The following is a 114,068-nucleotide window of genomic DNA, read 5'->3' as shown; positions in this document are numbered from 1 at the left end:
GTTGAGGATGAAGATCTTGATCGGCGCATTGTGCTGCACCGCCGCGCTCATCTCCTGCATCGTCATCTGCACCGAGGCATCGCCTGCGATGTCGATGACCAGCGCATCCGGGTGCGCGATCTGCACGCCGAGCGCAGCCGGCAGACCGTAGCCCATCGTGCCCAACCCGCCCGACGTCATCCAGCGGTTCGGCTTCTCGAAATGATAGTGCTGCGCCGCCCACATCTGGTGCTGGCCGACCTCGGTGGTGATGTAGGTGTCCATGTCCTTGGTCAGTTCGTAGAGCCGCTGGATGGCATATTGCGGCATGATCACATCGTGGTTCATCTTGAACGCGAGCGAGTCACGCGCGCGCCATTTGGCGATCTGCTCCCACCAGGGATGGAGCGCCTTCTTGTCGGCCTTGGCGCTCGCCCGCCACAGCCGCACCATGTCCTCCAGCACCCGGCCGACATCGCCGATGATGGGCACTTCCGTGTGCACGTTCTTGTTGATCGACGATGGATCGATGTCGATGTGGATCTTCTTCGAGTTGGGCGAGAAGGCGGTCAGCCGTCCGGTGATGCGGTCGTCGAAGCGCGCGCCGATGCAGATCATCACGTCGCAATCATGCATCGCCATATTGGCTTCATAAGTGCCGTGCATGCCCAGCATGCCCATCCAGTTCTTGCCCGATGCCGGATACGCGCCGAGGCCCATCAGCGTCGAGGTGATCGGGAAGCCGGTGAGGTCGACCAGTTCGCGCAGAAGATGGCTGGCCTCCGGACCGGAGTTGATGACGCCGCCGCCCGAATAGATGATCGGCTTCTTGGCGCTGGCCATCAGTTCGACGGCGGCCTTGATCTTTTCCAGGTCGCCCTGGACCTTCGGCTGGTAGCTGGTGCGCGGCGCCGCCTGCGGCGGCACATAGATGCCTTTGGCGAACTGCACATCCTTCGGAATGTCGACCACCACCGGGCCGGGGCGGCCGGTCGTCGCGACATGGAAGGCCTCATGGATGGTGGCGGCCAATTCGTTGACGTCCTTCACCAGCCAGTTGTGCTTGGTGCAGGGGCGCGTGATGCCGACCGTGTCGCACTCCTGAAACGCGTCGGAGCCGATCAGCGAAGTCGGCACCTGCCCGGTCAGGCAGACCAGCGGGATCGAATCCATCAGCGCATCCTGCAGCGGCGTCACCGCATTGGTGGCGCCCGGGCCGGAGGTCACCAGCATGACGCCGGCCTTGCCGGTCGAGCGGGCATAGCCTTCGGCCGCATGCCCTGCGCCTTGCTCGTGGCGGACGAGGATGTGCTCGACCTCGTCCTGCTGGAAGATTTCGTCATAGATCGGAAGCACCGCGCCGCCGGGATAACCGAAGACATGCTTGACGCCATTGTCCTTCAGCGCCTGCACCACCATTTCGGCGCCAGTCATTTCCCTGTTTGGCATTTCGCGCCGTTCGTTCTGTCCGTTGCTCATCGGTCTGGTCCCGTACTTCTAGCCATGAGGCGATTGCTGGTCGTTTAGTCGTGTTTCGGGCAATAAAAAAGGCCCCCGATGGGAGCCTGTGTGTTGCGCATGGGAGGTTTTCGCCCGGCGGTTACACCGCCTTGCCCACGCGCTTTCCTACGAGAATGAGTGCCTTTTTCATCGTGGCGGACACTACGAGGGTGAAAGGCAGGGTGTCAACGGGAAAAACGCGCGATGCGAAAGACAAAGCAAGTGGCCCGCCGCCTCTGGTCGGCGGGCCACCGCGGCGCATACGATACCCCTCAATCGCACCGCGCCGGGAACAAGAGTCACTGCCGTGTCACGTCAGGATCAGCACGATCTTGTACGTATCCGGGTCGACGATGACGATGCGCCCGTCGGCCAGCACGAAGTACTCATAGGATTCGTAGGCCGGGACGATCTTGACAATGCGCGCCGGCAGACGGTGCAGGCGCACTTTGTGCCGCGGCACCTCGATGCCGACCGAAATGTCGAAGTCTACGTTCTTCACCGGCTCAACCCTGGTCTCGTGGATGATCTGCGTGACCTGCGTCTTCTGCTCGACGGTCACGTTGTTGATCGAGGCCGTATTGCCCTGGTCGGTCTGAACGTTTGTGTTGCCCTGAGCGTTCTGCTCGGTGGTGGTCCCGGCCTTGCCCTGGGCCTGCTGGTCCGTGCTGGTGCCGGTCTGGCCCTGAGCGTTCTGCTCGGTGCTGGTCCCGGCTTTGCCCTGAGCCTGCTTCTCGGTGCTGGTGCCGGTCTGGCCCTGAGCGTTCTGCTCGGTGCTGGTCCCGGCCTTGCCTTGGGCCTGTTCATCCGTCTTGAGCTTGGCCTTACCCTGAGCCTGCTTCTCGGTGCTGGTGCCGGTCTGGCCCTGAGCATTCTGCTCGGTGCTGGTCCCGGCCTTGCCCTGGGCCTGTTCATCCGTCTTGAGCTTGGCCTTGCCCTGAGCCTGCTGATCGGTCGTGGCGCCGGCCTGACCCTGAGCATTCTGCTCGGTACTGGTCCCGGCCTTGCCCTGTGCCTGTTCATCCGTCTTGAGCTTGGCTTTGCCCTGAGCCTGCTGATCGGTCGTGGCGCCAGCCTGGCCCTGTGCATTCTGATCGGTCTGTGACTTCATCTTGCCTTGCGCCTGTTCTCCGGCCTTGCCGCCCTTCTGGCAATCGGCCGCGCCGGCGGCGCAGTTGTCGCCACCGCTCGGCTGCACGGCCTGGGTCTGGGCGATCGCGGCGCCGCACCCGACGCCAAGCGCAATCATGCTCGTGATCAACACATGTTTCATCTGCTTTCTCCTTAAAGAGTCGGTCCCTCAGCCTAGCCAACTCTGCCAAAAATACTTTGTTCCACATTTTGTGAATAAAATCGGGCTTCTAAGAAGACCAATGAATGTTGGCAGTAATTTTGCAACAATCACCTACAAATTGCATCAAACAATTAATGCAACGCAACATTTTGTTTTTTCCTGAGCTTGTGATCCCATAGCGATGACACCAGCCTCACAAGCTTAGAAGTACTCCCGTCGTCATGACCAGGATGGCTACCCCGAAAACAGGCAAGAGCAACCATCGTGCCTGATGGACGCTGTTGTGCATTAACGCCTCCCACAAGTGCTGACCTCAACGATGCCGAGAACCCTGTGTTCCGCCCTGAGGAGGCTCTAGGACCTCTACAGCCTGGCACCAGACTTTGGTCCCTCCCCCTATCGTCCATTGGCCCGATGACGCCCGGACCGAAGCCCCACACGGGAACGCAGCCGCGAAAAGCCCGTTCGGCTCCCGGTGTGTGCATCAACCTCATCAACACCACCCGTATCGGAATCGAGCTCGCGCAAGATGCATGAGCGTTGCTCGCATGAAGGAGAGAATCATGACGACCATGTACCAGTCGACCGCAATTGCCGGATTCTTGCTGCTCGCGAGCGCCGGCGTAGTTGCTGCTCAAGACGTCATCATCGCGCCGGAGCAGGAAACGGTTGTGCGCGAATACGTGAAAAAGCAGCCCCTTGCGTCGGTGAAGATTCCAGGTGTCGAATTGAACGTGGGGACCGCCATTCCCGACACGGTGGAACTGCATGAAGTGCCGAGCGTCAAGTATCGCTACGTTGTGGTCGACGGGCGAACCGTGCTGGTCGACCCCGGCACGCGGAAGATCGTCAAGATCATACAGTAACGCTGATCCCACCGCCGTTCCCCGCGGGTGGCGGTGGGATCATGCCCTGAATTGGCGGTTTCCCCAGCAATTCAACCTGGCGCTTGCTCGCACCATCGACCGTTCTAGATGTAGGATGGCTTAGGCATTTTGGCACGGCCAAAGCTCGCGGGGTCGGTTGAGACGTGCGCTACATTGATAGTCTCTATCAAAACTGGAACAGGCTATCGTTGGCTTGGCAGTTCATCATAGTCGGAAGCATTGGGCTGCTGTCGCTGATGCTGGTCGTCGGCCTATGGGTCACCTCGCAAATACGAGATGGAGTGATCCGCAACTCTGCAAGCACGACCGCGCTTTACGTCGACAGTGTCATCGCGCCAATCCTGCCGGACATGCGCAAAAGCCAGCAGCTCAGCGACACCGTTAAACGGGCACTCGATGAAACCCTGGACCAGGGTGCTCTCGGAAAAAAACTGGCGTCCTTCGTGCTTTGGCGGCGTGATGGCAAGGTGCTGTACGCCAAAGACGCGGCTCTTATCGGCCAGACCTTCGAGCCAAATGCGAACTTGCTGCATGCGTTCGGTGGAAACGTGGTGGCGCAATTCAATGATCTGGACGAAAATGAAAGGAAGGAACGCAAGAGCCCCACCGCCTCGCTGCTCGAGATCTACAATCCGGTTCGAGAGCCGTGGTCGGGCGATGTTGTGGCCGTTTCCGAGTTCTACGAGATAGCCGACGATCTTCAGGGCACTTTAAACTCGGCACTATGGTCGAGCTGGCTGCTCGTGGCTGGCGCGACCGCGGTCGCCTTGGCGATGCTCTCGGGAATCGTGCTTCGCGGCAGCAGCACTATCGAAACGCAGCGTTCAGCGCTTGAGACACAAGTGGCCGAACTTCAGTTGCTTTTGGAGCAGAATTCCGCTTTGCGGGAGCGCGTCCAGCAGGCGTCGCGCCGCGCAACGGCAATCAACGAGCGCTACTTGCGCCGCATCGGGTCTGATTTGCATGACGGTCCAGCTCAGCTCGTCGCACTGGCTGCGCTGCGCATGGACAGCCCTCTGCTGCTCGATCCCGCCGCATCCCCAAGCCACCGCAAGACCGAGATCGCCGATATCCATCATACGTTGGACGAGGCGATGCGGGAGATCCGCGCCATCTGCACCGGCCTCGTGCTGCCACAGATCGAAGCTTCGACGGTCGCGGAGATATTGCGGCTTGCGGTTGCCGAACATGAACGCCGGACGGCCTCCTCCGTATCGCTTTCACTGCCATCTCGCCTGCCCGACCTGGGGACGTCCGAGAAGATAAGCATCTTTCGCTTCGCGCAGGAGGGGCTGAACAATGCCTGGCGACACGGTCTGGGCAAGGGGCAGGCTGTCAAGGCGCGAGTGACGCAGGGCAAGCTCCTCATTCAAGTGCTTGATCACGGCCCTGGATTCCAGTCGGGATCGTGTGAAGGGCTTGGACTCGCCGGTATGAGGGAACGTATCGAAAGTATCGGAGGTCACTTCGAGACCTTTTCGAGCCCCAGGGGGACCCGGCTGACCATAACGCTCAACATCGAGGACCAGAAATGACCGCTCCCATAAGGATTGCCATTGTTGATGATCATCCGCTGTTTCGCGAGGGTGTGGCTCGCAGCCTCGCCGAAATCGGCGGCTTCGAAGTCGTTGGTGCGGGCGAAACCGCGGCGGATGCCGAACAGCTTGCGGCCTTGGCAAATCCCGACATATTGCTGCTCGACATCAGTTTGCCGGGAGGGGGCCTAGCGGCAGCGGAAAATATTCTTGCAACTCAGCCTGACTGCAAGATCGTCATGCTCACCGTCTCGGAGGCGAACGCCGATCTGGCAACGGCGCTCAGGCTGGGCGTACGCGGATATGTGCTGAAAGGGATTGGGGCGGCATCGCTGGCCGAGGTGCTGACTTATATAGCCGCAGGAAAAAAATATGTTTCGCCGACCCTGTCAGCGCAGCTTTTGAATGAACTGATCCGGCCGGAAAAGCGCACAACCGATCTCGTTGCCAATCTCTCGGGACGCGAGCTTGGGATAATCTCCTTGGTAGGCGAAGGACTGAGCAATAAAGAAGTCGCCAAACGTCTCAACCTGCAGGAGAAAACGGTAAAACACCACATGACTCGGATATTTCAAAAGCTAAAGGTGCGAAACCGCACCGAAGCAGCCATTCTTATGCATGCGCCCAAAACGGGTCTTGTATAGGGAGATCGGGGCTTGTCTGAAGGTCGGATGCTGGTTGGCGAACCAACAGTTACAGCCCTTTCAGACGAGCAATGTCGGAGGCCCTTACGGCGCGTTCGACAATTGTCCTTCCAAGCGGATCCTTCATAGTGAAGCGGCCGGCCTCGATGCTTTCGCTGAATCCATCGCGATGCACGACCTGGATTTTGGCGCCCTGTACCGTCACCGTGTCGCCAGCGGCATTGACTTGGCTACTGGGAGCTTGGCTACCGGGGGCGTTGTCGCCGGCACCATTTTTTCCCTTTCCGTTGGCGTTGCCATTCCCGGCGTTGCCGCCTGAGCCATTACCGTTACCACTACCGTTGCCACCACCGTTACCATTGCCATTGTTTCCGCTCTTGGCGCTGGCAGCGGCGAATTCGATCTTGTAGCCGTCGACATGGCTCAACCGCAGACCAAGCACCGGCATCGTCACCGCAACCGCCGCGAATACGCGCAAGCTAAAGTACGCCCAGCGACGCACGGATGAAAACAGGGGCTGCCTTTCTCCATTCATGCCACCATCACATCATGACGTGTCACGGTATTCAAGAATGAACAGCCCAAAATTGCGGCTTACAAACGCTGAGGAAACTCTCCTTTCGTGCTTTCAGCTCGATTCTCAGACCTTCGTCTGAGTCAAATATACACCGAAGTCTGACCTACTGATCTTGGCCGCGCCGACGGATGTCGCAATAAAATCCGCGGTGACAAGGCTCGTCACCGGTAGGGATCGGCAGCGAGGCGCGAGCGCCTGCGGCACGTAGACGCTCGCGGCAGGTCTCCGGCATAGGGTTAGCGCATGGTCGCCGTCGAAGCGGTAGCACATGCCGTCCTTCCCCGGATTACGATCAGGCGCGATTGGCGAAGTCGCGGACAACCCGTTGCAGCAGCGGCATGTAGTCGCGGAATGCCCGGGTCTTCATGTTGGCGATCTTGCCGGCCTCGTCCCAGATGCGGACCCGAACCGCTTCCTCGTGGAACGGGTTCTTGCGGAACTCGGCCACCTCTTCGGCATTCATCGGTCCGCCTTGCAGCGACAGCGTGCGGACCGAGGCCTGCGACAGCCTGCCGAAATAGCTTGGGTCGGTAGCGCAAAGGTAGCGCTTGGCCGCGACATGCAGCCTGACGCATTCGACGATCACGGGTGGAAAGAACGGCGCCAGCACTTCGCCGCCGGCTTCGTCGTCCTCGACATCGTCGGGCGAATAGGTGCCGAACTCGCTGGTGTAGTGGCCGATATCGTGCAGCAGTGCTGCCGCCACCAGCACATCGGGCGCGCCGTCCTTTTCGGCGAACCAGGCGCCCTGCAACATGTGCTCCGACATGGTGACGGGTTCGCCGAGATAGGATTCCGCCCCTCGGCGTTCGAAAATATCGGCGATGAATTCGACGATGTTGCTCGCGTTCAAATCCTGGCTGCTCATTCCGCTGCTTCCTTGAACTCGTGTTCGATCGCCGACAGCGTCGACAAAAGGCCATCCTTGTCGGCGTAGCAGCCCTGCAGCCAGCGCTTGCCGGTGCCGGAGAACGCCTTGCGGGCATGCATGACGCGGGTGTTGTCGACGATGAAGGCCTGCCCTGCCTCGAGCTTGAAGCTCACTTCGAAGGACGGATCCTCGATCAGTTCGGCAAACCGCCGATAGGCGGCGTAATAGGCTTCCATGTCGGCGAACCGCACATCGACGGTCGGCGCCAGCGAGCGGTTGTTGAAGCGGATGGCGATGAGTTCGCCATCAGGCCCCAGCTCGATCATCGGCCGCTTGGCCTGCAGCCGCACGCCCGACGACCCCGCATATTCGAAACGCGCCGGGTATGAACTTAACAGCCGGAAGCCTTCGGAGTTTTCGGCCTGCAGCGCGGCCGCCACGGCAAAACCATCGACGACGCTGGATTCGCCGCCCTCCACCGTGTTTTCGATGCAGGACAGGATCTGCAAGGTCGGCACCGGATCACGATAGGGGTTGTCGGTGTGCGCCTGCAGGCCAAGATTGGTGTAGGCCAGATTGGTTGGATTGACCTCGGCGCGCACCTCGAACCAGCGGCCGTAATTGGTCTCCCTGATATAGCCGAACAGATCGGACACTTTGCACAGCGCCCCGGATTCGGCCGGCAGATCGTCCATCACCGCGAAGCCGTAGGTCTTCACCGCCGACAGCCATTGCCGCAAGACGGCGCGGTCGCGGCTGGCCGCGACATAGCCGGCGCGCGGCACCGAATTCTGCATAGAGGCCCTGGTCCATCGCACGGTGCCCTCGCCTGTCCAGCCGGGCTGTCGGGCGGCATCGCGGTCATAGGCATTGGCGCTCAGCCATGCCGCAGGAAAGCGCACCGTCTTTCCCTCCGGTTCGAAACTGACTTCAAGCGCATCGCCCTTGATCGCGGCTGCGCCGATCCATGTCTGCGCGGGAATGTCGAGAATGGTGATCAGCCGCTGGCCGTTGCCGGCGCTGCGCGTCTTGTCGTCGAGCGCATTGTCGCGCAACCACACTGCGTGAAAGCGAGTGCGCGCGCCGTCCTTCCACCCGAGGTCGATCGTTCTTCCTTCGTCGCCGATCAGCGCCTGGCTAAGCATGGGGACTCCGTTCCTGTCCGCTGCGCCCCGCAGCCAACTCCGCAGGGTTTCCGATTGCATCGTGATGATGTCGAAGGCATAACTCAAATTATCATTTTGCAGCCAAAGGCCCTAAACGGTTTATGACTGAAACAACCCTGCCCTTGCCCCCGCTTGACTGGCTGCGGAGTTTCGAGGCCGCCGCGCGGCTGTCGAATTTCACCGCCGCCGCGGCCGAGCTTGGCCTGACCCAGGCTGCGGTCAGCCAGCACATCCGTTCTCTCGAAGAGCGGTTGAAGCAGCCGCTGTTCATCCGCCTGGCGCGCGGCGTCGAATTGACGCCGGAGGGTGCCGCCTACCTGCCGCATCTGCAATCGGCCTTCGCCGTGATCGCCACCAGCACGCGCGAGCTGTTTGAACCCAAGACCGTCCAGAGCGTGACGATACGCTCGCCGATCTCGTTTGCCGTGCTGATGATCGCGCCGAAGCTGCCGCAAATAGCCAAGGACCTGCCCTTCGTCCAGCTGCAGATCGAGACCATCCACACACCGGCCGATTATGGCGAGCGCTTTGTGGGTCTCGACATCCGATTCGGCATTGGCCCCGGCTCTTTTGCCGGACGGCAGGCCGACCGCCTGACCCGCGAAACCTTGACGCCGATGGCGTCGCCGCATCTCGCCAAGGCCAAGGATTGGACAGGATTGCCGAGACTTACAGTGGTCGGCGCGCGGGAAATGTGGGGCGAGTGGTTCGCCGTCGCCCGGATGAAGCCGGCGCTGGGGCCGACGCACAAATTCGACAGTTTCGTTACCGCATTGGAGGCGGCGAAGCACGGCGCCGGCATGGTGCTGGGATCGCGACCGTTGGCCGACGCGGCACTGCGCGACGGATCGCTTGTCACCCTTTCCGGCTTCGCTGTGTCGAGCGGTGCCGGCCACTATCTAACCGCACCCTCGGGCGCGCATCTGAGCCCTGCCGAAGAAGCGGTCCGCCGCTGGTTCGTGACGGTCTTCGGCGTCCCGATTTCCCGATAAGCCCCTGAATACGCGGCAAACTATTGGACGACGTGACGCGGCGCATAATTTGTCGCGATACTGCGCCAGGCCGGACGTCAAGCTTCGGCAGGGTTCCGCTCGCTACAGGCGGCCAGGAAAAATCGCGGAGGAAATTCAATGCTCGACAAGGCCCCCAACAAGAAGCTTTCCGACCTGCTCGATCGCTTCGGCGCGGCACTCACCGCCGGCGACATCGACAAGGCGGTCGCCTGCTTCCAGGAGGATTGTTACTGGCGCGATCTCGTCACCTTCACCTGGAACATCAAGACGATGGAAGGCCGCGATCAGGTGCGCGACATGCTGGTCAGCCAGTTGGCCAGGACCAAACCGTCGAACTGGGCGATCGCCAAGGGCGAGGATGCCACGGAAAGCGACGGCGTGCTCGACGGCTGGATCAGTTTCGAAACGTCTGTCGCGCGCGGCTTCGGCCACATCCGGCTGAAGGACGGCAAGATCTGGACGCTGCTCACCACTATGGTCGAGCTCAAGGGCCATGAGGAGCCGGCCGGTTTCGACCGCCCGCTCGGCGCCAAGCACGGCCATGGCAAGAACCGCCCGACCTGGAAGGAGGAGCGCGAGAAGGAAGCCGCCGAACTCGGCTTCAAGACGCAGCCCTATACGCTCATCATTGGCGGCGGCCAGGGCGGCATCGCGCTCGGCGCCCGGCTGCGGCAACTCGGCGTGCCCACCATCATCGTCGAGAAGAACGAGCGTGCCGGCGACAGCTGGCGCAAGCGCTACAAATCGCTCTGCCTGCACGACCCGGTCTGGTACGACCATCTGCCCTATATCGACTTCCCCAAGAACTGGCCGGTCTTCGCGCCCAAGGACAAGATCGGCGACTGGCTGGAAATGTACGCCAAGGTGATGGAGCTGAATTACTGGTCATCGACCGAGGCCAAGAGCGCCGTTTATGACGACAAGAAAAAGGAATGGACCGTTGTCGTGCGCCGCGACGGCAAGGACATCACGCTGAAGCCGAAACAATTGGTGCTGGCCACGGGGCAATCCGGCAAGGCCAACATGCCGAACTTCAAGGGCATGGACACATTCAAGGGCGACCAGCATCACTCCTCGAAGCATCCGGGACCCGATGCCTATGTCGGCAGACAAGCTGTCGTCATCGGCTCGAACAACTCCGCCCACGACATTGCAGCAGCCCTTTGGGAGGCCGGCGCCGACGTCACCATGGTGCAGCGCTCGACCACGCACATCGTCAAGTCGGACACGCTGATGGAGATCGGCCTGGGCTCGCTCTATTCGGAAAAGGCGGTCGCGAGCGGTATGACCACAGCCAAGGCCGACCTCGTCTTTGCCTCCCTGCCCTACAAGATCCTGCACGAATTCCAGATCCCGGCCTATGCCGAGATGAAGAAGCGGGACGACAAATTCTACAAGGGCCTGGAAAAGGCCGGCTTCATGCTTGACTGGGGCGATGACGGCTCCGGCCTGTTCATGAAATATCTGCGGCGCGGCTCGGGCTATTACATCGATGTCGGCGCCTCCGACCTGATCATCGACGGGTCGATCAAGCTGAAAAGCGGTGTCGACGTGAAGGAGATCAAGGAGCACTCCGTTCTGCTCTCCGACGGATCGGAACTGCCGGCCGATCTCATCGTCTACGCCACCGGCTACGGTTCGATGAATGGCTGGGCGGCCGATTTGATCTCACGGGAGGTCGCGGACAAGGTCGGCAAATGCTGGGGCCTCGGCTCCAACACCACCAAGGACCCAGGCCCCTGGGAAGGCGAGCTGCGCAACATGTGGAAGCCGACGCAGCAGGAGGCGCTGTGGTTCCATGGCGGCAATTTGCACCAGTCGCGCCATTACTCCCAGTTCCTGGCGCTGCAGCTGAAGGCGCGCATGGAAGGCATCGCCACGCCGGTCTACGCGCTGCAAGAGGTTCACCACAAGGGTTAGGCAGCGCCGCCGATGCGCTTCCAGTAGATGAGCGTGCCGGTCAGCCCGCCATGCGGTTTCAGGGCAAAGTCCGGTATTTCGCCAGTGAGCGTGAAGCCGAGTTTTTCGTAAAGGCCGGAAGCGCCCTCCTCGGTTGCGGTGTCCAGCACCAGAAGCGTGCGGCCTTTCTCGACGGCGAGCGTTTCGGCCGCCCGCATCAGCCGGCTCGCTATGCCCTTGCCGCGGTGTTCGACGCGGGTCATGAGCTTGGCGATCTCGGCCCGGTGCGGCTGATTGACCGGAAAGTCGAGCAGCAAGGTGACGGTGCCGACCGACGCGTCGCCATACCAAGCGCCCAGCACCGCTCTTTCGCCTCTCTCTGCTGCCATCAACGAGTTGCTCCAGAAAGTTTCCGCCGCTTGCCTGGATAAGGGATGCATGAAGCTGACGGAGCCGCCGGCCGCGACCGTCTCGATCAGGAGGTCGGCCAGCATGTCGCGTGTTTCCGCAGTCAGCGACCTGATTTCGATGGGACTCACCTGCACTTTCCCTTGCTAATCCAGACGCGCGACGCGGCGCCGCTTTCGTCTCGCCTTGATCGCGGCGATGCGATCGGTGTCTTTCGGCTGCAGATGCAGCCCGCGTTCGAGGATTTCGAGCGTGTATTCCTCATAGGTCAGGCCAAGCCACTCGGCCTTTTCCATGCGCATCAGCATCACGTCACGGCTTGGCGCCTTCCACGCCTTGGCATGCGCTGCCTGCCAGGCCAGGAAGATGTAGGGATCGCCCTTGCCCCATGGCGGACCCTTGTAATCATCGAGCGGCGGTCCGCCATTGTCGGAGCGCTTGGGACGTCTTGCCACGATTTCAGCCCCTGACCAGCGCGACCAGGTATTCAGCTGGCTGCGGTCCGACGGCATGGAACGTGCAGTCCGACGGCGCGCCGAGCGCCAGGCAGTCGCCGGGCTCGAGACTATGCACCATGTCACCCTCGGTGAATTCGAGCCGCCCGGAGATCAGCCACATCTGCTGCTTGATGAAGGCATAGGACGCCGCCGGGAAGCTCACATTGGCGCCCGCCGGCAACTGCACCCGGATCAATTCGAGCGGCGTGTCGGAAACCGGCGACAGATGCCGACGGACATAGCCCGTACCGGGGTCGCGCCAAACCGGCTGCTCACTCTCGCGCAGCAGGCCGCCACCTTGCTGCTCGGCGCGTGCAATCAGCGTCGACAGCGTCATGCCGAAAGCAGCGGCGATGCGCACCAGTAGCGCGGCCGTCGGGCTGGTCATGCCGCGCTCGATAGTGCTGAGCATGGCTTTGGAGACGCCGGAGCGGTTCGCCAGGTCGGCCAACGACCAGTCCCGCAAGGCTCTTTCGGCGTGGATTCGTCTGCCTATCGTGGCCGACATGTCATTCGCTATATCAGTCATTCGTCCAATATATCGAATATTTGGATTCGGAAAAGAGGCCGGCCGGTTGAATTTTCGCTGACGGGTTAACCCCTGCTACACCATCCCGCATCACGCCACCTTAACCCCGTCTGTGTAGGATCGACGCTCCACGAGAATGGGGATCGGATCGTATGTTTGTCGAGCGCGAAGCCTCCGTCGGCGAACCGACCTCGCAGGAGCGCCGCCGCGCAGAGCAGAGCGACAAGCGCATTCTCGGCAACGTCGTGCAGTGCGACGGTGCGCGCGCCACCATCAGCGCCTATGCCGACGACATCGAAGGCGCGGTCACCGGCCTGTGGACCGTCGGCAAGATGATCTCCATCAATCTCGGGACATCGCGCACCGTTGGTCTGGTCTACGAAATCGGCAAGTCGGATCGCGCCTGGAGCAATGAGGGACAAAACCCCATCGAGGTCAGCGTCGAGCTGATCGGCGAAGTGCGCGACGGCGCCGAACCGGGGGCCAAACCGGTGTTCGACCGCGGCATCACCACCTATCCTCATATCGGCGCCATAGCGCACCGCATCCGTACCCGTGATCTGCAGGCCGTCTACGATCTCGCCGGGCGTCATTCAATCACCATCGGTACGCTGTCGCAGGATGCGTCGATCGACGCCAACATCGCCATCGACGACACGCTGGCGCGCCATTTTGCCGTTGTCGGCACAACCGGCGTCGGCAAATCCACCGCCATCTCGCTGCTGCTGCGCAAATCGATCGCCGCCCGGCCCGATCTGCGAATCCTCATTCTCGATCCGCACAATGAATTCGCGGCATCCCTGCCTGAGTTCTGCGTCCGGGTCGATTCCAAGACGCTTGATCTGCCGTTCTGGATGTTCAGGCTCGAAGAATTCGCCGAAGTGCTGTTTCGCGGCCGAGAGGTCGTGCCGGAAGAAGTCGATGTCCTGCGCGACCTGATCCCCGCCGCCAAGAACCTCTATCGCAATCCCAATTCAGGCTCTTACGTGCGCCGCGGCAGCGATGCGCTGACCGCCGACACGCCGGTGCCCTACCGCATGGTCGATCTCATCAAGCAGATCGACGAGCGCATGGGCCTCTTGGAAAGCAAGAACGACCGCCCGACGCTGAAATCGCTGAAGACGCGCATCGAGTCCGCCGCGTCCGACCCGCGCTATCGCTTCATGTTCAATTCGCGGCTGATCGAGGACACGATCCACGAGACGATCGGCAATATTTTCCGTGTGCCGCATCATGGCCGCCCGGTGACCTGCTTCGAGATGGCCGGCATGCCGTCCGAAGTGGTCAACTCCGTCTGTTCGGTGCTGGCTCGGCTCGCCTTCGACCTTGCGCTGTGGAGCGAGGGCCGGCTGAAGCTGTTGCTGCTGTGCGAGGAAGCACACCGCTATATGCCGGCCGATCCACGCCTTGGCTTCGCCCCGACAAGGCATGCACTGTCGCGCATCGCCAAGGAAGGCCGCAAATATGGCTGCTATCTCGGCGTCGTCACCCAGCGCCCGGGTGAACTCGATCCGACCATCCTGTCGCAATGCTCGACCTTCTTCGCCATGCGGCTGGCCAATGAGCAGGACCAGGCGATCATCCGCTCGGCGATCGCCGATTCCTCCGCCTCGACGCTGGCCTTTCTGTCCTCCATGGGCCAGCGCGAAGCCATCGCCTTCGGTGAAGGCGTGGCGACGACCATGCGGCTGAAGTTCGAAAAACTGGCGGAGAACCTGATCCCCGGCACCGCCAAGCGAGAGCAGGACGAGTTCTCGCAGGACGGCAACGACGTCGATCTCGCCGCCATCGTCGAGCGGCTGCGCAACGTCCCGAAACCGCAGCAGCAGATGGCCTTCGCCGAGGTCGTGGACTCCGGCCGCCAGGCCGGCGATCCCGATTACCGCAAGCCGGCCACCGCCCAGCGCGTCCAGCCCGACGACGATTTCGACCTGCGCTACGGCCTCAAGCCCACAACCTTCGGCATGCGCCCGCAGAACGATTGACCTTCAGCGTAGCGACTTTTTTGCCGGCCAATTGAGAAGCCGCCGGGGCGGCAGGGCTCGGCTTCGTTGGCCCGCTTGGGCAAATCCCGAAAGGGAATTCATCAGGCCGGATTGAATGGCGTGGCTTTCGAGAAGCCGGACCGGAGCGGACATTTAGTCCGTGAGCACCGGAAGTCGAGAAAGCCACGTCAGGCAACCGGCCTCATGAATTCTTCTTCGGGATTTTAGGCGCAGACGCGGTTGCGGCCTTGCCTCTTCGCCTCGTAGAGCTGGCGGTCGGCGCGGCGGTAGAATTCCTCGGCGGTTTCCTTCCGATCCCAGACGGCGAGTCCGACGCTGGTGGTGATCTTGAGGCGGACATTGCCCGACAGCACCGACATGTTGGCAATCGCTTTGCGGATGCGTTCGGCGAACTTCCCCAACAACTCCGTATCCATGTTGGGCGTGACGACGGCGAACTCCTCGCCCCCAAGCCGCGCCACCACATCGTGGTAGCGCGTCATGCCTTTGAGGCAATTGGCGACTGCCCTAAGCACCTCGTCGCCGACATCGTGGCCATGCGTGTCGTTGACCTGCTTGAAATGATCGAGGTCGAGGATCATGAGCCCGACGGGCTTTTCGATGCGGCGGAATTCCTCGAGATATTCCTTCAGCGCATCGTCGAAATAGCGCCGATTCTGCATGCCGGTAAGGCCGTCGGTCAATGCCGCATGCTGCAGCGTTTCCGAGCGGGCGCTGAGCGAAACCGTCATGGCGCGCAGCTTGCCCTCTTCCGTCGCCTGCCTACGGATCAGCGGGTAGATGAAGAACACGCCGAAGAACAGCGCTGTCGCCAGCAGCACCCCGGTGACAAACAGCAGCGTGTTGAGATAGGCGATCCGCTCGACCCGGGAAGTCGTATCGTGACCGACCGCGATGGACTGCAATTGACCATAGGCATAAAGCGTCACCAGGCCTGCGGCCAGGATCACGAAAATAAAGACGAAAAATGCGGATTCCGCCTTGTGGAAACGCATCTGCTCCCCGTTGGAAAAGTACCCGCCGGATCTATGGCATGCCGGCGCCTTACGGACGGTTAATCCAGACAACCGGAGCGGGAATGTTCATTCCTACTTCTGTTTCTTTAATTGTATTGGCAGCACGAAAATCAAATCACGGTTTGCAGGCCGTCGCCGGGCTGCAATCTCAGCCATTCGGGTCCCAGCTGATGGCGAAACCACGTCGTTTGCCGTTTGGCATATTGCCGCGTCGCTGCCTTGCAGCGCTCGATGGCCTGGGGAAAGCTGGTGTCACCCGCCATGGCAGCCGAAAGTTCGCGAACGCCGATCGCCTTCATCGCCGGCAGCTCGGGATCGAGGCCAAGCGCCGCAAGCCGTTTGACCTCATCGAGCGCGCCGAGATCGAGCATGCGGTCGAACCTTGTTTCGATCCGCTCGACAAGGGGGGCGCGGTCCGGCTCGATAACGAAGAACCGAGCGCTGTCGCGGTCGATCAGCGGCCGGCCGCGCGCTGCCTGCCATTCTAGGATGGAGCGGCCGGATGCGTCGAGCACCTCCAGCGCCCGCACGATGCGCTGGCCGTCGGTCGGCTTCAGCTGCATGGCGACCGCCGAATCTTCATGCATCAGGATGCGGTGCAGCTTGGCTGCGCCTTGCTCCTTTAACTCGTAGCGCCAGCGGTCGCGTACCTGCTGCGGAATGTCGGGCATTTCCGAAATGCCCTCGGCAAGTGCGCGAAAATAGAGCCCGGTGCCCCCGACGAAAATCACCGGACGTTCGAAGCCGGCGCCATCGGGTCGCCGGGCAAGCGTGCCGTCATCGATCAGCTTCATCACGTCGCGCAGCCAGGCGCCGGTGGAATAGGCGGTCGAGGGATGCACGTGGCCATAGAGAAAGTGCGGCGCGCGGGCGAGATCGGCGGCATTCGGCCGCGCCGTCAGCACGTCGAGCACCGAGTAGCCTTGCATGGAATCGGTGTTGACGATGACACCGCCCTTGCGTTCGGCGAGATCGAGCGCCAGCGCCGACTTGCCGCTGGCGGTCGGCCCGGCTATCAGGATCGCGTTCTTCACGCGGCCCTCGCCCGCCTGCCCGCCCTCGCCTAGCTGCTTGGAAGTCTCGATGCCGCTCATTGCCACGCTTGTGTCTCACCCCGTCCGCCGCGCGATGTCGGCCTCGCTTGCGAATATGGCCTCACGGTCGGTCGGCGCAAGCGCTGTTCGCTGGCTGGGCGAAGGCGTCGCCTGCGATCTGGTGTTGCCCGAGGGGGCAGAAGCCGCTGAGGCAAGTGCGGCCTTGCGCACAGCACTTGGTTCAGAGCCGGTCGACGTGATCGTTCAGCAGGCCGAAAGCCGCCGCAAGACAATCCTGCTTGCCGATATGGATTCAACCATGATCGACCAGGAATGCATCGACGAACTCGCCGACGAGATCGGCGTCAAGGACCGCGTTGCCGCCATCACGGCACGCTCGATGAACGGCGAGATCGCTTTCGAGCCGGCGCTGCGTGAACGCGTGGCGCTGCTGAAAGGCCTCGATGCCGCCGTCGTCGACCGCATCATCGCGAACCGCCTGACGCTGGCGTCGGGCGGCCGCGCTCTGGTGCGGACGATGCGCGCCAATGGCGCCTGGACGGCGCTTGTCTCCGGCGGCTTCGACGTCTTCACCAGCCGTGTCGCCGCCATGCTCGGCTTCGAGGAAAACCGTGCCAACCGCCTGATCGAGGAGAACGGGCGCTTTGCCGGCCTGGTCGCCGAGCCGATCCTCGGCCGCGCCGCCAAGGCCGATGCGCTGAACGATATCTCGGCCCGCCTCGGCCTGACGCCATTCGATGCGATTGCGGTCGGCGACGGCGCCAACGACCTCGACATGATCCGCCTGGCCGGCACCGGTGTCGCGCTCCACGCCAAGCCGGCCGTTGCTGCCGAAGCCAAGGTCCGCATCGACCATGGCGATCTCACCGCGCTGCTTTATCTCCAGGGCTACCGCCAGGAAGAGTTCGCCCAATGAAACCGATGCGCACCGAGCGCCTCATCCTGCGCAACTGGGAAGACCGCGATCGCGAACTCTTCCACCGCATCAATTCGGACGAGCGGGTGATGGAATTCTTTCCGTTCCGCCGCGACCGCGCCGAGACGGATGCCAAGATGGACGAGTTTCGGGGCTGGATCGCCGAGGACGGCTTTGGTTTTGCCGCCGCCGAGATCGCCGCGACTGGGGAATGCATCGGCTTCGTCGGTCTCTTAAAGACCGATCACGTGCCGTCCCTGCCTTCCGATACGATCGAGATCGGCTGGCGGTTGGCGCCGGAATTCTGGCGAAAGGGCTATGTCACGGAGGCCTCCGAAGCCTGGCTCGCCTTTGGCTTCGAGACGCTTGACCGGGACGAGATCGTCTCCTTCGCCGTCGCGGCCAACCGCCGCTCGACGGCCGTCATGGAGCGTCTTGGCATGAGCCCTGACCCGGCTCGCGATTTCGACCACCCATCCATCCCTGACAGCCACCCGCACCTCAAGCGGCATGTCCTCTACACCCTGTCGCGCAAGGACTGGCAGGCAAGAAAAAGGGCGGCTAACTAGCCGCCCTTTTCATTTCGAAATCAGATCGTTGCAGGCCTGACCGGACTCAATCCATCCGGATCGTCACGAAGCGCAACTCGCCTGTCTTGGACGCCAGCATCAAGAGCGCATTCTTGCGGCCCTGCTCCTTCAGCGCGCCGATCCGGTCCATCACGTCCTTCGGGGTCGCGACCGATTCCTGGGCGATTTCGGTGATCACCTCGCCGGCCTGGATGCCGCGCTCGGCGGCGGCCGAATCCTTGGTGACGTCGGTGATGACGACGCCGGAGACGTCGGCCGCGATGCCGAATTTTTTCCGTGTGTCGTCATTGAGCTCGCCGACGGTCATGCCGAGCACCGAGGCCGTGGAGACCGCGGGCGCCTTGTCGCCGCCCTTGTCCTCATCGGTAGTGCCGTCCTCACCGGCGGCGACCTTCTCGCCGTCCTCAAGCCGGCCGAGCGTCACCTTCACCGTCTGCTCGACGCCCTTGCGCACGATAATCACGTCGACCGCCTTGCCGACCGGGCTTTCCGCCACGACGCGCGGCAGGTCGCGCATTTCATGGATGTCCTTGCCGTCGAACTTGATGATGACGTCGCCGGCGAGAATTGTGCCGTTGTCGACCGGTCCGCCCTTGATGACGCCGGCCACCAGCGCGCCCTTGGCGGTCGCCATGCCGAGGCTCTCGGCGATGTCGTCGGTCACCGGCTGGATGCGCACGCCGAGCCAGCCGCGACGGGTCTCGCCGAACTGGCGCAGCTGGTCGACGACGCCCGAGGCAAGCTGCGAGGGGATGGAGAAACCGATGCCGATCGAGCCGCCCGACGGCGAGATGATCGCCGTGTTGATACCGATGACCTCGCCCAGGCTGTTGAACAGCGGCCCGCCGGAATTGCCGCGGTTGATGGCGGCGTCGGTCTGGATGAAGTCGTCGTAGGGGCCGGAATTGATGTCGCGGTTGCGGGCCGAGACGATGCCGACCGTCACCGTGCCGCCAAGGCCGAACGGATTGCCGATCGCCATCACCCAGTCGCCGACGCGCATCTTGTTGGAATCGCCGAATTTCACCGCCGTCAGCTTGTGGCCCTTCGGGTCGACCTTGAGCACCGCCACGTCGGTCTTGGTGTCGGTGCCGACCAGCGTCGCCTTCAGCGTCACGCCGTCGGAGAAATTCACCTCGATGTCGTCTGCATCGGCGATGACGTGGTTGTTGGTGACGACAATGCCTTGCTCGGCGTCGACCACGAAGCCGGAGCCCAGCGACTGTACCTTTTGCGCGCCGCCATCCTTGTCGCCGCCACGGTTCTTGAAGAAGTCGTCGAAGAAATCCTGGAACGGCGAACCCTCGGGCAGCTGCGGCATCGGCACCGCGCCCGGACCTTCCGTGCCCTTCACGGTCTGCGAGGTCGAGATGTTGACCACCGCACCGAGCAGGCCTTCGGCGAGGTCGGCAACCGAAGCCGGTCCGTCCGCGGCCACCGTCGGCGTCACGAAAGCCGGAACGGCAAGCGCGCCGACCATAAGTGCCGCAGCACCTGCGATGAACGTCCGCCGCGCCGCGCGCAGAAGGGTGTTGGATGTCATCGAAAGCCTCCCGGAATCTGAAAAGAAAAAGCGCTTCGGCAAAACGCCGCGTCGCGTCATGTTGGCAAGAAATACGGCACGTTTGCGGCTATGGCCACATCAGGAGGATAAATCCTCCGTTACACCTTAGAGCGGTTCGCCGTTTCGCGGAAACGGCGAACCGTTCAATCCCTTTGCTTTTACGCAATTCCGGACGGAAAACCGCTCACACTTTCCTGGAATTGCAGATCAGCGGTCCTCAGCCACGCACCAACCAGACGATGCCGACGCCGATGGCGATCGCCACCAGCCCGACGATGCGCAGCGCAATTTCCGGCGTCGACAGCACTTCGCCGGCAAGGCGTTTGGCAAGGCCGGGAAAGCCGCCATAGACGAGACCCTCTACGACGAGGACCAGGCCTATGGCCGCAAGGAAATCCTGCACCGCCCTACTGGGCGGGTGCAGGTTGTGCAGCCGGCGCGGCAGGTGCCGTCGCCGGAGCCGCAGGCGCCGCCGGCTTCGCGTCCGTCCCGTCCGGATTGCGGAAGAAGCGGAAGAACTCCAAGTTCGGCGACAGCACCATCGTCGTCCCGGAGTTGTCCAGCGCCGTGCCATAGGCATTCATCGACCGGTAGAAGTCGAAGAACGCCGGATCGCGTTTGTAGGCGTCGGCAAAGGTCGCGCTGCGCTGGGCTTCACCTTCACCACGCAGGATTTCCGATTCCTTGCGCGCTTCGGCGACGATTTCCACCACTTCGCGGTCGGCGCGGGCGGTGATGCGCTGCGCGGCCTCTTTGCCGCGTGCCCTCAGCCGTTCGGCCTCGGCCAAACGTTCGGCCTTCATGCGGTCGAAGGTCTGCTGCGAAACCTCGGCCGTCAGATCGGTTCGGCGGATGCGCACATCCTCGATCTGCAGGCCGAGCGAGGTGGCGTCGGGCCGAAGCTGATCGCGCACTTCGCGCATCATCACGGCCCGCTCTTCCGAAAGCGCCGCCTCGAAGTCGCGCAGACCGTAGACACGGCGCAGCGCCGCATCGAGACGCGTCCTCAGTCGTGCTTCGGCCAGTGTGATCTGGCCGGACACGGCTGAGCGGAACACCCGCGGATCCGAGATGCGGTACGCGATGAAAGCGTCGACCTCATAGAACTTGCCGCCCGAAACCTGGACGCGGATGTTATCGAGATCGAAGCGCAGCACCCTGTTTTCGATCAACTGCACGCTGTCGGCGTCGAAGAAGGCGAAAGGCGCCTTGAAATAGATGCCGGGTTCATTCTTGACGTCGACGATCTCGCCGAACCGCAGCACGAGCGCCTGCTGGCGCGCGTTGACCACGAAGACCGAGGAGTAGAGCAGGAACAGAAGCACGGCCGCGATGACCGCGATGATGGGAAGACGATTGGCCATCACTGGGCTCCTCCCGTGGTCGCAGGCGGCGGCGCCTTCGGTTGCAGTGCCGGCAGCGGCAGATAGGGAACGACCCCTTGCCCATTGCCCTGTTCGACGATCACCTTGTTGGAATCCTTCAGCACCTTCTCCATCGTTTCCAGATAAAGCCGCCGGCGCGTAACATCGGGCGCCTTGGCGTATTCGTCATAGACCGAGATGAAGCGCTGCGCCTCACCTTCGGCTTCCTGGACGACACGGTTCTTGTAGGCTGCCGCGTCCTCGCGGATCTGCGCCGCGGCGCCACGCGCCTGGCCAAGCTTCTGGTTGGAATACTGGTTGGCCTGCTCGACGAACTTGTCTTCGTCCTGCTCGGCGCGCTGCACTTCGTCGAACGCGTCGGCCACTTCACGCGGCGGCGCCGCGTCCTCGATCGAAACCGCGTTGACATTCAGGCCGGCCTTGTAGCCGTCCAGCGTCGTCTGGATGATTTCACGCACCGACGCGGCGATGCCCTGACGGTCGTCGCGGAAGATGTCCTGCGCCGGTCGCCGGCCAACCGCTTCGCGCATGGCGCTCTCTGCGACCTGCTGCAGCATGCCTTCGGGATCGGAGACGTCGAACAGATAGGCCCGGGGATCGGAGACCTGATAGGCCACCGAAAACTGCACGTTGACGATGTTCTGGTCGCCGGTAAGCATCAGCCCCGAGGAGTTGCCGCTCGTCGCGCCGCCACCACCGATATCGACGAGTTGTTCGGCGATGTTGGCCGTCTCGACGGTTTCGACCGGCCACCAATGGTAATGCAGACCCGGCTGCGACAGCTCCGCCTTCGGCTTGCCGAAGCGCAGCTCGACCGCAACCTCGTCCGGCTGCACGGTGTAGACCGCCTTGAACGCCCACAGCACGATCAGAGCCGCTGCGATCAGCGCAAAGACGGCCGGGCTGGCGCCGCCGCCACCGGGCAGCGCGCGCCGCAGCCGGTCCTGGCCGCGGCGGATGATGTCTTCGAGATCGGGAGGTGACCCCGGCGGGCCGCTGGGCCCCTTCGGTCCCTGCCCCAGGGTCCCTGATTGTTGCCGCCGCCGCCCCATGGGCCGCCGCCGCCGCTCTTGTCGTTCCAGGGCATGAATGTCCTTTCGCTTGGGATTCCCTCAGCGCCGACGTTGCGGCGCAAAATCCAGTTGTTCTTCTATAGGGACGCAGCGATGCGCTTTCAACGCGATCCGCTGCCGAGCATGTCCGTTTTGGACGTTCGCGACCCTTTTATCGTCTCAATGCACGCCGCGGCGTCGCTCGTAAACCGAATAGCGCGTCGCATGGCTGTCCTTTTCACCGGCCGGAACGTCCTTAGCGCTGACAAGGCGCCACAAATCCGGATCGATGTCGGGAAAATGCGCGTCGCCATCGACCGCCGCCAGCACATGGGTGACGTGCAGCCGGTCTGCCAGCGGCAGCGCCTGCGCATAGATCTCGCCGCCGCCGATGATGCAGATTTCGTCGACGCCGGCCATGCAACGCCCGCGCACCGTGGCCAGCTGGATCGCTGCCTCCAGCGAGTGCGCCACCTCTATGCCCTCGGCGCGCCAGGCCTTGTCGCGGGTCACCACGATGTTCAATCGGCCCGGCAGCGGCCGGCCGATGCCTTCATAAGTCTTGCGGCCCATGATGACGGGCTTGCCCATCGTATCGGCCTTGAAGCGCTTGAGATCGGTGGACAGCCGCCACGGTAAGCCGCCGTCGCGCCCGATGACGCCGTTCTGCGCAATGGCGACATAGATCGCGACGTCCATCAGTTGGCTCCCCCGGCGCCGTCATCCGACGGCTCCAAAAGCAATATGTCGATGTTGTGCTCGGGATAGAGATCCTGCGCCGCCGTCTCGAAGGTCGTCGGCCCGACCTTCTTGACATTGTCGCCGCAAAACGAGATCAGCGCTTTCGGATTGCCCTTGTCGACGGTTAGCTTGAACTTGCCGATGCTGCCATTGGCCCAGTTGCCGCCGGTGGTCAGGATATAGGCTATGCGGTTCTCGTAAAAATGCGGATAACCGTCGGCCTTGGCGGCCTGCCGCACCGCATTCTCGAAGCTGTCGTCCATGCAGTAGCGGGTCTTGTAGGTCGTGTACTGGCTGCCCTCGGTGAACTTGCCGTCATAGAAGAAACTCACCGATGACGTGCCGCCGACGCTCGGTTTGTAGCGGTGCGAGACGTGGACATCCTTGTTGGCCGGAAATATCGCGCGCCACCAATAGGTCGAGCGCAACTGCCACCACGGCGTATAGACCTTGTTCGCCTCGGTACCGTCGCTGCCCGTATCCTCGATGATGATGCCGCGGTTTTCCCAATCCTCGGCGACCGTTTTCGGCAGCTTCGCCAGGGCCGCCTTGGCCGCATCGCCGAACGGATTGAACGGCACGTTCTGCGCCTTCAGATCGGCGCCGATATCGATGCCGACAGCGAACACTTTCTGCTCGAGCTGCGGCTTTGCCGGCGCTCCGTCGATCGTCACCTCGAAGCCAAGGAAATTGTCGCTCTGGTTTTCCGGGATGGCCGGCATTTCCTCCGGATTGCCTTCGATGTCCGGCAGCGGAAAAGCGACGATGGCATTTACATCCTTGTCGGTGTTGTTGTGGAAGACGTAGTCGACCGTGATCTTTTCCGGCGAGATATAGAGATCCTCGCTTTGCATCGACACTGCGTCGCTACGCGACAGGATCAGGCCACCTGTGCCGAGTTCGGCGGTCGTATCATTGGCCAGCGCGGGCACGGCAAAAAGCGCCAGCGCTACGGACAGAACATATTGCAACATCGAAGCCCCTCGCCAAGAATGCCGCGACCCTAGCCGTTTCAATGTGGCGTTTCAAAGCCTTCCGTCTCCCAGCAGGACGCCACAGTGTCTGGACACGCCAATCGGCGGTCTGGACTAACAGGTTTCGATCGGGCAGGAGTTCGCGTCATGCGCAAGCTTCTCGTCATCGGCATCGGCGCCGGCAATCCCGACCATATGACCGTGCAGGCCATATCAGGCCTAAACCGGGCGGACGTCCTGTTTATCCCCGACAAGGGGGCGAAGAAGAACGACCTTGCCGAATTGCGCCGCCATATCTGCGACCGTTTCGTCAGCAATCCGAAATCGCGCCGCGTCGAGTTCGACGTGCCGGTGCGCGCCGAGCCGGCGCCTTCCTATCGCTCGACCGTCGATGACTGGCACGAGGCCATTGCCCAGATCTATGAGAGCCTAGTCCGCGACGAACTTGCCGAGGACGGCTGCGGCGCCTTCCTGATCTGGGGCGACCCCTCGCTCTATGACAGCGCGCTACGCATCCTCGCGCGCGTACGACTGAGGGGCAATGTCGCATTCGAACTGGAGGTCATTCCCGGCATCACCGCCGTCCAGGCGCTAGCCGCCGGCCACAAGATGGCGCTGAACCGCATCGGCGACCCCGTGCTGATCACCACCGGCCGCCGCCTCGCCGAACAAGGCATGCCGCACAATGCCGGCAGCGCCGTGGTCATGCTCGACGGCAAATGCGCCTTCAACACGCTGGCAGACAAGGATCTGATCATCCATTGGGGCGCCTATCTCGGCACACCGGACGAGATCATCGTTTCCGGTCGCCTGGGTGATGTCGGCGAGGAGATTGAGAGGACGAGAGAAGAAGCCCGGAAAAGAAAGGGCTGGATCATGGACACCTATCTGCTGCGTAAAGCAGGAGAGCCCGAGGAATAGCGCGCTCAAAGGTCGAGTTCCTTCGCGCCCCCCTCTGTCCTGCCGGACATCTCCCCCTCTAGTGGGGAGATTGGCCGTCACGGAGGATTTCGCCAATCGCCTAACAGATTAGCGCCCGTCTACGGGCTAGCTGATCTCCCCCCTTGCGGGGGAGATGTCCGGCAGGACAGAGGGGGGTGTGACGGATCGCAAGCTTCAACCCTCACCCAGCATCGATCTCCGCCTGCAAGGCGTCCATATGCGTGGCCGCCGCTGCCGCCGCAGCGCGCTCGATAGCGCGAAAACGGCTGACAACTGCAAGGCCAACTGAGGTCAGCTGTGCGCCGCCACCCTTTTTGCCGCCGGTCTGCGCCGCGACCAGTGGCTTGCCGAACACACGGTTCATATCTTCCACCAGATCCCAGGCGTGCTTGTAGGACATCTCCATGCCGCGTGCCGCAGCCGAGATCGAGCCGAAAGTGGCGATCTGCTCCAGCAATTCGATCTTGCCCGGACCTATGCGCCCGTCCGGATCGAGATTTATCCGCAGGCTCAGCGACGGCATCTCTTGTCCTCCACGGTCACACTAGCCCCTCTCGACCCATAGCGCTATTCCAAAACGATATAGCGGCTATCAGCCATCCGCTTCGGCCGGCAGCCCGGCGCCGGTGTTGGCACGGTCGAAACTGACCGTCTTGATCACCGCGAACACCTTGCCGCCGAGTTGAAGGTTCAGTACCTGCCTGGATTGTTCGGTGATGCGCGCAAGCACGGTTGCGCCATTGCAGTCGATGCCGATTTCGACCGTCGGCCCCTCGCCCGAGCCGATTGCGACGATGGCGCCCGGCAGGATGTTGAGCGCACTGAGACCTTTCGGCTGTTCGGTGGCGATCATCACGTCGCGGGCGCGGATTCGGATGCGCACAGGCGCGCCGACCGAGACCGCCAATTGCGGCACCCGGATTTCCCCCGCCGCCGAGCCGAGCACGGTCATCCCGAAGATCTCGTCATGGCGCAGCACCTTGGTGTCGAGAACCGCGCCGCCCTCGCCGCGTTCCTCCGTCGGCAGCAATTCGAGCCGTTGCATGATCGCGCCGGTCGGGCCTGAGGCAGCGACCTTGCCTTGCGCCATCACCACCACGTCGCTGGCCAGCCGCGCCACCTCGGCGACGGAGTGGCTGACATATACGATGGGCAGCTTGGTCTCGTCGCGCAGCCGCTCGATATAGGGCAGGATCTCGGCTTTGCGCGCATCGTCGAGCGAGGCCAGCGGCTCGTCCATCAACAGCAGTTTCGGGCTGGCAAGCAGCGCCCGGCCGATCGCCACGCGCTGCTTCTCGCCGCCCGAGAGCTTTGCCGGTCGCCGGTCGAGCAGAGGACCGATGCCGAGCAGTTCGACGACCGCGTCGACATCCGCATAGCGCTCCGCCGGTGGCGTGAACCAGCGGCCATAGCGCAGATTGCCGGCCACGCTCATATGCGGAAACAGCCGCGCGTCCTGGAACACCATGCCGATCCGGCGCTTGTGCTTCGGCACGAAAATGCCGGCATCGGTGTCGACCAGCACACAGCCGTCGACCGCGATACGGCCCTTGGTCGGCCGGATCAGGCCGGCGATCACGTTGATCAGCGTCGTCTTGCCGGAGCCCGATGGCCCGAACAGCGCCGTCAGCCGCCCGGCGCTTTCGAAACGCGCGTCGACGGCGAAACCGCCGAGCCGATGGCTGATGTCCACCAGCACGCTCATTCGATGTCCATCCGCCGGCCGACGCGCCGCGCCAGCACTTCCGAGGCGACCAATGCGGCCATCGAGATGACGATGGAGATCAGCGTCAGCCTGAGTGCCCCGTCATCGCCGCCAGGCACCTGCGTGAAGGTGTAGATCGCCGAAGGCAGCGTCTGCGTCTCGTTGGGAATGTTGGAGACGAAGGTGATTGTGGCGCCGAACTCGCCCATCGCCTTGGCGAAGGACAGGATCGAGCCGGCGATCAGCCCGGGCAGGATCAGCGGCAGCGTGATGGTGGCGAAGACCCAGAGCGGGTTGGCGCCGAGCGTTCCCGCCGCTGCCTCCATTTTGCGGTCGACCGCCTCGATCGACAGCCGGATCGCCCGCACCATCAGGGGAAAGCCCATGATACCGCAGGCCAGTGCGGCGCCGGTCCAGCGAAACGAGAAGACGATGCCGAAATGCTCGGCCAGGAACGCTCCCGCCGGCCCGCGCCGGCCGAAGGTAAGCAGCAAGAGATAACCTGTCACCACCGGCGGCAGGATCAACGGCAGGTGAACCACACCGTTGAGCAGCGTCTTGCCCCAGAATTTTCCGCGGGCCAGCAAAAGCGCCATCAAGATGCCCGGCGGCAGGCTGAACAGCATCGCCACCGTCGCCACCTTGATCGACAGCCGGACCGCATTCCATTCGTCGGGAGTGAGGTCCAGCAGCCAGTTCATGCGTCAGCCGCTACCTTAATTGCTCGGCGTGAGCACGGTGAAACCCTGATCCCTAAACAGCTCCACCGCCTTGGCGGACTGCAGGCACTTCAGGAAAGCCGGGGTATCCTTGTCCTTCGAATCGGTGGTCTGGGCAACCGGATAGATGATCGGCGGGTGCGAATCCTCCGGGAAGGTGCCGACCACCTTGACTCCCTTGTCGGCATGCGCGTCGGTGGCATAGACGATGCCGAGCGCGGCCTCGCCCGTTGAAACCAGCTTCAGCGCGGCGCGCACATTCTCGGCCTGCGCCACCTTGCCTTCGACCGACGACCAGACGCCGAGCGATTCAAGTGCCGCCTTGCCATACTTGCCGGCCGGCACCGCCTTGACGTCGCCCATGGCGAGCTTGCCGTCGCTGATCAGCTTGGCGAGGTCGAAGCCTTTCTCGATCCTGGTTTCGACCTTGGAATCCTTCGGCGCCACCAGCACGATCTGGTTGCCGAGCAGTTTCACCTCGGTGTCCGGCTTGGTCAGTTTCTTGTCGGAGAGATATTTCATCCAGTCGAGGTCGGCCGAGATGAACACATCGGCGGGCGCCCCGCTTTCGATCTGCTTGGCCAGCGCCGAGCTCGCGGCGTAGGAGACGGTCGCCGCTTCACCGACATCGGCTTCGCAGGCCTTGGTGACGGCGTCGAGCCCGTCCTTGAGGCTGGCTGCGGCAAACACGATCACCTTGTCTCCCGCGTGAGCCGCCGGCATCACGGCCATCAGAGCTACGGCAAAGCCGCCAATCGCGATCGCCCTCAAACCAAAACCTTTGTGCCCCAACATGAAGACTCTCCCTGGGCTTGAAATCTGCTGGCTCGACTCCTGCCGACCGATATATCTGGATGAATATAACAAGGGAAGGCCGCCTCCTGCGAAAGCGTATGTTCGGCATCGATTATTCTGGTTTGGACGTGCACCGAAACCCGGAAAGGAACTCCGATGAAGATCAGCGCCCGCAACATCCTCAAGGGAACGATCGTCGAGATCGTCAAAGCACCTCGCCTGTCCGCGGTGATGTCGCCGGCTCCGTCGTCACGCTTCGATCACCAACGAGGCCGTTGCCGATCTCAAGCTCGAAAAAGGCAAGCAGCCTATGCCATGATCAAGGCAACCGACGTCATGGTCGACATCGATTGAGGGTCGGAATTGATTGACGGTGGACGGATCAGACCGCGATCGGCGCCTTGATCGACGCGTCGGCAAAATAGTTTTCCAGCCGGAAATCCTCGAAGCGGAAGGCGAACAGGTCCTTCACCTCCGGATTGATCCACAGCGTCGGCAGCGCCTTGGGTGTGCGCCGCAATTGCTCGCGCGCCTGCTCGAAATGGTTGGAATAGAGATGCGCATCGCCCAGCGTATGGACGAACTCGCCGGGCTTCAGCCCGGTCACCTGCGCCACCATCAGGGTCAGCAGCGCGTAGGAAGCGATGTTGAAGGGTACGCCGAGAAAAATGTCGGCCGAGCGCTGGTAGAGCTGGCAGGACAGCTTGCCGTCCGAGACGTAGAACTGGAACAGGCAGTGGCAGGGCGGCAGCGCCATCGCCTCCACTTCGGCCGGGTTCCACGCCGAAACGATCAGCCGGCGTGAATTCGGATTCCTGCGTATCTCCTTCAGAACATTGGCAATCTGGTCGATCGACCCGCCATGGCCATCCGGCCAAGAGCGCCACTGCTTGCCATAGACAGGGCCGAGGTCGCCATTCTCGTCGGCCCACTCGTCCCAGATCGAAACGCCATGATCTCTAAGGTATTTGATGTTGGTGTCGCCGGCCAGGAACCACAGGAGTTCATGGATGATCGACTTCAGATGCAGCTTCTTGGTCGTGGTGATGGGAAAGCCGTGCGACAGGTCGAAGCGCATCTGGTAGCCGAACACCCCACGCGTGCCGGTGCCCGTGCGGTCGCCACGATCGGCGCCATTGTCCAGCACATGCTGCAAAAGGTCGAGATACTGGCGCATCGGCTTCGCCTCGATTCGGGATTGTCGGCATCATAGCCGACTGGCCGCCGGCCGAACACAGCAAAAGGACCAGAACGCGGCTTGCCCCATCACTCTTCAAGGGTTAGCGCTGCCCCTCACCTGCCTGCCGGCATCCTCTCCCCGTATAGGGACGTGGAGAGGGGCGCTGTGATCAGCGGTTTCGCCAATCACAAGCGTTCGAGAGAGAGAGAGAGAGAGCCAAGGCTGCGGTCAGCCCTTTCTCCCCGTCACTATACGGGGAGAAATGCCCGGCAGGCAATGTGGGGCGGTGCTGACCTCCGGTGAGGAGCAAAATCAAACGCGCGCTCTGCCTATCGGCAATAATCTCTACAAAGAGCCGAGCTTGCCCAGATTCTTGGCGACCAGATAGTAGAAAGTCACGCGGCTCTTGAAGCTGTCGGCGGCCAACGCCTTGCAGGTCTTCTCGATCGCTGAGTCGGCTTTCGCCCCGTCGGTCACGCCGAGTTTCTTGGCAACCCAGTTGGTCTTGACGCGCTCCAATTCCTTGGGGTCGGTGCAGGATACCAGCGAGGAATCGCGGTTGCGCAGCGCGATGCCCAGATGTTTCACAATCTTGGCAACCACATCGGCATTTGCGGCGGCGTCGTATTTCTTCACGTCTGCGAGATAATCGGCCATCAAATTTCCCCATGTCGGCGCCACGGGATCCGATCGATGAGGGCTGTGGCGCGCTGCCGCAACTTGTGCGCTCGGTCGATACTCCTCACCATCGCAAAGCTTCGGTTGAGACCGCGCGCGAGTCAACCCTCGGCGCCGCAGTTTGGTGCGGCCAAGAAGTGTCATTGCGGCCTTTCATTTTGTGCGCCCGCCCCCTATATTCGTTTTGTCGGCTTGACCGACTATGGCGATAAATGGGCGATGTAATAAGCCGTTCGGACCCGGGGGCGGTACCCGGCGCCTCCACCAAGAACCGCTCTGTGATCAGAGCGGCTGTTGCTGGGGGCGAAATAGGATCGACGAAGGTGTAAAGATCGTACTTTTGCCCGGCATGGTACCACCGTCATCGGGCTAAACCTGTAGTTGCAAATGACAACTATGCGGAAGCACGTCTCGCCGCGTAAGCGGTGCGATAGCTTCAAATCAAGCCCTAGAGGTTCGCACTTCTAGGCGGGGTTCGGAGGTACCTGGCAACAGAAACCTCCACTTCTCCCCCTCGACATCGTTCTCGCAACGCCGGCTGCCGCTTTCGGCTATCAACTGGTTTAATTGCCCGCTGGCGTCGGTCGAAGGCCGTGGTTCTGGCCGGGGCCGGATTACCCCAGACGTGAAAAAGGCCGGGATGACCCGGCCTTTCCGGTCGATTGCGGTCAGCTTACTCGGCCGGCGCTTCAACGGCTTCGCGCGAGCGGCCGAGCGTCAGTTTGGCCAGCGTGAACGAGATCACCGCGCAGAGCGTGATGCCGGCCACCATGGGCAGCGGGGTGCCGTCGAAGAAGATGCCGGCGACGCCCATCGCCAGCGCACCGATGGCGAAGTGCAGCGTGCCCATCAGCGCCGAGGCCGTGCCGGCGATCTCGCCATGCTCTTCCATGGCCAGCACCGACGTCGTCGGGATGACCAGGCCGAGGAAGCCGTAGCCGACGAACAGCAGTGCCGCCATCACATCGAGCCGGTCGACGCCGGTCGCCATCACTGCGAACAGCACCACCATCGTCGTGGCATAGCCGGTCACCGCCACCCAGACGACGCGCTTCAGCCCGAAGCGCTCCGACAGCAGTCCCGTCAGCTGCGACATGCCGATGAAGGCGACCGCATTGATCGAGAAGAACACGCTGTAGACGGAAGGCGACAGCCCGTAATGGTCGATCAGAATGAAGGACGAACTCGAGAGGTAGACGAAGAAGCTGGCGATGCCGAAGCCGGCGATCGCCACCAGGCCGAGGAAATTGCGGTCATCCATGAGGAAGCGATAGCCGGCGAGTGCGGTTCCGAAGGAGGAACCGACGCGTTCTTCCGCCGGCCGCGTCTCCTTCAGCGAGGTCGCCAGCAGAATGGTGGCCAGCAGGGCCGCGCCCGTCACCGTCCAGAATACGGCGCGCCAGCCGAAATTCTCGATGATCTGGCTGCCGGTCAGCGGCGCCAGGATCGGCGACACCGAAAACACCAGCATCAGCAGCGACATCAGCTTGGCGGCTTCGGTGCCGGTGTGCAGGTCGCGCACGATGGCGCGCGGCACCGCCATGCCGGCGCTGGCGCCCAGTCCCTGCAGAAAGCGGAAGGCGATCAGCCATTCGATGGTCGGGCTCATGGCCGAACCGATGCCGCCGACCATGAACAGCGCAAGGCCGCCGTAAAGCGGCAGCTTGCGGCCGACCATGTCGGAGATCGGTCCGACGACGATCTGGCCGAAGCCCATCGACAGGAAGAAGATCAAAAGGCTCATCTGAACGGCGGCGGTGCCGGCATGCAGATCCTCGCCGATCGAAGGCAACGCCGGCAGATACATGTCGATGGCGAAGGGGCCGATAGCGGACAACAGGCCGAGCACGACCGCGATGCGGAGGAATTTGGGACTCATGATAAAGGCTTCTTTCAAGTCTGGTTGGCGCCGCCAACGCGACGACTAACCCTAGGACGTTCCATCCCGTTGAAATCCGACGGCTCAGAGCGAGATTATTCGTCTCTACGGAGCGAATTCCCATTTATTGTGTCCACAAATTTAGACAGCCTTGTCTAATTCGTCAATCACCTCTATATAGATTTCTATGAAGCTTGCCGTTTCTCCTGACATTTTCCCGCCACGCGGCCACGAGGCCAAGCGTATGTCGATCATCGATGCGGCGGCTTCGGTCTTCTGCCGGGAAGGCTTTGCCGGCGCCAATATCGACCTGATCGCGGTGGAGGCCGGCGTGTCGCGCCAGACCATCTACAATCACCACCGCGACAAGGAAAAGCTCTTCGTGGCTGTGGTGCGCGATCTGACGGAGCGCTGCAATGCCGGCATCTTCGCCACCTTCGCCTCTTTCCCAGACCAGCCGAAGGATCTGGAAGCCGACCTGATCGGCTTTGCCGTGCGCATGAATCAGAACTGCATCTGCAACCGCGACGGACGCTTCCTGCGCAAGCTGATCCAGACCGAAGGCGAGCGCTATCCCGAGCTCTTCGCAGAATGGCGCGACCAGGGGCCGGGCCGGACCTGGCCCGCACTTGCCGCCCGTTTTGCCCGCCTCGCCCATGCCGGCCATCTCGCAGTCGACGATCCCGATGTCGCCGCACGCCAGTTCCTGGCGCTGGCCAACGCCGAACTGCAGACCACCTTCATGCTAGGCGGCATGCCGTCCGAAGACGAAGTGTTGCAATCCGCGACCCACGGCGTGCGCACCTTCCTGCGCGCCTTCGGCAAGCGCAGATCCGCGGCAGCGGTGGAAAAACAGCTGGCCAGCGCCTGAACGTCAAAGCCGGCGATCAAATCGTTCGTCACGGGCTTCGCTTCGGCGCATCAGCGATCTATATCCGGTTTACGCCGCGCTCAAGCTTGATTACAGCTATGCGGACGATTCAACGGAACCCGACCAGCACATGGCCGACGACCACATCCGCTACGACATTCTGGCCCAGGAGGCATTGCGCGGCGTCATGCGCAAGGTCCTGGCCGAAGTCGCGCGCACCGGCCTTCCCGGCAATCATCATTTCTTCATCACATTCCTGACCGGCGCGCCGGGCGTGCGGGTGTCCTCCAGGCTGCGCGAGCGCTATCCCGAACAGATGACCATCGTCATCCAGTTCCAGTATTGGGACCTCAAGGTGACCGATACCGGCTTCGAGGTCGGGCTGTCCTTCTCCGACGTGCCGGAGAAGCTGGAAATCCCGTTCTCGGCCGTACGCGGCTTCTACGACCCATCGGTCAATTTCGAACTCGAATTCGACGTCAAGACCGACGTCCCGGCGGAAGACGATGCAGCCGCCCAGCCGGCTCCCGAGCCTTTGGCTATCGTCTCCGAGAAAAAGCCGAAGGCCGAGAAGAAGGCAGCTGCCACCGAGGCCGAGAAAAAGCCCGCCGTGGCCGATGCCGCCGCCGGCAAGGGCGCCGACGTCGTGTCGCTCGACGCCTTCCGCAAGAAGTAGCGGGACGGTCGGCGCGACATGGGCGAAATCGTCAACCTTCGCCAGGTCCGCAAGCAGAAGGCGCGCACCGAAAAGGAAAAGCTCGCCGGCGAGAACCGCGCTCTGCACGGCCGTTCCAAAGCCGAAAGAACTCGTGACCGGCTGACATTGGACAAGGCCGAAAAATTCGTCGCCGGCCACCGCCGCGAACGCCCGGAAGACCAGGGCGATTGATGGACGGCCTGCGGTGAGCCCGGTCGAAAAACGCTCGGTGACCATCCGCGGCCATCGCACCAGCTATTCCCTCGAAAAACCCTTTTACGACGATCTCCTCGCCATCGCCGCCGCGCGCAAGCTGACGCTTGCTGCCCTGGTCGCCGAAATCGACGAAACAAGGCCGCGCGATGCGAATCTGTCGTCGGCCCTCAGGCTCCACGTGCTGGACTGGGCCAAGCGCGGCGCGGTCTGAATGGTTCTTAATTGCCCAGCGACTTCAGCAAATTGTCGACGGAGAACGGATTTGTCCTGGGCTTCGGCGGCACCGGGGCCGAACCGTCACTGACACCGGGAAGTGAGCGGTCGACCTTCGGCGCCTGCTCCTGAGCCTTGCGCTCGGCCTCCAGCCTGGCTTTTTCCTGCGAAGCGATCCGAGCCTGTTCGGCCTTCTTCCGTTCGTCCTCGGCCTTGGCGGCGTCTTCGGCAGCCTGCTCTTCCGCCTGGGCTTTCGCGTCCGCATCTGCCTTGGCCTTTGCGTCAGCCTCTGCTTGCGCTTTCGCATCGGCATCGGCCTTTGCTTCGGCATCCGCCTTGGCCTTGGCATCCGCTTCGGCCTGTGCCTTCGCATCGGCCTGTGCCTTCGCCTTGGCGTCGGCCTCGGCTTTGAGCCGTGCCGCTTCCTCCTGCTTGCGCAATTCCTCGGCCGCGTTGTCGCGCTCGGTCTGCAGGGCGGCGTAGTAGCGCACCTCGCGCCGCAGCCGCTGCTTCTCGAGCAGTGCGGCCTGCATCGCCTCGACCCGCTGCTGCTCCTTTTCCAGCGCGCGCTGGGTCAAAAATTGCGCCAGCGGCTCGCTGTCGAACTGCTTCTTCAGCGCCCCGAACGGCCCATCGACGCTGAAATTGACCGTCGGATCGGAGCCGATCAGCGCCTCGTCGCCAGGCTTGTAGGTGACAGCGCCCTTGGTGGCGACGGTGCCGGTGTTGAGGTCGGCCGTGATGTCGGCAGACAGCGTCGCCGCCTGGTTTTCGAATTTGATCGGTGGTGCCCGCAACGTGCCGCCGGCGACCGTGAAGGCGATGTCGGCATCGCCGGCAGCAAAGCTGCCGTCGCCAGCGATCTCAGGTGCAAAGCCCGCGGTCTTTGCTGTGTCGATGTCGCGCCCGATCGCATCAGCCTTGGCAATCAACGCGCCGAAGGCATCGGGATTGACGCCGGCAATGGTGAGGCCTTTCAGCGCCGCCGTGCCCGAGCCGGAGAGTGCGGCAATCATCGCGTCGACCGATTTGCCGCTGGTCGACAGCCCTGTCGAGAAGTCGCCGCTGCCACTCAGGCCGGCAGCCGGCAGCACGGTCGCCAGGTCAGCGCCGGCAAGCCTCATCTGGCCGGAGAACAGCCCCGTGCCGTCTGTGTTCTTCAACTCGAACAATCCGGTGAGCGCGCCGCCGAGCAGTTTTGCCTTCAGGTCCGAAACGCGGATGCCTTCCTGGTCCAGTTTCAACGACAGCGACGCGTCATAGGCTGTCGCCAGCGGTCCGGCGGCAAGCGTCGCCGTCGTCAGATCGAGATCGGCGCTGAACGGCAGGCTGGAGTTCTGGCTGAATGGCGCCGTCGGCCAGTTCGCGTTGCTGCTGAGGAACGACTGGTCACCGAACAGCGCAACCGCAATCGGGTCGAGGTCCAGTTCGTCGAGCGCCAGCGCACCGGCAAAATGCGGCAGCCCCTGCTTCGCATCGATGTTGACGTCGCCCGAAATCTCCGACTCGTTGATGGATCCGCTGAGGCCGCTCAACACCAGCAGGCCATTGCCGAAATCGGCATCCGCGCTGAGCGAGGTCGAGGTGCCCGTTCCCATGCCCGGCAGGCCGGCGCCGGTCGTCATCAGCCAGGGCTCGATGTCGGAGGCGTCGAGGCCGATCTTGCCCTTGGCGGTGGCGCCTTGCGGCGTCTGAGCAACGGTGCCGTCGAACGTCGCCTTGAAGTCATCGGCGGCGAAATTGAAGCTCGTCGCCAGGCCGCCGCCAAACGTGCCTTTCGCCGAAATATCGGTGCTTGCCTGGCCGAGCATGCCGAGCGGCAGCGCCGGCAGGCCGTAGAGCGCCAGCAGCGCCGTGGCGTCGGGGTTTTTGGCGTTGAAGGTCAGCGTCACCGGCGCGTCGAGCAACTGGCCGACGGCCCCCTTGCCCGACAGCGACGCCGAAAAGGCCGAACCACCGGCCTTGCCTTGTCCGCTCACCGCCAGCCCGGTCGTGCCGTCGCCATTGTCGGCGGCGCTCGCCACCAGATCGACGCGCGCGTCCTGGAACAGTTCAGGATAGGCGGCCGTGCGGCCAGCCAGTCCCTTCAGCATCAGATTGTCGGGATAGTGTTGCGCGGCAATGTCGATCAGCGGCTTCAGATCGACTGCGACCACCGAGGCATCGAGCTTGCCGGTCGGGCTTGCCGGAAAATCCTTGATCCGGCCGGTGGCGCTGATCGAGGCGCCGGCAAGGCCGCCAATCGACAGCCGGTCGATTTCGAGCAGCCCGTCGCGGAGCCGGAGCGCGGTATCGACCGTGTCGGCGGTGAGCCCGCCGGCATTGACCGGCCCTGCCTTGATCTGAAAATCGAGGTCGCGGTCGGAAAAGCGGTTGGCGCCCTTGTCGCTGACGAAGATCGAGGCGAAGGCCGTCAGCCCGTCGACATCGAGTTCGCCGCCCTCGAGCCGCATCAGCACCGAGGACTTGGCGTCGTCGGGCTGGCTGGAATCGATGCGGCCGGTGAACTTCGACTTGCCGAGGATCAGTTCGAGATCGCTGAACGCCTGGCGCTTCTCCGACAGGTCCACCTTGGCCTTGAAGCCGGCGGCCGGCAGCCGGCGGATCGCCTCGTCGACATCTTTGGACAACCAGGCAGCAAAGCCGGAAGGCTGCGCCACCGCCAGCAGCATGGAGCCGCTGAAACCGAAATGATCTTCGACGCTGAGCATGCCGCTGGCTTCCAGCGTCGTGCGCCCGGGCAAGGTCGCGGCCAGCGATTTCACCGACCAGCCGCCCTCGACCGGCTCGGCCGAGAGATGCACGTCGCGCACCGTGGTGTCGCCAGCCACCACCGCCGGCAGCTTGACCTCGACAGTGCCGGGGATACTCGGCTTCGGCAGTTCGAGCAGCGCCTGCTCGATCCCGGCAATGCGCTGGTCCAGCGTCAGGCCGGCGCCCTTCTCAGCGCCCACCGCCTCGTCCAGTTGCACCTGCGCGCCATTGGCCTCGATGGCGAAGTTCGGCCTAAGGCCGAGATCGACCGAAGCCTTGCCGTCGGCTGTGTAGGGATTGTCGAGCGGCCCGGTCTCGAAGCGGAATTCGTCGACGCCGAGCTTCTGGTGATCAAGCGAGAACTTGCCGTTCAGCCGGAAGCCCGGATCGGGCTTGCCGGCGCTGACCTTGCCCGTATTGATCTCGACAACCTCACCATCGCTGCCGCGCAGCGTAGCCGAATTCTTGTCGTTGCCGGAAATCTTGAACTGGCCGGAATAGACGGCAGCCCCATTGACGATGCCTGCATTGCCGTCGGTTTCGATGACCAGTGGATAGGCATCGGGATCAACCTTGAGCCTCAGCCGCATCTGGCCGCTGCCTTCGGCCTTGCCGGTCGAAGCCGCAACCGTCGAACGCAGTCCGTCGAGCAGCAACGTTCCGTCCATGCGCCACGGCCCGGCCAGCGACTTGGCAGAGATGGTCGAATTGATCTCGGAAATCAGATGGCTGCGCCCGCCTGCGGCATGGCGGAGCGCAATTTCTCCCTCCGTCACCGTGAGCTTCTCGATCGAGATCTGGTTGAGATCGAAGGGCGAGGACGGCCGTATCGCCCAGTCGACCGTGCCGTTATCGGCGATGTCGATCGTCGCCTTCGGATGCACCAGCCGCATGTCGAAAATCAGCACTTCGCCGCGCAGGAACGGCGCCAGTTCCGCGTCCATCGAAAAGGTCTCGACGGTCATTGCCGGCTGGCCGCCGGGGCCGCCGGCGACCGTGACGTTTGAGAAGGTCACCGAGGGGAACGGCAACAGCCGCGCCGTGGCGTCGCCTTGCACCGTCACCTTGCGGCCGAGAATGGCGCTCGCCTCGCGCTCGAATTGGGCGCGGTACCCGGTCCAATCGACAAAATACGGCACCACCAGCGCCGCAACCAGCACCAGCACAAACAAGCCACCGAAGATCACGAACAGGCGTGCGAGCATCAGCTCCGAACGGGTTGATTGAAAGTCAGCCGCACTCTACCCGCATCAGCGTGTCGATAAAGAGGCAATTCATCCAGAGTTGCTTGATCTCTGATGTATCTGGAAGAGCAGAGATTTTTGGACGCCTTTGACCGCGGTCCGGCCTGTGCGCAAGAGACTATCCTGCCATGGCCCGTCGGCGATATTCGTTCAGCAGCACCACCATCTCCTCAGGCGACAATGTCCAGCCCTGCGGTAATGCGGCTTCGGCGCCGAGGCTTTTGGTCACGCTGCCCATGACGGAGCTTTTCTTGACCCCCGGTGCGAAATTGTACCCGATCATATCGCCTATCCTGCGCCGGCGATGGACGACGAAGAAGCTTTCGATATTCTTCCAGGGGACCAGGTTGGGCGATCGAACAAGGCCTCCGCCGAGACTGAAACCTTGTCCGTTCAGCACCAGAATCTGCGGCCGCACAAGCTGCCAGGCAAACACCAACGCGACCAGCCCGAAAAAGGCCACGCACCACCAAAGGCCGGCAGTGTCGCCGTCCTCGGAGACATAAATCAGGAAAGCGCAGGCCAGGACAAAGAAGAGGCTGGCCGACAGCAGTAACAGTGTCTTGCCAAGCGATGCCCTTATAATCAGGGTATCCATTGCCGCTCCTCACATTTCGGCTATGCAGGTAATATCTTGCCCGGGTTCATGATGTCTTGCGGGTCGAGCGCTTTTTTTATGGAGCGCATGATGTCGACACCATGGCCGAGCTCATGGCGCAGGAAGCCGATCTTGCCCTGGCCGATGCCGTGTTCGCCGGTGCAGGTGCCGTCCATGGCGATCGCCCGCATGTTCAGCCGCGAGACGAATTTCTCCGCCAGCGCGATCTCTTTGGGGTCGTTGACATCCATCAGCACCAGCACATGGAAATTGCCGTCGCCGGCATGGCCGACGATCGGCGCAACCAGGCCCATCTCGGCAATGTCGGCCTCGGTTTCGGCAACGCATTCGGCCAGCCGCGAGATCGGCACGCAGACATCGGTCGAAAGGCCCTTGGCGCCCGGCCGTAGCGTCAGTGACGCCCAATAAGCATCGTGCCTGGCTTTCCAGAGTTTCGTGCGCTCCTCGGCGACGCTGGTCCAAAGGAATGGCCCGCCGCCATTGTCTTCAGCAATGGCACCGAAGGTCTCGGCCTGTTCGGCGACGCCGGCATCGCTGCCGTGGAACTCGACGAACAGGCACGGGCTCTCGGGATAATCGAGCTTCGAGTAATTCTTCATCGCCCGCATCTGCAGTCCATTGACCAGTTCGATCCGCGCCACCGGAATGCCCATCTGGATGGTCGCGATGACCGCGTTGCAGGCCGCCTCGAGGTTTGGAAACGGGCAGACGCCGCCGGAGATCGCCTGCGGAATGCCTTGCAGCTTCAAGGTCAGCGAGGTGATGATGCCGAGCGTGCCTTCCGAGCCGACCAGAAGCCGCGTCAGATCGTAGCCGGCCGAACTCTTTTTCGCCCGCTTGCCGGTCGTCACCGTCTCGCCATCGGCCATGACGGCCGTCAGCGACAGCACGTTTTCACGCATCGTGCCGTAGCGCACCGCATTGGTGCCGGAGGCCCGCGTTGCCGCCATGCCGCCGAGCGAAGCATTGGCGCCGGGATCGATGGGGAAGAACAGGCCGGTATCGCGCAGGTGCCGATTCAAATCCTCGCGCGTTACGCCAGGCTCGACCGTGCAGTCGAGATCCTCGGGGTTGACCGACAGGATGCGGTTCATGCGCGAGGTGTCGACCGAGATGCCGCCACCCGGCGCGTTGGTGTGGCCCTCCAGCGAGGAACCGACGCCGAAGGCGATGACCGGCACGCGGTGCGCGGCGCAGGCACGTACGATCTCCTGCACCTCTTCTGTCGTCTCCGGGAACGCGACACCGTCAGGCGCCTGCGTCGGAATATAGGTGGTGGTATGCGCATGCTGCGAGCGGATCGCCGCGCCTGTCTGGAAGCGTTCGCCGAGCTGCTGCTTGAGAATGCCGAGCACGGCGGCGATGCCTTCCTCGTTGCGTTCGACCGGATTGAGGTCGCTCAGAGCCATGAATTCCTCCGCGAATGGACCAGCGTCCACGCTTGTTATGCGATTATGGATGCGTAGTCTCGACTGCCGCGCTCTGTCCAGCACCAGAACAAGGAACTTTCCATGCCTGTTCCCGCCCCCTTAGTTTCCAAACCGATGGACATCGAGAAGGACTGGATCGACTACAACGGCCATCTCAACATGGCCTATTACAACGTGTTGTTCGACCGCTGCTCGGATGAGGCGTTCGAGGCGATGGGCATGGGGCTGGACTATGTCGAAGAGCGGCGCCTGACCATCTACACGGCCGAAGTCCATGTTTGCTATGTCCAGGAACTGCACCTCGAACACAAGGTCGTCGTATCCTTCCAGCTGATCGATCACGACGACAAGCGGCTGCGGGCCTACCAGGAAATCCGCCATGTCGATGGCTGGCTTGCCGCCACCTCCGAAACCCTGTCGCTGCATGTCGACATGTCCGGGCCGAAAGTCGCGCCCTTCCCCGCCGATGTGCAGGCCAAGGTGGAAGCCATGCGCGCCGCCCATTCTGCACTGCCGATGCCCGAGCGCGCCGGCCGTTCGATCGGTATTCGCCGCAGGACCGCTTGAAGCGCTGCCGCGCCCGCGTTAACCTTACCAAGGTTTTAACGTGAACAAGCCATTTGGGCCATTGAACGACTCAGCTGACCGTTTGAGAACGGTGCCATGCGAGTTGTGACGGGCGGCGGGCAACAGGCGGTTCGAGGAACGTGCATGAAAACCGACATCAAGGTCGAGGTGGACAGGCTGGCTGCCGATCCGCGCATCACCGACTATGATTTCTGGCGCTCGTTGAAGAACGTCAACAACGAGATCTTCCACATCGCCAACAACAACGAGCCTATCCCCTTCGACATGATCCGCTGGCGCGCCATCCTGAAGCAGGCGCGCATGAAGCGTGGCCACGCCTGATGTTTCCGCTGTTCTGAGAAAGCCGCCACCGGCGAGCGCCGCCACGGACCATTGCGACCTGATCATTTCCAAAGGTCTGCGCCAGCCCCGCTTTCAGCGAATCGGCTGCATCCGACAACCTTCAAAAACCGTTCATTTCGACAGTTTGCGCAACCGGCGATTCGGTTTCGCAAACGGCTGCCTGCGACAAGAAGATCAAGATTGAACCAATTCCACGTCTAAGCCGTTGTGACCCCTGAAAAACGGCTTGGAGTGAAAGCATGGACTGGAAAAGGACCAGGGAACCGGCCGACGCATGGCACATGACGGACAATCTGCATGCCGAGCACGGCAAGGGCGATCCGTTCGCGGCCGCCATCCGCGCCACCCGCATGTCGATGGTCATCACCGATCCCCGTCAGGCGGACAATCCGATCGTCTTTGCCAATGACGCGTTCCTGCGCCTGACCGGCTACGAGCGCGACGAGGTCATGGGCAAGAACTGCCGCTTCCTGCAGGGGCCAGAGACAGACAAGGCAGCTGTGGCTAGCGTGCGCGACGCGATAGCAGCGGGAACCGATATCGCCATCGATCTGTTGAACTACCGCAAGGACGGCTCGACATTCTGGAATGCGCTCTACATCAGCCCGGTTTCCAACGACAAAGGCGAACTCCTGTTCTTCTTTGCCTCACAGCTCGATGTCTCCGATCGCAAGCGCTCGGAGGATCGCATCACCGCCGACAAGAACCGCTTTGAAAAGGCTGTCAAGGAACGCACGCGCGAGCTTGAGGCCGCCCTTGAGGCGCAGACCACGCTGCTGCACGAGGTCGACCATCGGGTGAAAAACAACCTGCAGATGATCTCCTCGCTGATCATCATGCAAAGCCGGGCAATCAAGGATGAAGCGACGAAGCGATCCCTGACCACCATGCTGGAGCGCATCGAGGCGCTGAGCACTGTGCATCGCCGTCTCTACCAGTCAAAGGATGTCAGCCGCTTCGATGTCTCGGATTTCGCCAGGGATCTGGTCACCGACCTGCTGACCGCATCGGGGCGCGCCGAGATCAAGCCGGCGCTGGACCTCGAACCCATCGTCATTCCGGCCGAAAAAGCCACGCCTGTTGCCTTGATGGTCAATGAGCTTGTCACCAACGCGCTGAAGCACGCCTTCAAGGAAAAGCCGGACGGCACCACCGCGGGGCGCATCGGCATCAAGATGAGCCAGCCCGACGGCCACTTCAACATCGAGGTTTCCGATGACGGCGTCGGCATGGCCGAGGCCAGTGGCGATGCTTCCTTCGGCATGCGGCTGATCAAGTCGCTTGCCCGGCAGTTGCATGCCGACATCGAATGGCGCGACGCCGGCCCGGGCACAAAGGTCGTCATCTCGATGCCGAACGAACCGCAGCAGAAAGGGAAGCTGTCATGAACGAACCGCTCAAGGTCCTGATCGTCGAGGACGAGGCGTTGCTGGCGATGGAACTGGAAAGCCTCGTCGAGGAAGCCGGCCACAGCGTTGTGGGTTGGGCGACATCCTTGGCCGAAGCAAGAGGTATGATTGATACCGCCGATGCCGATATTGCCTTTGTCGATATCCACCTCGCCGACGGACCAACCGGGGTCGAGGTTGCCGAGCATATCCGCGAGGGTAACCGTTCCATGGTGGTGTTCATGACCGCCAATCCAAAACGCATCCCCGACCATTTCGCCGGCGCGATCGGCGTCATCGCCAAGCCCTACACGATGAACGGACTGGTGTCGGCGTTGCGCTATCTGCAGGAGGGCGTGCGGCGCCCGCCCCCGGTCTCGGTGCTGCCGGCCGGTTTTACGCTGTCGCCGGCCTATGAAAGCGTATGGGCGTCGTCGGCGGCCTGAAGCCTACGCCAGCTTCTCCTTGAGGAAAGCGATCGTCCGTCCCCAGGCGAGATCGGCTGCCTTCTTGTCGTAGCGCGCGGCCGAGGTGTCGTTGTTGAAGGCATGGTTGACGCCGTCATAGACATAGAGCGTGTATTCGACATGGGCGGCGTCGAGCGCTTTCTTGTAGGCATCGATGCCGGCGTCGATGCGCTCGTCGAGCCCGGCATAGTGCAGCAACAGCGCCGCCTTGATCTTCGCCACATCCTCGGCCTTCGGCTGCATGCCGTAATAGGCGACGCCGACGGCGAGATCGGGCGCGTTGACCGCCAGATTGTTGACCGTGCCGCCGCCCCAGCAGAAGCCGACAGCACCGACCTTGCCGTTGCCGTCCTTCTCGCCCTTGAGATAGGCGATGGTCGCCAGGCCATCGGCGGTGACCTGGCTGGCGTCGAGCTTGGTGAACATGTCGCGCGCCTTGTCTTCGTCAGCGGGCGTGCCGCCGAGCGGCGACAGGAAATCCGGCGCCAGCGCCACGAACCCTTCCAGCGCAACGCGCCGCGCAACATCCTTGATATGCGGGTTGAGCCCCCTGTTCTCATGCACCACGATGACGGTGCCGAGCTTGCCGGACTGGTCCGCCGGCCTGACCAGATAGCCCTTCATCTCACCGCTGCTGCCGGAATAGGTGATATCTTCAGCCTTCACGCGCGGATCGTTGTCGGCGACGATTGCCGCCTGCGCCGAATTCGCCGCAAGCAGCGGCGCGATCGCGGCCGCCGCCGCGCCCGATCCGGCAAGCCTGGTCAGCTGTTCCATGAAGCGGCGGCGGTCGAGCGTCAGATGCGTGTATTCGTCATAGGCATCGATCATCGCCTGGGTGATGGCAGGTTTGGCAGGTTTGACGGCTTCGGCGGTGGGTTTCGTCATGGCGTGCTCCTCGTTAGGAGATGATCTCACGGTCACTCCGGGATGACCTCATGGTCACTCCGGGATGACCTCGCGGTCACTCCGGGATGACTCGCGGATCAAGATAGGGTGCAAGCTCGCACGGTCCAGTCTCGGATGGGTGACGCTTGCGCCATCGAACGATGCGGCCGCCCCGCCGAACGCGCCCATCACATTTTGGTCATTTCAGAGAATGTCGATGGTGCCGCCACAATATGGAAGGAAGCTGATGATGGTCTCGCTCGTAGCGGCGAGCCCGACGAGAAGGAACAACGCCATGACCTTGTCTACTCCGATCCTTGCAAGCGCGCTCGTGCTTGCTGTTGCTGCCTTGCTGGCAATGCGCTCCGCTGCTGCCGCAGCCGCCGCTCGGATGGTGAAGGTCCGCGTCGACCGGCGTCGGCCGGCACCACGCTGATCCAGCAGGCCGAAACAGGGCCGCAGCTAACCAATGAAGTACTGGGCTCCGTGCCCGGCCTCAAAGGCCATCTCTTACGCAAGCTGACCAAGGCTGCTGCTGCCCTCATCGCCCTGCCGGGCACTTCTCCCCGTATAGATGCCGGCAGGCAGATGAGGGGCGGCGCGACAGAATATCTGCCGGGCCGATCACTTACCTAAGTCACATCGCTGCTACTTCGGCAGCGTATAGGCCATCACATAGTCGCCGGGCTTGGTGCCGACCGAGCCATGGCCGCCGGCGACGATGACCACGAACTGGCGGCCGTCGGCGACGGTGTAGGTCATCGGCGTCGACTGCCCACCGGCCGGCAGCCTGGCCTGCCAAAGCTGCTTGCCCGATGTCAGGTCATAGGCGCGCAGATAGTCGTCGACCGCCGCGCCCAGGAAGACGACGCCGCCGGCGGTGATCATCGGCCCGCCAATGCCGGGAACACCGACCTTCAGCGGCAAGGGCAACGGCGTCATGTCGTAGACGGTGCCGTTGCGGTGCTTGTAGGCGATCTTGCCGGTTCTGAGGTCCGCTCCCGCCACATAGCCCCATGGCGGCGCCTGGCAGGGCACGCCGAGCGGCGACAGGAACGGCCCCATCACCACCGCATAGGGTGCGCCCTCATTGCGGTTCAGCCCCTGCTCGCTGCCGCGCCCCTCATCCGGCGGCGGCACCTGGTCGCGCGGAATGAGCTGCGATTTGAACGCCAGATAGGTCGGCATGCCGAACATCACCTGCCGCACCGGATCGACGGCGACGCCGCCCCAGTTGAATGTGCCGAAATTACCGGGATAGACCAGCGACCCCTGCACCGATGGCGGGGTGTAGCGGCCCTCGTAGCGCAGGCCCTGGAATTCGATCCGGCAGGCCAGCTGGTCGAACATGGTGATGCCCCACATGTCGGCGCCGGTCAGCGGCCTCGGATTGAAGGAGAGATCCGAGACCGGCTGCGTCGGCGACGTGTGATCGCCCTCGACAGCGCCGCCCGGCGCCGGCACTTCCTTGATCGGGATGATCGGCTCGCCGCTGCGCCGGTCGAGCACGTAGAGGTCGCCCTGCTTGGTCGGTCCAACCAGGCCCGGAACGACGCCGGCAGCGGTGGTGATGTCGACCAGGGTCGGCTGTGCCGGCACATCCATGTCCCAGAGGTCGTGATGCACGGTCTGCCGCACCCAGCGCACTTGTCCGGTGGCCAGATCGAGCGCGGTGATCGAGGAGGAAAACTTCTCGACATTGGCGCTGCGGCCCATCCCGAGCTGGTCCGGCGTCTGGTTGCCGAGCGGCACATAGAGCAGGCCGAGCTTCTCGTCGGCGCTTGCCGTCGACCACATGTTGGGCGAGTTGTGGGTGTAGGTCTGGCCTGCCGCCAGCGGCGTTGTCTGGTCCGGATTGCCGGAATCCCAGTTCCACACCAGGGCGCCGGTGTCGACGTCGAAGGCCCGGATGACGCCGGACGGCTCTTGCGTCGAATAATTGTCGTTGACCGCGCCGCCGATGATGATCTTGCCGCCCGCAATCAGCGGCGCCGAGGTCGAGTAATAATAGCCCGACTTCGGATACGGCATGTTGGTCAACAAATTGAGCGTGCCGGCTTCGGCGAAGGACGGGCAGACCTGGCCGTTGGCGGCGTCGAGCGCGATCAGCCGCGCATCCGAGGTCGGCAGATAGACGCGCGTCGCGCAAGGCTGGCCGGCGGCGATCTTGGCATCGGCATAATAGGACACGCCGCGGCAGGTCTGGTGCTGGCGGTCCTTGTCGAGCTTGATCTTGGGATCGAAACGCCATTTCTCCTTGCCGGTGGCGGCATCGATGGCGATGGCGAAATTGTGCGGCGTGCAGATATAGAGCGCATCGCCCACCTTCAGCGGCGTCACCTGGTAGGTGGTTTCGCCGACATCGTCCGGCCCTTTCACGTCGCCGGTCTGGTAGATCCAGGCCGGCTGCAATTTGGCGACATTGTCGGGCGTGATCTGGTCGAGCGGCGAATAGCGCTGGCCAAATTGCGTACGGCCGTAGAAATGCCATTCGCCCGGAGGCACATTGCCGCCGAGATCGGCAGTCGGCGTCACCTTGTCGGCGCTGAGGTCGCCGGCGATGTCCTTGGGATCGGCCGTCATCGAATAACCGGCGACGGCGAGCGATGCGAGCACGGCCAGAATGAGCGGCGCGCGCGCGTCGGGGCCGATCAGGCCCCGCCTTGCCCAAGGCGTCAGCAGCCACAGCGCCAGAAGCACGATGATGCCGCCGCGCGGTCCGAGTTCCCACCAGTCGAAGCCGATTTCCCACACCGCCCAGGCCAGCGTGCCGAGCACGATCGCCGCGTAGAGCCAGAGCGCCGTCGATTTGCGCCGGAAGAGCAGCCATGCGGCGATGAGGAAGGCGAGACCGGTGACGACATAGTACCAGCTGCCGCCCAGCATCGCGAGCCAGACGCCGCCGCCGCCAAGTGCGAGGCCGATGAGGAACAGGATGAGGGAGGTGATGACGACAGCCAAGACGATACTCCTTCGACTGATGCGCTTTGCAGCGCCTCACGGGCAGCCGCCCCTGCCCTGTCGCCAGCTTTCTCCCCCAGGCCGCGTGTGTCAAGCTGGCCCTGCCAGCATAAGGCGAGAGCAAACGCTCGACTTCATTCCGCTCCCACGCTGCAGCACCTCCACGACATTGTCGGGCGTCGGGACGATGAAATTCGCACTGCGCCCCAGAATCTCACTTTCAAACCAGAACAAAACGTAGACACTTCTGGTCTTTCGCTCCCGAATCACTACATTCGGGGGAGATGTCCGGCTTTGCGGAAGACATGCCCTTTTTTGACGAACCCAATGCGCGGCCCGCAGCCCCGTCGGGCATAGCTGCGCGCGCCATGGCGGCCCGCAGCGGCCCCAACAGCGCGCCCGATTATCTCAACGGCCTCAACCCCGAGCAGCGGCTGGCGGTGGAAACCACCGAAGGCCCGGTCCTGGTGCTGGCCGGCGCCGGCACCGGCAAGACCCGCGTGCTGACCACCCGCATCGCCCATATCCTGGCCACCGGCAGGGCTTTCCCCTCGCAGATCCTGGCGGTGACCTTCACCAACAAGGCCGCGCGCGAGATGAAGCAGCGCATCGGCCATCTCGTCGGCGAAGCCGTCGAGGGCATGCCGTGGCTCGGCACCTTCCACTCCATCGGCGTCAAGCTCTTGCGCCGCCACGCTGAGCTGGCCGGGCTCAAATCCGATTTCACCATCCTCGACACCGACGATGTCGTACGGCTGATCAAGCAGCTGATCCAGGCCGAAGGCCTCGACGACAAGCGCTGGCCGGCCAAGCAGTTCGCGCAGATGATCGACGGCTGGAAGAACAAGGGCCAAGGCCCCGCCGACATTGCCGAGGGCGACGCGCGCAGCTTCGCCAACGGCAAGGGCCGGGAACTCTACAAGGCCTATCAGGAGCGGCTGAAGACGCTGAACGCCTGCGACTTCGGCGATCTGCTCTGCCACCCGATCCGCATCTTCCGCGCCAATCCGGACGTGCTGAAGGACTACCACAAGCGCTTCAAATACATCCTCGTCGACGAGTACCAGGACACCAACACCGCGCAATACATGTGGCTGCGGCTGCTGGCGCAAAGACCTACCTCCCCCTCGATGGGGGAGGTCGCGCCGCGTAGCGGCGCGGGTGGGGGTGGCAGCGCCGGCGCCAGTCACCCCTCCCCGCCGCTTCGCGGCGACCCTCCCCATCCAGGGGAGGGTAAAGCGCGCTCGGCCAAAGGCCGCATGCCCGACCGGGCGTCCGAGCCGTTGCGAGGGCCCGCGCCGGCAGGCGCGGAACAGCCCGTGAGCGTGAATATTTGCTGCGTCGGCGACGACGACCAATCGATCTATGGCTGGCGTGGCGCCGAGGTCGACAACATCCTGCGCTTCGACAAGGATTTTCCCGGCGCCACCATCATCCGTCTGGAGCGCAATTATCGCTCGACCGCGCACATCCTCGGCACTGCCTCGCACCTCATCGCCCACAATGAGGGCCGCTTCGGCAAGACGCTGTTCACCGAGAAGGTCGCCGAGGACGACGAGAAGGTGCATGTCCACGCCGCCTGGGATTCCGAGGAGGAGGCGCGCGCCGTCGGCGAGACCATCGAGACCTACCAGCGTGCCAAGCACAAGCTCAATGATATGGCCATCCTGGTCCGCGCCTCCTTCCAGATGCGCGAATTCGAGGATCGCTTCGTCACGCTCGGCCTCAACTACCGCGTCATCGGCGGCCCGCGCTTCTATGAGCGCATGGAAATCCGCGATGCACTGGCCTTCTTCCGCGTCGTCGCGCAGGGCGCCGACGACCTCGCCTTCGAGCGCATCGTCAATGTCCCCAAGCGCGGCCTGGGTGAAGCCACCATCCGCCAGATCCACGACACGGCGCGGAGCTTGCGCATCCCGATGCTGGAGGCAGCCGCCAAGCTCGCAGAAAGCGACGAGCTGAAGCCCAAGCCCCGCGCGGCCTTGCGCGAAGTGGCGGCCAATTTCGAGCGCTGGCAGAAGGCGCTGGAAACCACGCCGCACACCGAACTCGCCGAGACCATTCTGGAGGAGAGCGGCTACACCGACATGTGGAAGAACGACCGCTCGGTCGAGGCGCCGGGCCGGCTGGAAAACCTGAAAGAGCTTATCCGCTCGATGGAGGAGTACGAATCGCTGCGCTCCTTCCTCGAACATGTCGCCCTGGTCATGGACGCCGAGCAGAACGCCGAGCTTGACGCCGTCAACATCATGACGCTGCATTCGGCAAAAGGCCTCGAATTCGAGACCGTGTTCCTCCCCGGCTGGGAGGAAGGCCTGTTCCCGCACCAACGCGCGCTGGACGAAGGCGGCCGCTCCGGCCTGGAGGAAGAGCGCCGTCTCGCCTATGTCGGCCTGACCCGGGCCAAGAAGAACCTGCATCTGTGGTTCGTCTCCAACCGCCGCATCCACGGCCTGTGGCAATCGACCATCCCGTCGCGCTTTCTGGACGAACTGCCGGAAGCCCATGTCGAGGTCGCCGAAAGCGGCAACTCCTATGGCGGCTACGGCAATTCCTATGGCGGCGGTTCGTTCGCGTCGGGCCGTGGCGGCCAGGGCGCAGGGCGGCAGAACCCCTACGGCGCCTCGCGCTTCGACAATGTCGGCGCGGAAAAATCCGGCGCCTTCTCCAACACCTATGCGACGCCCGGCTGGCAGCGCGCGCAGGCCAACCGCACCGAGGCGACCGACCGCAACTGGGGCTCGCGCTCCGGCCACCAGGTCGAGCGCATCGGCTATGGCGAGACCGACTCCGGCTACGGCGCCGGCCGAACCAGCGTCAAAGGCCGCACCATTGACGGCGAACTGGTCGCCAAATCCGTCGCCGACACGCCGTCGCCCTTCAGCGTCGGCGACCGCGTCTTCCACCAGAAATTCGGCAACGGCAACATCTCCAACATCGAAGGCAACAAGCTGACCATCGACTTCGACAAGGCCGGCCAGAAACGCGTGCTGGACGGGTTTGTGGCGGCGGTGTGAGCGCCCGCTTGTCCTGTTGTCCTACAAGCGACCACATTGTTGTAGTCTGGCGGAGCCCTCCCCGCCTCGTCATCCACGGGCGGAGCAAGGAGCGTAGCGACGCAGCGTAGACCCGAGGATCCATCCCGCGTCTTCAACGCGTTGCCACGGTGCGGAATCCTGCGCAGCTGCACGCCAAGGTCGCGGAATGGATTCCAGGGTCTACGCGACGGAGCTTCGCTCCTGCTCCGCCTTAGAATGACGAAGCGACGGGCGTCTGCCCAGTCGTCGGGGCATGCGGTCCGCAACATGAGCGTCCCCGTCAATTTAGCCCGCCCCTCACCTGTACCGCGCCTGGTTCCACTTGTGCCCCAGCAGCGACAGGATGATGATCAGCCCGTTGAAGAACTGGACGTAGAAGCCGCTCAGGCCCGCCGCCACGACGCCGGTCTGGATGAACGACACGGTGACCGCGCCGATCGCTCCACCGGCAACCGTACCGATGCCGCCCCAGGTCGGCGTGCCGCCGACGAACACCGAAGCCAGCACCGGCAAGAGATAGCCGTCGCCCGCGGTCGGCCACCAGGTGAAGTTGATCATCACCGAAAACGTGCCGGCGATCGCGGCCCCGATGCCGGTGAAGATGAACACTTTCACCCGCACACGCTTGACGTCGATGCCCATTTGCTGGGCGCTGTCGGGGTTGTCGCCGACGACCCTCACCTGCGCGCCGAAGCGGTGCCGGTTGTAGAGCATTGCCGAAAAAATGACGAAGGCGAGTGCCCATAAGACCTGTACCGGAAAACCCCACACCTGACCGGAGAAGATGGTGTACGCCCAGCTGTCGCTGAGACCGGTCAATGCCGTCGATCTGCCCTCGTTGATGATCTGGATCAGTCCTCGCAGCAGGAAATTCATGCCGAGCGTGGCGATCAGCGACGACAGCCCGCCATAAACGACCAGGGATCCGACGAGAAAGCCGAGCAGCGTGCCGGTGAGAATCGCCGCTGCGATGCCGAGAAACGGATCGTAGCCGGCCTGCACCACCAGCGCGAACACCCAGGAGGCAAAGCCCATGGTTGCGGGAAACGACAGGTCGATCTCGCCGCAGGTGACGACGAAGACCAGCGGCACCACCACGAACAGGGCAACCGGCAGCGTGGTCAGCACGGATCTGTAGAGATACCAGGTGGTGAACACGGTCGGGTTGGCGATCAGGAACGCCGCCATCATGATGATGAACACGGCGAGCGTGCCGAGCGCTGCGCGGTTGTCGATGACGAAACCGCGCAGCCAATGGTCGGACGGGTGCTTCCACTCAGGCCGGGCCGCCTTGCCGCCGAGCGGGCTCTGCAGATCGGGTTCCATGGTCTTGCTCATCGTGCTGCCCTCTCCGCGTCGCCGGCCTCGTGCAGCCCCGGCAATCCTCCGGGATGCGCAACGTCTTCCATGAAATTGATCAGCTCTTCGGCCGACTTGACCTCGGTGCGATCGGCGGTCAGCGCCACCTTGCCGCGGTCAATCACCACGAAGCGGTCGGCGATGTCGAAGACATGGTGGATGTTGTGGCCGATGAACAGGATCGAACGGCCGCTCGCCCGCACCTGGCGCACGAAATGGAAGACCTTGGCGGTCTCGGTCAGCGACAGCGCCGTCGTCGGCTCGTCAAGGATGATCAGCTCGGCCTGCTTGTAGATGGCGCGCGCGATCGCCACGCCCTGGCGTTCGCCGCCGGAGAGCTGGCCGACGATCGAATGCGGCGTGAACACTTTCGAGGTAAAGCCGATCTCGCGCATCAGCCGGCTCGCCTCCTCTATCTCTTTATTGACCTTCAGAAAGCCCATGAAGCCGGTGAGTTCGCGGCCCATGAAGATGTTGCGCACGATGGTCTGCTGCACGGCCAGCGCCCGGTCCTGGAAGACCGTCTCGATGCCGGCGTCGCGCGAGCGTGCCGCACTCCAGCCGGTCACCGGCTTGCCGCGCACCAGGATCTCGCCGCTGGTCGGCTTGACGACGCCGGACAGGATCTTGATCAGCGTCGATTTGCCGGCGCCATTGTCGCCGATCAGGCCAACCACCTCGCCGCGGTCGACCGAGAGATTGACCCCGCCCAGCGCATAGACCTGGCCATAGGATTTGCTGATGTCGCGCAGTTCGATGATGCGTTCGGCCATGGCGATCCTCGCTCCTGTGGTATCATCCCGGCCTGGTGCCGGCGGTCCTGCCGGCCGGGCTTGCGCCCAGCCGGCAGTTTGGGAGGTCAGCGCAGCGCCTGCTTGGCGAGCTCGGCGACGATCTCGTAATTCTGCGGCGTGACGAAGCCCGCCCCGGTGTCGACATTCATCGGCGCCAGGCCCAGCACCACCTGCTGGCAAAGGCTGAGGATCGGCAGATAGCCTTGCAGAAACGGCTGCTGATCAGCCGTCAGCTGCACCCAGCCGCCCTTGAACGCCTCGACGATCTGCGGGCTGGTATCGAAGCCGAAGTTGAAGATGTCGCCGGGCTTGCGTCCTGCCGCCTGCATGTAGGTGGCGACGTTGCCCAGCATCTGGCCGCCGGGATAGCCGACCGCCTTGACGTCGGGATTGTTGAGCAGGGCCGCGGTGATCACCGGTATCGCCAGATTGGGGTCGGACGCCCATTCGCCGCTCGGCGGCGACGACAGCTGGATGACCTCGACGCCGGCTTCCTTGAGTGCTGCCACCGTGCCGCGCTCGCGCGCGCCGCGGGCCTCGTTCTCGAACGGACCGATCATGATCGCCTTGTCGCCGGACTTGAGCTTCCCGAGCTTGAACGCCTCAGTGCCGAGCGCGCGGCCCTGCTGCTCCTGCTGGGCGCCGACATAGCCGCCGCCGAACGCGTCCACCACCTTCGGCACCGGCACGTTCTGGTACATCATCTTGATGCCGTCCTTATGCGCCTGTTCGGCCAGCGGCATGATCGCGGCGTCGCCCGGATGGCCCATCATGGCAATGCCGTTTGGCTTCACGGCGACGGCCTCACGCAATTGCTGCACCATCTTCTCGACGTCCCACTGCGAGAAGATGTAGTCGACCTTCGGCCCGAGATCGGACGCCGCCTGCTTGGCGCCATTGTAGACGATGGTGCCGAAAGCGTCGCCCTCGGCGCCGCCGACGAAAAAGCGGATGTGGACATCCTTGCACCACTGGGCGTCGAGCGCCTGCGCCGGCAGAGTGGAGATGGCAGCGCACAGCGCCGTGGCGGCGGCCACGACGGTCGAGCGCAGAAGTGTCGTTCTCATTGCGATGCTCATGCACGTTCCTCCCTTTTGTCCTCGGTGAGCCGAGGGGTTTCGTCGTTCGCCTGTCGGCAGTGCTTGTCGGCAGTGCTTGGCAATCTGTCAGGCCGGCTCCTCCCACCGGCCCTCGGTCACGCCGGGTTCGGCAGGTAGGTCGCTCCTCCCCGGCATTGCTTGAGGTATTCCAGCCCGCGCACCTGGCCTGTGATTTCGAGGTCGCCGCGATAGACCGGGTCGTGCCAGCCCTCGATGTCGATGGCGCCCTTGTAACCGGCCAGCCGCAATTCGCTGATCACCCGCGTCCAGTCGCTGTCGCCAAACCCGGGCGTGCGCATCTGCACGAAGGGCAGCTTGCCGAACACGCCGTGCTCGCGGATCACATCCCAGCGCACCGTCGCGTCCTTGCCGTGGACATGGAAAATGCGCGGCGCCCATTTGCGGATCTGCGGCATCGGGTCGATGAGGTAGACAAGCTGGTGGCAGGGCTCCCATTCGAGGCCGAGATTGTCGTCGGGCAATTCGTTGAACATCAACTCCCAGGCATCGGGATTGTGGGCGATGTTCCAGTCGCCGGCCGCCCAGTTGCCATCCATGGCGCAATTTTCGAAGGCAATGCGCACGCCCTTGTCTGCGGCGCGCCTGGCCAGCGGACCCCAAACCTCACGGAAGCGCGGCAGGCTGTCTGTCAGCTTCTTGCCACGCAGACGTCCGGTGAAGCCGCTGACGATCGAAGCGCCGAACAGATGCGCATTGTCGATGACGGTTTCCCAGGCCGCGAGCACGCCGCGATCGACCTCGCCATCCTCCAGCGGATTGCCGAACACGCCGATCGACGACACGGCGACATCGGCATCGCCGATCGCCTCGCCAATCTCACCGGCGAGCCGCGCCAAATCCTTGCCGCCCAGCGTCTGCCAGAAGAAGGGCTGGATGCTCTCGAAGCCGAGCGGCAGAATCTCTTTGATGTAGGCGGCCGGGTCTTCGAGATTGGCCCGCACCATGGCGCCGATCCGGATGTCGAGAAGCGGGTTTGGCATCATGATGCTTCCTGTGTGATTGCGACGCGCCGTCCGGTCTCGGCGCTTTCGATGGCGCCAAAAACCATGGCCAGGCTTTTGATGTTGTCGCTGCCACGGGTTTCCGGCTCGCTGCCGGTCTCGATGGCGTGCATGAAATCCTTGATGATGCCGAGATGACCGCCGACGCGGTCGGCGGGATCGAGCGGCGGCACGATGATGGGCTGGGTCAGGTCGAACAGGCCGTCGCGGACCGACAACACAACCTCGGCCTTCAGCCCGTCCTCGCCGTCCCAGAGCAGGCTGCCGTGCTCGGCGACGATGCGCCATGTGCTCTCCCAACTGGTGCGGAAGCCCGCCGCGCACCAGGAGCCTGCATAGGTGAAGCGCTTGCCGCCACCGAGATCGAAGATAGCGCTGGCCGACGATCCCTGCCGGTACCAGGAATTGGCCGGCTCCCATTCCTGGCAATAGACGCCGGCGGGATCGCCTGCGACCATGTAGCGGGCGGCGTCGAATGTGTGGATCGCCATGTCGAGCAAGAGCACATGCGCCATCTCCTCGCGAAAGCCGCCGAAATGCGGCGCGACGAAGAAGTCGGCATGGATGCTGGTTGGCTTGCCGATGGCGCCGGAGTCGAGAAAGCGCCTTATGCGCCGGACATTGGCGACATAGCGGCGGTTCTGCACGACCGCATGGACGCGCCCCGCGTTACGCGCCGCATCGACGATGGCGCGCGCATTTTCCGGAGTATCGGCCAGCGGCTTTTCCGTCAGCAGATGGCAATTATGGGCAAAGGCGGCAAAGGCGACATCACGCCGGGCGGCTGGAACCACGACATCGAACACCGCGTCGGGCCTGGTCTGGTCGAGCACCGCGTCGAGGCTGGTGCCGATTACCGCGCCGTCGAGCCCGTATTCGTGCGCCCTCGCCTTCGCCCGTTCGGCGTCGAGATCGACAAGGCCGACAATGGCCAGCCCGTCGATCTGCCTCGCGGCATCGAGCCAGGCCTTGCTCATCGCACCACAGCCGACGAGGACGGCATTCATCATCCGGCATTCCTCCCGTCCGGTCCCTCCAGACCGAATGTCACGGCATTTCCGGCATCACCGTAAACGTTTCTCCGTAAACGTTTACGAGAACACACCCGATGGCGTAGAATGTCAATCGGCTGCCAGCGAAAATCATCCCGAAGCCTTGGCCTGGGCGGCAGCCGGTGCTAGCCAAGACAGGGGGAGAACTGTCCTTGGCGTCCAGCATCCATGACCTTGCGCGTCACCTGAACATTTCGATCGGCACCGTGTCGCGGGCGCTGAACGGCCGCGCCGACGTCAATGCCGACACCCGCCAGCGCGTGCTCGCCGCCGCCAAGCAATTGAACTATTCGCCCAACCAGTCCGGCCGCAGTCTGCGGCAAGGCACCACCCATTCGATCGCCTTCATGCTGCAGCCGCATCCGGGCGACCAGCAATATGGCGAACCGTTCTTCATCCCGTTCCTGATCGGTCTGCAGGGCCGACTGGCCGAGGATGACCTGGATCTGATGGTCGTCATGGGCGAGCCCGGCCAATATCAGCAGGAGAGGCTGCGCCGCGTGGTTGAGACGCGCCGAGCCGACGCGGTCGTGTTGGCCAATACACGGCGGGAAGACGATCGGATCGACTATCTCAGCAAGGCTGGCTTTCCCTTCGCCACGCTTGGCCGAAGTCAATCCGGCGACGACACCTATCCTTCGCTCGATATCGATTTCGAGAGGGCGGGTGATGAAGCCGTCGACCGGCTGGTCGCGCGCGGCCACCGCCGCATTGCCGCCATCCGCCCTTCGCTGGATCTCAACTTCGGCTACCTGTTCCTCGACGGCTACCGCAAGGCGCTGGGGCGGCATGGCATCGAAGTCGACCCCGGCCTGATCGCCGACGGCTTCATCAACGAGGCCGGAGGCTACCAGGTGACGCCGCGCGTGATGCTCTCCAAGGACCGGCCCACAGCCATCATCTTCAACAATGACGCAATGGCGCTCGGCGGCTGCAAGGCACTGGCCGAGATGGGCATCAGGCCCGGCCACGACATCGCGGTGATCGTCATCGTCGACACGCCGCTCTGCCGTTATTTCTCGCCGGCGCTGACCGCCTTCCGTCCGTCGCTGGAGCCGATGGGCCGGCGGCTGGCCGAAATGCTGCTGGCCTCGCTTCCCGCCTTTGCCGGCCCGGAAGGTCCGCGCATCATCCGCGAAGTCTGGCCGCTGGAACTGATCGCCCGCGACAGCGATTGATCATTGCGCTCTTCCCTCTCCTACAAGGGAGAAGGAAGAGGCCCTCTCTGTCACGCAAGTATCATGTTCGCGTCCTAGACCGCTTTGCGAGAGGGCGACATCGTCGATGCGATGCGGTGGCCCCTTTGCGCCGCTCAAGGCTTGTCACAAAAAGGATCTCCATGAAAATCTCGCACCGAACCGTGTCGCTCGGCGCCGCGCTGGCGCTGTTTACCGCCCTGACCCCTGCCCTTGCCGACAGCACCGCCACCGTTGGCGGCTTCGTCAACAAGGGCCTGGTCGGCGTCGGCCGCATCCCGGCCGATCAGAAGGACAAGTTCGGCGAGACCTTCGGCTCCGGCTCCGGCATGTCCATCGACGCCGCAAGCTGGACCCGTGGCGCGGACGGCTACAAGGGCTCGCTCTGGTTGCTGCCGGACCGTGGCTACAATGTCGTCGGCACCACCGATTACCGGCCGCGCCTCAACACTATTCGCATCGAGTTCACGCCGGTAGCACTAGGCGCCACGCCCACCTCCGGCCAGGAACAGACAGGCGTCAAGGCGACGCTTGCCGATTCCCTGCTCCTCACCGACGACAAGGGCGCTGACGCCACCGGCCTCGATCCGCTCAACGGCGTGCGCGCGGCCAATGGCGACCTGCCGATCCTGCCCGAGGCCAATGGCAAGCTGGCGCTCGACAATGAGGCGATCGCGCGGCTGCCCGACGGCACCATGTTCATCTCTGACGAATACGGCCCCAACATCTACCGCTTCTCGGCCGACGGCCATCTGTTGTCGGCAACGCAGCCGCCCGCCGCTTTGGTGCCGATGCGCAAGGGCGCGCCGAACTTCGCCTCCGACAATCCGGGCCCCGGTGCAGCCGAACCCGATCCGAAGGATCCCGAAACCGGCCGCCAGAACAATCAAGGCCTCGAAGGCATGGCGCTGACGCCGGACGGCAAGTCGCTGATCACTGTGCTGCAGTCGGCGCCCCGCCAGGATGGCGGCGATTCGCCCGCGACGCGCCAGAACACCCGCGCGCTGGTCTACGACGCCTCCGACCCGGCCCATCTCAAGCTGGTGCATGAATATGCCGTGCCGCTGCCGGTGTTCAAGGACGCCAAGGACAAGACCAAGGTCGCCGCGCAGAGCGAAATCGTGGCGCTGTCCGACAAGACCTTCCTGATGCTGGCGCGCGACAGCGGAAACGGCCAGGGGGTGAAGGGCGATACTTCGCTGCTGCGCCAGATTTTCGTCGTCGACGTCTCTGGCGCCACCGACATTGCCGGCGGCGCCTTCGATGCCGCCGACAAGCCGCTGGCGCCCAAGGGCGTGCTCGACCCCTCGGTGACCCCGGCCAGGCTGACGCCGTTCATCGACATCAACGACAACAAGGAACTTGGCCGTTTCGGCCTGCATGACGGCAAGCCCAACGACAAGAACAATCTGTCGGAGAAGTGGGAAGCAATGTCTGTGGTCAGCGTGCTCGATCCGGCGCTGCCCGACGACTATTTCCTGTTCGTCGGCAACGATAACGACTTTCTCACCCAAGACGGTTTTCAGGTCGGCGCGCCCTACAAGGCCGACGACGGCGCCGATGTCGACACCATGTTCCTGGTCTATCAGGTCACGCTTCCGGGCCTCGCCAACAAGTAGCCGTATACGGAAAGGCGGACGCGCCCGGCGCGTCCGCCTCTAACCGTTTGTCGGCGATCAGCGATGCCGTGAAGGCACCTATTTCAAAATCTCCGCATCCCTTGGCACGCCGGCATCGATCGGCTCGGCGGTCCGGCTCGACACAGCCATGATCTTGCCCGCGGCCGACAGGTTCGGGCGCACATAGACCTGGGCTACGCCGTTGACCCGGCTGTAGAGGTCGATGATGTCCTGGTTCATGAAGCGCACGCAGCCCGACGACGCGTTCTTGCCGATGGAATCCCATTCCGGCGTGCCGTGCAGCCGGTACATCGTGTCCTTGCCGTCGCGGAACAGATAGAGCGCACGCGCGCCGAGCGGGCTCTGCGGTCCCGGCGGCATGCCGTCCTTATATTTCGCCAGTTCCGGCCGGCGCTGGATCATTTCGGGCGGCGGCGTCCACACCGGCCATTTCTTGCGCGCCTGGATCACGGCGCTGCCGGTCCAGCCAAACCCGGCCTTGCCGAGGCTGACGCCATAGCGCATTGCCTTGCCGCCGTCGCGCACCAGATAGAGAAAATGCTCGGATGTATCGACAACGATCGTGCCGGGTTTTTCGCCGGTCGGATCGTCCACGATCTGGCGCACGAACTTCGGATCGAGCTTGGCCACGGGGATTGCCGGCAATGAAAAGCCCTCATCGACGCGCGCCGAATACATGGTGGCGGCATCGCCGAAAGCGGGCTCGGGTGCGGGTGCCGGCGCCGGCGTTGGCGGCACCACGACATCGGTCGTGGTGCAGGCTGAAAGCGCCATGGAAGCGGCACCCAAAGCGGATATTCCAAGAAACGCGCGCCGGTTCAGGCGCTCGGAAAAAAGCGGATTGTCGGACATGATCCCCCCAGCCTATTCATCATATCCAACAGGATATGCGACCCCACGCGGCGACGACCCATATCCCATTCCGGATGTTTTGAGAACTGATTAGCGTGAAGCCGCCAGGTGGCATGTTCCAATGCCGCATCGACCTTGTCCGTCAAATCGGCGATCATTGCCGGGCGGACTTTGAGATGAACCTTCGCCGAACAGCCCATGGACGAAAAAATACCACCGCGCCGGCGCACCGGCGACCTGACCAGCGGCCCGATTCCGCGCACGCTGCTTTTGTTCGCTCTGCCGGTGCTCGGCTCCAACGTGCTGCAATCGCTCAACGGTTCGATCAACGCCGTCTGGGTCGGCCGCTTCCTCGGTGAATCGGCGCTGACCGCCACCTCCAACGCCAATCTGGTGCTGTTCCTGATTCTCGGCACCGTGTTCGGCATCGGCATGGCCGCGACCATCCTGGTGGCGCAATCGGTCGGCGCCCGCGACCTGCCCGAGGCGCGGCGCATCGTCGGCACCAGCGCCAGCTTCTTCTTCCTCGTCTCGGCTATCTTCGCCGTCTGCGGCTGGATCTGGGTCGACGCCATCCTCAACACACTGGGCACCCCGCCCGATGCGCTGCCGCTGGCGCGCTCCTATCTGCGCATCATCTTCGTCGCCGTGCCGATGATGAATCTTCTGTCCTTCGTCATGACGGTGCTGCGCGGTGCGGGTGATTCGCGCACGCCATTCCTCTTCATGGCGCTCGCCGTCGTGCTCGACATCATCCTCAATCCGCTGCTCATTCGCGGCATCGGCCCCTTCCCCGAGCTCGGCATCGCCGGCTCCGCCACCTCGACGCTGATCGGCCAGACGGTGAGCGTGATCGCCATCCTCGTCGTGCTTTATGCCAGAAAGCATCCGTTGCGGCTCGCCGGCGCGAACCTCGCTCTGCTGCGGCCGGATCCGGCGCTGCTCAGGATCGTCGTCCTCAAGGGCGTGCCGATGGGCCTGCAGATGATCGTCATTTCGGCGGCGGCGCTGACCGTGATGGGCATCGTCAACTCCTACGGCTCGCAGGTCGCCGCCGCCTACGGCATCGCGGCGCAGCTGTGGACCTATATCCAGATGCCTGCGCTGGCGATCGGCGCCGCAGTCTCGTCGATGGCGGCCCAGAATGTCGGCGCCGGGCGCTGGGACCGCATCGGTCGCATCGCGGCGTCCGGCGTCGGCTTCAACCTGGTGCTCACCGGCGCCCTGGTGGCGCTGCTGTTCTTCTTCGACAGGCCGGTACTCGGCCTGTTCCTTAGCGGGGACAGCACCGCAATCGACATTGCAGCCCACATCAACAAGGTGGCGTCCTGGTCGTTCATCCTGTTCGGCGTCACCATCGTGCTGTTCGCGACCGTGCGCGCCACCGGTGCCGTGATGCCGCCGCTGATCATTCTGGTGATTTCCGTGATGGTCGTGCGTACCGGCTTTGCCTACTTCTTCAGGAGCTACATCGGCGAGGAAGCGCTGTGGTGGAGTTTTCCGGCGGGATCGATCACCTCGCTGGTGCTGGCCGCCGCCTATTATCGCTTCGGCCGCTGGCGCACCATGCACATGATCGAGGACCGGCCGGCCGCCGGCGAGCCGCCCGACACCGGCCTCGGCATCCCGCGCGGACGGGCAAACATGGCGCCCGGGACGCCAAACGGGTGAGGCTCAGCGCGCGTATTTGACGCCGAACCCCAGCGCTACGACAGAGAACAGCGTGATCATGCCGGCGAAGGCCAGGCTTGCCGTCGTCGGAGTGGCCCAACTCGACAGCAGCCCAATGCCGATCACCGGCAGCGCATTGCCGCAGAAGCAGCAGATGAAGAACGCCGACACCAATTCGGCGCGACGCTCGGCAGGTGCGATCTGGTTCACCACCTGCAGCCGCCGCGATAGCCGAGCGCCGCCGCCACGCCGCACACAGCGGTGGCGGCAATCATCAGCGACATCGACGCGAAAAACTGAGCAGCAACCATCAGCCCTACGGCCGGGATCATCAGCGCCAGCGCGGCCAGCATGCCGGCGCGACTGGACAGTCGGGTCGTGGCCAGAATGGTCGCGGCCGCAACGATCGACAGTTCAAAGAACAGCCCGCCAGCCTCGGCATGGTTGGCCACATGCAGCTGCTGCGCCAGGATGCTCGGCGCCAGGGCTGCATAGAAGCCGACCAGCGCCATGGCGCCGAAGCCGGTGACGGCCGGCGCCACGAAAGCGGCGCGGATATTAGCGGGCACCGACAGCCGCGGCCGCAGCGAAACATCGGTCAGCCTGCCCGGCCGGGACACGGTTTCGCGGGTACGCCAGATCAACAGCGTCACCACCACGAGCAAGGCAAGATAGACCGCAAACGTTAGTCTCAACGGCCAGGGCGCATATTCGGCGAGCAGGCCCGATGCCAGCGCGCCCAGGCCAAGGCCAACGAAGTTGGTGCTGGTGGCGATGATTGCCGCGCGCGATTTGTCCTTACCCTCGATCAACTCGGCAAGCCAGGCCGTGCCGGTTCCCGCGCCGACGCCGATGCCAAGGCCGCTCAATATGCGGGCGACATCGAGCCATGCGACATTCTCGGCCAGCAGGAACACCACCGCGCTGACCACCGCTATGGCCATCGACGCCAGCGCCGCAGGACGGCGACCAATGCCGTCGGACAAGCGCCCGAACATCAGCAATGCGCCGAGATTGCCGACGACATAGACGGCGTAGACCAGCGTCAGCGTGATCTGCGAGAAACCGAAGGCCTGCTTGTAGATGACGTAAAGCGGCGTCAGCACCGTGCTGCCGGCGAACAGCGCGGCGATCATGGCGGCAACCGCGGCCATCGCGGGCCGGCCATCGAGTCCGTTGTCGCGCGTCGTGGTCTCGGCATAGCTGGTCATGGCAACCTCCGGCCAATCGCCCAACGCCCAATTGCGCCCCAACGTCCATGTAAGGATGGCCGTTCCACGCGCCGAACTTCATCCTGACAACCTTGTCAGGATGGTCTTGCCCGAAGTCCTCGCTTAACGTCTTTCCATCGAGAGGGAGAATCCATGGGAAAAGGTAGAGTCGAGGCATTCACCGATGGGGTGGTCGCCATCATCATCACCATCATGGTGCTGGAGCTGAAAGTGCCGCATGGCGAGGATTTTTCAGCGCTTCTGCCGCTGTGGCCGATCTTTTTCAGCTATGTCTTGTCGTTCATCAATGTCGGCATCTACTGGAACAATCTGCACAACATGTTCCACACCGTCCAAAGGGTCGACGGCCGCGTGCTGTGGGCCAACCTCAACCTTCTGTTCTGGTTGTCGCTGATGCCGGCAACGACGGCCTTCATGGGCGAGAACCATTTCGCGCCGGTCCCCGTCGCCGTCTATGGCATCGACCTGGTGCTGTGCGCGGTCGCCTACACCTTTCTCGCCACCAAGCTGCACCATTTGCACGGCAACGACACCGCCTTCGCCAAGGCGCTGGGCAATGACCGCAAGGGCAAGATCTCGGTGGCCCTCTACGCCGCAGCCGTCCCGCTTGCCTTCGTCAACCAATGGATCGGCGTTGCGATCTTTGTGCTGGTGGCCGCCGTCTGGTTCGTGCCGGACACGCGTTTTTCGCGGGTGCTGGAAAAGTAGCGTAGGACGTCTCTACTTGCGCATCGCCTTCAGCTTTTCGGCAACCGACGCCGCAAGGTCGGCATAGCGCTCCTCCAGCCGCTCGGCCGCCTTGATGATCGAAAAATCATGGCCGAATTTTTCCAGCGCCATGCGCAATTTCTCGACGAACTCGGCCTGTTTTTCGAGTGCCGAAAACAAGGTCTTCACCTGCGCTTCGCTTATGTCCGGATTGGCAAGCATCTGCGGCACCTCGCGGCCCATCTGGTCGCCGGTGGCGGTCTGCTCCTTCAGGATCGCAACCCAGTCGGTCAATCGGCAATCTCCCTGTTCGGCCGCAGCATGCACAGCCGCCGTTGATGCGGTCAACCCGAACACGCGGGACGGCCTTGCACGATGCGCGTCCCGCGCTAAGTTCGGCGCCACCCGAACCCTAGGAAAAAGATCATGACCTCCGACGCCGAAATCCAATCCGCTTTGCCCGCCCTCAGCCGAGGCAACGTCGCCGTCATCACCGGGGGCGCCAGCGGCATCGGGCTTGCCGCTGCCAAAAGGCTGGCGGCTATGGGCATGAGACTGGTGCTGGCCGACATTGGCGGCGCGCGCCTCGATGCGGCCCGCCAGGCAGTCGCCGCGATCGCCGGCGAGAATGCCGTGCTTGCCGTCGCCACCGACGTGTCGAAGGCCGACAAACTCGGCCGGCTGGCGGAAAAGACGCATGCCGCTTTCGGCGCCGTATCGCTGCTGATGAACAATGCCGGCGTCGGCAACAATCCGGGAAAACCGTGGGAGAACGGCGACGCCTGGAAGCGGATGATCGACATCAATTTCTGGGGTGTCGTACATGGCGTCGAGGCCTTCGCTCCGGCCATGCTGGCCTCCGGAGAGCCTGGCCTGATCATCAACACCGGCTCCAAGCAAGGCATCACCACGCCACCCGGCAATCTCGCCTACAACGTCTCCAAATCGGCATTGAAGACGTTCACCGAAGGGCTGGCGCACGCATTGCGCAACGAGCCGGGCGCGAAGGTCGCGGCGCATCTTCTCATTCCCGGCTTCACCTTCACCGGCCTCACCGAAGGAGCGGTCGAAAAACCCGCTGGCGCCTGGACCGGCGAGCAGGTGGTCGACTTCATGCTGGCTTCGCTGGCGCGTGGGGACTTCTACATCCTCTGCCCCGACAATGAGGTGATGCGGCCGACCGATGAAAAGCGCATGGCCTGGGCGATCGGCGACATCATCGAGAACCGGCCTGCTCTCTCGCGCTGGCACCCCGACCATAAGGACGCTTTCGCGGCCTTTATGGGAAACTGATCGTCGAACTCAGCCAAAGCCGAGACTCAGGCGGGCGCGCGTTTTTTCGCGGTGCGCTTTTGCGCGACGGCCTTCTTGCCCGCCAGTTCGGCGAGCTCGTGGTCATGGCGTTTTGCCGCCCGCTCGCATTTGTCTCTGATCTCCTCGACCTCGGATTCGGTCAGGTGCTCGATGCCGATGAAATGATTGTGGCCCTCGCTGACGCGGATCAGTTCGTCGAGCTTGGCCTGAACCGCGGCGCCGTCGCGGTTCTGGGTGTTCTGAATCAGGAACACCATCAAAAAGGTGATGATCGTCGTTCCCGTGTTGATGACGAGCTGCCACGTATCGGAGAAGCCGAAGAATGGCCCGCTTACCGCCCAGACGATAACGATGGCGCAACAGGCGATGAAAGTCGGCGGCAGGCCCGCCAAGTGCGAAACGGTGTTGGCGATTCTGGTAAACAGCTTTTCGATCATTCACATCCTCAACCGTTCAAAGCGCGACGAGCTGACCAAGGCCGCATTCATCGCTCCAACAATAAACAACCGGCAGCCGCTTCCGGTTCCCTGTCGCAGAGGGCATCGCTGGTGCAATTGTATGCACGCCAAAGGCGCAGCGCCGTGAAAAGCCGCCTTATCGGTTTGTTGCCATTAGTCACCATGCAGGCCAAAACCTGTTCGTTCCGCTTCACGGCGGATTTGTCTCCAAGCCCCTTCCGCTGCGCCACCCCCGCATGGCGGAAGGGGTCCGTTGCGTTGCCGCAGACCGGCGGAACTCTTCCCGACACGTGCCGTTCAGAATTTTGGCGCCAGGATTTCGGCCAGCCAGTCGATGAAACCGCGCACGCGCGGCGAGCTCTCAGGAATGCTCTTGCTCCCAACGATCGAGGAAATCCTCAATCGGCAAGGCCTGCATGTCGGGAACCGCTTTGGCGAGTTTCTCCGGCGGCCAGTCCCACCAGGCAAGGCTTTCGATCCGCGCCGCGATCTCGGAGGGAAAGCGCATGCGCAACGGCTTCGCCGGTACGCCGGCGACGATTGTGTAGGCCGGCACATCCCGCGTCACCACCGAATTGGCGCCGATGATGGCGCCATTGCCGATGCTGATCTCGGGCATGATGACGGCGCCATGGCCGATCCAGACATCATTGCCGATGCCGACCGCCTTGGCCTGCCGCCGCGCGCGGAACGCCGCGTCGACGCCCAGCCAGCGGAAATACTCGTTCGGCCGGTAGCTGAGCTTGTGCTGCGTGATCCGCTCGATCGGATGCTCCAAGGCATTGATGCGGCTGTTGGCGGCGATCGAGCAGAATTTTCCGATCGTCGTGTAGATCGCCTCGGCGTGGCGCTCGAAATAGGAGAAATCGCCGACATTGACCTCGCGCAGCACCACCCGTTCGCCGATCGAGGCATAGCGGCCAAGCTTGCACGCTTTCAGCTCCGCGGTCGGATGGATGCGCGGCTCCGGATCTTTCAGGACGAGGTTTTCGGTACGGTCCATCTGGCGGATTTACCCCCGCGCAATTGCGGAAGCAATTGTCGCGTCGCCGTCGGGCCCGCAGGCGGGTCGATCTTGCGTCGGCTCCGACCGGCTATTTCGGCTTGCCGCCGGTCCACACCACGTTCTGGCCGAACAGCGGCACGGTCGTCACCGACATTTTCGCCGAGCCGTCCTGCACCTGGCGCGAATGCGAGAGATAGATCAGCGTCTCGTTCTTCTTGTCGTAGATGCGGTTCACCACCTGCTTCTTCCAGATCAGGCTGATGCCTTGCTTGAACACCTCTTCGCCGCCCTCGCTCATGTCGATGTCGCCGATGGTGATCGGCCCGGTCTGGCGGCAGGAGATCGAGGAATCAGACGGATCCTCGAACCAGTTGCCCTTGTGCAGCCGGTCGATGACGCTGCGGTCGAAATAGGAGACATGGCAGGTCACGCCGTCGATCTTGGGGTCCTTGATCGCCTCGACGATGATGTCGTTGCCGACCCAATCGACGCCGACCTTGCCGACCTCCTCTGCCGCGGCGGCACCGGCGCCAAGGGCAATGCATGCGGCCAGCGCGCCGCCGATCAGTTTCTGCCCAATCCGTCTCTGCCCAGTCCGTCTTTGCAAGGGAGCCTCCTCAGGTTCGGTTTGCCGCTCTCAGGTGGGATAAGGGCCAGCTGTTTGCAAGGTAGCGTCCAGCCCGGTTGCGGCAACGCGGCATCTTTGCCTTGCTCCCTGCGACCGGCTAAGACTGCTCGCCAACAGGAGCGCCGATCCGGCGCTCGATTTCTGCGACGGACACTTCCTGATGATGCGTTCAATTCTGGTCGGCATTCTGGTTCTGATGGCGGCGGGCATCGGCTGGCTCACCTTTGACTTCTATCGCGGCCATTATGGTGGCGAGCCGTATGGTGCGCCATTCACGCTGGTCGACCAGAAAGGCGCGCCAATCACCGAAGCCGCCTTCAGGGGAAAACCCAGCATCGTCTTCTTCGGCTTCACCCATTGCCCGGAAGTCTGCCCGACCACTTTGTTCGAAATGGCCGGCTGGCTGAAGGCGCTGGGCGACGACGGCAAGAACCTCAACGCCTACTTCGTTACCGTCGATCCAGAGCGCGACACGCCGCCGGTGATGAACACTTACGTCAGCAATTTCTCCGACCGCATCGTCGGCATATCGGGCGATCCCGACAAGGTGCACGCCATGGCGAAGTCCTTCAACATCTACTGGAAGAAGGTCGACACCGGCGACGGCGATTACACGATGGACCACACCGCCTCCGCGCTGCTGCTCAACGCCAAGGGCGAGTTTTCGGGCACCATAGCCTATGGCGAAAGCGCCGATACCGCGATCGCCAAGCTGAAGCGGCTGGCGGCAGGCTAGGCATGATCCCGAAATGTGGAATCCGGTTTTCTCGGACAGAAAAGTGTTGTCCAGAGATCATGCTCAAGCAAGAGAACAGCTGATGGGTCAGACCAGGCTCCACTTCATCGCTGGGAAGATCGAGGCCGACCGCATCTTTGCCGCGCTCGAGCCAGCTTTCGAGGATGAAGGCCTGCCGATCGCCGTGCTCGAAGTCGATGAAGACCGCGACATCTACGAGGTTTCGCTCTACACCGACGGCAATGTCGACGCGGTTGAGGCGCGGCTAAGGGACAGCCTTGCCGGACTGTCCCTGTCGAAGCCGATCGAGCGCGAGGTTCTGCCCGACATCGACTGGGTGGCGCGCTCGCTGGAGGGACTGAAACCGGTGCGCGCCGGACGTTTCTTCGTCCATGGCGCGCATGACCGCCGGAAGCGCCACAGCGGCGAACTCGCCATCGAGATCGAGGCCGGCCTTGCCTTCGGCACCGGCCATCACGGGACCACTGCCGGCTGCCTCGAAATGCTGGAACGGGTCGTGCGCCGCGAACGTCCCAGGAATGCCCTCGACCTCGGCACCGGCAGCGCGGTGCTGGCGATCGCCGTCGCCAAACTGGCGCATATTCCGGTGCTGGCGACCGACATCGATCCGATCGCCGTCAGGGTCGCCGCCGCCAACGCCCGCCTCAACCACGTCAAGGCACTGGTCGAAACGGTGACGGCGCCCGGCTTCCACCACCCGATCTTCGGCAAGCGCGCGCCTTTCGACCTCATCGTCGCCAACATATTGGCGCGGCCGCTGATGCGGCTGGCGCCTGAGATGGCGAGGCACATCAGCCTCGGCGGCTCGATCGTGCTGTCCGGCATCCTCGAGCGCCAGTGCAATGCGGTGATCTCGGCCTATGTCGGCCAGAATTTCCGCCATGTCAGGACCTTGCACCGCGAAGGCTGGGTGACGATCCACCTCAAGCACTGAGACGCAACGCGCTTTGGACAATCCGAGCCTGTTGCGATTGGCGAAAATCGATTCCGGTTTTCCGGGTCATGCGCTACGGTCGCGCCCGATACAGGAGGCATACCATGTTCCAGACCTTCGATTCCGCAGGCGACCCCAGCGTCGGCAAGCCGCGCGTGACGTTGCTACGGCGATGGCTGGCGGATAATGGCCTCGACGGTTTCCTTGTGCCGCGCGCGGACGAGCACCAGGGCGAGTATGTCGCCGATCGCTCGGCGCGGCTGAAATGGTTGACCGGCTTCAGCGGCTCGGCCGGCGTAGCACTTGTGCAGCGTGACCGCGCCTTCATGTTCGTCGATGGCCGCTATACCTTGCAAGTGCGCCACGAAGTCGATCTCGACATTTTTGCAAACGAGAGCCTGGTCGACAACCCGCCGGCCTCCTGGATCAAGGACAATCTCGGCAAGGGCGCCAGGCTTGGCTTCGACCCCTGGCTGCACACGATCGCTGAGGTCAAGGCGCTGAAAACCTCGGCCGAGCAATCCGGCGCGACGCTGGTGCCGCTCGACAGGAACCCGATCGACATCATCTGGAAGGATCAGCCGGCGCCGCCCGTGGCGCCAGTCGAAATCCACCCGATCGGCTTTGCCGGGGAACTCGCCAAGGACAAGCTGGCGCGGCTGGCGGCGGTAATCGGCAAGGAGGGCGCGTCACACGCCGTGCTCACCGACCCCTCCTCGATCGCCTGGGCCTTCAACATCCGTGGCGGCGACGTGCCGCACACCCCGCTGGCGCTCGGCTTTGCGATCCTTGCAGCAGATGGCAAGCACCAGCTGTTCATGGACCAGCGCAAGTTTTCGCGCACGGTTGCCGCCTATCTCACCCAACTCGCCGATCTGTACGAGCCCGGCGAATTCGAGGCGGCGGTCGCAGCCCTTGCCAAGGGCGGCGCCAAGATCGCGCTCGATCCGGTACTGGCGGCGGAAAAGCTGAGAATGCTGGTCGAGGACAATGGCGGCACATTTGTTTCAGCAGCCGATCCCGCCCGCATTCCGCGCGCCACCAAGAACCAGGCGGAAATCGCCGGCAGCCGCGCCGCGCACCGCCGAGACGGGGCGGCGGTGGCGAAACTGCTGTGCTGGCTGGAACGGCAGAAGCCGGGCACACTCGACGAAATAACCGTTGTCACCAAGCTGGAGGAGGTGCGCCGGCAGACCGGCGAGGAAACGCAGATGCCGCTGCGCGACGTCTCCTTCGACACCATTTCCGGCAGCGGCCCGAACGGCGCCATCATGCACTACCGCGTCTCGCGCGCCACCAACCGCGAGCTGGCAAACGGCGAGCTGTTCCTGCTCGATTCCGGTGCCCAGTATCAGGATGGCACCACCGACATCACCCGCACCGTGCCGATCGGCCAGCCGACCGAGGAGATGCGCGAGCGCTTCACGCTGGTGTTGAAGGGCATGATCGGCATTTCCACGCTGCGCTTTCCCGCCGGCACGCGCGGCTCGGAGATCGACGCGGTGGCGCGCATGGCGCTGTGGAAGCATGGCTGCGACTTTGCCCACGGCACCGGCCACGGCGTCGGCTCCTATCTGGCCGTGCATGAAGGGCCGCAGCGCATCGCCCGCACCGGCACCGAAAAGCTGATGGCCGGCATGATGCTGTCCAACGAGCCCGGCTATTACAAGGAAGGCTCCTACGGCATCCGCATCGAGAACCTGATCCTGGTGACACCGGCTGAACAGGTGGAGGGCGGCGACATCGCCATGCACGGTTTCGAGACGCTGACGCTGGCGCCGATCGATATCAGGCTGATCCGCACCGACCTGTTGACGCGCGAGGAGTTGCACTGGCTGGATATTTACCATGCCTGGGTGCTGGCCGAGATCGGCCCGATGCTCGACGGCGAGACGCTGGCCTGGCTGGAGAAGGCGACGGCACCACTGCCGCATGATGCCAAGATCTGAAATGAGCTTCTTTCTCCCCGTCACTATACGGGGAGGTGAGGAGCGGTCCGCGAAGCGGACGAAAAGCCAATTGCTTGGCTTTTCGAGTGACGAACGCCCGGCAGGGCAATGAGCGGCGGCGCCGACAGTTCGAAACTGTTCCGCGCGCAGGCGCCCTATGCCACAAACTGCCGGGCGAGGATCAGCACCACCGCCCCGGCCAGAAACATCGCCATCAGGCCGCCGCGCAGCGAGACCACAGCGGCGACGACCAGTGCCGCCCATTCCGCCGGTCCGGCGCTGAGTGCGGCGGGCGCCACCAGCGTCGTCAGCACCGCCGCCGGCACTGCGTTCAAGCCGGCCTCGACGCGTGGATGGATGTGGTCGAAACGCGAGATCACCAGATGGCCGCCGACGCGGGTGAGATAGGTGGCGAGCGCGCCGGCAATGATGATCCACAAAGTCGCGCTCATCGTTTTGCCTCCACGCCGCTATGGTGCGGCGGCAGGATGACGGCCAGAAGCACGCCGGCAGCGGCGCCGACGGAGACGTGCCAGGGCGATCCCACAGTTTGGTAGGCAATGATCGACGCGGCGGCGCTGGCGATCACCACCGGCAGCCAGAGCGGCCGCTTGCGAAAGCCCATGACCAGCCCGAGGAAATAGATCGGCAGCATGAAATCGATGCCAAGCGCATGCGTGTCGGGGATCAGCTTGCCGAAAACCGCGCCCAGCGCGCTTTCGATCCCCCAGAACACATACACCGGCAGGCCAAGGCCCATATACCAGGCAAAGCCAACGGTCTCGCCGGCTTCGGCCTTGCGCTCCGCCACCGCGAACTGCGGATCGGTGAGCACGAAATAGCCCAGCGCTTGGCTGATAACCGGCCAGTGCGCGATTCGCCGGCCGATGCTGGCGGAGTAAAGCACGTGACGGAAGTTTACCGCGAAGATCGACAGCACGATCAGCCATGGCGCGACATGCTGGCCGAACAATTCGATGCCGACCATCTGGCTGGCGCCGCCGAAGATCAGCGCGCTCATCAAGAAAGCTTCGAGAACGGAAAAGCCGTTGTCGACGGCGATGGCGCCGAACAGCAGCCCAAATGGCGCCGCGGCGACAACCACCGGCATCGACAGCCGCACGCCGTCCCAGAAGTCGCTGGCCACGGAATTTTCGCTTAAGGTCTCTGCCGACATGTCACATTCCCATCTCGCGCTGCTATGTAGGAGCCGGCGTTTGAAAAGTCAGACGAATTCGCTTGAGCCAACAAATCAGCGAAACTGATGTTGTAAAAACAGGTAAGGGGTTCGGATGATCGCTTATGATTTCACCGGCAGGCACGCAGTCGTCACCGGCGCCGGTGGCGGCATGGGCGAGGCGATCTCGCTGGCGCTGCTCGAGGCCGGCGCCTCGGTCACCGCCATCGACGTCAAGCCGCGTCCGGCGTCGCTTGCCGCCTATGACGACCGGCTCACCTTTGCCCAGGGCGACCTTACCGACGCCGCCTTTGTCGAGCAGACCATCAATGCCGCGGGCCGCAAGCGCGGCGGCATCGATTATCTCGCCAATGTCGCAGGCGTGCTCTGGTTCGGTCGCGACAAATCGGCCCTCGAGATGGACCTCGATGTCTGGGACCAGGTCTTCAACATCAATCTGAAATCCTTCGTCCACACCGCGCGGGCGGTGGTTCCCCATATGCGGGCCGGCGGACGCGGCGGCGCCATGGTGCACTTCTCCACCATCCAGTGGTATCGCGGCGATCCGACCCCGCAGGATGCCTACCAGGCATCGAAGGCCGGCGTCTGTGCGCTGTCGAAGTCGCTCGCCATGCAGTTGGCGGGCGATGGCATCCGCTCCAATTCGATCTGCCCGGGCATGGCGTTGACGCCGCTGCAGGCGCGCTGGGACACCGAGGAGAAACGCGCGGCCGTTGCCAATTATGCGCCGCTCGGCCGCATCGGCACGCCGCAGGACATGGCCAATGCCGCGCTATTCCTGCTTTCCGATGCGGCAAGCTACATCACCGGCATCGAACTGGCAGTCGACGGCGGTCTTTTGATGCGGATGTAGCCGTGCAGTGCGCCGGGCTGATTTAGCTCCGCGGTGCCGTGCCCTGGATCGCCCTGCCCCAGTCAAGCAGCGGCTTGGCGCGCAAGGCGAAATCGACAAGCTCGTCGACCAGCGTCGGCGCGTGAATTCCAGCCGGATCGATCATGTGCTGGACATAGAAGTGCCGGTTGCGGATGGCGTCGACAAGATCGGGTTCGTTGACCTGCTCGAAGCCACGCGGCGTGCGCTTCATGCGGCCCTCGGTTTCAAGTTCGAAGCCGTTTTTCTTCAGCGTTGAGAGCAGTTTTCGGAACTCGGCCGGCCGGGCGACGATCGCCTTGCGCATCGCCAGCAGCAGGGACGGCTCCGGATTCCACCAGGCGACATCGGCAAAGCAGCGGTCGATCCCGACATAGACGAAGAACACGCCCTGCTCCATCTTCGTGCCATCCGGCGACAGCATGGCCGACAAATGCTGGTTGTAGGGCCGCTTGTCCTTGGCGAAGCGCACGTCGCGGTTGATGCGAAACAGTGACTTCTTGCGGTCTCCGCGCAAGCCCAGACCCGCCGCCGCGAAGCGCTCGGTCAGCGTCTCGACCAGATCGCAGAACGGCTCATGCAACTCGCTGTCGTAAAGCGCGCGGTTTTCCTGGAACCATTCGCGGCTCTGGTGGAAGTCGAGCGCCTTGAGGAACGGTAGGGCCTTTTGCCCGAACCCTTTGAACGAACCGGCCATCACGCCTTGCCGACCCGTTGCAGCCAGGTGTCCTCGTCGATGACTTCGACGCCGAGTTCGCTGGCCTGCTTCAGTTTGGAGCCTGCGCCCGGCCCGGCCACCAGCAGATCGGTCTTCGCCGACACCGAACCCGCCACCTTGGCGCCGAGCCGTTCGGCCATCGCCTTGGCTTCGGAGCGTGTCATCTTTTCCAGCGTGCCGGTGAAGACGATGGTCTTGCCGGCAACCTCGCTGTCGGCCGACACGGTGACGACATACGGCTTCGGCTTGACCTGTTCGAGCAGTCTGTCGAGCACGTCGTCATTGCGTTCATTGCCGAAGAAATCGCGCAACGCATCGATCACCGTGTCGCCAATGCCGTTGATGGAGGGGAAGACGCTGTGCGGATCCTCAGCCGCCGCCGTTTCCTTGCCGACGCGGATCAGCTGCTCGATGGTCGAAAACGTCCGGGCAAGCACGGCCGCCGTCGTTTCGCCGATATGGCGGATGCCGAGTGCGAAGATGAAGCGGTCGAGCTCCGGCTCGCGGCGCGAATCGATGGCCGCGAACAGCTTGTCGAGGCCTTCATAATTGCGGTCCTCGACACCGCGCACATTCTTGCGCGCCTTGCCCGATGCCGCCTCGCGCTGCCTGGCCTGCTCCTCGCGCCGCTCGGCCAGCGCCCTGGTGACGGCCGGGCGGCGATCCCTGAGGGTGAAGATATCGGCGGCGGTCTTGACCAGTCCCGAATTGAAGAACAGGTCGATATTCTCGGCGCCCAGCCCCTCGATGTCGAGCGCGCCGCGCGACACGAAATGACGCAGCCGCTCCACGGCCTGCGCGGCGCAGATCAGCTCGCCGGTGCAGCGCCGGCGCGAATCCTCCTTGCCGGTCTTCTCGTTGATTTCGCGCGTCGCCGGCGAGCCGCAGACCGGACAAATGTGCGGGAATTCGTAAGGCACCGCATCAGCCGGCCGCTTGTCGACGACGACGCTGACGATCTGCGGAATGACATCGCCCGCCCGTTGTATGACAACCGTGTCACCGATGCGGACATCGATGCCGTCGCGAATCGGCAAGCCGTTGCTGTCAAAACCCTTGATGTAGTCCTCATTGTGCAGCGTGACGTTTTCGACCACCACGCCGCCAACCGTGACCGGCGCCAGCCGCGCCACCGGCGCCAGCGTACCGGTACGACCGACCTGGATGTCGATCTTCTGCACCGTCGTCATCGCCTGTTCGGCCGGGAATTTGTGCGCAACGGCCCAGCGCGGCTCACCGGTGACAAAGCCCCAGCGACGCTGCAATTCCAGCTGGTCGACCTTGTAGACGACACCGTCGATGTCGTAGCCGAGCGACGAACGCAGCTCCTCGATCTTGTGGTAGTGCGCGATCAGCTCCTCGACCGACTTCGCCCGCACCATCAATGGGCTGACCTTGAACCCCCATTCGGCGAATTTCTGCACCGAATCATATTGGGTCGGCGCCGGATCCGCTGTCGTGTAGCCCCAGGCATAAGCAAAAAATTTAAGATTGCGGCTGGCGGTGACGGACGCATCCTTCTGTCGCAAGGAGCCCGCTGCCGTATTGCGCGGGTTGACATAGTCCTGGCCGCCCACCGCCGCCGAGCGGGCCTTCAGTGCCTCGAATTCCGCATAGGTCATGTAGACTTCGCCGCGGATCTCGATGGTCTCGGGCCAGCCCGATCCTTTGAGCTTGGCGGGGATGTCGGCGACGGTCCTGAGATTGGCGGTGATGTCCTCGCCGACAGCGCCGTCGCCGCGCGTAGCACCCTGCACGAACACGCCGCGTTCATAGCGCAGCGACGCCGACAGTCCGTCGATCTTCGGCTCGGCCGTAAACGCGATGTCGAGATCCTTGTCGCGGTCGAAGAAGCGCCGGCCACGCTCGATGAAATCGGTGACGTCCTCGTCTGTGTAGGCCTTGGCGAGGCTGAGCATCGGCACCGCATGGCGCACCTTGGCAAAGCCTTCCGCCGGCGCGGCGCCGACCCGCAGCGAGGGCGAATCCTCGCGTACCAGACCGGGAAACCGCTCCTCGATGGCAAGGTTGCGCCGCCGCAGCGCGTCATATTCCGCGTCCGTAATCGTCGGCGCGTCCTCGGCATGATAGCGCCTGTCATGACCGGCGATCTCCTCGGCCAGCCGCTGGAGCTCATCCGCGGCTTCGCTTTCGCTCAACGATTCGACTGGCTTTTCAGACATGCAGCGGTCCCTGGACAGTGGCGCGACACCATAAATCAGGATTTCGGAAAAAGCATTCCTGAACAGCGGGATGGAGCCATATCCTGACTCAGTCCGAAAGCCTTGCGACGACTACGCTGCAGCAATATTCTCGCGTAGCAGCCGTTCGGCGGCTGCGCGCGCCTCTTCGGTGATGGTGGCGCCGGCCAGCATGCGCGCGATCTCTTCCTGGCGCGCCGCCCGGTCCATTTCGGCGATGCCGGTGGCGACCTTGTCCGAGCCGCCGGATTTGGAGATCAGGAAATGCGTTGCCGCGCGTGCCGCCACTTGCGGAGCATGCGTGACCGACAGCACCTGCACGCGCTTCGACAGCCTGGCCAGCCTTTGGCCGATCGCATCGGCCACGGCGCCGCCGACGCCGGTGTCGATCTCGTCGAAGACCAATGTCGGCGCCGAGCCACGGTCGGCCAGCGCCACCTTGAGCGCCAGCAGGAAGCGCGACAGCTCGCCGCCGGAGGCGACCTTCATCATCGGCCCAGGCCTGGTGCCGGGATTGGTGCGCACCCAGAACTCGACCTGGTCGATGCCTTCTTCCATGCGGTTCTCGCCATCGCTGGCCAGTTCGACGATGAACTCGGCCCGTTCCAGCTTCAGCGCTGGCAGCTCGGCCATGACAGCCTTGGTCAGCCCGACCGCCGCGGCATGGCGAAGCGAGGACAGCTGGGCTGCGGAGATATCGTAGGCCTCGCGCGCCGCCGCGGCCTGCTTTTCCAGGACATGCAGGCGCCCCTCGCCGGCATCGAGATCGGCAAGGTCGGCCAACATGGTGTCGCGCAGTTGCGCCAGATCGTCGACAGCGACACTGTGCTTGCGTGAGGCCGCACGCAGCGAAAACAGCCGCTCCTCCGCCTTCTCCAGCCGCTGCGGGTCGTATTCGGTAGCGCGCAGTGCCGCCTCGACGCCCGATTGCGCTGCATCCAGCGACAGCATCGCCTCATCCAGCGACTTCACCACATCCTCGAGCAGGCCCGGCGCTTCGCTGGCCTTGCGCTGCAGGCGCCGGAGCAAACTGGCCAGTTGCGGCAGTGGCGAGGACGGGCCTGACAGCACATCCTGCGCATCGTGTATTTCCGAGGCGATCTTTTCGGCCCGCATCATCGTGGCGCGCAATTCGGCCAGTTGCGTCTCTTCGCCGGGCTGCGGATCGAGCTTTGCCAGTTCCGCCACCGAGGCCCTGAGATAATCGGCCTCGCGCGCCGCCGCCTCGACCTTGGCGCGGTGCCTGACGAACTCCTGCTCGGCGCCACGCCAGTAGCGCCACGCCTCGCCGGTCGCGCGGGCAGCGCCCAGATGGCCGCCAAAACTGTCCAGCAATTCGCGATGGGCGCCGGGATCGACCAGAGCCCGCTCGTCATGCTGGCCGTGGATCTCGACCAGCGCGTGGCCGATGTCGCGCATCAGGGTGACGCTGGACGGCTGGTCGTTGACGAAGACACGGGTGCGGCCATCCGCGGTCTGCAGCCGGCGCAGGATGATGTCGCCGTCATCCTCGATGGCGTTTTCGGCCAGCAGCGCGCGCACCGGGTGGTTGCGCGGCACATCGAAGACGGCAATGACCTGGCCCTGTGCCGCGCCGTGGCGCACCAGCGAGGCGTCGCCGCGCGCGCCAAGCGCCAGCGACAGCGCGTCGAGAAGGATGGATTTGCCGGCGCCGGTTTCACCGGTCAGCACGGAAAGGCCGGGCTGGAAGTCGATATCCAGCTTCTCGATCAGGACGATATCGCGGATCGACAGTCTGGAAAGCATCAGAACCCGGACCTCAAGCAATTCCGGGAAAAGTGCGTAGCGGTTTTCCGTCCGGAATTGCGTAGAACAAAAAGTTAGGACGGTTCAGCGCCTCAATCAAACCACTGAACCGCTGTGAAGCGGCATGCGACCGATGGAGTCGCAGCGCCGCACTATCTTTTTGTTTGAGCGTCGGATCAATCCGAAAAGCGCGTTCCGCCTCAGTCGATGCTCGGGCGTCAGGCGCCGGTGATCAGCTTGCCGGCCTTGGATATCCACGATCCGGCATTCTCGCGCGGCTCAAGCCCGTTGCTCTGCAACAGCTTGTAGGTATCCTTGTACCATTGGCTGTCGGGATAATTGGTGCCGAGCACAGCAGCGGCGGTTTGCGCTTCCGAGGTCAAGCCCATGGCGTAATAGCTTTCGGCCAGACGCGCCAGCGCCTCTTCGACATGGCGGGTGTTGGAATAGTTCTCGACAACGTTGCGGAAGCGCTTGACGGCAGCAATGTATTCGCGCCGCTCGAGATAATAGCGGCCGATCTGCATCTCTTTGCCGGCCAGCTGGTCGTTGGCGAAACGGATCTTTTCCTTGGCGTCGTCGACATATTCCGACGTCGGCCAGCGCGTCACCAGATCCTGCATCGTCTGCACGGTCTGGCGTGCTTCCTTCTGATCCTGGGTGACGTCCTTGATCTGCTTGTAGTAGCTCAGCCCGATAATATACTGGGCGTAAGCCGCGTCGTCGGTCGACGGATAGAGCGTGAGATAGCGCTTGGCCGAGCCGATCGCTTCGTCATAACGGCCGGCGCGATAGTCGGCGAAGGCGCCCATCACCATCGATTTGCGGGCGAATTCCGAATAGGGGTGCTGGCGGTCGACGGCGTCGAACTTCTTGCTCGCCTCATCCAGGCGGCCGGCATTGAGATTGGCAAGGCCTTGATTGTAAAGGACGTCGGCCGGTTCGGTCTGGTCGACATAGGTCGACAGGTCGACGTCTTTCTCGGACGACATGCAGGCCGAGAGGAAGAGCGATGGCACAACCACCGAAAGCGCCAGGAAAACAGCCCGATACGGCGCTTTCGATTGACCAACTCGCTTGAAGAACATGATTGGATTGCGCCCTTTCGGCGTTAGTTCAATGCCTTTCGCATGGCGTTCCCTCAAAACTGATCCCCACTTTTGAGCGACATGCGCCTAACAGACGGCAGCAGCCATAAACCATAACTGCCTTGCCCAGCAACGCTATGTCTAGCCAATCGCACATTTTTGTGGCGGCTTGGTGTTGCCCCGAATGCTACGCACTTTCACTGGCCGGTGATGCTTTCGTGCAACACCGGCCAGCGTTCAGAGAGCCAGAAAATCGTTAAGAATCAGATCACCCAGGGCGCAAAGACAGGGCCGGTGACGGCGCTCATCTCGGCGGTGCGGCCGCGCTCGCGGCGCGTGGTCTCGACGACCTCGAAGGCCGAACGGTCGGACAGAAGCCGCCGCAAAGCAGCCGCATTCATCCGGTGACCGCCGCGATAGGAGCGGAAGCAACCGATGAAACGGGCGCCGGCCAGCGCCAGATCGCCCATCGCGTCCATCGTCTTGTGGCGAGCGAACTCATTGGGGTAGCGCAGGCCGCCCATGTTGATCACCCGGTTGTCGTCGCCGATCACCAGCGAGTTCTCCAGCGAGGAGCCCAGCGCATAGCCGGCCGCCCACAGCCGCTCGACATCCTTCATGAAGCCGAAGGTGCGGGCGCGCGCGATATCCTGGCGAAAGATGTCGGGGTTGATGTCGGAGGCGAATAGCTGGCGGCCGATCGCCGGGCTTTCGAAATCGATCTCGACCTCGAAGCGCGTGCCGCTATAAGGCCTGAACTCGGCCCAGGACGCGCCATTCTCGATGCGGACGGGCTTGACCACCCTGATGTAGCGGCGCTTGACCGCCAGCGTCTCGATGCCGGCTTGGTCGATGGCTTCCACGAACGCCACCGCACTGCCATCGAGGATCGGAACCTCATGACCGTCGATCTCGATGACGATGTTGTCGATGCCGAGCCCGAAAAGCGTCGCCATCAGATGTTCGACGGTGGCGATATGCTCGCCTGCCGGATCGCCGAGCATGGTGCAGAGATCGGTCGCGCCGACTTCAGCAACCAGCGCGCGGAACTCGCGGCTCTCGCTTCCGTTCGAAAGGTGGAAGAGCACGCCGGTGTCGGCGTCCGCAGGGAGGAAATTGACGGTGACCGGTTTGCCGCTGTGAACGCCGGTACCGGTCAGCGTTGCACGCGATTTCAGTGTCGTCTGATAGTCTTGCAAGACAAACCCCATAGCCCAAACGCCTAAGTCCGCTTTAACCCAAAAGGCGCGGCTCTTTTTTATCGGCAGGCAGGGCCACTTCCCCGAATCCCAGCACACCGAAAGTGCTGCGGCAAAGATAATGGTCTGTCAGGGAGACTCCAAATCACGGTTTCTTACTCTGTGTAACCGCGACAGACCTTGAGCGTCACATCGTAACGCCTTGTTATTAAACCACTTTAAACGTTAACAGGCAGACAATCTCTCGTCTGCCTGTTAACAAGTGTTACATACCGTTAACGGCTCAGTTGGCCTGGCGGCGCAGGAAAGCCGGTATCTCCAGCTGGTCGTCTTCCTGGGTCGACCTGGTCTGCGGCGTCAACCGGCCCTGATCGTCGAGCTGGCCGCGGCGCGGCGCGTAAAGCTGCGGATCCTGGCTGGCAAGGCGGCGCATTTCCGGCGCCGCCTGGCGCAGTTTCGGTTCGCGCGGCTGAGCCGGCTGCAACCGGGCCGGCTCTTCTTCGCGGCGCGTCAGCCCGTTGGTCAGCCGCTTGAGCAGCCCCATCGGCCCGCTGTTTTCATGGTCGGCCGGACGGCCCTTGGCTTCCACCTCGGCCCGCACCACCGGCGGAAAATCCTCCACCCGCGGCATGCGCTGCGGTGCGGCAGCCACCGGCTGCGGCATTTCCCGGATCGGCGCCGGTTGCATCACCTGCTGCACGACAGGCTGCGGCTGGGCAGGCGGGGCCTGGAAGATCTTGCTCTGCGGGCGGAAATCTTCCGCCTGGGCCATCGGCGCCGGACGAGCCATTGCCGCCGCATTGGCCTCGGCAAGCTGGATCGCCTCGGCCACCGGATCGGCCGCGCGCTGCTCATAGGTCTGCTGCTGGACCGGTGCCGGACGGCCTTCCGCCCCCGGAGCCGCTGGGCGGCTGACCGGCTTCTGCTGCGGCGGTACGGCCCGGATCGAGATCGGCGCCGCGGCAATTTCAGCTGCCGATTTGTCGATGCCGGTGGCGACCACCGAGACGCGGATGACGCCTTCGAGTTCCTCGTCGAAGGTGGCGCCGAGGATGATGTTGGCGTCCTGATCGACTTCCTCGCGGATGCGGGTCGCGGCCTCGTCGACTTCGAACAGGGTCAGGTCGCGGCCGCCGGTGATCGAGATCAGCAGGCCCTTGGCGCCCCTCATCGAGGTCTCGTCGAGCAACGGATTGGCGATCGCCGCCTCGGCCGCGGCCATCGCGCGGCCCTCGCCCGAAGCTTCGCCGGTGCCCATCATCGCCTTGCCCATTTCGCGCATCACCGAACGCACGTCGGCGAAGTCGAGATTGATCAGGCCTTCCTTGACCATCAGGTCGGTGATGCAGGCAACACCGGAGTAGAGCACCTGGTCGGCCATGGCGAAGGCGTCGGCAAAGGTGGTCTTGTCATTGGCCAGCCGGAACAGGTTCTGGTTGGGGATGACGATCAGGGTATCGACACATTTCTGCAGCTCCTCGATGCCGAGATCCGCCGTCTTCATGCGGCGCTGGCCTTCGAAATGGAACGGCTTGGTGACGACGCCGACGGTGAGGATACCCCGTTCGCGCGCCGCGCGGGCAACCACGGGAGCCGCACCGGTTCCGGTGCCGCCCCCCATACCGGCGGTGACGAAGCACATATGGGTGTTGGAGAGATGATCGATGATCTCATCGATGCACTCTTCCGCCGCCGCACGGCCCACTTCAGGCTGCGAGCCGGCGCCGAGCCCCTCGGTGACATGCGCGCCGAGCTGGATCAGCCGCTCGGCCTTCGACATGGTCAGCGCCTGTGCATCGGTGTTGGCCACGACGAACTCGACACCGCGCAAGCCCGCGGTGATCATGTTGTTGACGGCATTGCCGCCGCCGCCGCCGACACCGAATACGGTGATCCGCGGCTTGAGCTCGGTGATGTCCGGCTTTTGCAGATTGATCGTCATTGTCTCCGTCCTTTGCCTTTCCCGCCGCTTCGCCGCCGCGGCCGCCTATGGGGCTGTCCCCGTCAATTAGAAACTGTCTCTCAACCACTGACTCATGCGATGCAGTTTTCCGCCCGTCCCGGTCATCCTGAGACCGGAAATTCCTTTCGCCGGATGGCTCTCGAAGCTCGCCATCTGCGGATAGATCAGCAGCCCGACCGCCGTCGAGAAAGCCGGCCCCTTGGCAGCTTCCGGCAGGCCCGCCACGCCGAGCGGGCGTCCGATGCGCACATTGCGTCCCAGAATGCGGCGCGCCGCCTCAGGGAGACCCGCAAGCTGGCTGGCGCCGCCGGTCAGCACGACGCGTTTTCCCACGGCATTGCCGTAGCCCGACCTGTTCAGCCGGTCGCGCAACAGTTCCAGCGTCTCGTCGATGCGGGCGCGGATGACGCGCGTCATCACCGAGCGCGGGATCTGCAGCGGCATCTCGCCGTCTTCGCCGATCGGCTGGATCGAGACCAGGTCGCGATCGTCGGCACTGCCAGGCAGCGCCGAACCATGCATCACCTTCAGCCGCTCCGCGGCGTCGAGCGAGGTCGACAGGCCCTTGGCCATATCGAGCGTCACATGATTGCCGCCGATGGCAATGGCATCGGCGTGGACGAATTTGCCTTCCGAAAACACCGAGATGGTCGTCGTGCCGCCGCCCATGTCGATGCAGGCCGCACCCATTTCCAGTTCGTCGTCGACCAGGGCCGCAAGCCCGCTGGCATAGGGCGTCGCCACCATGCGCTCGACCGAAAGATGCGAGCGGTTGATGCAGAGCTCCAGATTGCGCAGCGGCGCGGCATCGCCCGTCAGCACATGCATATCGACGCCGAGTTGGTCGCCGACCATGCCGCGCGGATCGCGCACGCCGCGCTCGGCGTCCAGCGAAAAGCCGACGGGCAGCGAATGGATCACGTCGCGTTCGGCCTTGAGCGCCTGCTTGGCGCCGGCGGCAAGCACGCGCTTGATGTCGGCTTCGTCGGCCTGATGGCCACCGAGATTGATGGTGGCCGAATAGGTTTCGCTCTTCAGCCGGCCGGCCGTCATGTTGACGATCAGCGAATCCACGGTCAGTCCCGCCATGCGTTCGGCTGCGTCGACGGACAGGCGAATGGCGTGCTCCGCGCGGTCGAGATCGACGACCACGCCCGACTTCACGCCTTGCGATTTCTGGTGGCCGATGCCGATCACCTGGATGCGGTGCGAGCGGCCGCGCAACAGCTTGCCGTCCTCGCGCGGCTTCAGTTTCGCCACCACGCAGCAAACCTTGCTTGAGCCGACATCCAGCACGGTGAGCGTGCCGGAACGCCGCGAAGAGGCATCGCTGTTGCCGCCAAGCCAGCTCATATCTTCGTCCCCGACTTGCGCTTCAGATTTTGCGGCTTTTCATTGAGCGCGGCCCGGCGCTGCGTCGCCGCTTCCGGCGTCAGCTGCACCACCAGGCGATCGGAGATGCGCATGTCGACGGCGGCGATGTCCCGCGTCAGAAGCCCGTTGTCGTGGTCCATCCGAACCAGATCGGCGATCGCCTGATCCTCGCCATCCTCGGGCAGCTTGATCGTGATGCCGTTTTCCAGCTTAAGGTCCCAGCGCCGTTCGCCGATGCGGATATAGCCTTTGACCCGAGCCGCGAGCTCGGGAAATTTGTTGATCTTGGCCACGAAGTCGGGGGCCTTGGCCGGCGCGCCGGTGCCGATGATCAGCGGCAGCAGCGCCTGCTTGCCGCCGGAGAACGGCGCGATCACCGCGCCGGAGCGTTCGATGACCGAAAGCTCCGCGCCCTGCTGCCAGAGCGCGAAGGGCTCGCGCTCCTCGACACGCACTTCCAGCGTATGTGGATAGACCTTGCGCACCGCCGCCACTTCGACCCAGGGCAAGGTATCAATACGTTCACGCGCGGCCTCGGCATCGAAGCCGATCAGTGACGTCCAGCCGTCGAGCTCGAGCCGGTCCAGTATGTCGATCTCCGAAGTCTGGCGGTTGCCGACCACCTTGATCTGGTCGACGGCAAAGCCGGTCCGGGCGGTGATGCTCTGGACGATGTCGTCGGCATGACCGCCGAGAATGGCGCCATAGAGGCTGCTTGATGCAATGAGCGAAGCCGACAGGATGGCCGCGGAAAAGCGCGGCGCGACGAAGTCGCCGCCGCCCAGGCGCGCCAGCACGCGCACCGGCCGGCGCAGCACGCGCGGCAGCACGAAATGGTCGAACGACAACGGCATGCCGAACAGCGCCGGCCCGGCGCCGCCCCTGCCCTTGTCCTGCCCCCATTTCAACGCAGACACGAAGCGTCCTCCACCATCCAACTCAACAATTCGCCAAACGAGTGCCCGGCCTGGGCGGCGATTTCAGGCACCAAAGACGTCGGCGTCATGCCCGGCTGAGTGTTGATCTCGAGCCAGACAATCTCGCCGTTTTCGGAGTGACGGTCGTCATAGCGGAAGTCCGATCGGGAAACGCCCCGGCAGCCGATAGCCAGATGTGCCTTGAGCGCCAGTGTCTGTATTTTTTGGTAAATATTTGATGAAATTTTAGCAGGGATTTCGTGTTTTGATCCGCCGGCGACGTATTTTGAATCATAGTCGTAGAAGGAATGGCCGGTCGGAATGATCTCGCAGACGCCGAGCGCCACGTCGCCCATGACGGCGCAGGTCAGCTCGCGCCCATGGATGTAGCGCTCGACCATGACGGTCTCGCCATATTTCCATTCGGACGAGCCGATGACCTGCGGCGGATGCGACTGCCCTTCATGCACGATGACGACGCCGAAGCTTGAGCCTTCATTGACCGGCTTGACCACGTAGGGCGGCTTCATCGGATGCTTGTTCTGGATGGCAAAGCGGCTGGCAACCTTCGATTCCGCCACCGCGATGCCGGCAGCCTTGGCGACCTTCTTGGCTTGCTCCTTGTTCATGGCGAGCGCCGAGGCGAGCACGCCCGAATGCGTGTAGGGAATGGCCAGATATTCGAGGATGCCCTGGATGGTGCCGTCTTCACCGAACGGGCCGTGCAGTGCGTTGAAGACGACATCGGGCTTGAGTTCGGTGAGCACGGCGCCGACATCGCGCGCAACATCGACGCGGGTAACCTGGTAGCCTTCATTCTCAAGCGCATCCGCACACGCCTTTCCCGAAGACAGAGACACGGGCCGCTCGGACGAGAATCCGCCCAGGAGGACAGCCACATGCTTGTTCTTCATATCCCGTCATCCCTCTCACGGCGGGCCCGCAACCACGCATTCAGCGACCAGATTGAGTCCGAGTCTCCCGGCAGGTTGCCCCCCCAGACGGAAAACGCGGTCGACGCGTCGAACGACTCAAATCAGGAAACGCTTTAAGGCAGAGAATCAGAGAGTTGATTCGCTGGCAAGTGCTTATGATTCCGACAGATTCACTTTCCGCGAAAACGGCCGGAAAAAGCGTGTTGTGAGTCTTTGGAGCAACGGTGGCGCTGTTGTTTCAGACCGTTTGAAGTTCAAGCATCACATGAACTTCAGCTTGCGCTAAAGAAGCTGTCCGAGGAATTCCTGCACGGCATGGCCGGGGCGGAAATTGCCGAGCCGCTTGATTTCCCACTGCAGGCGGATGCCTGAATTTTCAAGCACGCGGGCGCGCACCGTCTCGCCGAGATATTCGAGGTCGTATCCGGTCGCTGTTCCGGTGTTGATCATGAAGTTGCAGTGCATCGGCGACATCTGCGCGCCGCCGATCATCAGCCCGCGGCAGCCGGCCTTGTCGATTTCCTTCCAGGCCGAGGTGCCTTCCGGATTCTTGAAGGTCGAGCCGCCGGTCTTCTCGCGGATCGGCTGCACCGTCTCGCGATGCGTCTGGACGGCGTCCATGGCCGCCTTGATCGCCTCCTGGTCTTCCAGAACACCTTCGAAAACGGCGGAGGTGAAGATCAGCCCGGCAGGTGCGGCCGAGTGACGATAGGCATAGCCCATGTCTTCATTGCTGAGGGTGTGGAGATTGCCCTTGCGGTCGAGCGCCCGAACCTCGACGACACGTTCCCGCGTCTCGACGCCATTGGCGCCGGCATTCATCCTCAGCGCCCCGCCGATGGCGCCGGGAATGCCGTGATAGAAATGAAAGCCGCCAATACCGGCCTCATAAGCGACGGCCGCGACGCGCTTGTCGGGCGTCGCAGCACCGGCCTTGATGACGGTCGGCGAAACCACCTCGGCTTCGCCAAAGCCCTTGGCCGAAAGCCGGATGACGAAACCCGGAATGCCGCCGTCGCGCACCAGGAGGTTGGAGCCGACACCGACGATGGTGAGCGGGATGTCCTCCGGCACGGCGCGCAGGAAGGCAGCCAGATCCTCCTCGTCGGCCGGCTGGAACAGGGCGTCCGCCAGACCGCCGGCGCGGAACCAGGTGATCTTGTCCATCTCGGCATTGGGCGTGATGCGGCCGCGCAGGCCGGCAAGCCGGTCGCCAAGTTTGTCGAGCAGGTCCTGGCCGCGCATCATGAGACGGTACCGCCGAGTTCCCCAGGCAGCGCATAGGCCCATTGGGTGATGTTGCCGGCGCCCAGGAAGATGACGAAGTCGCCCGGTTTCGCCAACGCGCGGATGACGGGCGAAATCGCGGCAGGGGTTTCGACGTAGCGCGCATCGCGATGGCCCCCGGAGCGGATGCGCGACACCAGCGCCTCCGAGGTCACGCCGTCAATCGGCTCCTCGCCCGCCGCATAGACCGGCGCCACCATCACCGTGTCGGCATCGTTGAAACAGACCGAAAACTCGTCGAACAGATCGTGCAGCCGGGTGAAGCGGTGCGGCTGCGCAATGGCGATGACGCGGCCCTTGGTGGCGCTGCGCGCCGCTTTCAACACCGCCGTGATCTCGACCGGGTGGTGGCCGTAATCGTCGAAGATGTCGACGCCGTTCCACGAGCCGGTGTGGGTGAAGCGCCGCTTGACGCCGGCAAAGGACGACAGCCCTTTCTTGATCGCTTCGGCCGATAGGCCGAGTTCATGCGCGACCGCAATTGCGGCGGTGGCGTTGGAGACGTTGTGGCGGCCGGGCATCGGCAGCCGCAGATCCGATATCGTCGTCTGGCCGCCGGTCTTGCGGTCGCGGATCACCACGTCGAATGCCGAGACGGCACCGGCCATGCGGTGGTTGGTGAAACGCACATCGGCCTGCGCGTTCTCGCCATAGGTGATGACGCGGCGGTCCTCGATGCGGCTGACCAGCGCCTGTACTTCCGGATGGTCGGTGCACATCACGCCAAAACCGTAGAACGGCACGTTCTCGACGAATTGCCGGAACGCCTCGCGCACCTTGTCGAAACTGCCATAATGGTCCAGATGCTCGGGATCGATGTTTGTGACGACGGCGATCTCGGCCGGCAGCTTGAGGAAGGTGCCGTCGCTTTCGTCGGCTTCGACCACCATCCACTCGCCATCGCCCATACGGGCATTGGTGCCATAGGCATTGATGATGCCGCCATTGATCACCGTCGGGTCGAGCCCGCCGGCATCGAGCAGCGTCGCCACCATCGACGTGGTTGTGGTCTTGCCATGCGTGCCACCGATCGCGACCGCCTGGCGGAAGCGCATCAGTTCGGCCAGCATCTCGGCCCGGCGCACGATCGGCAGCAGTTTTTCGCGCGCGGCCTTCAGCTCGGGATTGGATTTCTTGATCGCGGTGGAGACGACCACCACTTCGGCCGCGCCGATATTCTCGGCCTTGTGGCCGACAAAGCATTCGATGCCCTTGTCGCGCAGCCGCTGGACATTGGCGCTGTCGGCCTGGTCCGAACCCTGCACCTTGTAGCCGAGATTGTGCAGAACCTCGGCGATGCCGCTCATGCCGATGCCGCCAATGCCGATGAAATGCACAAGGCCGATGGTCTGCGGCATCTTCATCAATGCGTCCCTTTCCTGAAATCCGAAACGGTTTTTCTGGACGCAATAGCCTCTGTGAGATCAGCGAGCAACCGCGCCGCGTTCGGCCGGCCAGCCGACTTCGCTCCGGCAGCCATGGCCGTCAGCCGCTCGGGAGTGTCCATCAGCCCGCCAATGAGAGCCGCGATGCGCTCCGGCGACAGTGACGATTGCGGATGCACCTCGCCGCCGCCCGCCGCGGCAAGGGCGGCTGCGTTCGCCGCCTGATCGTGATCCAGCGCATAGGGATAAGGCACCAGCAGCGCCGGCCGGCCGATGACGGCGATCTCCGAAACCGTCGAGGCGCCGGAGCGCGAGATCACCAGATGCGCCGCGCCCATGCGCTGTGCCATATCGGTGAAGAAGGGCGAGACCTCGACATGGACGCCGAGTGCCGCATAGCCAGCCTTCACCCGCGCCACGTCGTCGGCGCGGGCCTGCTGGGTGATCACCAGCCGCTTGCGCTGCGCCTCCGGCAGAAGTGCGATCGCCGTCGGCATGGCGTCGGAAAAGAACTGCGCGCCCTGGCTGCCGCCGAACACCAGGAGCCTGAACGGATCCGCCCCTTTGGATGCGGTGTAAGGCGTCTTGGCCGCCTCCAGGATTGGCGGCCTGACCGGATTGCCTGTCGTCACCGTCTTGGCGCCTGTGGCACTTTCATCTTGCGGCAGGAAGCCGCCGGCAATGGCATCGACGCGCCCGGACAGCGCCCGGTTGGCGCGGCCCATCACTGCGTTCTGCTCATGGATCAGCGTCGGCAGCTTGCGCCGCGTCGCGGCATAGAGCGGTGGCAAGGTCGGATAACCGCCAAAGCCGACGACCGCATCAGGCTTGATCCTGGCCATGACGGCGGAGGCCTGGCGCACGCCGCGCCAGATCTTCCAGAACGCGCCAAGCAGCGCGACAGGGTTTTTCGAGCCCATCGTCGCCGACTGGATCGGATGGATGGCGGCGGCCGGGAAATGGCCGGCAAAGCGCTCGGCGCGGTCGTCCGTCGCCAGATGCACGCCCCAGCCGCGCTCAATCAGCTCATGCGCCAGCGCCTCGGCCGGAAACAAATGTCCACCGGTTCCGCCAGCCGCGAGAAGGATCACACCCCGCGCCATATCACTCCGCCGGCAGGGCGCGCTGCGACAGGGCAAAGCCCATCTGCTTGCGCTTTTCCGGTCGCTTGCGGGTCAGCGCCAGCACCATGCCCATCGAGATGGCAATGGCGATCTGCGAGGAGCCGCCATAGGAGATGAAAGGCAGCGTCATGCCCTTGGCCGGCATCAGCTGCAGGTTGACGCACATGTTGATGACCGACTGCAGGCCGAACACGGTGACGAGACCGCCGACGGCGTAGCGGGTGAAATCATCATGTTCCTTCAGCGCCGTGCTGAGGCCGCGCAGCACGATGAAGGCGAAGATCGACATGATGAAGAAGCACATGATCAGCCCGAACTCTTCGCCGGCGACCGAAAAGACGAAGTCGGCATGCGCGTCGGGGATGACGCGCTTGACCGTGCCCTCGCCCGGGCCGACACCGAACCAGTGGCCGTTGATCAGCGCCTCGCGGCCCATGTCGACCTGGAACGTGTCGCCTTCGCCGGTCAGGAATTTGTCGATGCGGGCGGCGACGTGCGGGAACACCGTATAGGCGGCAAACAGGCCGCCGGCGCCGGTGGCGCCAAGCGCGATGATCCATAGCCATGGCAGGCCGGCCATGAAGAACATGACGCCCCAGGTGCCGGTCACCAGCATGGTCTGGCCGAGATCGGGCTGCGCCACCAGAAGCGAGATGACCAGGATCAGCAGCAGCATGGCAAACAAATTGCCGGGGATGTCGGGCTGGCGCTTGTGTTCGGCGAACAGCCAGGCGCAGACGATGACGAAGGCGGGTTTCAGAAATTCCGACGGCTGGATCGACATGCCGACAAACGACACCCAGCGCCGCGCGCCCTTCACCTCGACGCCGATGTAGAGCACGGCCACCATCAGCACCAGCATGATGCCCAGGATGATCAGCGCCATGCGCCGGATCTGCCGCGATTCCAGGAAGGACACTGCCAGCATCACGCCGAGCGCCGGCACGGTGAAGATGATCTGCCTGGTGGCAAAGTGGAAACTGTCGAGGCCGATGCGTTCGGCCACCGCCGGGCTTGCCGCAAAGGACAAGACGATGCCAAGCCCCATCAGCGACAGGAACGCCGCCAGGAACCAGCGATCGATCGTCCACCACCAGGTTGCAACCGGGCTTTTGTCGAGACGGCTTTGCATTATCGTGCCCCTCCGATGGGTTTCACGCCCTCGATAGCATTCGCAGCTTGCCTGAAGGCTTCGCCGCGAACTTCGAAATTCTTGAACTGGTCGAAACTGGCGCAGGCCGGCGACAGCAGCACCACCGCCTCGCCGCTGTCATCCTTGGCCGCGTCTTTCGCGGCATGGTCGACCGCGGCGGCCAGCGTGCCCGAGATTTCATAGGGCACGGCTTCGCCGAGCGTCGCCGAGAACGCGGGCGCCGCCTCGCCGATCAGATAGGCCTTGGCGATCCGCGGGAAGAAACCGCGCAGCGGCTCGATCCCGCCTTCCTTGGGCAGTCCGCCGGCGATCCAGTAGATGCGCAGGAAGCTCGACAGCGCGGGTGCCGCCGCATCGGCATTGGTCGCCTTGGAATCGTTGACGAACAGCACATGATCCTTGCGGCCGACCTGCTCCATGCGATGCGCCAACCCGGGAAAGCTTTCCAGTCCCGCCTGGATCTTGCCGAGGCTCAAGCCGACCCTGAGGCAGGCGGCGACGGCGGCAAGCGCGTTCTGCGCATTGTGCTGGCCGCGCAACGAACCGATGCCTTCGAGGAAGGCGACGCGGCTGTAACGGCCATGCACGGCTTCCATCAGATCGGAGCCATCGGCGAAATAACCGTCGGTCAGCGGCAGCCGCTTGGAGATGCGGATCACCTGTCGGCCCGCCCTCTCCAGCCGGTCGGCGATCTGCGCGCACCAGCTATCGTCGACGCCGACAATGGCTGTCTCGCTGCCGGCGACCAGCCGCTCCTTGATCGAAGCGTAGTGCTGCATGGTGCCGTGGCGGTCGAGATGGTCGGGCGTCAGGTTGAGCAGGATGCCGGCCGTCGGGTTGATCGAGGGCGCGAGATCGATCTGGTAGGACGAACACTCGACGACATAGTCCCGGTCAGCCTGCGGTGGATCGAGCGTCATGATGGCCCGGCCGATATTGCCGCCCATCTGCGTGTCGCGCCCTGCCGATTTGAGGATATGCGCGGTCAGCGCCGTGGTCGTCGACTTGCCGTTGGTGCCGGTGATAGCGATGAACGGCGCATCAGGCGCGCGCGCAATCCGCTCGCGGCAGAACAATTCGATATCGCCGATCACCTCGACGCCGGAGCCACGCGCCAACTCCACCGTCCAGTGCGGCTTGGGATGCGTCAGCGGCACGCCGGGCGAGAGCACGAAGGCCGAGAATTTCGACCAGTCGGCGCCGCGCAGATCGGCGGTCGCAATGCCTTGGCCAGCGGCCTTGGCGACGCTATCGGGATTGTCGTCCCAGGCGAGCACGTCGGCGCCGCCCTCGATCAGCGCGCGCGCCGTGGCGATCCCCGAGCCACCGAGGCCGAAGAGCGAAACGCGTTTGCCCGAAAAGGATGCGGCGGGGATCAAGCGGGTTCCTATCTCAGCTTGAGGGTCGACAGGCCGACCAGCGCCAGGATGACGGCGATGATCCAGAAGCGGATCACCACCTGGCTTTCGGTCCAGCCGAGCTTTTCGAAATGATGATGGATCGGCGCCATCAGGAACACGCGCTTGCCGGTCATCTTGAAGTAGCCGACCTGAATGATGACCGACAGGATTTCCACGACAAACAATCCGCCGACGATGACCAGCACGATCTCGTGCTTGGTGGCGACCGCGACCGTACCGATCAGGCCACCCATGGCCAGCGAACCGGTGTCGCCCATGAAGATCGCCGCCGGCGGGGCGTTGAACCAGAGGAAGCCGAGGCCGGCGCCGATGACGGCGCCAAGCACGACAGCCAGCTCGCCGGTGCCGGGCACGAAATGGATCTGCAGATATTCGGCGAACACCGCATTGCCGGAGAGGTAGGCGATGACGCCAAAGGATGCCGCCGCAATCATGATCGGCACGATCGCCAGCCCGTCGAGGCCATCGGTCAAATTCACCGCATTGCCGGCGCCGACAATGACGAAGCAAGAGAACGGCACGAAGAACCAGCCGAGATTGATGATGAATTCCTTGGCGAAGGGGAAGGTCAGCGACGACGAGAACGGCGCCTGGCCATTATGCATGATCGCCCAGGCGGCGATGCCGGCGATGACGAATTCCAACGCCAGCCGCGCCTTGCCGGAAAAGCCGAGATGCGACTGCTTGGTTACCTTGAGATAGTCGTCGTAAAAGCCGATCGAACCGAAGCCCAGCGTCACCAAGAGCACCACCCAGACATAGATCGAGGAGAGGTTCGCCCATAGAAGCGACGAGCCGACGATGCCGCACAGGATCATCAGCCCGCCCATCGTCGGCGTGCCGGCCTTCTTGAAATGCGTCTGCGGGCCATCGGCGCGGATCGGCTGGCCCTTGCCTTGCCGCAGCCTAAGCGAATTGATGATGGTCGGCCCGAAGATGAAGACGATCAGCGCCGAGGTGATCAGCGCACCGCCGGTGCGGAAAGTTATGTAGCGGAAGACATTGAAGACCGAGACCTTGTCCGCAAAATCGACGAGCAATGTAAACATACGATTCCGTTCCCCGGACTAGTTCTGTTTCGTGCCTGCGGCTTCCGCCGGATATTTGCCGAGCAAGGCCTCGACCAGCTTTGAAAAGCCGATGCCTTTCGACGATTTGATCATCACCACGTCGCCGGCCTCCAGCGTCGACAGCAGCAGCGGCTTCAATTCCTCGGCGCCGGCGCGGTATTCCGTTTTGATCTCGTCGGGCAGGATGTCTGCCAGCGCCCGCATTTCCGGGCCGCCGAGAAAGACCGTGTGCGTGCCGGTCCCGACGATCAGTTCGGCCAGGGCTGCATGCAGCTTGGCCGAATGGTCGCCGAGTTCGAGCATGTCGCCGAGCACGGCGATGCGCCGGCCCTCGCCCGTGACAGGCGTCGCATTGAGCAGCGCCATGGCAGCAGCCATCGAGGCCGGATTGGCGTTGTAGCTCTCGTCGATCAGTGTGATCAGTCCCTTGGGATGGCGCAGCACATGGCGCTTGCCACGGCCGCGTTCGGCGGAGAGATCGGCCAGCGCTTCCGCCACCTTTGCGATGTCGGCTTCAACGAGATGCGCCGCGCCAAGAACGGCGAGCACATTCTGTACCATGTGGCGGCCGGGCGCGCCGATCCGGGCAACGACATCCTGCCCGCCGATCCTGGCGGTGATGTCGGAATGATCGGCATGCAGCTCGCATTTGGTCAGCTTGTAGGTCGACCGTGCATTCTCGCCGAAGCCAAAGACATGTTCGAGGCCGGCGGCTCGCGCCATCTTGTCGAGCAGCTTCCATCGCGCATCGTCGCGGTTGAGCAAGGCCGCACCGCCGGGCTCGATGCCTTCAAAAATCTCGGCCTTGGCCTTGGCGATCTCGTCGAGATTTCTAAAGAAGCCGAGATGCGCCGCGGCGATCATCGTGACGATGGCGACATGCGGCCGTACCATCTTGACTAAGGGCCGGATCTCGCCGGGATGGTTCATGCCGATCTCGAACACCGCATAGTCGCAATCATCCGGCATGCGCGCCAGCGTCAGCGGAACGCCCCAATGATTGTTGAAGGACTGCGCCGAGGCATGCACCGTGCCGACGGCCGACAGCACATGACGCAGCGCCTCCTTGGTGGTGGTCTTGCCGGCCGATCCGGTCACCGCGATGATTTTTGCGTTGGAACGGGCGCGGGCGGCAACACCGAGTTTCTCCAGTGCTGCCAGCACATCCTGCACGACGATCATCGGCGCCGTCAGCCGCCCAAGCGACGGCAATTTGCCTTCGGCGACGACCAGAACGCCGGCGCCGGCCTTGATCGCCGCGGTCGCGAAGTCATGGCCGTCCATCGCCTCGCCCTTGATGGCGAAGAAGGCGTCGCCCGGCTGCAGGCTGCGGCTGTCGATCGAGATCCCCGAAATTCCCTCCGGCATCGGCCCAAGCGGCCGACCGCCCATGGCGTCGACCAGCGCCTCGGAAGTCCAGAGCACGCTCATGCGGCCCGCTCCCGCAGCGCCGAGCGGACTTCTTCGTGGTCGGAGAACGGAAAAGTCTCGGCGCCGATGGTCTGGCCCTCTTCATGGCCCTTGCCTGCAACGATCAGCGTATCGCCCGCTTTCAGCATGGCGACCGCTTCGTGGATCGCCTTGCGGCGGTCGCCGATTTCGATGGCGCCGGGTGCGGCTGCCAGGATCGCGGCACGGATCGTTTCCGGCACTTCCGAGCGCGGATTGTCGTCGGTGACGATGACGACATCGGCCAGCCGCGTGGCGATTCCGCCCATGATCGGCCGCTTGCCCCGGTCGCGGTCGCCGCCGCAGCCGAACACGACGATGACGCGACCGGTGGTGAACGGGCGCACGGCGGCCAGCACATTTTCCAGCGCATCCGGCTTGTGGGCATAGTCGACATAGGCGGGCGCGCCATTGGCGGTGGCGCCGACAAGGTCGAGCCGTCCCGGTGCCCCCTGAAGTTTCTCCAATGCCATCAAAGCTTTGGCGACCGGCGTTCCGGTGGAAATGGCCAGCCCTGCCGAAACCAGGGCATTGGCGATCTGGAAGTCGCCGGCGAGCGGCAGGTCGATCTCGTAGAGCACGCCGTCGGCTTCGACCTCGGCGCGCTGGCGGTGGCGCTCGTGCTCGACCCGCTTCAGGCGCAGGAAATCGCCATGGCGGCCGACAGTCAGCACCTTGAGCCCCGCGGCCTGCGCAGCCTGGATGGTCGGCGCCGACCACGGATCGTCGGCAAAGATGACCGCCGGCGCGCCTTTCGGCAGCAGCGTGTCGAACAGGCGCAATTTGGCGCGATGGTAGTCCTCGACCGTCGGATGATAGTCCATATGGTCGCGGCCGAGATTGGTGAAACCGCCCGCGGCGAGCTTGACGCCATCGAGACGGCGCTGGTCGAGACCATGGCTGGAAGCCTCCATCGAGGCGTGTGTGACGCCGGCCTCCGCCAATTCCTTGAGCAACTGGTGCAAAGCCACTGGATCGGGTGTGGTCAACGAACCGTAATCGTTGCGGCCCGGCGCCACCACGCCGGTGGTGCCAATGGACGCGGCGGCAAAGCCGGCCTGCTCCCAGATCTGCCTGGTGAAGGCGGCGACCGAGGTCTTGCCTGCGGTGCCGGTAACCGCGACCATGGTCTCCGGCTGGCTGCCGAAGAAACGTGCCGCGCTCAGCGCCAGCGCCAGGCGTGGGTCGTCGACGCTGAGCACCGGGACGGACAGGCCGGAAACGGCGCTGGCCTTGCCCACGACAACCGCCGCTGCGCCGCGCTTTGCCGCATCGGCGGCATAGGCCGAACCATCCGCCTTGCTGCCGGCGAGCGCGAAAAAGACCACGCCGGTCTTGACCGTGCGGGAATCCGACGAAATCCCGGTTACCTCCACATCGCGGGAAGATGTTCCCTCGACAGGCAGGATACCGGCTAAATCTCTCAGGTGCATCGAACCCCGTTTATCTCAACAAAATGGCGCGCAGTTGCCGGCGCGCCCTAAGAATCACTGATAGGAAACCAGCGTTGCGCCATTTTCATGGCTGAAATCTGGCTTCACGCCAAGCATGGCGGCTGCCCGCCTGATGATGTTTCCGGCCATGACACCCGCATTGTTGGCGGCAACGTCGGTCATTCCTGGCTTTTCCGGGTGCGGAGCGTCAGCGATCGTAAACACCAGATATTGCGGATCGTCCATCGGGAAGGCGGCGACGAAGGTGTTGAAATTCAGTTCCTTCGAGTAGCGGCCATTGATGACCTTCTCGGCGGTTCCGGTCTTGCCGCCAACGCGGTAGCCGGGCGCTCTGGCGTTTCTGGCCGAGCCTTTCTCGGCATTGAGCGTGTAGAGGTAGCGCATGCCCTCCACAGTCTTTTCGCTGACCACTCTCTTGGCCACCGCCATGGCATCCTGCTCGCTGCGGACCAGGAAAGTCGGCGGGATCAGGTAGCCCTGCATCAGCGCCGCGCAGCCAACGGCCGCCTGCAGCGGCGTCGTCGACACGCCATGGCCGAAGGCGATGGTGAAGGAGTTGACCTGTTTCCAGACCTTCGGTTCGGTCGGGCGCGCGACCTCAGGCAGTTCGGTCTGCATCCTGTCCAGAAGGCCAAGGCGATGCAGGAATTCGCGGTGCCCCTCGATGCCGACCATTTCGGCCTCACGCGCCGATCCGATGTTGGAGGAGTAAAGGAACACCTCCGGCAATGACAGCACGCGGTTCTTGCCGTGGAAATCGTGGATCGCCTGATGGCCGACCCGGATTGGGTGCGAGGCGTCGAAACGGCTGTTCATGTTCGCCTTGCCGGAATCGAGCGCCATGGCCGAGGTGAAGCTCTTGAAGGTCGAGCCCATCTCGTAGAGGCCGGCCGACATGCGGTTCAGCCGATCCTTGTCCTGCGCATTGAAGGGATTGTTCGGATCGAAATCCGGCACCGAGGCCATCGCCACCACTTCGCCGGTCTTGATGTTGAGCACGACGGCGCCGGCGCCCATGGCGCGATAGCGCTCGAGGCCGGCGGCAATCTCGTCGCGCACCACATGCTGGACGCGCAGGTCGATCGACAGCTGAACCGGCTTCAGATCCTTGGCGATCGCAAGGCCTGAGGCCTGCAGGTCGCTTAAGCCCTGCTCGTCAATGTATTTCTCCATGCCGGAGATGCCCTGATTGTCGATGTTGGTGAGGCCGACAATGTAGGACGAGGTCACGCCGGCCGGATAGAAGCGGCGCTTTTCGGTGCGAAAGCCGATTCCGGGAATGCCGAGCTGCATGATGTCGGCCTGCTGCTTGGGCGTCAGCTGCCGCTGCAGCCAGACGAAGCCGGCGCCGCTCTTCAGCTTGTGATAGGTCTGCTCGGGGTCGATATCTGGCAGAATGGTCGACAGCTTTTCGATCGCCTCGTCGGCATCGACGATGCGGCGCGGCTCGGCAAACAGCGATGCCGTCTTGATGTCGGTCGCCAGCACCTCGCCGTTGCGGTCGACGATGTCGGGACGCGACGCCGTCACCCGGCTTTGCGGCCCATTCGACATGTCGGGGGACTGGAAACCGAGATAGACCAGCCGCCCGGCGATGGTCGAATAGATGCCGAAGAACACCGCCATCGTCATCACGATGCGGGTCTTGGCCTTGCCGCCGGTCGCCTTGCGCGCGCCTTCGACCACGATGGAGCCGTCCTCGCCGGTCCGTGCGCGGCGCTTCAGCAATTTGCCGACCGACGGAAGTTTGGCGCGCATTGGAAATCCAGCGATCATTGGACGATGGCTCCGGTGACCACGGGATCCTTATCGGCTGGTCCTTTGCCGGAATTGTCGGCCATGCCGCCAAGCCGTTGCGACGACAGGTCCTCGATGTTGAGCGGTTTTGCCGGCAGGTCGTCGAGCCCGACGATCTGCCGCGCATTGACCGGCTCGAGTGCGAGCTGCGATTTGTAGATTTCAGCCAGCTTCTGCAGGCGCGACGGCTGGGTCAGCAGGCTCCAGTCGGCCTTGAGCAGGTCGATCGTGTCCTCCTCATAGCGGATCTGCGCCTCGATCTTCTGCACCGAAGCCAGCTGTTCCTCGGCCTCGCGCTTGGCCTTGTAGGTCAGGGCCGCGGCCGAGACCATGACGGCGATCAGGACTATGTCGCTGGTTCGAAACACGTATTCACCTCTCTCGCGGCGCCTGGATGCCGGGAAGCTTTGGAAGGCCGAAAATGGTGAGATCACCGGCGCGCGCCGGCGCCTCGGTGCGGATGGCGGTACGCAGCCTGGCCGAGCGCGCCCGCGGATTGGCAGCGACCTCGGCATCGCCTGCCGTCACGCCGCCACCAGCCTTGCGGAAGGTCGCGGTGCGCGCGTGCGCCTCGGGCAAATGACGTGAGCCGGTGGCGACGTCGGCGCGGTCGGCGATGAAGCGCTTGACGATGCGGTCTTCCAGCGAATGGAACGTCACCACCGCAAGCCGCCCGCCGGGCTTCAATACCCGCTCGGACGCCATTAGGGCTTTGGCCAATTCGCCCAGCTCGTCATTGACGAAAATGCGCAGCGCCTGGAAGACGCGGGTGGCCGGATGAATCTTGTCCTTCGGCGCGCGGCCGATATGCGTTTCGATCGCGTCGGCGAGATCGAGCGTGCGCTCGAACGGACGTTTTTCGCGGCGTGACTCGATCATGCGGGCAATGCGGCCGGCATTCCGCTCTTCGCCGAGGAAGCCGAAGATGCGGGCAAGGTCGCCTATCTTGAACGAATTGACGACGTCGGCAGCACTCAAGCCCGCCTGCGCCATGCGCATGTCGAGCGGCCCGTCGGTGCGGAACGAAAAGCCGCGCTCGGGCTGGTCGACCTGCATGGAGGAAATGCCGATGTCGAGGACAACGCCGTCGGCGCTTTCGACCTGCTCGTCCAGCGTCGAAAATGGCGCCTGCACCAGCCTTAGCCTGCCGCCGGATTGCTGTTCCAGGCCGCGCCCGGCGGCAATCGCATCGGGATCGCGATCGATCGCCACCACCGAGGCGCCGCTCGCCAGGATCGCCTTGGTGTAGCCGCCGGCGCCAAACGTGCCGTCGACGATCACATCGCCGGCTTTGGGTGAGAGCGCCTCCAGCACTTCGGCGAGGAGGACCGCAATGTGGCGGACCGGTCCGCCAACGGCGCTGAGATCATCGCCGTGATCCGCCATCATTCCGGCCGCTCCCCAGCCTTGGCCTCGTGAGCCTTCGTCCCCTGCCGAAGCTGCAAAAGCCGAGCGCGCGCCTGCGCCCCATAGGCGGCCAGCCGTCCAGGCTCCCAAACTTGAAAGAAATTGCCACGGCCGACAAAGGCCACTTCGCTCGTGATGCCCGTATGCTCGCGGATGAAATCGCTCATCGTGATGCGGCCATCCTGATCGAGCTTCAGGAACGTCCCGTCGCCATGGCAGAAGAACGACATATCGTCCGCCGTCTGCAAAAAAGGGTCTTCCAGCGCGATGCGCTGCTCGTAGCGGTCGAGCAGATCGAGCCCGCCGACATCCATCGCAGGCACATCCAGGCCGCGCAGCGCGTAGAGCTCCGAATAGCCGCGTTTCTGCACGACAGCGCGGAAATGCGCCGGAACGGAGACCCGCCCCTTCGCATCGATCCTGTTCACCGCGCTTGACAGAAACCGGTCCATGACACGCTGCAGCCGCTTCCGCCGCCGCACCCCTCTCCATGTTTTCGTCCGCGCCGAAGCGCGTCCCCTGCCGAAAATCCGCTTCGATCCCAGCGGCAAAACCCCGCAAACGCACAGCCGCCGCGGCTGCCCGATTGGCGTACGCTTTACCCTGACGCGGAACGAAGGCTTTGGTATCGAAATGGGATATCATGGGGCACTATGGGCGTCAACGGGAACAGGCTTCACAAACGCGCGCGCCACAACCGGTGAGAGCAGCTCTGACAACACTCCCGTCTTTATCTCCCATTAAGCCTAACGAACCGTTTAGAGCGGGCTGGCCCAAGCGGAAGCGGCTTGCCGCGCATCACTGCCGCGAATAGCGTCGTCAGTCTTTTCGCTGAGCAACAAGGTCAGAAATCCATGTCCGAAACAGCCAGGTCCCGCGCGGCCTCCCTTGCCCATCTGCGTCGCGACGGACTTGCCAAAGGCGACCCCATCCCATTGCCGCTGACCATGGCCGCTATTTTCCACAACCCGGGCGACGGCGCCGGCTACAGTCAGTACGGCCGTTACAGCAACGCCACCTGGGATGCAGTCGAGCACATGCTGGCGCATCTCGAAGACGCGCCATGCGTCGGCTTCCCCTCAGGAATGGCGGCAATCTCGGCGGTGTTTTTCGGCCTGTTGAAATCCGGCGACCGCGTGCTTTTGCCTTCTGACGGCTACCATGCCACACGCGCGCTGGCCGAACGTTTCCTCAAGCCCTTCGGCGTCGCCTATGATCTGCGGCCGACAGCTACATTCCTCGACGGCGGCTTCGACGGCTACCGCCTTGTCTACGTTGAAACCCCGTCAAATCCGCGATTGGACATTTGCGACATCACAGCGGTCGCCCAGGCCGCGCACCAAGCGGGCGCGATCGTCGTCGTCGACAACACCACGATGACGCCGTTCGGCCAGCGCCCGCTCGATCTCGGCGCCGACATCGTCGTTGCTGCCGACACCAAGGCGGCCAACGGGCATTCCGACGTGCTGTTCGGCCATGTCGCCAGCCGCAATCCAGACATCATCGCGGACGTCACCGGCTGGCGCGAGACCGCGGGCGGCATTCCCGGCCCGTTCGAGGCTTGGCTGGTGCATCGCGGCCTGGAGACGCTGGAGGTACGCTTCGACCGCATGTGTTCTTCTGCCGAGGTGATCGCGAAGCGCCTGAAAAACCATCGCGCCGTTAGCGGCTTGCGCTACCCCGGGCTGGAGGGCGACCCGTCGCACAACCTCGCCCGGGCGCAGATGGAGCGCTTCGGCTTCCTCATGTCCTTCGAACTCCTCTCCCAGGAAAAGGCCGAGGATTTCATCAACAACTGCACGCTGATGCAGGCGGCAACGTCGTTCGGGGTGTCCACACCTCCGCCGAGCGGCGGGCCAAGCGAGGAGATTCGGTTCCGCCCGGCTTCGTGCGCCTGTCGGTGGGCTGCGAGCCGGTGGAAGAACTCTGGCAGGCGATCGAGGCATCGCTGGACAACATCGGCATCTGAGCTGGCGGTTAGGTCACCAGGTCGTCGGCGCCAATATCGCGCCTGCCGTGCAAAACGCGGACGATCTCGATCGCGTCTTCGCCCATGCGATACAGAGTGACATATTCGCCGACGATCAGATGACGAATGCCGGGCGCGATATCATCGCGCGGCGCACCTGAGAACGGGTGCAAGGTGAGCAGTGTCCAGCGCCTCTCCAAAGCGTCCACAAGGCGCATGGCTCCCTTTGGGCTATGTTCCGCAATGTAGTCACCGATGCCTTCGACATCTGATATCGCCTGAGGAAGCAGCCGATATTTCACTCTTCCGAGCCTGCAGCTTCCGACATCCTCTGATATTTGGCTCGCAGCCGGTCCATGAAGGGCTGGCCGTCCACCGCCGGTCCGCTGTCGATCCCCTCCTGAACCAGCCTGCGCAATTCCTCGACCGTGTAGCCGAGAAGATCGCGGCGGTCTTTCCATTGCCGCAGCGCATCACGGATGACTTCGCTGGCCGAGGCATATTCGCCGGCGGCCACGACATCGTCGACCGCCGCCGCCAGTTCCGGCGAAAGCGTGATGCTGCGTTTGTCGACGTGACCCATGATGCGCTCCTGATCAAACCATGACAATCATGGTACGATTAAATCGTACCAGCTTCAAGGATGCGTTTGTCTCGACCCCAGTATGCGTACTTGATTCAATCGCTCAAGCACCTGAATCGCCAGCTGCGCCCGAAGGCGCAGACTGCTGATCCAAAGGATTAATCGCGATATGGGGGAGAAATTGCCAGCTGGCCTGTAAGCCGGGTTTTGTATGGCCCTCGCCCCTTTCGGGGCGAGAACGTGGCGGCCATTCATCTTGGGCGCATGTTGCCATGCGCCTCACGCAACCTACCCGGACGGTGAGCCGGAAACAGCCCTCGAAGGTTTCCCCTCGCACCGTCCCTATTCGGTCTTGCTCCCGGTGGGGTTTACCGTGCCGCTCCTGTTGCCAGTCGCGCGGTGGGCTCTTACCCCACCCTTTCACCCTTGCCCCGATAAATCGTGGCGGTTTGCTTTCTGTGGCACTTTCCCTGGGGTCGCCCCCGCCGGCCATTAACCGGCACCGTGTCTCCATGGAGCCCGGACTTTCCTCACCCGCAGCCTTTCGGCTTTGCGGGTGCGGCCGCCCGGCCAGCTGGCAGAGCGTATAAAGGGGTTCACGTTCCAAAACGCAAATGAAAAAGCAGACTTATGCCGGCGATCCCAATGCCGCCAACTGCACCTTGACCTTGCCGCAATAGGCCGCCGACACCGGGTTCATCCGCGTCGCGGCATGGCCGGCATTGTATTTCAGGATCGTGCCGCAGGTGGTGCCGCCGCCGAGATTGCGCGCCATGGCAAGGTACTTCATGCCGTATTTGATGTTGGTGTCGGGATCGAACAGACCCTTGGCGGAGCCGCTATACCCCATCATCCGCGCCGTTGCCGGCTTGATCTGCATCAGGCCGATTTCACCCGCGCTGCCGACGATGTTCGGCCGGTAGTTGCTCTCGATCTTGATGACCGCCTGGGCCAGCGACACCGGCACGCCTTCGGCCGCAGCATAGCGGGCAATGATTGCCGAATACTGGCCGCCAAGCGCGGCTGCCGCAGTCGACTCCGCAGCGGTGCTTGGGCGGATCGATGCGGTCGTCGTCAGGTCGACGCTCTTCCTGTTGTGCTTAAAATGCCTCTTGGCCGTGGCTTTTCTGGCCTTCACCACGGCTGCTTTGCGCACTTTCGCGGTGGTTGCCCTTTTTGCTTTCGGGTTTGCCTTCGTCATGGTGGCCTTGGCGGGTGCGGCGATGAAGCCCTGGTCTGCCCTCTGGCTCAGTGGTGCGGCATCGGCCGTGCTGAAGGCAAAAGTCATTACGCCGGCAGCAATAGCTGCCGTTACAACGGTCAATTTCTGCATGTGGTCCTGTTCTGTTTGGCCGCGCGAAGATCTTCACGCAGCAACGCCTAATCAATATCGGAGCATCCGGGGGGCTGGAGGTCCGATAATTTGCACGAACTGCCTTTGAGGGCGGAATTTGTGTCGAACAAGGCGAGGCAATTCACTTTCAGTGACAGGCTGTAACTTGAATATTAGGAAAAGATTATTTAGACGCAACTGACCTAAGGGAAGTCAGCAGGCTTTGCAGCGTGCTAGACGTAGAGCCGTCGGCGACGCCATCCACCAGGCGTGGTCGGAAATGCCGCTGAAAAGCTTCGACGACGATTTCGGTCTGGCGGTCGAAGACACCTGATATCTCGACGCCATAGCCATAGAGCGCCAGCATCGACTGCAGTGCCTCGACCTCGGCGCCGGTATCGCCGGCTTTCAGCACCGCGCCGCGCCGGACCGGCGCCGCAGGCACGAGATGGCCGACCCCGGCCGCAAACAGCGCCTTCCAGGGGAATTTCTCGCCCGGGTCGATCTTGCGCCCCGGCGCTATGTCGGAATGGGCAAGCACCCTTTGCGCCGAAATGCAATGGCGTTCGATGATACCAAGGCAAAGCCCGATCACCGCTTCCACCTGCCGCTTGGGAAAGACCGAATAGCCGAGCGAATGGCCGGGATTGACGATTTCGATGCCGACCGAACAGGAGTTGATGTCGGTACGCCCGAACCAGGAACTTGCACCGGCATGCCAGGCGCGGTCGCTTTCGCGCACCATCTGAATGATGCGGCCATCCTCGTGGACGAGGTAGTGCGACGAGACTTCGCTTGCGGGGTCGCACAACCAGGCTTCCGCGGCAGCACCAGTCGCCATGCCGGTATAGTGCAGCACGATCATGTCGGGCCTGAGGGTTTCGCGCCGCGGGCCGAAATTCGGCGATACCCTGACCTCCGCGCTTGGCTCGTCGGGCGGGAAGCCGCTCATGCGTGCCTGAGGCCCCGCTCGATCATTTCATAGGCCGCGTTGATCGCCGCGACCCTGGTCGTTGCAATCTTGATGAATTCCTGCGGCAGGCCGCGCGCTATCAGCCGGTCCGGATGATTGTCGGAGACCAGCTTGCGGTATCGCTTCCTGACCTCCTCGAACGGTTTCCCGCGCTCAATGCCGAGCACGATATAGGGATCGCCGGCGCCGAGATTGACGTGCCTGGCCAGGATGGCCTCGTAGTGCACCTCGTCGATGCGGAAAATCTCGGCAATACGGTGCAGGAAAATCCCTTCGCGCTCATGCACCAGCCCATCCGCCTTGGCGATATGGAACAGACCGTCGAGTATGTCTTCCAGCATGACGCAGTTCGAATGGCCCGAGCCGCACATCTGCGCCATACTCTCGGCATAGGTCTCGAACCCGGCGACGTCGCGCTTGGCCAGATCGTAAAGCCGTGCCACATTGCGGGTCTGTTCTCGCGGCACCTCGAATATTTCCTGGAACGCGCGAACCTCGTCCTGGGTGACGATGCCATCGGCCTTGGCCATCTTGGCTGACAGCGCAATCATCGCCACAGAGAAGGCGACGCGCCGGCGCAGATCGGCGTCACCGGAGAAAACCGTGCGCACGGCCTCGACCACATCGGCTACGCCGGACGTGGCTGAAGATGAAACGCGGGTGATGAAGTCGCCGAGGCGATCCCAAATCGACATGAGCGCTTATTAGGGCCGCCGGCCATCGCTATCAAGCCAAGACAGCGCCGCAGAGTGGATCGAATTTACGCAAGCAACCGACGCGCCAGATCCCAAACCGTAGGAAAGAGCCGGTTCAAGGCCCTTGAGCCCCGAATCGACCTAAACGCAGGAAGGCCGGCGCGAAGCCGGCCTCCTCTCTCGTCACGTCAAAGTGACCGAGACTGCTGCTACTGCGCGGGGGCAGGAGCAGGTGTTGCCGGAGCCGGTTCTGCAGGCTTCGGTGCATCCGGCGTCGCCGGCTTCATGGGCTCGGCGGCTGGCGGATTGGTGCTCTGGGTGGTGGTGTTATCCGTACCGCTGTCGCTGCAGGCGGCAACGCCGAACAGGGCCAGGGCGGAAACGGAAGCAAGAATGAGCTTTTTCATGACATCTCTCCTTCAACACACGCTCACGTTGCGGTGAACGGTCGAAGGCAAAATGCATCAAACGGCCATGAGTTTCGTAACGTTGCGTTTCCTGATGTAACATCCGCGCACTATCGATTGCGGGCCGGGCGATGCCGAACTAACAGTCTGGACCCAAATGCAATGCCGGAGTTCTGCGTGGACAAGAAATGGGATTTTTGGATCGACCGCGGCGGCACCTTCACCGACGTGATCGGACGTGATCCGCAAGGGGGTTTGCATCCCAGGAAATTCCTGTCGGAAAATCCCGAAGCCTATCCCGACGCGGCCATAGCCGGCATCCGCGAGCTTCTGGGGCTGAAATCCGGCACCGCTATTCCTCCGGGCCTGGTCGGTGACGTCAAGATGGGTACCACCGTTGCCACGAATGCGCTGCTGGAGCGCAAGGGCGACCGTGTGCTTTTGCTCATCACCAAGGGCTTTCGCGACGCGCTGAAGATCGCCTATCAGGCGCGGCCGGACATCTTCGCCAAGGAGATCATCCTTCCCGAACAGCTCTACGAGCGAGTCATCGAGATCGACGAGCGTGTGCGCGCCAATGGCGAGGTCGAGCGCTTGCTCGACATCGCCGCCTGCCGGCCCGCCATCGAACAGGCGAAGGCCGACGGCATCGATGCGGTGGCCATCGTCTTCATGCATGCCTGGAAATATCCCGACCACGAGAAGGCGGTGGCGAAAGTCTGCCGCAAGATCGGGTTCAGCCAAGTCTCGGTCAGCCATGAAGTCTCGCCGCTGATCAAACTGGTCGGCCGCGGCGACACCACCGTGGTCGATGCCTATCTGTCGCCGATGCTGTCGCGCTATGTGCAAAGGGTGGCGGGAGAACTGGGCGCGACGCCAATCTCCCCACTTCTGGGGGGTGAGGAGCGGTCGGCCAAAGGCCGAGAAAAAGCCAACGATTTGGCTTTTTCAGCGACGAATGCCCGGAGCCATAGCGAAGGGCAGTCCGCAAAGCGGCCAGAGGGGTCCTCTCGGAAGGCACCGCCAATGCCCTGAGCCCGGTCGATCCAACCCCACCCGGCGGCACCGCCGCCACCCTCCCCTCGAGGGGGAGGGAAAACCCTCGCCTGATGTTCATGATGTCGTCGGGCGGGCTTACCGCCGCCGACATGTTTCAGGGCAAGGACGCGCTGCTGTCCGGCCCGGCCGGCGGTGTCGTCGGCATGGTCGAGACGGCGAAACTCGCCGGATTCGAGAAAGTCATCGGTTTCGACATGGGCGGCACCTCGACCGACGTCGCCCATTATGACGGCGAGTATGAGCGCGCCTTCGACACCGAGGTCGCCGGCGTGCGCATCCGTGCGCCGATGATGCGCATCCATACCGTCGCTGCCGGCGGCGGCTCGATCCTGCACTACGAAGCCGGCCGTTTCCGCGCCGGCCCGGATTCCGCCGGCGCCAATCCTGGCCCCGCCGCCTACCGGCGCGGCGGCCCGCTGGCCGTCACCGACGCCAATGTCATGCTGGGCAAGCTGCAGCCCGATTTCTTCCCGGCAATTTTCGGCCCAGGCCAGGACCAGCCGCTCGATGTGGCCGCCGTGCGCAAAAAATTCGCTGCGCTGGCCGTCGAAATCGGCGATGGCCGCACGCCGGAAGCCGTCGCCGAAGGCTTCGTCACCATCGCGGTGGAAAACATGGCCAATGCCATCAAGAAGATCTCCGTGCAGCGCGGCTATGACGTCACTGAATATCTCTTGAACTGTTTTGGCGGCGCCGGCGGCCAGCATGCCTGCCTGGTTGCCGACGCGCTCGGCATGGAGGCGGTACTGATCCACCCCTTTTCCGGTCTGCTCTCAGCCTATGGTATCGGCCTGTCGTCGGTTTTCGCGTCGCGCCAGCAGGCGCTCCTGAAGCCGCTTGCCGAAGAATCCAGGACCCAGATCGGCAGCCTCATCGGCACGTTGAAAAAAGCCGTCATCGCCGAATTGGCAGCGCAAGGCATCGCCGAGGACAAGATTGCGGCAAAGCCGGTGCTGCACATCCGCTATGACGGCACCGACACCACGCTGCCGGTGAATTTCGAACAGGACTCGATCTTCCAGGCCAGGCGCGATTTCGAAGTGGCCCATAAGGCGCAGTTCGGGTTCGTCTATGACGACAAGCCGATGATCGTCGAGACCGTTGGCGTGGAAGGCGCCGAGATCGTCGAGACCACGGCCGAAGCCGTTGCGCCCGCCGGACCGGCAATGGTTGAAGCCGGTGCGTCCGGAACGCGGCGCATCTACACCGAGGGCCGCTGGCATGAGGCCGGCATCCATCGCCGCGAAAACCTGCGCCCATCCAATCTGGTCCCAGGCCCCGCTTTGATCATCGAGCCGAACCAGACCATCGTCGTCGAGCCGGGCTGGCGGGCCGAAATCACCAACCTCAATCACGTCGTCATCCGCCGCACGGAACGGAAAGTGCGCACGGCGGCCCTCGGTACCGAAGCCGATCCGGTGATGCTGGAGGTCTTCAACAACCTCTTCATGTCGATCGCCGAGCAGATGGGCGTCACGCTGCAGAATACCGCCTATTCCGTCAACATCAAGGAAAGGCTGGACTTTTCCTGCGCCGTCTTCGACCGTCATGGCGCGCTGGTCGCCAACGCGCCGCACATGCCGGTGCATCTCGGCTCCATGGACCGCTCGGTCGAAACCATCATCCGGCTGAACTCCGGCGACATCCATCCCGGCGACGTCTTTGCGCTGAACGCCCCCTATAATGGCGGCACGCATTTGCCTGATATCACCGTGGTGACGCCGGTGTTTTCCCTCCCCTTGAGGGGAGGGTGGCCGCGCAGCGGCCGGGTGGGGTCCTCTCAGAAGGCACCACAAGAGCGTCGAGCACTGCCGCAACCACCCCCTCACGCGGCTCCGCCGCCACCTCCCCCTCAAGGGGGGAGGAAGTAATCTTCTACGTAGCCTCGCGCGGCCACCATGCCGACATTGGCGGCACGGCTCCCGGCTCGATGACGCCGCTTGCCACCACGGTTGACGAGGAAGGTGTGCTGTTCGACAATTTCCGCGTTGTCGATCGTGGAAAATTCCGCGAGGCGGAGTTGCAAACGCTGCTCACCGACCACCCCTATCCTGCCCGCAACCCACACCAGAACATCGCCGACCTCAAGGCGCAGATCGCCGCGAATGAAAAGGGCGTGGCGGAATTGCGCAAGATGGTCGCCCATTTCGGCCTTGACGTCGTCGAAGCCTATATGGGCCATGTCCAGGACAACGCCGCCGAAAGCGTGCGCCGCGTGCTGGAAAGGCTGCCTGACAGCTCGCAGTATGAATACCCGACCGACACCGGCCAGGTGATCAAGGTGAAGATCACGGTCGACCGGCAAAAGAGCGAAGCGACCGTCGACTTCACCGGCACCTCGCCTGTCATGAAGAACAATTTCAACGCGCCCGAGCCCGTCGCCCGCGCCGCCGTGCTCTATGCCTTCCGTGTCATGGTCGAGGACATGATCCCGATGAATGCCGGGTGCCTCAGGCCCATCAACATCATCATCCCCGACGGCTCGATGCTGAAGCCGGCCTACCCCGCAGCAGTCGTCGCCGGCAATGTCGAGACCTCGCAGCATGTCACCAACGCGCTGTTCGGAGCCATGGGCGCCATGGCCAATGCGCAAGGCACGATGAACAACCTGACCTTCGGCAACAAGCAGTACCAGTATTACGAGACGATCTGCTCCGGTTCGCCGGCCGGACAGATGAACTCCGGCCGCGGCTTTGCCGGCACATCCGGCGTCCACACCCACATGACCAATTCGCGCCTGACCGACCCGGAGGTGCTGGAATTGCGCTTTCCCGTGCTGCTCGAGGATTTTCACATTCGCGAAGGCTCCGGCGGCAAAGGCAAATGGGATGCCGGTGACGGCACCAGGCGCACCATCCGTTTCCTCGAAAAGATGGAATGCGCCATCCTGTCCTCGCACCGCAACCGCCCGCCGCAAGGCCTCGACGGCGGCGGTGACGGCGAGGTCGGCTCGACCAAGGTCCGCCGCCAGGACGGCAGCGTCGAGACGCTGAAGGCCTGCGACCAGACCGTGCTCGACGCCGGCGACGCCGTCATCCTGACGACGCCGACACCCGGGGGATTTGGCAAGGCCTGAACTCGCGTCAACAGGCTGTCACCCGCCTGTCATGCCCCTGAGTTACCCGCTTGCGGCAAAGCAAATGGGGAATCACTTTGCCATGACGGACGTCTCCTCGGATCTCGTTTTTCGCCGCGGCAAGGAAGTTGGAAAGGCCGTCTACCAGAACCGCCCGCTGTCGAAGGCCGGCCTTTCCGAACGGCTGTTTGCGCTTCTGTTTTCCGGTCTCGTCTATCCGCAGATCTGGGAAGACCCTGAAGTCGACATGGAGGCCATGCAGCTTGGCCAGGGCCACCGCGTCGTCACCATAGCGTCGGGCGGCTGCAACATCCTCGCCTACCTCACCCGCTCGCCTGAACGCGTCGATGCGGTCGACCTCAACGCCGCCCACATCGCCTTGAACCGGATGAAGCTGGAGGCGGTGCGGCATCTGCCCTCGCAGGGCGATCTGTTCCGTTTCTTCGGCGCCGCCGACACCAACCACAATTCGCAAGCCTATGACCGCTTCATCGCGCCGCATCTCGACCCGGTCAGCCGCCACTATTGGGAGCGTCGCAGCTGGCGCGGCCGCCGGCGCATCACCGTCTTCGACCGCAATTTCTACCAGACCGGCCTGCTCGGCCTGTTCACCGCCATGGGCCACCGCATCGCCAAATTCTTCGGCGTCGATCCCGCCGGTATCATGGCGTCGAAGAGCCTCGCCGACCAGCGCCGCTTCTTCAACGAAGAGCTGGCGCCGGTCTTCGACAAGAAGCTGTTGCGCTGGGCTACCTCGCGCAAGGCTTCGCTGTTCGGCCTCGGCATTCCGCCGGCGCAGTACGATTCGCTGATCACCTCGGGCGATGGTTCGATGGCCAGCGTGCTGAAGGCCCGGCTGGAAAAGCTCGCTTGCGATTTTCCGCTGAAGAACAACTACTTCGCTTGGCAAGCCTTCGCCCGTCGCTATCCCAATCCGGGTGAGGCCGCCCTGCCCGCCTATCTAGAAGAGGCCAACTACAAGGCGATCCGCAACAATGTCGATCGCGTCGGCATCCACCACGCCAATCTGATCGAATTTCTGGCCGGCAAGGACGCAAGCACCGTCGATCGTTTCGTCCTGCTCGACGCGCAGGACTGGATGACGAACGACCAGCTCAATGCCCTTTGGTCGGAGATCACCCGCACCGCCTCGGTCGGCGCCCGAGTCATCTTCCGTACCGCCGCCGAGCCCAGCCTGCTGCCGGGCCGCGTCTCGATCTCGCTGCTCGACCAGTGGACCTACGAGGACGAGGCCTCGCGCGACTGTTCGGCCCGCGACCGCTCGGCCATCTATGGCGGCTTCCACCTCTATGTGAAGCGCGCGGCATGAGCGCGAGCGAGCTGCCGGCCGACCATGCCGAACTGATGGACGGCGTCTATCGCTGGCAACGCCATATCTACGACCTGACCCGCAAATACTATCTGCTTGGCCGCGACCAGATGATAGCCGGGCTGGATGTGCCGGCGAATGGCAGAGTGCTCGAACTTGGCTGCGGCACCGGCCGCAACATCGCGCTTGCCGCCCGCCGCTATCCCGACGCCCGCCTCTACGGCCTCGACATCTCGGCCGAGATGCTGGAGACGGCGAGCAAGGCGATCGGCCGCGACGGCCTGTCCGGCCGCGCCGTGCTGGCGCGCGGCGACGCCACCGATTTCGACGCCAAGACGCTGTTCGGCGTCGAGCGCTTCGACCGCATCTTCGTGTCCTATTCGCTGTCGATGATCCCCGGTTGGGAAAAGACGGTTTCGGCAGCCCTTGCGGCACTCGCGCCCGGCGGCTCGCTGCATGTCGTCGATTTCGGCCAGCAGGAAGGCTTGCCCAACTGGTTCCGGACATTGCTGCGCGGCTGGCTCAAGAAATTCCATGTCACCCCACGTGAATCATTGCGCGAAGTCTTGGAATCGGAATCTCGGCGAACCGGCGCAAGCTTCTGTTTCCGCGCGCTTTATCGCGGCTATGCCTGGCTGGCGGTCGTCAAGATCGCGCACTCTTACCTCCCCCTCGATGGGGGAGGTCGCGCTGAAGGCGCGGGTAGGGGTGAAGTGCCAGGCACCCCGCCCGGCGCTACGCCCCCGCCCTCCCCATCAAGGGGAGGGTAAAGGGAGCTAGCGCAGTGCCTTCATCAGCGCGCCGACCATCACCTGCGGCCGGTAGCCGAGCTTGGCCGGCGTCAACCCCAGCCGCACCACCACCAGTTGCTCCGACGGGATGATGGCGACCGTCTGGCCGTCATGGCCCTCCATCCAGTAGGTATCGTTGGGCAGGCCGGCGGCGACGCCGGCGCCGGGATTTCCTTCGTCCCCCGGGGCTTCGATCCAAAGTTGCCCCTTGCCGTAGACTTTCGAGGCCGGTGCCGGTTCGCGCATCCAGTCGACGAAACCGGCCGGCAGGATCTGGTTGCCGTTCCAGACGCCGCCCTGCAGCAGGAATTGGCCGAACCGCGCCCAGTCATGCCCCGTGGCATAGAGGTAGGATGAGCCGACAAAGGTACCCTCCTCGTCGGTTTCGAGCACCGCGCTTTGCATGCCGAGCGGCCCGAACAGCGCTGCCCTTGGCCACATCAGCGCCTTGTCCTTGTCGCCGATAGCATCCTGCCACAGCCGCGACAGCATCACCGCCGTGCCGCTCGAATAGGAAAAGACCTTGCCGACGTCGCCGGTCAGCGGCTTGGCCTCGGCGAAGCCCGCCATATCCGGTTCGAGGTAGAGCATGCGCGTCACATCGGCAACGTCGCCATAATCCTCGTTGAACTCGAGTCCGCTCGACATCGCCATCATATCGGCAAGGCTGATGGCGGCGCGGCCGTCCGCCTTCCATGAGCCGAACAGGCCCTGATTGGTCACCGCCATCTTGCCGTCCTTGACCAGCGTGCCGACGAGCGCGGCGTTGACTGTCTTGGTCATCGACCAGCCCAGCAGCGGCGTTTTCGCCGAAAAGCCGTCGCCATAACGCTCCGCAACAATGCGGCCATTTTTGACCACCACCACGGCGCGCATGCCGATGCCGGTCATCGCCGCACCGTCGAGGATCTTGTTGATTTCGGGATTTTGCGAGGCATCGACTCGATCTCCCTCGGGCCACAGATCGCCCTTGGTGGCCGCCGACGCCTCGGCAGGGATTGACGTGCGCCGTGCCTTGCCGACGTCGCCATCAGGAACCGAGGCGCAACCCAGGCCGGCGCGCGCAACAGCAACGCTCTTGCCGAGGAAGCCAAGCAGCCCGGCCGAGACGGTCCCCCTGTTCTTGTCGACCGACACCTTCATCAGCCTGAGAAGCGGATGGCCGGGCGCCTGCACGTCGATGGCAAGCACCTCATTGGGATCACGGCCGGCGATAAAAACATTCGAGCAGACAATCTTGGCGGAATAGCCGGAACCGACGCGGATCAGTTCGGGCGGCGCGACGTAGAGCCAGGTAAACAGGGCGGCTATGGCCAACACGACCAGGCCGAGCAGCCATTTGATGATCTTCACGGCGATCCGCATCTTTCCGTCCCTGCTTTTCCGCTGCCCGTGGCTTGCGGCCCGATTTATGTCATCGATTTGCCGCCATTGCTTCCGCAAAATCGGTGTTCTTGTCGAGCGCCGTCAACCTGTTATCAACCATGATCGGCGATCACTGGTGCATGTCGCCCAAAAGTGCGCAGCGGTTTTGGAACAACGACATGCACGAAAATAGCGTATCAGGCGATGCTGTGGGGCGATCGCCTGAGGGGCACCTGCAACGACAACCCAACAGCGACCGGCTGATTCCGGCTCGGGAAATGCGATGCGCCGTTTCGCAGCCCTCATCACGTTGACGCTGCTGGCCGCCTGCTCGACCGCCGGCGATCTCGTGCCCTCGATGTCGCCATCCAGCAGCCCGACGGTTGCCGTGCGCGCACCGCGTTTCGAAGACTCCAAGCCGCATGAATGGGATAGCGGCGCGCCTTGGAACTATGCCGTTCACGGCACCGACGTCTCCAAATACCAGACCTCGGTCGACTGGCCGACGGCCAAGGCCAGCGGCATCTCCTTCGCCTTCATCAAGGCGACCGAGGGCGGCGACCGTTTCGACGAGTATTTCAACGAGCATTGGTCGCGCACCAAGGCCAATGGCATTCCGCGCGCGGCCTACCATTTCTTCTATTTCTGCACGCCTGCCGCCACCCAGGCGCGCTGGTTCATCCAGAACGTGCCCGTCGACCGCTCGGCCATGCCGCCGGTGCTCGACATGGAGTGGAACCCGCAATCGCCGACCTGCCGGCTGCGCCCGGATTCAGCGACGGTGCGGGCCGAAATGACCACCTTTCTCGAGATGATCGAGCGGCACTATGGCAAGAAGCCGATCATCTACACCTCGGTCGACTTCTTCGACGATAACGACCTTGCGACCTTCCGCGGCTATCCCTACTGGCTGCGCTCGGTGGCCGGCCACCCCCGCCAGAAGTACGGCAGCCACCCTTTCACCTTCTGGCAATACACCGGAACCGGTATCGTGCCCGGCATGAACGGCAAGTCCGATATCAACGTCTTCAACGGCACTGAGGCAGCCTGGAAAAAGTGGCTGCGGCAGAACACCCGTTGACACCGGCTCTACCGCCTGCTTTTCGACGTCCCATGCGCACCTACCTGCAGCCACTGGGATATTTACGCCGGAAACAGTCGAAGAGCCGCCTGCGCTCCGGGCTGCTCGCGGCCCTGCTGCTCGGCGCTACGGCGATGCCGGCGGCGGCGCAGGAATGCGGCGGCGACTTCGAAACCTGGAAGCAAGGCGTGGCGGCGGAAGCCAAGGCAGCCGGTGTCGGCGCTGTCGGCCTTAACGCGCTGGAGGCCGCCACCATCGACGACAAGGTGCTCGCGCGTGACCGCGCCCAGGGCGTCTTCGCCCAGACCTTCATTCAGTTCTCCAACCGCATGATCTCGGCCTACCGGCTGAAGCAGGGCGCGGCCAATCTGAAGAAATACGCCGAAATCTTTGCGCGCGCCGACCAGCAGTTCGGTGTCCAGGCGCCGATCATCACCGCCTTCTGGGGGCTGGAGACCGATTTCGGCGCCGTACAGGGCGATTTCCACACGCTGAGCGCCTTGGTGACGCTGTCGCATGACTGCCGCCGCCCGCAGCTGTTTCGGCCGCAACTGCTGCCGCTGTTGACGCTGATCGATCGCGGCGTCGTTCCGGCCGACGTCACCGGCGCCTGGGCCGGCGAGATCGGCCAGACGCAGATCCTGCCTTCCGACTATCTCGCGCGCGGCGTCGACGGCGACGGCGACGGCATCGTCGACCTCAGGCGCAGCGTACCCGACGTGATCATGACCACGGCCAACAAGGTGCTGTCGCGCGGCTGGAAACGCGACCAGCCGTGGATCGAGGAAGTGCGCGTGCCCGAGGACATGCCCTGGGAGCAGACCGGCCGCACCAACAAGCTGCCGCTGTCTCAATGGGCCGCGTGGGGCGTCACCAATCCCGATGGCACGCCGCTGATCGACAATGGCCTGAAGGCCGGCCTGGCGCTGCCGATGGGCCGCAAAGGTCCGGCCTTCCTCGCCTACGACAATTTCGACGTCTATCTCGAATGGAACCAGTCCTTCACCTACGCGCTGACCGCCGCCAACTTCGCCAGCCGGCTGGCCGGGGCAAAGCAGTTCGACCCGCGCAATCCCGAAACCGGGCTCAATGGCGACCAGATGAAGGAATTGCAGACCAAGCTCGAAGCCAGGGGCTATGACGTCGGCACCGTCGACGGCATTCTGGGCACCAACACCCGCGAAGCCATCCGCAAGGAACAGATGCGGCTCGGCATGCCGGTCGACGGCTGGCCGACGCCGGAGCTTTTGGGGAAACTGTGAGTAGAATCTGCCCAAGCTGGGTTCCTTATTCCCTACTCCTTGCCCGGACGAAGTCGATAAATGCCCGCAAAGCCGGGGGGACGTGCCTCGAACTCGGGTGATACAGGAAGAAGCCTGGAAAGCTGGGCGACCAGGGCTCTAGAAATCTCATCAGCCTGCCCGCATTGATCCAGGACTGGACCTGATAGTCGATCATGTAGGCAACGCCTGCTCCACCCAGCGCCGCGTTCAGCATCAGCTCGGTGTCGTTAACAGTCAGGCTGCCCTCGACGGCGATTTCCAGAGACCGTTTGCCGCGCGCGAACTCCCATCGATAGAGGTTGCCGCCACCAGGCCACTGGAATGTTATGCATTGGTGCTGATGCAACTCCTGCGGATGGCGCGGTATGGCCCGATTTTCGAGATAGACGGGAGCGGCCACCGCCGCCATCTGCAAATCCCCGCTCAGTTTCACTGCCACCATGTCCTTCTCCAGCCGCTCGCCAAGCCTGATTCCGGCATCGAACCGTCCTCGAACAATGTCGGTCAGCGTATCGTCGACGATGACGGTCAGCGCGATATCAGGATAGGCGCGTTGGAAGTCGCCAAGGATCGGGCCGATGAACCGCACCGCGGCAACACGCGGCACGTTTATTCGTAGCGAACCCGCCGGCCGATCACGCGCGGCTTGAATGTCCGCTACGGCGCCCTCCAGCTCTTCGAACGCAACGGCAAGGCGCGCAAACAGCGTCTCGCCGGCACCAGTGGGTGAAACACTACGCGTCGTGCGATTCAGCAACCTGATGCCGATGCGAGCCTCCAGTTGCCGAATCGACTGGCTGAGCGCCGGCGGGGAAACACGCAGCCGGGCGGCGGCGCGGACGAAACTACGCTCTTCCACGATTGCGGCGAATGCCTTGAGCTCGGCGAATTCAGAACCGCGCATTGTGTATCCCTAGATTAACAAGCTAGTCAGATAATAGGCCATTATCTGATCAGTTGC

General features: G+C 63.4%; 102 protein-coding genes, 2 other RNA genes and 5 pseudogenes (1 of these 109 only partly in view). 37 read left to right on the top strand and 72 right to left on the bottom strand.

What is annotated here, in order from left to right; all coding sequences use genetic code 11:
- On the bottom strand, nt 1–1,458 hold the 5' portion of the coding sequence (locus NKL04_RS04355) for an acetolactate synthase 3 large subunit (protein WP_023668351.1). 339 nt of this gene lie to the left of the window's left edge; the window shows 1,458 of its 1,797 coding nt (coding positions 1–1,458); it begins with the start codon at nt 1,456–1,458; its stop codon lies beyond the left edge, outside the window.
- A gap of 331 nt (nt 1,459–1,789) precedes the next feature.
- On the bottom strand, nt 1,790–2,752 hold the full coding sequence (locus NKL04_RS04350; RefSeq protein ID WP_023668350.1) for a DUF1236 domain-containing protein: 963 nt from the start codon (nt 2,750–2,752) through the stop codon (nt 1,790–1,792).
- 584 nt (nt 2,753–3,336) lie between these two features.
- Here NKL04_RS04350 and NKL04_RS04345 point away from each other — a divergent pair.
- The 3 genes from NKL04_RS04345 (at nt 3,337) to NKL04_RS04335 (ending at nt 5,839) form a co-directional block, all read left to right on the top strand.
- Nucleotides 3,337–3,639 (top strand): DUF1236 domain-containing protein, encoded by a 303-nt coding sequence (locus NKL04_RS04345; protein WP_023731684.1) that lies wholly within the window; start codon nt 3,337–3,339, stop codon nt 3,637–3,639.
- 164 nt (nt 3,640–3,803) lie between these two features.
- Nucleotides 3,804–5,195, top strand: a complete 1,392-nt coding sequence (locus NKL04_RS04340) for a sensor histidine kinase (protein WP_023690914.1) — start codon at nt 3,804–3,806, stop codon at nt 5,193–5,195.
- On the top strand, nt 5,192–5,839 hold the full coding sequence (locus tag NKL04_RS04335) for a LuxR C-terminal-related transcriptional regulator (RefSeq protein ID WP_023682079.1): 648 nt from the start codon (nt 5,192–5,194) through the stop codon (nt 5,837–5,839). The genes NKL04_RS04340 and NKL04_RS04335 overlap by 4 nt, the downstream gene beginning before the upstream one ends.
- A 49-nt stretch (nt 5,840–5,888) precedes the next feature.
- On the opposite strand, the gene NKL04_RS04330 is transcribed toward NKL04_RS04335, so the two are convergent.
- From NKL04_RS04330 to tmpA, 3 genes are all read right to left on the bottom strand, one after another.
- Nucleotides 5,889–6,317, bottom strand: coding sequence for a hypothetical protein (locus NKL04_RS04330; RefSeq protein ID WP_023699032.1), 429 nt, complete (start codon nt 6,315–6,317; stop codon nt 5,889–5,891).
- Nucleotides 6,318–6,708: 391 nt separating this feature from the next.
- Nucleotides 6,709–7,284, bottom strand: coding sequence for a (R)-1-hydroxy-2-trimethylaminoethylphosphonate oxygenase (tmpB, locus tag NKL04_RS04325; protein WP_023702998.1), 576 nt, complete (start codon nt 7,282–7,284; stop codon nt 6,709–6,711).
- The gene (gene tmpA, locus NKL04_RS04320; RefSeq protein WP_031209901.1) at nt 7,281–8,432 is read right to left on the bottom strand and encodes a 2-trimethylaminoethylphosphonate dioxygenase; all 1,152 of its coding nucleotides are present in this window, start codon (nt 8,430–8,432) and stop codon (nt 7,281–7,283) included. The genes tmpB and tmpA overlap by 4 nt, the downstream gene beginning before the upstream one ends.
- A gap of 122 nt (nt 8,433–8,554) precedes the next feature.
- Between tmpA and NKL04_RS04315 the strand changes: the two genes are divergently transcribed.
- Nucleotides 8,555–9,445: a LysR family transcriptional regulator gene (locus NKL04_RS04315; protein WP_023703000.1), complete on the top strand. Its 891-nt coding sequence runs from the start codon at nt 8,555–8,557 to the stop codon at nt 9,443–9,445.
- Between the two features lie 138 nt (nt 9,446–9,583).
- Nucleotides 9,584–11,386, top strand: coding sequence for an NAD(P)/FAD-dependent oxidoreductase (locus NKL04_RS04310; RefSeq protein ID WP_023703001.1), 1,803 nt, complete (start codon nt 9,584–9,586; stop codon nt 11,384–11,386).
- Here NKL04_RS04310 and NKL04_RS04305 read toward each other — a convergent pair.
- Genes NKL04_RS04305 through NKL04_RS04295 form a run of 3 tightly spaced genes read right to left on the bottom strand, consistent with a single transcriptional unit; the run spans nt 11,383 to nt 12,799 of the window.
- Entirely contained in the window at nt 11,383–11,904 is a 522-nt protein-coding gene (locus tag NKL04_RS04305; protein ID WP_352723326.1) for a GNAT family N-acetyltransferase, read from the bottom strand. The genes NKL04_RS04310 and NKL04_RS04305 overlap by 4 nt on opposite strands.
- A gap of 15 nt (nt 11,905–11,919) precedes the next feature.
- Nucleotides 11,920–12,228, bottom strand: coding sequence for a hypothetical protein (locus NKL04_RS04300; RefSeq protein WP_023703004.1), 309 nt, complete (start codon nt 12,226–12,228; stop codon nt 11,920–11,922).
- 4 nt (nt 12,229–12,232) lie between these two features.
- Complete coding sequence (locus NKL04_RS04295) at nt 12,233–12,799, bottom strand: helix-turn-helix domain-containing protein (protein ID WP_031209902.1); 567 nt, start codon at nt 12,797–12,799, stop codon at nt 12,233–12,235.
- A 152-nt stretch (nt 12,800–12,951) separates the two neighbouring features.
- Here NKL04_RS04295 and NKL04_RS04290 point away from each other — a divergent pair, with 152 nt between their 5' ends.
- Nucleotides 12,952–14,784: an ATP-binding protein gene (locus NKL04_RS04290; RefSeq protein WP_023703006.1), complete on the top strand. Its 1,833-nt coding sequence runs from the start codon at nt 12,952–12,954 to the stop codon at nt 14,782–14,784.
- 224 nt (nt 14,785–15,008) lie between these two features.
- Here NKL04_RS04290 and NKL04_RS04285 read toward each other — a convergent pair whose 3' ends face one another.
- A complete protein-coding gene (locus NKL04_RS04285; RefSeq protein WP_023703007.1) occupies nt 15,009–15,800 on the bottom strand; it encodes a GGDEF domain-containing protein in 792 nt (263 codons plus the stop codon).
- 131 nt (nt 15,801–15,931) lie between these two features.
- Nucleotides 15,932–16,915, bottom strand: coding sequence for a tRNA (adenosine(37)-N6)-dimethylallyltransferase MiaA (gene miaA, locus NKL04_RS04280; RefSeq protein WP_023703008.1), 984 nt, complete (start codon nt 16,913–16,915; stop codon nt 15,932–15,934).
- Between miaA and serB the strand changes: the two genes are divergently transcribed.
- Nucleotides 16,905–17,792, top strand: a complete 888-nt coding sequence (gene serB, locus NKL04_RS04275) for a phosphoserine phosphatase SerB (protein WP_023703009.1) — start codon at nt 16,905–16,907, stop codon at nt 17,790–17,792. The genes miaA and serB overlap by 11 nt on opposite strands.
- A complete protein-coding gene (locus NKL04_RS04270) occupies nt 17,789–18,361 on the top strand; it encodes a GNAT family N-acetyltransferase (protein ID WP_023703010.1) in 573 nt (190 codons plus the stop codon). The genes serB and NKL04_RS04270 overlap by 4 nt, the downstream gene beginning before the upstream one ends.
- Before the next feature lie 46 nt (nt 18,362–18,407).
- On the opposite strand, the gene NKL04_RS04265 is transcribed toward NKL04_RS04270, so the two are convergent.
- The 6 genes and pseudogenes from NKL04_RS04265 to NKL04_RS04240 all read right to left on the bottom strand — a co-directional run bounded on the left by NKL04_RS04265 (nt 18,408) and on the right by NKL04_RS04240 (nt 24,098).
- Nucleotides 18,408–19,925 carry a DegQ family serine endoprotease gene (locus tag NKL04_RS04265; protein WP_023682088.1) on the bottom strand — a complete coding sequence of 506 codons (1,518 nt, stop codon included), beginning with the start codon at nt 19,923–19,925 and terminating at the stop codon, nt 18,408–18,410.
- Between the two features lie 238 nt (nt 19,926–20,163).
- Complete coding sequence (locus tag NKL04_RS04260; RefSeq protein WP_023668333.1) at nt 20,164–20,349, bottom strand: DUF2065 domain-containing protein; 186 nt, start codon at nt 20,347–20,349, stop codon at nt 20,164–20,166.
- A 4-nt stretch (nt 20,350–20,353) separates the two neighbouring features.
- Nucleotides 20,354–21,310 (bottom strand): protease modulator HflC, encoded by a 957-nt coding sequence (gene hflC / locus NKL04_RS04255; protein ID WP_023703012.1) that lies wholly within the window; start codon nt 21,308–21,310, stop codon nt 20,354–20,356.
- Nucleotides 21,310–22,418 (bottom strand): annotated as a pseudogene (gene hflK / locus NKL04_RS04250) (FtsH protease activity modulator HflK). The gene hflC and the pseudogene hflK overlap by 1 nt, the downstream one beginning before the upstream one ends.
- Nucleotides 22,419–22,563: 145 nt before the next feature.
- Nucleotides 22,564–23,082, bottom strand: a complete 519-nt coding sequence (locus tag NKL04_RS04245; RefSeq protein WP_023699580.1) for a dihydrofolate reductase — start codon at nt 23,080–23,082, stop codon at nt 22,564–22,566.
- Entirely contained in the window at nt 23,082–24,098 is a 1,017-nt protein-coding gene (locus tag NKL04_RS04240; protein ID WP_023699581.1) for a DUF4424 domain-containing protein, read from the bottom strand. Before NKL04_RS04240 ends, NKL04_RS04245 begins: the two co-directional genes overlap by 1 nt.
- A gap of 147 nt (nt 24,099–24,245) precedes the next feature.
- Between NKL04_RS04240 and cobF the strand changes: the two genes are divergently transcribed.
- The gene (gene cobF, locus NKL04_RS04235; RefSeq protein WP_023667410.1) at nt 24,246–25,019 is read left to right on the top strand and encodes a precorrin-6A synthase (deacetylating); all 774 of its coding nucleotides are present in this window, start codon (nt 24,246–24,248) and stop codon (nt 25,017–25,019) included.
- A gap of 202 nt (nt 25,020–25,221) precedes the next feature.
- Here cobF and NKL04_RS04230 read toward each other — a convergent pair whose 3' ends face one another.
- From NKL04_RS04230 to modA, 4 genes are all read right to left on the bottom strand, one after another.
- Nucleotides 25,222–25,563: a winged helix-turn-helix domain-containing protein gene (locus NKL04_RS04230; protein ID WP_023667411.1), complete on the bottom strand. Its 342-nt coding sequence runs from the start codon at nt 25,561–25,563 to the stop codon at nt 25,222–25,224.
- A gap of 69 nt (nt 25,564–25,632) precedes the next feature.
- Nucleotides 25,633–26,745, bottom strand: coding sequence for a molybdenum ABC transporter ATP-binding protein (modC, locus tag NKL04_RS04225; protein WP_023667412.1), 1,113 nt, complete (start codon nt 26,743–26,745; stop codon nt 25,633–25,635).
- Nucleotides 26,742–27,446, bottom strand: coding sequence for a molybdate ABC transporter permease subunit (modB, locus tag NKL04_RS04220; RefSeq protein WP_023682096.1), 705 nt, complete (start codon nt 27,444–27,446; stop codon nt 26,742–26,744). The genes modC and modB overlap by 4 nt, the downstream gene beginning before the upstream one ends.
- A 15-nt stretch (nt 27,447–27,461) precedes the next feature.
- Nucleotides 27,462–28,256, bottom strand: a complete 795-nt coding sequence (modA, locus tag NKL04_RS04215; RefSeq protein ID WP_155923189.1) for a molybdate ABC transporter substrate-binding protein — start codon at nt 28,254–28,256, stop codon at nt 27,462–27,464.
- A 159-nt stretch (nt 28,257–28,415) separates the two neighbouring features.
- Here modA and NKL04_RS04210 point away from each other — a divergent pair.
- Nucleotides 28,416–28,613 (top strand): annotated as a pseudogene (locus tag NKL04_RS04210) (TOBE domain-containing protein).
- A 28-nt stretch (nt 28,614–28,641) separates the two neighbouring features.
- Here NKL04_RS04210 and NKL04_RS04205 read toward each other — a convergent pair.
- The gene (locus NKL04_RS04205) at nt 28,642–29,436 is read right to left on the bottom strand and encodes a thymidylate synthase (protein WP_023699582.1); all 795 of its coding nucleotides are present in this window, start codon (nt 29,434–29,436) and stop codon (nt 28,642–28,644) included.
- A 348-nt stretch (nt 29,437–29,784) separates the two neighbouring features.
- A complete protein-coding gene (locus tag NKL04_RS04200; protein ID WP_023667416.1) occupies nt 29,785–30,096 on the bottom strand; it encodes a DUF2853 family protein in 312 nt (103 codons plus the stop codon).
- 168 nt (nt 30,097–30,264) lie between these two features.
- Here NKL04_RS04200 and ssrA point away from each other — a divergent pair.
- Nucleotides 30,265–30,623, top strand: a transfer-messenger RNA (tmRNA) gene (gene ssrA / locus NKL04_RS04195).
- A gap of 167 nt (nt 30,624–30,790) precedes the next feature.
- Here ssrA and NKL04_RS04190 read toward each other — a convergent pair.
- Complete coding sequence (locus NKL04_RS04190) at nt 30,791–31,996, bottom strand: multidrug effflux MFS transporter (RefSeq protein ID WP_023699583.1); 1,206 nt, start codon at nt 31,994–31,996, stop codon at nt 30,791–30,793.
- A 187-nt stretch (nt 31,997–32,183) separates the two neighbouring features.
- Between NKL04_RS04190 and NKL04_RS04185 the strand changes: the two genes are divergently transcribed.
- From NKL04_RS04185 to NKL04_RS04170, 4 genes are all read left to right on the top strand, one after another.
- Nucleotides 32,184–32,867, top strand: coding sequence for a TetR/AcrR family transcriptional regulator (locus tag NKL04_RS04185; protein ID WP_023699584.1), 684 nt, complete (start codon nt 32,184–32,186; stop codon nt 32,865–32,867).
- Nucleotides 32,868–32,997: 130 nt separating this feature from the next.
- Nucleotides 32,998–33,543 (top strand): SspB family protein, encoded by a 546-nt coding sequence (locus NKL04_RS04180; protein WP_023699585.1) that lies wholly within the window; start codon nt 32,998–33,000, stop codon nt 33,541–33,543.
- Between the two features lie 18 nt (nt 33,544–33,561).
- Nucleotides 33,562–33,756, top strand: a complete 195-nt coding sequence (locus NKL04_RS04175) for a DUF4169 family protein (protein ID WP_023699586.1) — start codon at nt 33,562–33,564, stop codon at nt 33,754–33,756.
- A 13-nt stretch (nt 33,757–33,769) separates the two neighbouring features.
- Entirely contained in the window at nt 33,770–33,991 is a 222-nt protein-coding gene (locus tag NKL04_RS04170; protein ID WP_023699587.1) for a ribbon-helix-helix domain-containing protein, read from the top strand.
- Between the two features lie 7 nt (nt 33,992–33,998).
- Here NKL04_RS04170 and NKL04_RS04165 read toward each other — a convergent pair whose 3' ends face one another.
- The 3 genes from NKL04_RS04165 to NKL04_RS04155 all read right to left on the bottom strand — a co-directional run bounded on the left by NKL04_RS04165 (nt 33,999) and on the right by NKL04_RS04155 (nt 40,019).
- On the bottom strand, nt 33,999–37,952 hold the full coding sequence (locus NKL04_RS04165) for an AsmA family protein (protein WP_023699588.1): 3,954 nt from the start codon (nt 37,950–37,952) through the stop codon (nt 33,999–34,001).
- Nucleotides 37,953–38,109: 157 nt separating this feature from the next.
- Nucleotides 38,110–38,589 carry a hypothetical protein gene (locus tag NKL04_RS04160; RefSeq protein ID WP_023667425.1) on the bottom strand — a complete coding sequence of 160 codons (480 nt, stop codon included), beginning with the start codon at nt 38,587–38,589 and terminating at the stop codon, nt 38,110–38,112.
- A gap of 20 nt (nt 38,590–38,609) precedes the next feature.
- A complete protein-coding gene (locus NKL04_RS04155) occupies nt 38,610–40,019 on the bottom strand; it encodes an FAD-binding oxidoreductase (protein WP_023667426.1) in 1,410 nt (469 codons plus the stop codon).
- A gap of 102 nt (nt 40,020–40,121) precedes the next feature.
- Here NKL04_RS04155 and NKL04_RS04150 point away from each other — a divergent pair, with 102 nt between their 5' ends.
- The 5 genes from NKL04_RS04150 to NKL04_RS04130 all read left to right on the top strand — a co-directional run bounded on the left by NKL04_RS04150 (nt 40,122) and on the right by NKL04_RS04130 (nt 42,804).
- Nucleotides 40,122–40,607: a thioesterase family protein gene (locus tag NKL04_RS04150; protein ID WP_023699589.1), complete on the top strand. Its 486-nt coding sequence runs from the start codon at nt 40,122–40,124 to the stop codon at nt 40,605–40,607.
- 144 nt (nt 40,608–40,751) lie between these two features.
- Complete coding sequence (locus NKL04_RS04145) at nt 40,752–40,949, top strand: hypothetical protein (protein WP_013531006.1); 198 nt, start codon at nt 40,752–40,754, stop codon at nt 40,947–40,949.
- Nucleotides 40,936–41,154, top strand: coding sequence for a hypothetical protein (locus NKL04_RS04140; RefSeq protein WP_155929625.1), 219 nt, complete (start codon nt 40,936–40,938; stop codon nt 41,152–41,154). Before NKL04_RS04145 ends, NKL04_RS04140 begins: the two co-directional genes overlap by 14 nt.
- A 55-nt stretch (nt 41,155–41,209) precedes the next feature.
- Nucleotides 41,210–42,358: a histidine kinase dimerization/phosphoacceptor domain -containing protein gene (locus tag NKL04_RS04135; RefSeq protein ID WP_023699590.1), complete on the top strand. Its 1,149-nt coding sequence runs from the start codon at nt 41,210–41,212 to the stop codon at nt 42,356–42,358.
- Nucleotides 42,355–42,804, top strand: coding sequence for a response regulator (locus tag NKL04_RS04130; RefSeq protein ID WP_023668313.1), 450 nt, complete (start codon nt 42,355–42,357; stop codon nt 42,802–42,804). The genes NKL04_RS04135 and NKL04_RS04130 overlap by 4 nt, the downstream gene beginning before the upstream one ends.
- A gap of 3 nt (nt 42,805–42,807) precedes the next feature.
- On the opposite strand, the gene NKL04_RS04125 is transcribed toward NKL04_RS04130, so the two are convergent.
- Nucleotides 42,808–43,713, bottom strand: coding sequence for a dienelactone hydrolase family protein (locus NKL04_RS04125; protein ID WP_023682108.1), 906 nt, complete (start codon nt 43,711–43,713; stop codon nt 42,808–42,810).
- 135 nt (nt 43,714–43,848) lie between these two features.
- Between NKL04_RS04125 and NKL04_RS04120 the strand changes: the two genes are divergently transcribed.
- Nucleotides 43,849–44,349 (top strand): hypothetical protein, encoded by a 501-nt coding sequence (locus NKL04_RS04120; RefSeq protein WP_156951417.1) that lies wholly within the window; start codon nt 43,849–43,851, stop codon nt 44,347–44,349.
- Nucleotides 44,350–44,361: 12 nt separating this feature from the next.
- On the opposite strand, the gene NKL04_RS04115 is transcribed toward NKL04_RS04120, so the two are convergent.
- Nucleotides 44,362–46,674, bottom strand: coding sequence for a glucose/quinate/shikimate family membrane-bound PQQ-dependent dehydrogenase (locus tag NKL04_RS04115; RefSeq protein WP_023682110.1), 2,313 nt, complete (start codon nt 46,672–46,674; stop codon nt 44,362–44,364).
- A 284-nt stretch (nt 46,675–46,958) separates the two neighbouring features.
- On the opposite strand from NKL04_RS04115, the gene NKL04_RS04110 reads away from it, so the two are divergent.
- Complete coding sequence (locus tag NKL04_RS04110) at nt 46,959–49,691, top strand: ATP-dependent helicase (RefSeq protein ID WP_352723316.1); 2,733 nt, start codon at nt 46,959–46,961, stop codon at nt 49,689–49,691.
- A 318-nt stretch (nt 49,692–50,009) separates the two neighbouring features.
- Here the strand turns inward: NKL04_RS04110 and NKL04_RS04105 are convergent, their stop codons facing one another.
- The 5 genes from NKL04_RS04105 to NKL04_RS04085 form a co-directional block, all read right to left on the bottom strand.
- Entirely contained in the window at nt 50,010–51,050 is a 1,041-nt protein-coding gene (locus NKL04_RS04105; RefSeq protein ID WP_023682111.1) for an ABC transporter permease, read from the bottom strand.
- Nucleotides 51,047–51,844, bottom strand: a complete 798-nt coding sequence (locus tag NKL04_RS04100) for an ATP-binding cassette domain-containing protein (RefSeq protein ID WP_023668308.1) — start codon at nt 51,842–51,844, stop codon at nt 51,047–51,049. The genes NKL04_RS04105 and NKL04_RS04100 overlap by 4 nt, the downstream gene beginning before the upstream one ends.
- Before the next feature lie 86 nt (nt 51,845–51,930).
- Complete coding sequence (locus NKL04_RS04095) at nt 51,931–52,944, bottom strand: substrate-binding domain-containing protein (protein ID WP_023699592.1); 1,014 nt, start codon at nt 52,942–52,944, stop codon at nt 51,931–51,933.
- Between the two features lie 116 nt (nt 52,945–53,060).
- Nucleotides 53,061–53,969, bottom strand: coding sequence for a sugar phosphate isomerase/epimerase family protein (locus NKL04_RS04090; RefSeq protein WP_031208947.1), 909 nt, complete (start codon nt 53,967–53,969; stop codon nt 53,061–53,063).
- Nucleotides 53,966–54,997, bottom strand: a complete 1,032-nt coding sequence (locus NKL04_RS04085; RefSeq protein WP_023699594.1) for a Gfo/Idh/MocA family protein — start codon at nt 54,995–54,997, stop codon at nt 53,966–53,968. Before NKL04_RS04085 ends, NKL04_RS04090 begins: the two co-directional genes overlap by 4 nt.
- A 194-nt stretch (nt 54,998–55,191) precedes the next feature.
- Here NKL04_RS04085 and NKL04_RS04080 point away from each other — a divergent pair, with 194 nt between their 5' ends.
- Complete coding sequence (locus NKL04_RS04080) at nt 55,192–56,217, top strand: LacI family DNA-binding transcriptional regulator (protein WP_023697001.1); 1,026 nt, start codon at nt 55,192–55,194, stop codon at nt 56,215–56,217.
- Nucleotides 56,218–56,378: 161 nt separating this feature from the next.
- On the top strand, nt 56,379–57,854 hold the full coding sequence (locus NKL04_RS04075; protein WP_023699595.1) for an esterase-like activity of phytase family protein: 1,476 nt from the start codon (nt 56,379–56,381) through the stop codon (nt 57,852–57,854).
- 78 nt (nt 57,855–57,932) lie between these two features.
- On the opposite strand, the gene NKL04_RS04070 is transcribed toward NKL04_RS04075, so the two are convergent.
- Nucleotides 57,933–58,727: a L,D-transpeptidase gene (locus NKL04_RS04070; protein ID WP_023699596.1), complete on the bottom strand. Its 795-nt coding sequence runs from the start codon at nt 58,725–58,727 to the stop codon at nt 57,933–57,935.
- 198 nt (nt 58,728–58,925) lie between these two features.
- Between NKL04_RS04070 and NKL04_RS04065 the strand changes: the two genes are divergently transcribed.
- Nucleotides 58,926–60,398, top strand: a complete 1,473-nt coding sequence (locus tag NKL04_RS04065; RefSeq protein WP_023699597.1) for an MATE family efflux transporter — start codon at nt 58,926–58,928, stop codon at nt 60,396–60,398.
- A 3-nt stretch (nt 60,399–60,401) separates the two neighbouring features.
- Here NKL04_RS04065 and NKL04_RS04060 read toward each other — a convergent pair whose 3' ends face one another.
- Together NKL04_RS04060 and NKL04_RS04055 are read right to left on the bottom strand one after the other, a co-directional pair.
- Nucleotides 60,402–60,608 (bottom strand): hypothetical protein, encoded by a 207-nt coding sequence (locus NKL04_RS04060; RefSeq protein ID WP_245271331.1) that lies wholly within the window; start codon nt 60,606–60,608, stop codon nt 60,402–60,404.
- Nucleotides 60,605–61,609 carry an MFS transporter gene (locus NKL04_RS04055; protein ID WP_245271332.1) on the bottom strand — a complete coding sequence of 335 codons (1,005 nt, stop codon included), beginning with the start codon at nt 61,607–61,609 and terminating at the stop codon, nt 60,605–60,607. The genes NKL04_RS04060 and NKL04_RS04055 overlap by 4 nt, the downstream gene beginning before the upstream one ends.
- Before the next feature lie 153 nt (nt 61,610–61,762).
- On the opposite strand from NKL04_RS04055, the gene NKL04_RS04050 reads away from it, so the two are divergent.
- A complete protein-coding gene (locus NKL04_RS04050) occupies nt 61,763–62,338 on the top strand; it encodes a TMEM175 family protein (protein ID WP_023682120.1) in 576 nt (191 codons plus the stop codon).
- Nucleotides 62,339–62,350: 12 nt separating this feature from the next.
- On the opposite strand, the gene NKL04_RS04045 is transcribed toward NKL04_RS04050, so the two are convergent.
- Nucleotides 62,351–62,632: a hypothetical protein gene (locus NKL04_RS04045; RefSeq protein ID WP_023668298.1), complete on the bottom strand. Its 282-nt coding sequence runs from the start codon at nt 62,630–62,632 to the stop codon at nt 62,351–62,353.
- Nucleotides 62,633–62,764: 132 nt separating this feature from the next.
- Between NKL04_RS04045 and NKL04_RS04040 the strand changes: the two genes are divergently transcribed.
- On the top strand, nt 62,765–63,631 hold the full coding sequence (locus NKL04_RS04040) for an SDR family NAD(P)-dependent oxidoreductase (RefSeq protein ID WP_023699598.1): 867 nt from the start codon (nt 62,765–62,767) through the stop codon (nt 63,629–63,631).
- Between the two features lie 26 nt (nt 63,632–63,657).
- On the opposite strand, the gene NKL04_RS04035 is transcribed toward NKL04_RS04040, so the two are convergent.
- From NKL04_RS04035 to NKL04_RS04025, 3 genes are all read right to left on the bottom strand, one after another.
- Nucleotides 63,658–64,089, bottom strand: coding sequence for a low affinity iron permease family protein (locus tag NKL04_RS04035; protein WP_023750938.1), 432 nt, complete (start codon nt 64,087–64,089; stop codon nt 63,658–63,660).
- A 382-nt stretch (nt 64,090–64,471) separates the two neighbouring features.
- Nucleotides 64,472–65,113: an LbetaH domain-containing protein gene (locus tag NKL04_RS04030; RefSeq protein WP_023699599.1), complete on the bottom strand. Its 642-nt coding sequence runs from the start codon at nt 65,111–65,113 to the stop codon at nt 64,472–64,474.
- A 91-nt stretch (nt 65,114–65,204) separates the two neighbouring features.
- Nucleotides 65,205–65,723, bottom strand: a complete 519-nt coding sequence (locus tag NKL04_RS04025; RefSeq protein ID WP_023753104.1) for a CreA family protein — start codon at nt 65,721–65,723, stop codon at nt 65,205–65,207.
- Between the two features lie 181 nt (nt 65,724–65,904).
- On the opposite strand from NKL04_RS04025, the gene NKL04_RS04020 reads away from it, so the two are divergent.
- The 3 genes from NKL04_RS04020 to NKL04_RS04010 all read left to right on the top strand — a co-directional run bounded on the left by NKL04_RS04020 (nt 65,905) and on the right by NKL04_RS04010 (nt 69,384).
- Nucleotides 65,905–66,480, top strand: coding sequence for an SCO family protein (locus tag NKL04_RS04020; protein WP_023682124.1), 576 nt, complete (start codon nt 65,905–65,907; stop codon nt 66,478–66,480).
- Between the two features lie 82 nt (nt 66,481–66,562).
- Nucleotides 66,563–67,435: a 50S ribosomal protein L11 methyltransferase gene (locus NKL04_RS04015; protein ID WP_023682125.1), complete on the top strand. Its 873-nt coding sequence runs from the start codon at nt 66,563–66,565 to the stop codon at nt 67,433–67,435.
- Nucleotides 67,436–67,539: 104 nt separating this feature from the next.
- Nucleotides 67,540–69,384, top strand: a complete 1,845-nt coding sequence (locus NKL04_RS04010; RefSeq protein ID WP_023688043.1) for an aminopeptidase P family protein — start codon at nt 67,540–67,542, stop codon at nt 69,382–69,384.
- Between the two features lie 155 nt (nt 69,385–69,539).
- Here NKL04_RS04010 and NKL04_RS04005 read toward each other — a convergent pair whose 3' ends face one another.
- Both NKL04_RS04005 and NKL04_RS04000 read right to left on the bottom strand, forming a co-directional pair.
- Nucleotides 69,540–69,836, bottom strand: a complete 297-nt coding sequence (locus tag NKL04_RS04005) for an AzlD family protein (protein ID WP_023688042.1) — start codon at nt 69,834–69,836, stop codon at nt 69,540–69,542.
- Complete coding sequence (locus NKL04_RS04000) at nt 69,833–70,561, bottom strand: AzlC family ABC transporter permease (protein WP_023699600.1); 729 nt, start codon at nt 70,559–70,561, stop codon at nt 69,833–69,835. The genes NKL04_RS04005 and NKL04_RS04000 overlap by 4 nt, the downstream gene beginning before the upstream one ends.
- 115 nt (nt 70,562–70,676) lie before the next feature.
- Between NKL04_RS04000 and NKL04_RS03995 the strand changes: the two genes are divergently transcribed.
- Nucleotides 70,677–71,435, top strand: coding sequence for an SDR family NAD(P)-dependent oxidoreductase (locus tag NKL04_RS03995; RefSeq protein WP_023688040.1), 759 nt, complete (start codon nt 70,677–70,679; stop codon nt 71,433–71,435).
- A gap of 22 nt (nt 71,436–71,457) precedes the next feature.
- Here NKL04_RS03995 and NKL04_RS03990 read toward each other — a convergent pair whose 3' ends face one another.
- The 21 genes from NKL04_RS03990 to mraZ all read right to left on the bottom strand — a co-directional run bounded on the left by NKL04_RS03990 (nt 71,458) and on the right by mraZ (nt 97,614).
- Nucleotides 71,458–72,150 (bottom strand): DUF2461 domain-containing protein, encoded by a 693-nt coding sequence (locus NKL04_RS03990; RefSeq protein WP_023688039.1) that lies wholly within the window; start codon nt 72,148–72,150, stop codon nt 71,458–71,460.
- Nucleotides 72,150–74,354, bottom strand: a complete 2,205-nt coding sequence (gene ligA / locus NKL04_RS03985; protein ID WP_023699601.1) for an NAD-dependent DNA ligase LigA — start codon at nt 74,352–74,354, stop codon at nt 72,150–72,152. The genes NKL04_RS03990 and ligA overlap by 1 nt, the downstream gene beginning before the upstream one ends.
- A gap of 111 nt (nt 74,355–74,465) precedes the next feature.
- Nucleotides 74,466–76,139: a DNA repair protein RecN gene (gene recN, locus NKL04_RS03980; protein ID WP_023697015.1), complete on the bottom strand. Its 1,674-nt coding sequence runs from the start codon at nt 76,137–76,139 to the stop codon at nt 74,466–74,468.
- A gap of 218 nt (nt 76,140–76,357) precedes the next feature.
- A complete protein-coding gene (locus tag NKL04_RS03975; protein WP_023668284.1) occupies nt 76,358–77,227 on the bottom strand; it encodes an outer membrane protein assembly factor BamD in 870 nt (289 codons plus the stop codon).
- A 263-nt stretch (nt 77,228–77,490) separates the two neighbouring features.
- Nucleotides 77,491–78,438, bottom strand: a complete 948-nt coding sequence (gene lpxC, locus NKL04_RS03970; protein WP_023668283.1) for a UDP-3-O-acyl-N-acetylglucosamine deacetylase — start codon at nt 78,436–78,438, stop codon at nt 77,491–77,493.
- A 271-nt stretch (nt 78,439–78,709) separates the two neighbouring features.
- On the bottom strand, nt 78,710–80,368 hold the full coding sequence (gene ftsZ / locus NKL04_RS03965; RefSeq protein WP_023699603.1) for a cell division protein FtsZ: 1,659 nt from the start codon (nt 80,366–80,368) through the stop codon (nt 78,710–78,712).
- Between the two features lie 66 nt (nt 80,369–80,434).
- Nucleotides 80,435–81,742, bottom strand: a complete 1,308-nt coding sequence (gene ftsA, locus NKL04_RS03960) for a cell division protein FtsA (RefSeq protein ID WP_023699604.1) — start codon at nt 81,740–81,742, stop codon at nt 80,435–80,437.
- Nucleotides 81,739–82,680: a cell division protein FtsQ/DivIB gene (locus tag NKL04_RS03955; RefSeq protein ID WP_023699605.1), complete on the bottom strand. Its 942-nt coding sequence runs from the start codon at nt 82,678–82,680 to the stop codon at nt 81,739–81,741. Before NKL04_RS03955 ends, ftsA begins: the two co-directional genes overlap by 4 nt.
- Complete coding sequence (locus NKL04_RS03950) at nt 82,668–83,594, bottom strand: D-alanine--D-alanine ligase (RefSeq protein WP_023668279.1); 927 nt, start codon at nt 83,592–83,594, stop codon at nt 82,668–82,670. The genes NKL04_RS03955 and NKL04_RS03950 overlap by 13 nt, the downstream gene beginning before the upstream one ends.
- A 303-nt stretch (nt 83,595–83,897) precedes the next feature.
- Entirely contained in the window at nt 83,898–84,863 is a 966-nt protein-coding gene (gene murB / locus NKL04_RS03945) for a UDP-N-acetylmuramate dehydrogenase (RefSeq protein ID WP_027050618.1), read from the bottom strand.
- The gene (gene murC / locus NKL04_RS03940) at nt 84,860–86,266 is read right to left on the bottom strand and encodes a UDP-N-acetylmuramate--L-alanine ligase (protein WP_023668277.1); all 1,407 of its coding nucleotides are present in this window, start codon (nt 86,264–86,266) and stop codon (nt 84,860–84,862) included. The genes murB and murC overlap by 4 nt, the downstream gene beginning before the upstream one ends.
- Nucleotides 86,266–87,390 carry an undecaprenyldiphospho-muramoylpentapeptide beta-N-acetylglucosaminyltransferase gene (gene murG, locus NKL04_RS03935; protein WP_023699607.1) on the bottom strand — a complete coding sequence of 375 codons (1,125 nt, stop codon included), beginning with the start codon at nt 87,388–87,390 and terminating at the stop codon, nt 86,266–86,268. The genes murC and murG overlap by 1 nt, the downstream gene beginning before the upstream one ends.
- 1 nt (nt 87,391) lies before the next feature.
- Entirely contained in the window at nt 87,392–88,543 is a 1,152-nt protein-coding gene (gene ftsW, locus NKL04_RS03930; RefSeq protein WP_023668275.1) for a putative lipid II flippase FtsW, read from the bottom strand.
- Nucleotides 88,543–89,943 (bottom strand): UDP-N-acetylmuramoyl-L-alanine--D-glutamate ligase, encoded by a 1,401-nt coding sequence (gene murD, locus NKL04_RS03925; RefSeq protein WP_023699608.1) that lies wholly within the window; start codon nt 89,941–89,943, stop codon nt 88,543–88,545. The genes ftsW and murD overlap by 1 nt, the downstream gene beginning before the upstream one ends.
- Nucleotides 89,944–89,951: 8 nt before the next feature.
- Nucleotides 89,952–91,034: a phospho-N-acetylmuramoyl-pentapeptide-transferase gene (gene mraY / locus NKL04_RS03920; RefSeq protein WP_023668273.1), complete on the bottom strand. Its 1,083-nt coding sequence runs from the start codon at nt 91,032–91,034 to the stop codon at nt 89,952–89,954.
- An 18-nt stretch (nt 91,035–91,052) separates the two neighbouring features.
- Nucleotides 91,053–92,486, bottom strand: a complete 1,434-nt coding sequence (locus tag NKL04_RS03915; protein WP_023699609.1) for a UDP-N-acetylmuramoylalanyl-D-glutamyl-2,6-diaminopimelate--D-alanyl-D-alanine ligase — start codon at nt 92,484–92,486, stop codon at nt 91,053–91,055.
- Nucleotides 92,483–93,937, bottom strand: a complete 1,455-nt coding sequence (locus NKL04_RS03910) for a UDP-N-acetylmuramoyl-L-alanyl-D-glutamate--2,6-diaminopimelate ligase (protein ID WP_023699610.1) — start codon at nt 93,935–93,937, stop codon at nt 92,483–92,485. Before NKL04_RS03910 ends, NKL04_RS03915 begins: the two co-directional genes overlap by 4 nt.
- Nucleotides 93,938–93,991: 54 nt before the next feature.
- Nucleotides 93,992–95,716: a peptidoglycan D,D-transpeptidase FtsI family protein gene (locus tag NKL04_RS03905; protein ID WP_023682141.1), complete on the bottom strand. Its 1,725-nt coding sequence runs from the start codon at nt 95,714–95,716 to the stop codon at nt 93,992–93,994.
- A 14-nt stretch (nt 95,717–95,730) separates the two neighbouring features.
- Complete coding sequence (gene ftsL / locus NKL04_RS03900; RefSeq protein WP_023682142.1) at nt 95,731–96,123, bottom strand: cell division protein FtsL; 393 nt, start codon at nt 96,121–96,123, stop codon at nt 95,731–95,733.
- Between the two features lie 4 nt (nt 96,124–96,127).
- On the bottom strand, nt 96,128–97,144 hold the full coding sequence (rsmH, locus tag NKL04_RS03895; RefSeq protein ID WP_023682143.1) for a 16S rRNA (cytosine(1402)-N(4))-methyltransferase RsmH: 1,017 nt from the start codon (nt 97,142–97,144) through the stop codon (nt 96,128–96,130).
- Nucleotides 97,141–97,614, bottom strand: coding sequence for a division/cell wall cluster transcriptional repressor MraZ (gene mraZ, locus NKL04_RS03890; protein ID WP_023682144.1), 474 nt, complete (start codon nt 97,612–97,614; stop codon nt 97,141–97,143). The genes rsmH and mraZ overlap by 4 nt, the downstream gene beginning before the upstream one ends.
- A gap of 402 nt (nt 97,615–98,016) precedes the next feature.
- Between mraZ and NKL04_RS03885 the strand changes: the two are divergent.
- Nucleotides 98,017–99,131 (top strand): annotated as a pseudogene (locus NKL04_RS03885) (cystathionine gamma-lyase).
- A gap of 8 nt (nt 99,132–99,139) precedes the next feature.
- Here the strand turns inward: NKL04_RS03885 and NKL04_RS03880 are convergent.
- The 7 genes from NKL04_RS03880 to NKL04_RS03850 form a co-directional block, all read right to left on the bottom strand.
- The gene (locus tag NKL04_RS03880; protein ID WP_023668265.1) at nt 99,140–99,433 is read right to left on the bottom strand and encodes a type II toxin-antitoxin system RelE/ParE family toxin; all 294 of its coding nucleotides are present in this window, start codon (nt 99,431–99,433) and stop codon (nt 99,140–99,142) included.
- Entirely contained in the window at nt 99,430–99,714 is a 285-nt protein-coding gene (locus NKL04_RS03875) for a type II toxin-antitoxin system ParD family antitoxin (protein ID WP_023688026.1), read from the bottom strand. Before NKL04_RS03875 ends, NKL04_RS03880 begins: the two co-directional genes overlap by 4 nt.
- Before the next feature lie 180 nt (nt 99,715–99,894).
- An RNA gene (gene rnpB, locus NKL04_RS03870) (RNase P RNA component class A) lies at nt 99,895–100,292 on the bottom strand.
- Between the two features lie 50 nt (nt 100,293–100,342).
- Nucleotides 100,343–101,047 (bottom strand): lytic transglycosylase domain-containing protein, encoded by a 705-nt coding sequence (locus NKL04_RS03865; RefSeq protein WP_023699611.1) that lies wholly within the window; start codon nt 101,045–101,047, stop codon nt 100,343–100,345.
- A gap of 184 nt (nt 101,048–101,231) precedes the next feature.
- Complete coding sequence (locus NKL04_RS03860) at nt 101,232–101,999, bottom strand: N-acetylmuramoyl-L-alanine amidase (protein ID WP_023699612.1); 768 nt, start codon at nt 101,997–101,999, stop codon at nt 101,232–101,234.
- Nucleotides 101,996–102,715, bottom strand: a complete 720-nt coding sequence (locus NKL04_RS03855; protein ID WP_023699613.1) for a J domain-containing protein — start codon at nt 102,713–102,715, stop codon at nt 101,996–101,998. The genes NKL04_RS03860 and NKL04_RS03855 overlap by 4 nt, the downstream gene beginning before the upstream one ends.
- A gap of 209 nt (nt 102,716–102,924) precedes the next feature.
- Complete coding sequence (locus NKL04_RS03850; protein WP_023668260.1) at nt 102,925–103,122, bottom strand: hypothetical protein; 198 nt, start codon at nt 103,120–103,122, stop codon at nt 102,925–102,927.
- A 177-nt stretch (nt 103,123–103,299) separates the two neighbouring features.
- Here NKL04_RS03850 and NKL04_RS03845 point away from each other — a divergent pair.
- The 3 genes and pseudogenes from NKL04_RS03845 to NKL04_RS03835 all read left to right on the top strand — a co-directional run.
- Nucleotides 103,300–107,257, top strand: a pseudogene (locus NKL04_RS03845) (hydantoinase B/oxoprolinase family protein); the annotation flags it as partial.
- A 31-nt stretch (nt 107,258–107,288) separates the two neighbouring features.
- On the top strand, nt 107,289–108,587 hold the full coding sequence (locus NKL04_RS03840; protein WP_031208952.1) for a BtaA family protein: 1,299 nt from the start codon (nt 107,289–107,291) through the stop codon (nt 108,585–108,587).
- Nucleotides 108,584–109,240, top strand: a pseudogene (locus tag NKL04_RS03835) (class I SAM-dependent methyltransferase); the annotation flags it as partial. The gene NKL04_RS03840 and the pseudogene NKL04_RS03835, both read left to right, overlap by 4 nt.
- 123 nt (nt 109,241–109,363) lie before the next feature.
- Here the strand turns inward: NKL04_RS03835 and NKL04_RS03830 are convergent.
- A complete protein-coding gene (locus NKL04_RS03830) occupies nt 109,364–110,743 on the bottom strand; it encodes a serine hydrolase domain-containing protein (RefSeq protein WP_023690860.1) in 1,380 nt (459 codons plus the stop codon).
- 283 nt (nt 110,744–111,026) lie between these two features.
- On the opposite strand from NKL04_RS03830, the gene NKL04_RS03825 reads away from it, so the two are divergent.
- A complete protein-coding gene (locus NKL04_RS03825; protein WP_023682151.1) occupies nt 111,027–111,824 on the top strand; it encodes a glycoside hydrolase family 25 protein in 798 nt (265 codons plus the stop codon).
- A gap of 32 nt (nt 111,825–111,856) precedes the next feature.
- Nucleotides 111,857–113,086, top strand: a complete 1,230-nt coding sequence (locus tag NKL04_RS03820; RefSeq protein ID WP_023682152.1) for a lytic murein transglycosylase — start codon at nt 111,857–111,859, stop codon at nt 113,084–113,086.
- Nucleotides 113,087–113,111: 25 nt separating this feature from the next.
- Here the strand turns inward: NKL04_RS03820 and NKL04_RS03815 are convergent, their stop codons facing one another.
- A complete protein-coding gene (locus NKL04_RS03815; RefSeq protein ID WP_023682153.1) occupies nt 113,112–114,011 on the bottom strand; it encodes a LysR family transcriptional regulator in 900 nt (299 codons plus the stop codon).
- Nucleotides 114,012–114,068 lie beyond the last annotated feature (57 nt).

This window comes from Mesorhizobium sp. C264A (assembly GCF_040324515.1).
Lineage (GTDB): Bacteria > Pseudomonadota > Alphaproteobacteria > Rhizobiales > Rhizobiaceae > Mesorhizobium.
This window is presented reverse-complemented; position numbering and strand designations above follow the sequence as displayed.

Bases quoted from the DNA above. Each gene is read 5' to 3' on its own strand.
- NKL04_RS04350 (WP_023668350.1), bottom strand. From the start codon at position 2,752: ATGAAACATGTGTTGATCACGAGCATGATTGCGCTTGGCGTCGGGTGC.
- NKL04_RS04345 (WP_023731684.1), top strand. From the start codon at position 3,337: ATGACGACCATGTACCAGTCGACCGCAATTGCCGGATTCTTGCTGCTC.
- NKL04_RS04335 (WP_023682079.1), top strand. From the start codon at position 5,192: ATGACCGCTCCCATAAGGATTGCCATTGTTGATGATCATCCGCTGTTT.
- tmpB (WP_023702998.1), bottom strand. From the start codon at position 7,284: ATGAGCAGCCAGGATTTGAACGCGAGCAACATCGTCGAATTCATCGCC.
- tmpA (WP_031209901.1), bottom strand. From the start codon at position 8,432: ATGCTTAGCCAGGCGCTGATCGGCGACGAAGGAAGAACGATCGACCTC.
- NKL04_RS04315 (WP_023703000.1), top strand. From the start codon at position 8,555: ATGACTGAAACAACCCTGCCCTTGCCCCCGCTTGACTGGCTGCGGAGT.
- NKL04_RS04310 (WP_023703001.1), top strand. From the start codon at position 9,584: ATGCTCGACAAGGCCCCCAACAAGAAGCTTTCCGACCTGCTCGATCGC.
- NKL04_RS04295 (WP_031209902.1), bottom strand. From the start codon at position 12,799: ATGACTGATATAGCGAATGACATGTCGGCCACGATAGGCAGACGAATC.
- NKL04_RS04290 (WP_023703006.1), top strand. From the start codon at position 12,952: ATGTTTGTCGAGCGCGAAGCCTCCGTCGGCGAACCGACCTCGCAGGAG.
- NKL04_RS04285 (WP_023703007.1), bottom strand. From the start codon at position 15,800: ATGCGTTTCCACAAGGCGGAATCCGCATTTTTCGTCTTTATTTTCGTG.
- serB (WP_023703009.1), top strand. From the start codon at position 16,905: ATGCCGCTCATTGCCACGCTTGTGTCTCACCCCGTCCGCCGCGCGATG.
- miaA (WP_023703008.1), bottom strand. From the start codon at position 16,915: ATGAGCGGCATCGAGACTTCCAAGCAGCTAGGCGAGGGCGGGCAGGCG.
- NKL04_RS04270 (WP_023703010.1), top strand. From the start codon at position 17,789: ATGAAACCGATGCGCACCGAGCGCCTCATCCTGCGCAACTGGGAAGAC.
- NKL04_RS04265 (WP_023682088.1), bottom strand. From the start codon at position 19,925: ATGACATCCAACACCCTTCTGCGCGCGGCGCGGCGGACGTTCATCGCA.
- hflC (WP_023703012.1), bottom strand. From the start codon at position 21,310: ATGGCCAATCGTCTTCCCATCATCGCGGTCATCGCGGCCGTGCTTCTG.
- NKL04_RS04245 (WP_023699580.1), bottom strand. From the start codon at position 23,082: ATGGACGTCGCGATCTATGTCGCCATTGCGCAGAACGGCGTCATCGGG.
- NKL04_RS04240 (WP_023699581.1), bottom strand. From the start codon at position 24,098: ATGTTGCAATATGTTCTGTCCGTAGCGCTGGCGCTTTTTGCCGTGCCC.
- cobF (WP_023667410.1), top strand. From the start codon at position 24,246: ATGCGCAAGCTTCTCGTCATCGGCATCGGCGCCGGCAATCCCGACCAT.
- NKL04_RS04230 (WP_023667411.1), bottom strand. From the start codon at position 25,563: ATGCCGTCGCTGAGCCTGCGGATAAATCTCGATCCGGACGGGCGCATA.
- modC (WP_023667412.1), bottom strand. From the start codon at position 26,745: ATGAGCGTGCTGGTGGACATCAGCCATCGGCTCGGCGGTTTCGCCGTC.
- modB (WP_023682096.1), bottom strand. From the start codon at position 27,446: ATGAACTGGCTGCTGGACCTCACTCCCGACGAATGGAATGCGGTCCGG.
- NKL04_RS04205 (WP_023699582.1), bottom strand. From the start codon at position 29,436: ATGCGCCAGTATCTCGACCTTTTGCAGCATGTGCTGGACAATGGCGCC.
- NKL04_RS04200 (WP_023667416.1), bottom strand. From the start codon at position 30,096: ATGGCCGATTATCTCGCAGACGTGAAGAAATACGACGCCGCCGCAAAT.
- NKL04_RS04190 (WP_023699583.1), bottom strand. From the start codon at position 31,996: ATGAGTCCCAAATTCCTCCGCATCGCGGTCGTGCTCGGCCTGTTGTCC.
- NKL04_RS04185 (WP_023699584.1), top strand. From the start codon at position 32,184: ATGAAGCTTGCCGTTTCTCCTGACATTTTCCCGCCACGCGGCCACGAG.
- NKL04_RS04180 (WP_023699585.1), top strand. From the start codon at position 32,998: ATGGCCGACGACCACATCCGCTACGACATTCTGGCCCAGGAGGCATTG.
- NKL04_RS04175 (WP_023699586.1), top strand. From the start codon at position 33,562: ATGGGCGAAATCGTCAACCTTCGCCAGGTCCGCAAGCAGAAGGCGCGC.
- NKL04_RS04165 (WP_023699588.1), bottom strand. From the start codon at position 37,952: ATGCTCGCACGCCTGTTCGTGATCTTCGGTGGCTTGTTTGTGCTGGTG.
- NKL04_RS04160 (WP_023667425.1), bottom strand. From the start codon at position 38,589: ATGGATACCCTGATTATAAGGGCATCGCTTGGCAAGACACTGTTACTG.
- NKL04_RS04155 (WP_023667426.1), bottom strand. From the start codon at position 40,019: ATGGCTCTGAGCGACCTCAATCCGGTCGAACGCAACGAGGAAGGCATC.
- NKL04_RS04150 (WP_023699589.1), top strand. From the start codon at position 40,122: ATGCCTGTTCCCGCCCCCTTAGTTTCCAAACCGATGGACATCGAGAAG.
- NKL04_RS04145 (WP_013531006.1), top strand. From the start codon at position 40,752: ATGAAAACCGACATCAAGGTCGAGGTGGACAGGCTGGCTGCCGATCCG.
- NKL04_RS04135 (WP_023699590.1), top strand. From the start codon at position 41,210: ATGGACTGGAAAAGGACCAGGGAACCGGCCGACGCATGGCACATGACG.
- NKL04_RS04130 (WP_023668313.1), top strand. From the start codon at position 42,355: ATGAACGAACCGCTCAAGGTCCTGATCGTCGAGGACGAGGCGTTGCTG.
- NKL04_RS04125 (WP_023682108.1), bottom strand. From the start codon at position 43,713: ATGACGAAACCCACCGCCGAAGCCGTCAAACCTGCCAAACCTGCCATC.
- NKL04_RS04120 (WP_156951417.1), top strand. From the start codon at position 43,849: ATGGGTGACGCTTGCGCCATCGAACGATGCGGCCGCCCCGCCGAACGC.
- NKL04_RS04110 (WP_352723316.1), top strand. From the start codon at position 46,959: ATGTCCGGCTTTGCGGAAGACATGCCCTTTTTTGACGAACCCAATGCG.
- NKL04_RS04105 (WP_023682111.1), bottom strand. From the start codon at position 51,050: ATGAGCAAGACCATGGAACCCGATCTGCAGAGCCCGCTCGGCGGCAAG.
- NKL04_RS04100 (WP_023668308.1), bottom strand. From the start codon at position 51,844: ATGGCCGAACGCATCATCGAACTGCGCGACATCAGCAAATCCTATGGC.
- NKL04_RS04095 (WP_023699592.1), bottom strand. From the start codon at position 52,944: ATGAGCATCGCAATGAGAACGACACTTCTGCGCTCGACCGTCGTGGCC.
- NKL04_RS04090 (WP_031208947.1), bottom strand. From the start codon at position 53,969: ATGATGCCAAACCCGCTTCTCGACATCCGGATCGGCGCCATGGTGCGG.
- NKL04_RS04085 (WP_023699594.1), bottom strand. From the start codon at position 54,997: ATGATGAATGCCGTCCTCGTCGGCTGTGGTGCGATGAGCAAGGCCTGG.
- NKL04_RS04075 (WP_023699595.1), top strand. From the start codon at position 56,379: ATGAAAATCTCGCACCGAACCGTGTCGCTCGGCGCCGCGCTGGCGCTG.
- NKL04_RS04070 (WP_023699596.1), bottom strand. From the start codon at position 58,727: ATGTCCGACAATCCGCTTTTTTCCGAGCGCCTGAACCGGCGCGCGTTT.
- NKL04_RS04065 (WP_023699597.1), top strand. From the start codon at position 58,926: ATGGACGAAAAAATACCACCGCGCCGGCGCACCGGCGACCTGACCAGC.
- NKL04_RS04055 (WP_245271332.1), bottom strand. From the start codon at position 61,609: ATGACCAGCTATGCCGAGACCACGACGCGCGACAACGGACTCGATGGC.
- NKL04_RS04050 (WP_023682120.1), top strand. From the start codon at position 61,763: ATGGGAAAAGGTAGAGTCGAGGCATTCACCGATGGGGTGGTCGCCATC.
- NKL04_RS04040 (WP_023699598.1), top strand. From the start codon at position 62,765: ATGACCTCCGACGCCGAAATCCAATCCGCTTTGCCCGCCCTCAGCCGA.
- NKL04_RS04035 (WP_023750938.1), bottom strand. From the start codon at position 64,089: ATGATCGAAAAGCTGTTTACCAGAATCGCCAACACCGTTTCGCACTTG.
- NKL04_RS04030 (WP_023699599.1), bottom strand. From the start codon at position 65,113: ATGGACCGTACCGAAAACCTCGTCCTGAAAGATCCGGAGCCGCGCATC.
- NKL04_RS04020 (WP_023682124.1), top strand. From the start codon at position 65,905: ATGATGCGTTCAATTCTGGTCGGCATTCTGGTTCTGATGGCGGCGGGC.
- NKL04_RS04015 (WP_023682125.1), top strand. From the start codon at position 66,563: ATGGGTCAGACCAGGCTCCACTTCATCGCTGGGAAGATCGAGGCCGAC.
- NKL04_RS04010 (WP_023688043.1), top strand. From the start codon at position 67,540: ATGTTCCAGACCTTCGATTCCGCAGGCGACCCCAGCGTCGGCAAGCCG.
- NKL04_RS04005 (WP_023688042.1), bottom strand. From the start codon at position 69,836: ATGAGCGCGACTTTGTGGATCATCATTGCCGGCGCGCTCGCCACCTAT.
- NKL04_RS04000 (WP_023699600.1), bottom strand. From the start codon at position 70,561: ATGTCGGCAGAGACCTTAAGCGAAAATTCCGTGGCCAGCGACTTCTGG.
- NKL04_RS03995 (WP_023688040.1), top strand. From the start codon at position 70,677: ATGATCGCTTATGATTTCACCGGCAGGCACGCAGTCGTCACCGGCGCC.
- NKL04_RS03990 (WP_023688039.1), bottom strand. From the start codon at position 72,150: ATGGCCGGTTCGTTCAAAGGGTTCGGGCAAAAGGCCCTACCGTTCCTC.
- ligA (WP_023699601.1), bottom strand. From the start codon at position 74,354: ATGTCTGAAAAGCCAGTCGAATCGTTGAGCGAAAGCGAAGCCGCGGAT.
- recN (WP_023697015.1), bottom strand. From the start codon at position 76,139: ATGCTTTCCAGACTGTCGATCCGCGATATCGTCCTGATCGAGAAGCTG.
- NKL04_RS03975 (WP_023668284.1), bottom strand. From the start codon at position 77,227: ATGTTCTTCAAGCGAGTTGGTCAATCGAAAGCGCCGTATCGGGCTGTT.
- lpxC (WP_023668283.1), bottom strand. From the start codon at position 78,438: ATGGGGTTTGTCTTGCAAGACTATCAGACGACACTGAAATCGCGTGCA.
- ftsZ (WP_023699603.1), bottom strand. From the start codon at position 80,368: ATGACGATCAATCTGCAAAAGCCGGACATCACCGAGCTCAAGCCGCGG.
- ftsA (WP_023699604.1), bottom strand. From the start codon at position 81,742: ATGAGCTGGCTTGGCGGCAACAGCGATGCCTCTTCGCGGCGTTCCGGC.
- NKL04_RS03950 (WP_023668279.1), bottom strand. From the start codon at position 83,594: ATGAAGAACAAGCATGTGGCTGTCCTCCTGGGCGGATTCTCGTCCGAG.
- murB (WP_027050618.1), bottom strand. From the start codon at position 84,863: ATGATGCGCGGCCAGGACCTGCTCGACAAACTTGGCGACCGGCTTGCC.
- murC (WP_023668277.1), bottom strand. From the start codon at position 86,266: ATGAAGATGCCGCAGACCATCGGCCTTGTGCATTTCATCGGCATTGGC.
- murG (WP_023699607.1), bottom strand. From the start codon at position 87,390: ATGGCGCGGGGTGTGATCCTTCTCGCGGCTGGCGGAACCGGTGGACAT.
- ftsW (WP_023668275.1), bottom strand. From the start codon at position 88,543: ATGCAAAGCCGTCTCGACAAAAGCCCGGTTGCAACCTGGTGGTGGACG.
- mraY (WP_023668273.1), bottom strand. From the start codon at position 91,034: ATGTTTACATTGCTCGTCGATTTTGCGGACAAGGTCTCGGTCTTCAAT.
- NKL04_RS03915 (WP_023699609.1), bottom strand. From the start codon at position 92,486: ATGAGCGTGCTCTGGACTTCCGAGGCGCTGGTCGACGCCATGGGCGGT.
- NKL04_RS03910 (WP_023699610.1), bottom strand. From the start codon at position 93,937: ATGCACCTGAGAGATTTAGCCGGTATCCTGCCTGTCGAGGGAACATCT.
- NKL04_RS03905 (WP_023682141.1), bottom strand. From the start codon at position 95,716: ATGCGCGCCAAACTTCCGTCGGTCGGCAAATTGCTGAAGCGCCGCGCA.
- rsmH (WP_023682143.1), bottom strand. From the start codon at position 97,144: ATGATGGCGGATCACGGCGATGATCTCAGCGCCGTTGGCGGACCGGTC.
- mraZ (WP_023682144.1), bottom strand. From the start codon at position 97,614: ATGGACCGGTTTCTGTCAAGCGCGGTGAACAGGATCGATGCGAAGGGG.
- NKL04_RS03875 (WP_023688026.1), bottom strand. From the start codon at position 99,714: ATGGGTCACGTCGACAAACGCAGCATCACGCTTTCGCCGGAACTGGCG.
- NKL04_RS03865 (WP_023699611.1), bottom strand. From the start codon at position 101,047: ATGCAGAAATTGACCGTTGTAACGGCAGCTATTGCTGCCGGCGTAATG.
- NKL04_RS03860 (WP_023699612.1), bottom strand. From the start codon at position 101,999: ATGAGCGGCTTCCCGCCCGACGAGCCAAGCGCGGAGGTCAGGGTATCG.
- NKL04_RS03855 (WP_023699613.1), bottom strand. From the start codon at position 102,715: ATGTCGATTTGGGATCGCCTCGGCGACTTCATCACCCGCGTTTCATCT.
- NKL04_RS03850 (WP_023668260.1), bottom strand. From the start codon at position 103,122: ATGAAAAAGCTCATTCTTGCTTCCGTTTCCGCCCTGGCCCTGTTCGGC.
- NKL04_RS03840 (WP_031208952.1), top strand. From the start codon at position 107,289: ATGCCCCTGAGTTACCCGCTTGCGGCAAAGCAAATGGGGAATCACTTT.
- NKL04_RS03830 (WP_023690860.1), bottom strand. From the start codon at position 110,743: ATGCGGATCGCCGTGAAGATCATCAAATGGCTGCTCGGCCTGGTCGTG.
- NKL04_RS03825 (WP_023682151.1), top strand. From the start codon at position 111,027: ATGCGCCGTTTCGCAGCCCTCATCACGTTGACGCTGCTGGCCGCCTGC.
- NKL04_RS03820 (WP_023682152.1), top strand. From the start codon at position 111,857: ATGCGCACCTACCTGCAGCCACTGGGATATTTACGCCGGAAACAGTCG.
- NKL04_RS03815 (WP_023682153.1), bottom strand. From the start codon at position 114,011: ATGCGCGGTTCTGAATTCGCCGAGCTCAAGGCATTCGCCGCAATCGTG.